Origin of the sequence: Methylobacter psychrophilus, assembly GCF_025583945.1 — a bacterium.
Lineage (GTDB): Bacteria > Pseudomonadota > Gammaproteobacteria > Methylococcales > Methylomonadaceae > Methylobacter_C > Methylobacter_C psychrophilus.
The window spans coordinates 1-115,343 of record NZ_JAOEGU010000007.1 but is presented as its reverse complement, the minus strand read 5'-3'; the positions used below and the strand labels follow the sequence as shown (position 1 = coordinate 115,343).

Sequence of the window (115,343 nt, the reverse complement as noted above, 5' to 3'; positions counted from 1 at the left end):
TAATCGGATTTACTTGCAGAGGTCTGTTATTTTGTATATCAGCAATCAGTCCGGCGATAATCTGTCCAGCAAGTTGTTGTCCTGCTTCCCAGCGATTAAAGGTATCGCTGTCATGACTTAATAAAAAGGCCAATTCTTCAAGACGGCGTTCCATGATCAGTTTAACGGGCGCGGAAAAACCTCTTAAAATAGACAGTACCGGCTGCTCTTTCAGGTCTTCAAAGATAAAGGTTTGCTCGGCTTGGGTCAGTTGCAAAATGACTTCATCACGCTCGTTGCCACGCTCAAGATCTTGTAACTTACACGGTGCAATCGAGCCGTCTTTGTTGATTAAGCCGACTGTTACCGGCATATGCATCGGTTCTTTAACGGCTTGTCCTGGTGTTGGCGGACACTGTTGAGTGATGGTTAAGGTCAGCGTTTGTGCCTCTGCATCATAAGCTTGCTGAACAGTTAATACCGGTGTGCCTGCCTGCGCATACCATAGCCGGAATTGGGTTAAATCAATGGCATTGGCCGCTTCCATCGCGTTAACAAAATCATCGCAGGTAACTGCCTGACCATCATGGCGTTCAAAATATAAATCACTACCTTTGCGAAAACCTTCGGCACCGACTAGCGTGTGTATCATACGCACGACTTCAGCGCCTTTTTCATAGACCGTTAAGGTATAAAAATTGTTGATTTCTATGTAGGCATGGGGGCGGATCGGATGTGCCAGGGGACCTGCATCTTCGGCAAATTGGCGGGTACGTAGATTGTTGACATCTTCAATGCGTTTTACCGCTTTGGAGGTACGGTCGCCGGTAAATTCCTGATCGCGAAATACGGTAAAGCCTTCTTTCAGGCTAAGCTGAAACCAGTCACGACAAGTAATGCGATTGCCAGTCCAGTTATGGAAATATTCATGGCCGATAACACCTTCAATATGCTCATAATCAGAGTCAGTTGCGGTATCAGGTCGGGCCAGCACAAATTTGGTGTTGAAAACGTTAAGGCCTTTGTTTTCCATCGCTCCCATATTGAAATGACCGACGGCAACAATCATGTATAAATCCAGATCATATTCACGGCCATAAACTTGCTCATCCCAGTGCATGGCATTTTTAAGCGATTGCATGGCATGTGCGCATTTATCGAGATCCTGTTTTTCAACAAAAATCTGTAAACTGATCGTGCGACCGGACTGTGTTATAAAGCTGTCTTCAATACAGTCCAGCTGCCCTGCAACCAGCGCAAACAAATAACAAGGCTTGTTAAACGGATCTTCCCACGTTACCCAATGGCGATTATCCGGTAATTCACCTTGGGCAATTTTGTTGCCGTTAGAAAGTAAAACCGGATAGCGGTCTTTGTCGCCGATCAGCGTCGTAGTAAATTGCGGCATCACGTCAGGTCTGTCGAGAAAATAAGTGATTTTTCTAAAGCCTTCCGCTTCGCACTGGGTGCATAACATACTATTGGAAAGGTATAAGCCTTCCAGGGCTGTATTGGCTTTTGGATTAATGATATTTTCTATAGTCAGCACAAAATTTCGGTGCTGCGGTACTTCATGAATAATTAATGAATCCGGCGTTTGCAGGTAGTGTTGGTCAGTTAATTCATTGTCGTCATTTAGAATGACACTGATTAAGGTCAGATTTTCACCCGCCAAAACCAGTGCCGTGTCACCTGATTTACTGGCAGGATTACGGCTTAAAGTAAGTCGTGAGATAACCTTGGTGTTTTCTTCTGCCAGGGTAAAATTTAAATCGACACTATGAATTAAATAGTCGGGTACCGTGTAGTCATTTAAATAAATGGTTTGGGGATTAGCGTCGCGCATGTGTATACCTGCTGTGATGTGGTTTTTTTGCTGCAAAAATAGCGATTAATAGCCAGGCAATTATAAAATTGACGCCGCCTATCGGCGTAATCATGCCTAACCATTTTAGATCAAGTAAAGCCAGTAAATATAAGCTACCGGAAAAAATGAGTATACCAATAAACATTAGCCAGCCGGCCCAAAGCAGTAATCTGGATTCAGGAATTTGCTGGCGCATGAGTGCAATAGCGATCAGGCCCAGTGCGTGCCACATTTGATAGGTAACACCAGTTTGATAGACAGTTAACAATTCGGGACTTAAGACGGCTTTTAAACCATGAGCACCAAAAGCACCCATGCCAACGCCGATCAGTGCGCTTAGCGCACCAAGAAATAAAAAACAGGATTGCATGTTATTTTTCCAGTAGTCTGGGCATGAGCTGAACCAGATTGCAAGGTCGGGTGCGATAATCCAGTTGTTCTTTAATCAACGCATCCCAAGCGGTGCGACAGGCACCCGATGAGCCGGGCAGACAAAACAGATAGGTTGCATTAGCAACTCCGGCAAGCGCTCTGGACTGGATGGTTGACGTTTTAATATCCTGGTAGGACAACATTCTGAAAGTTTCACCAAAACCATCAAGGATTTTATCCAGTAAAGGTGCCACGGCCTCTGGCGTTCCGTCCCGGCCGGTTACGCCGGTTCCACCGGTACTTATCACCACATTAATGTTATCGGCGGCAATCCAGTTTGAAACAGCAGCCCTGATCTGATAAATATTATCAGCCACTATTTTCTTTTCCATCACATGGTGTCCGGCTTCTGTAGCGCGTTCCACCAAGGTTTTACCCGAGGTATCGTCGGCATTGGTACGCGTGTCGGAAACGACTAATATGGCAATATTTAAGGGGATGAAGTTTTTATCTGTATTCATATTTTATTATAGGGAGACCAAAGGCAAAGGACAAAAAGGCAAAGTCAAAACAAGTTCTTTCGCCTTGTACCTTTAGCCTTGCGCCTGTTCTATTATCTTAACACAACAAAGAAGCCTTCCTGTCCGCGCTGGATATTAATTAACAGCGGAGCAACGGGATCAACCACTTTCTTTAATTCCTCAAGATTATGAACGCGATAGCGATTTGCGGAGACGATAACGTCACCGGGACGTAAGCCCAAACGCCAGGTATAAGAGGAAGTTTGGATCTTTTCAAATAAAATCCCTTCAATCTGATCTTTTTGCGTTACTCCCAAAACAGTACCTTTTAATAAGGGATGCAACTTTTCTCCGGCTAATCGAGGTTGCTCCTGTTTACCAATCGTTGCAACCACTGATTTTTTTTCGTTGCCGCGGAAATATTCTATATCAACCTTGTCGCCAATTTGTAACAAGCCAACGATATTACGAATATCCTGGCTATTTTTAACCGGTTTACCATTGGCGAAGACAATAATATCACCCGGCTCCAATCCTGCTTTTGCGGCTGGTGAATCACTTTCAATCCGACTGACAGCAGCGCCATGCTTATTTTCCAGATTAAAGGCATTAACCAGGTCAGGGGTTAAATCCTGGGTAGTGACGCCCAACAAACCACGTTTCACTTCGCCATGTTTAACCAGCAAGTCTTTAATAGGCATAATCATGTTGGTAGGAATGGCAAAACCTATACCGACATTACCGCCAGTGGGTGCGAGAATTGCAGTATTCATGCCAATTAATTGGCCGCGAAGATTAACCAGTGCGCCACCGGAATTACCCGGATTAATAGATGCATCGGTTTGGATAAAATCTTCATAGCCTTCTATGCCAAGACCGGAACGACCTAAAGCACTGACTATACCCGAAGTTACGGTCTGCCCCAAACCAAACGGATTACCAATAGCAACCACGAAATCCCCGACTTTTAATTGACTTGAATCCGCAATAGGCAGTTGGGTTAAATTGTTGGCGGGAATCTGAATAATAGCTATATCCGCTTCAGGATCAGTGCCAATCAATTTGGCAGTCAGTTGACGACCATCATGTAAAGTTACCCGAATTTTATCCGCTTTATCAATGACGTGATTATTCGTCAGAACCAAGCCTTGATTACTATCTATAATGACTCCTGAGCCCAGACTATTATTTTGTCGCTGCCGTGACTGATTAGGTACATTAAAAAATTGACGAAAAAAAGGATCCTGCATCAACGGATTTTCACTAACCTGAATATTGGTTGAGGTAGAAATGTTGACTACAGCCGGTGTCGCATGCTCAAGCATGGGTGCTAAAGAGGGTAATGGTTGCCCGTCAATATAAGGTGGCATACCCGCCGCTTGAGCTATCAAGGGGATAGACAGGCAAACGGATAAAATCGATATCAATAACAACTGTTTTATTAATGGTGCATTCATCAGAATTCCCCGGAGTTTTTTAACATGAATAGCAGATAATATAGGTCTGGAAATGTTTAATACAAGAGCAACTCGTTAATTAAAAGGCCGTCGTTGAGCGTTATAAAACTTAAAAGCATCTGAATAAAAAAGGGCGAAGGTTAACCCTTTGCCCTTAATTATTAAATGTCTTTTACCATAAAGCCTGCTCTGAGCAGTGTCGAAGGAACACGATATTTTCTTTCTTCATGTCCTTCGTGTCTTCGTAGTAAATAAAAAACTATTAATAGCCTGATTAGCCGGACACTTTAGGCATGGCTCTTAGTTTTTCAACAACCTTGTCACCAAATTCAACGGTGTTAATCATGATAACACCACTGCCGGGCTTGGATAAATCGGCTGTGGAGTAGCCATCACTAAAGACTCCCTGCATTGCCGCCCAAACATTTTTTGCCTCTTCGGCCATATCAAAACTGTTTTCCAGCATCATGGCAACCGAGCCTATCATGGAGTAAGGATTGGCTATATTTTTACCGGCAATATCGGGCGCAGAGCCATGAGATGGTTCATAGTAGGCTTTGCTGTCGCCCAGGCAAGCAGAAGGCATTAATCCCAGAGAACCCAGAATGCCGCCAGCCTGATCACTGAGAATATCACCAAACATGTTTTCCATGACCATAACATCAAATTGGGTCGGCTTTAGGCAAAGGTTAGTAGCGGCTGAATCAACCAATTGATGGATCACTTGAACATCGGGGTATTCTACAGCGACTTCATCCAGTATCTCATTCCAGAGTACGCTGGATTTAAGCACATTACTTTTGTGAATATTGTGCAGCAATTTTTTACGCTTATTGGCTAATTTGAAGGCTTGGTGCAAAATCTGCCTGATCTGTAATTCATCATATTCCAACGTTTCTTTAACATAGCGCAAACCTTGCTCGTTAATACCCGTTTCTTTATTGCCAAAATAGAGGCCACCGACTAATTCGCGCACTATAATAATGTCGATGCCTTCACCAATAATTTCAGGTTTTAGTGGTGAAAAATGCGCCAAGGCTTTTGGCAAACAAACCGGTCTGAAGTTTGCGTAGGTATTGTAACGGCGACGTAGAGGCAGTAACGCGCCGCGCTCCGGCTGTTTATCAATGGGGATTTTTTTGGATTCTTCATGACTCAAGCCTATCGTGCCTTTAAGAATGGCATCAGCCTGATCGCAAATATCGATGGTTGACTGTGGAAAAGCATCGCCAAATTCAAAGTAGGCACAGGCACCGAAAGCTGCCGGCATCAGTTCAAAAGTGACAGCATTACGTTCCTCAATGACTTTGAGTACTTTGATGGCTTCTTTGGTAATTTCCGGGCCGATACCGTCACCGGCTAACACTGCAATTTTATAATTTTTCATGTGTACTTAATTAAGGCCTGTTTGAGATTGATGAACTGGGATTTTGTAAAATAAGCCATTTTACTTTATTTTTTTGGTTTGAGTTGCAGGAAAACAGAAGTTGCAAGCAATAGCTGACGTATGAAGAATATCTCCAACAGTCGAAACCATAACCATTAAAAGAGGTTTATATGATGAAATGTTATGCCAAGATTTTTGTTATCAGCAGTGTTTTTCTATTCAGTACTTCTATTTTTGCGGATTCTTATGGAATGAAACCTTATCCTCCAGCGGAGAAAGGCTATAAAAGAATGGTTATTCATCTACCCGTTTTGACTAATGAAGATAACCATAAACTGGAAATAATAATTGGCAAAACGATACAAGTGGACTGTAATCATCACTGGTTTGGTGGGCAGTTGATTGAAGAAGTTGCAAAAGGCTGGGGATTCCCTTACTTTATTCTTAAAAAAGTAGAAGGGACTGCGTCAACACTGATGGCCTGTCCTCCTGACAAGAAAGCACAAAAAGCCTTTGTATCGGTGCGTGGAGATGGCAATTTACTGCGTTACAATAGCAAGTTGCCAGTTGTCGTGTATGTGCCGGTTGATTTTGAGGTTCATTATCGAACCTGGATTGCCAGCAAACAATCTGGTGTGGCAAAGGTAGAATAGGGCTTGGGCAGCTTATTTACTTTTGAGCATTACCGTTTAGCCCTTTAGAGTTTACAGGAAAAATTATGCGTTTATATCCAGGTTATTTAAAACAAGCACTGCTTTATTCGGCGCTCTTTGGGCTTGCTATGACTATCAATGGCTGCTCTTTTTCAGAAAGCTCATCAAGTGGTTCAGGCAGTTCAGAGAGTAGTTCGGATAGCTCGGGAAGTATTTCAGACTCGACTAGTTCGATTGTCAGTAGCCCTTCTTCAGTTTCAGGTAAAAGCAAAAAATATCAAAATGAAGTGGCTGATTATACGATGGCTTATGTTAAATCGTCTCAACCCAATGCCGATTATAATTCGTTCCTCAAGGGCTTGAGTGATATTGCCGCAAAACGCGGTATTACTAATTGGGATCAAGATTCATCAACTTATAAGGGTATCGGAAAAGGCTTGAAGAAAGCAGATGTGGAAGGTATCGCTTATGAAACGTATAAACAAAATTTTGCCGGTAATAATGCCCAAAAAATGCAACAAATTGATGATGGTTATGACGCTGAAAAATAGTCTCTTTTGTTATTGATTTATCTGCTATTTTTAAAAGGCTTCAAGGGTTTATCGTGTTGAATAGACACGTTAACTGGAAGCCTTTTTTCATCAGTATCTTCCTTATAGCGTTATTCCCGGTAACTGCTTTGGCAGCATCCTTTGAATATCTTTATCTGGAAGCGAGCGAGGGTAATTCAAGTGGCGGGCACAGTGCCATCCAATTTGACGATGAAATATATCATTTTCAGCATCATGACTCAGGCCTGATTCGTCTGCTAAAACAAGATAAACAGGAGTTTCATTTTCTGTATCGTTTTTTGCAGAACCGGCGTATTCATGTAAGCCAAATAGAGGTATCTGAAGAATCTTTTAATCAACTCGGAGACTATTTTAAATTGCAGCTTCTGGCGCAGAATCGGCAGTTTAAACAACTGGATGATTTACATAAAGACCGTATTCTTTTACGTCGATTGCTTTATAAACTAACTACCAATGAAGCCTTTTTGGATGCCGATTTTTCGTCTGTTTTACGACTTGATGCCGCAGGGCTTTTTTATAATGATCAGCAATTGGCTGGCCAAAAAAAAGACGAGCACATAAGGGACATCAATGGTGTGCGATCGCAATCGTCACAGCTGATTAAAATGTTGCGCAAGAAAATCGAACAACATTATGGCCAAGATTATCTTAAAAATCGTCGTGATCAAATCACTACCGGTATTAAAGTATTAGCGCCTGATCATTGGCCCACAGCACCAGCAATTTTGTCGAAAGATAACTTTCCTCCGGCAATGTCTTCATTTTCAGAGAGTTATGCCGATTATTTAACGGGATTAGCCGCTATAAAAGTCCTTATAGAAGAGCAATCGTTACAGCCTGACGCATTTTTTATAACACCTGAGTCAGTGACGCCGGAAGAAAAAAAAGTATTGGAGAATTTACGCGATCAACTGGCTTTAAGTTTGTTAACGTCGGTTGACTCGGGGCGGCCTGATTGGGGCTATGCGGTCTTAGTTAATTTGGCCCGGTTTATTGCTGTGGACCAATCATTACAGTCAGGGTTATGGGTTTTTATTGATGATTTTGCTGGGGACCCTGCATGGCTTGATGCTGATCAATTTTCACAGCATGCAGAACAAATGCACATTCAAATTAATGATGCGCAGGACAATTTGACGCAGACACGAAAAACAATGTTAACCAGTGGCGGCATTACTGAAAGCGCTTACAGCATGCTTGAAATGTCAGCTAACCGTTATTTTGAATTACTTAAAGGTAAACAGCAAAAACCGGTTCGTTACCTGGGAGAAAAAGCGTTGCCAACTAAAAACGTTGGCTTACCGGATTGGTTGGTACCCGGATTAACGCAGCAACAATTAATAACGGCATTAACCGAACTGGATAAGTATGAGAGTCAATTACTCCAGGAGTTGGCTGACCATTATCGATATGATCTGATTACCCGTAATTGTGTAACGCAATTGTTTGGAACGATTGATCTGGCTTTATTGGAACAAAAAAAAATGGACGTTGATCAAGCAAAAAAAGTCGAATGGTTAAGCCATGAATCCACCAAACAACTGGGCGGCGATGTTTCTGCATTTTATAATTTTATTCCTTTTATGTCGTTTAAGTCGGTACAAGAACACTATAGGGTAACGAACAGTAAGGTATTTAGCTCTTATCGTGATCAACAATTAGCAACGCTTTATACCCAAAATACGGGGTTAATGGTTGCCCTGCGTGAATCCAATATTTTTAGCAGTACGTTGTATATTTATAATCCTGACGATGCTTTTTTTGTTTTTTTTACCGATGATAACGTGGCATTAAGACCTGTTTTTGGACTATTCAATACAGTTGCCGGAATTGGTCAAAGTCTGTTTGGTTTCTTAAGTTGGCCATTTGATTCAGGACAGAATCTTAAATCAGGCGCGACGGGGGTTTTAATGAGCTTGCCTGAATTATTATTTTTCAATATGCGTAAAGGCAGTTATCAGTATTTATCTTACAACCAGTTTGTGCATGATGAAAAGTGGGGAGATTAATTTTAATAACTCAAATAACAAGTTAAAAAGCCAACAGAATATCACCACAAAGACACGAAGTTTTATAAAAAATTAGAAATTATTATGATTAAAAAAATGACCTTATTACCGATAAAAAAAAGCTTGTTACTGATATCACTGTCTGTTTTCTTATCCGGCTGTGCCAGTTTTGGGAAAGGTGTGGCTGAAGCTTTTCTGGAAAAGTCTGATGCCGAAGATACACGAGCTTGCCAGATACGTGGAAAATCCTTCGAAGGTATTGCGCCGGGACTGGAAAAATCACAGGGTAAAACGAAAGTCTTGATGGTTCATGGCGTGGGTGATCGTTTGCCGGGTTACTCCACAGAGTTTTTGGAGAAATTAGCCAATGAGCTGCACTTAACCGCCAAATCGAGCAGTTATAAAGACATAAAGTTAATGTCCTTTAGTGATCCTGAAGAGAAATTGGGTGATTTGCGCATTTCCCGATTACAAGATGAAAATGGTAATAAGGAGCTATGGTTTTATGAATTAACCTGGTCAGAAATTACCCGAGAGCAAAAAGCGTTGTTGGCATTTGATAACTCGGGAGAATATTCGTTTAAGCGGGCAGAAGTTAATGATATGTTAAAAAAATTCAGTAATGATACCGGCCCCGATCCTATTATTTATCTCGGTAAAAGCAGAGATCTTATATTAAGGTCATTTGCGCAAGCTTTTTGCTGGATGGGTAAAGATAGTTGGGATCAAATCCCCAAGGATGGCAGGCAGGGTTGTGATTTTACTAATGTCCCCGGCGCCAGCTTTAATCAGGATGAATTTGTTTTTATATCCCATAGCTTGGGAAGTCGTATAGCCATTGACGGTATTACCCGTATGGTCTCCTTGCTGGAGAGTCCGGAAAAAAAATCGACTATACGGACTATAAATAAAGTAAAGCGGGAGGCTTTACAAAAAAAGCATGTGCAGATTTTTATGATGTCCAATCAGCTCCCGATGTTGCAATTGGGCAGAGAACTCCCTGAGGTAAGTGCACAAAAAGCTGATTATTGTCAGGTGACCGGTTCAAAGTACACGTCGCGCATGTTCAATGAAACATCAATTATTGCTTTTAGCGATCCCAACGATTTATTAAGTTACGCCATACCGCAAGATTTTAGCGAAAAGTATCTCGATTCCAGACTGTGTATTAATGTGACCAATGTCAATATCAATGTAGCCAAGGTATTTGATGCCTTTGGCATGGGTAAAATGGCCAATCCTATTGAAGCCCATGTAGGTTACTCTAAAGACGACAGGGTTGTGGCTTTGATTGCAAGAGGCATTGGCGGTGGTCATACGGCACCACTGGTAAAAGAAAAGTGCCAATGGACAGAAATCAACGACCAGTAACTGATATCAGGGTAAGGAAATGCACAAAATAAAATAAGCATTAGTCACTCGGTGTTCAAGTTTTTAATTTTTGATTTTAGAGAAGCCCATTGAATCAAGCCTTACAGCCATGATTGAGATCATGTGGCGCTTGAGTCTATTGATGAAAATACCTTGATTTATCTGGGTTCGTCCCAGTCAAGCTAAAAAAACTTGAACATCGAGTAGACAGCTTATTTCCTGCCCTTCTTTGGCAAGGAAGGGCAGGAGGATTTTAAAATTAAAGATGCTCAACTGTATTGTGCTTGTTCCTTGGTTATCCAACTTTGCTCAGGAGAACTTTTTTGAACCATGCGTGTAATTTGTCTTTTCTGGATATATACATTTTTAGATAACCCCGTGAACCAGCGGTTGTATTAACTCCCTGTTGGTTTGACAATAGTATTTTTCACATATATTATGTACATTAATTTGTACATTTAGGACATTGCCATGAGACAAGCCAGTTTTACAGAAGTGCGTAACCACGCTAAACAGTATTTTGATATGGTCGAGTCTGGTGAATCAGTTCGGGTACTGCGTAATGGCAAACCTATTGCCGACATCGTTCCCATTTTTCCTGATTTACCTTCCTGGAAGCAACGCAAGGTGCAACCCTTGGTATTGGATGGTGTCTCGATTAGCCAGATGATTTTAGAAGAACGTAACTCCATTGTTTGAGGTTAAAAATGTTCGTTTTTTTTGATACCTCAGCGTTTGTTAAGCGCTATGTTAATGAATCAGGAACTGACAAAGTGATGGAGTGGTGTGACAGAGCAACGGAAATTGGTTTATCTGGTATTGCGTTACCCGAGATTATTTCTGCTTTTTGTCGCTTGCAAAGAGAAGGCAAAATCACCGATGGACAATATCGACAATTAAAATCATTGTTAATGGCTGATATTGAAGATGCTGTGTTATGCAACCTTACTCCCTTAGTATTATCAAAAGCGGTTTTAAGTCTTGAAAACAATGTATTACGTGGTATGGATGCTCTACATATTGGCAGTGCAGTGGCTTTAAAAGCCGATGTTTTTATTTCTTCTGATAAACGTCAATGTGAAGCCGCAGATCGTGCAGGTTTGAAGGTTGAGTGGGTATAAGTTAAAAATCGTAAACGTTAACTGCAAAAGGACGGATGAAGCCTGAAGTTGTGTTGATTTTTCAGTCAATTGAAATAATTTCAGTTTATACAAAGGGTTACCTACTTTAGTCAATAAAAAAACACCAGAGTTAAACTTGGCAGGTTTATCCCATGTTAAGTGGACAGCCTTCTATAACCTTAAACTTTAACCGCAATAAGGCAGGCAAAGTTAAACCATTGGAAGTAGGTGCCAATGCGACCAAATCCGGCTCTTTCCAGTAACGCATAGTTTTCATCCAGACGATAAGGGACCAAAACGTTTTCCAGCGCTTCACGTTTACGCTGATTTTCAATATCGGTATAACTGCTTTGGGAGACTTTAAATTGCAGGTAATGATCTATGTACAAGCGATTTAACACCGGATCATTGACCAGTATTTTCTCGGACAACAAGAGTATTCCACCGGGTTTGAGCGCCTCATAAACAGATTTCAGCAGCTGTTCCCTGCCAATGGGACGGACAAATTGCAAAGTCCAGTTCAGGATGGCAACATTGCAGGCAGGCAATTGGGGCAGATGGCTTAAATCGGCAGTAATTAATGATACTTTTCCTGCCGCTATTTGCCCTGATAATTTGTCGCGGGCTTTATCCAGCATTGATTCAGAATTGTCATAGCCTGTAAAACGGGCGCTTTCCGGGCATTTTTGATGTTTGGTAAGATGCTCTATGGTAGTTCCTGTCGAGCATCCCAAGTCACAAACGACACCGGCAACTTCCGGCAAAAAATCCATAACAAGATCGGACTGAATGCGCTGAACCTCGTTGTAAAAAGGTACGCTCCTTGAAACCATATCATCAAAGACTTTAGCAACACGTTCGTCAAAAGCAAAATCTTCCGCCCGACCGGTTTGTTGAAATACTCTATCTTGTTCTGTCATAGTGAGTGCTTTTTAGTGACGGTGTTCTGCCGGTATCAGGTTTGAGGTAAATGTAATAACGTTTACAGAGAAAATTTCAGAAATTAAACTTCCATAACATGATGATTTAGTTTGCACGGATAATAATCCTCAATCCCTTAAAGGGATAGTATCCGTTAGCAGCGAAATTATTCATCATCTCTTTTTACGTCAATAACCAATTCTCCCGCATGATCTTCAGATACGTTAAACAAGATCGGTGCACAACAAACTGCACAATCTTCATAATATTGCTGTGCACCTGCCGAGGTATCAATCAACACATCGAGAGCTTCACCACAATAGGGACAATAAATAATAATTTCGTCGAGATCTTGCATAATTAAACCTTTCTGAGTAGGGCATCCAGCCAAGACATAGGCAAAATGCGTTTAAGAACTGCAAACAGATAAGTCGGGAAAGTCACATAATAACGCATTTTAGGGCGCTTGGCTTCCAGCGCATGGATCACTTTTTCGGCAACTGCTTGGGCAGGTAAGGTAAATGTTACGGCCGCCCCTTCTTTTTGTAAGCGTGCTTCCATTGCTGCATAGGCTTCTTGGTGAAAACTGTGAGCCGGATCAATATTTTTTTGGTAGAGTGCGTAGGAGTTTTTTCTAAAATCACTTAAAACCGGCCCCGGTTCTATCAGTGAGATATGGATATTGGTACCATAAAGTTCCAGGCGTAAGGTATCTGCCAAACCTTCCAGAGCAAACTTGCTGGCGTTATAAGCGCCGCGATAGCGCATGGCAACCAGCCCAAGTATTGAGCTGTTATAGATAATCCTGCCATGGCCTTGTTTACGCATCAGCGGAATGAGTAAATTGGTCAGTTCGTGAGTGCCAAACAAGTTGGTTTCAAATTGATGTCTGAGCACATCCCGCGTTAAATCTTCAACGGCGCCCGGTTGACCAAAAGCCCCATTATTAAACAGTGCGTCACAATGTCCGTCAGTTAGGTCAATAACTTGTTTAACAGCTTGCTGTATGCTTTGACTATCAGCCAGATCAAGCTGAATGGCGGTAAAGCCTTCCTGTATTAAACACGTTACATCTTCGGATTTTCTTGCCGTAGCAATGACCTTATGCCCTCTTTTTTTTAATTCAACGGCAGTACAGTAACCGATGCCGGAGGAGCAGCCAGTTATTAAAATAGTTTTTGATAAATTGTTGTAGGTCATTACTTTGGTAATTCTTGTTCGTTAAAATAAAAAGACTTTCCGCTACTGCAATTGATTGCAAACATCAGTGCCTCTTTGGTGCTTTTACTATGTAATTCTACCGATTCAACGCGGATACATTGCCCGGATGCCAGTGCCTTTTGTGCGGCTTGTCTTCTTAGCCGTTCAATGTCCGCTAATCGGGTTTGGTAGGTTTTGACCAGATCTGGCAGTTTTTCAGGTGCATAAGGAGGAATGGCATAAACTGAAAATTTATCGGGATTGTTTTTGATAAGAAACTGATTTATTGCACTTTCGTTAAGAGCATCCTTGTTTATATTGGCTTGTTTTTTTAGTACTTGTTCCTGTTCAAGCTTTTGTTTTTCCAGTGCCATCTGTTGCTCTTTTTGTGCCAAATCCTGTTGATTATTTTTGTTGTCAGTAGTTGAATCGCCTGTTTTTATGTTAATCCTGCCATTATCGCGCCCTGATTCGCAAGGGCTGGAGCGATACTTTGTATTGCCGTTAGTATCAGTACATTTATAGATAGCAGCAGAGGCAGAGGCTGAAAAAAGGCTAACCATAATAAGCAGCGTAAGTTTCATTGGTTTCCCTCACATACTTTATAAAAACTAAATTCCAAGCTTTTATTATAGATTATTTGATCTATAGAAAGCATTTATCAGTGGTCTTCCCGGTAACGTTTACTCACGAGCAAAAACAATACTGCGGTAATCAACATCAATCCGCTAAAAAACCAGAAATAATTGGCACCGGCAAGCTTGCTGGTGCCGTCGTCATTATGAATAAAGAAATTAACGGCGCTGGTAAAAAGGTTGCCTAGTGCCACTGACAAAAAATAAAATGCCATAACGAATGATTTCATGGTTTTAGGTGCCTGGGTATAAGAAAACTCAAGACAGGTAATGGAAACCATAACCTCGGCTGAGGTTAAAAACAAATAAGCCAATAACTGCCAACTGATAGGTGGGGTTAAACCGGCATCCAGTTGCATTTGTATGATACTGGAGATGGTAAAAGCAATGACCGTAAGAAACAAACCGATGGTCATTTTTCTTAATGCAGTCAGTACCAAGAAACGGCTTAAAAAAGGATACACAACATAAGAAAATAAAGGCACCAGCAACATAATCAGCAGTGGATTTGCAGCCTGGATTTGTGAGGGCAGTAGTTCAAAACCAAACAGGTTACGATCCATTTTCCGGGCCTGTAGAATCCAGGATGAAGCAGTTTGATCAAATAATGCCCAGAAGACGGCAATAAAGGCATAAATGGAAGCCAGCTTGCCCAAGCTGGTTATGCCGACATGACTGAACATTTCCTTTATAAAGTTGATTCCGGCAGGCTGCACATGGACAAAGCGATAACGCCCGGACCAGAAAGTAATCGTTGCCATCAGCATTAACAAACCGGGAACAGCAAAAGCGACAGAAGAGCCATAATGCGCCAGTAACCAGGGAACAATCAACATGGCGCTAAACGCGCCAAAATTGATGGAAAAATAAAACCAGCTAAATACTTTGGTCATTAAATGCTGATTGGCAATCCCGAACTGATCGCCAATATGAGCCGAAACACAGGGCTTTATTCCGCCTGCACCCATGGCAATAAGACCTTGTCCAATCAACAAACCCATACGGGTATCATCAATGGCCAAAGCAAAATGGCCCAGGCAATAAATCAGCGATAAAAAAATAATGGTTTGATATTTACCGATAAGACCGTCAGCCAATAAAGCACCGAGCAGCGGCATAAAGTACACAATCGAGACAAATAAATGAAAATAACCCTGCGCTTCATTTTCTGACATAACCGCCAGTTGACCTGATGAATTCATCAAATTCTGGGTCATAAAAACCACTAATATTGCCCGCATCCCGTAATAGCTAAAGCGTTCAGCGGCTTCGTTGCCTACAATATAAGCTATACCTGGTGGCAGTTTGTTTGACGGGTCAGGCCGGGTTTTATAATTGGGCATTATGCCGATCTTGTAAGTGGTTAAGATGCCTTGTTATTATGACACGGGCAAAAAGTTACGAGTCGCTCAATTTGATTGTTGGCATCAATAGCGTATTGGATATCATAAAGCGCTGTTAAACGTATTTGCATTGCACTAATTAGCCATAATTTATAATCAAAACCCCCACCAGAACCTCGGCCGCTCTTGATCGATATATTATGGCTAACTTAAAACCGTTTTAGTATGTAATTTTATTACTCTCCTACATCAGCCTCATTATTTACCGGTAACACTTACTCCACAGTAACCGATTTTGCAAGGTTTCGGGGCTGGTCGACATCAGTCCCTTTTAAAACAGCAACATGATAGGATAATAACTGCAACGGAATAGTATAAATAATTGGCGAAATTTCATTTTCAACTTGCGGTACTTTTACAATCTGTACATTACCATCAGAGGAAGAAGCTAATGTTTCATCCATAAAAACAATCAATTGCCCGCCTCTGGCGCTCACTTCCTGCATATTTGATTTCAGCTTTTCCAGCAACCGGTTGTTCGGCGCTACCGTAATAACCGGCATGTCTGCATCAATTAATGCCAAAGGACCGTGTTTTAACTCGCCAGCCGGATAAGCCTCGGCATGAATATAAGAGATTTCTTTTAACTTTAACGCACCTTCCATGGCAATCGGATAATGTGTTCCCCTGCCCAAAAACAAGGCATGCTGTTTTTCTGCAAATTGCTCGGCCAATAGCTTAATTTCATCATCCAACTCCAATACTGCTTCAATTTTTCCCGGTAAACTAAATAATTCCGAGGTGATTTTCTGCTCCATTGTTTCGGTCATATGGAATCGCCTGCCTATGGCAATCACCAACAGCATCAACGCTACTAACTGTGTTGTAAACGCTTTTGTCGAGGCAACACCTATTTCAGGCCCTGCACGCGTAATCAAGACCAGATCGGACTCCCTGATCAACGAACTCTCGGGAACATTACAGATTGCCAAGGAATATTTGGCACCCAATTTTTTAGCTTCTTGCAGGGCTGCCAGGGTATCGGCTGTTTCACCTGATTGAGAAATGGTAACAACCAGGGTATCCGCTGCCAAAACCGGACTTCTATAGCGAAACTCACTGGCCACCTCAATATTACAAGGTACTCCGGCCAATTTTTCAAACCAGTAGCGCGCTACCATGCCGGCATGATAACTGGTGCCACAAGCTAAAATTTGTACGGCTTTGATATTATCGAATACGTCAATTGCATCATGCCCAAATGAACTTTCTTGCAAGCGATTATTAACGAATCTGCCTTCCAGTGTTTGCGATACCGCAAACGGCTGTTCATAAATTTCTTTCAGCATGTAATGGCGATAATCGCCCTTATCAACCGAGTCTGCTGTTAATCGGCTTTCTTTAACGGGACGGTTAACAACATTGTCATCGACATCATAAATAACTAATTTGTCTATGCTGATAGAAGCTATGTCGCCCTCTTCCAAAAATATAAAACGCCTCGTAACAGGGAGTAAAGCGGCGACATCAGAAGCAATAAAATATTCACCAATACCCACGCCAATAACCAGCGGACTGCCTTTTCTACACGCTACCAAGGTATCCGGTTCTGAGGCGCTGATTATCCCCAAGGCATACGCACCTTCCAGTTTTTTTACCGCCAGTTTGACTGCATTTAACAAACCATCAGTGCCCTGCCCTGAGCCAAGCCGAAGGGATTCCATGGCCTGATAAATTTCATGCACAATAACTTCGGTATCTGTTTCCGAGGTAAACTCATAACCGTTCTTTATCAACGCGCTGCGTAATACTTCATGATTTTCAATAATACCGTTATGAACTACCGCAATTTTATCCCGACAGATATGTGGATGTGCATTAGCGGTACTGGGCTTACCATGAGTTGCCCACCGGGTATGTGCAATGCCGATATTGCCCGAAACAGGATCAGCCTGTAACAACGCCTCAAGACCTTTAACTTTTCCTACTTCTCTTTTACGGTATATTACCTGGTCGTTGATAACTGCCAGTCCTGCTGAATCATAGCCACGATATTCAAGTCTTCTCAAGCCTTCCAGTAATATAGGCACAACATTTCGTTGCGCTATTCCACCTACAATTCCACACATATTATTTTTCCTCGGTAATTATTCCTGACATTACACGATCTCGTGCATCCATTCAGCCCTGTTTAACGGGTCGTTGCCAATCTGCAATAGAAACTTGTTTTGCCCTGCTTAACGTTAACTGATTTTCAGGACTGTCTTTGGTAATAGTTGAACCGGCACCTATCGTGGCATTTTTTCCTATGATGACCGGGGCGATTAACTGGGTATCCGAACCAATAAAAGCGCCATCTTCAATGATCGTTCTAAATTTGTTAACGCCATCATAGTTGCAGGTAATGGTTCCTGCTCCGATATTAACTTGCGCACCAACGGTAGCATCACCAATATAGCTTAAATGATTTATTTTACTAGATGCGGCTATGGATGATTTTTTGATTTCGACAAAATTACCGATATGCACATTTTCAGCCAACACAGATTCAGGACGCAAGCGTGCATAAGGTCCAATTTTACTGCCTTCACCGATAATGGCATTATCAATGACACAGTTAGCCAGGATTTCTACATTATCGCTAATAATGGAATTTTTTATATGCGTATTGGCACCTATTTTGACGTTATTGCCGATACTGTTTTTGCCTTCAATGATGACATTAACATCGCAAACTATATCAATCCCGAGCTTTTCAATAGAACCTCTGAGATCAAAACGTGCAGGATCCATTAAGGTAACGCCCTGCTCCATTAAATAACAGGCTTGTTCCAACTGATAAACACGCTCCAAATGACTGAGCTGAATACGATTATTGACACCCAACACTTCATCAACAGTTTCAGGCTGGTTCGTTACAATAGTAATACCATCGGCAACAGCCATCTCAATAATATCCGTTAAATAATATTCGCCTTGGGCATTGTTATTGGTTAACCGGTTTAACCATTTTTTTAACTGACCGCCCTGGACAGCCATGATGCCGGTATTACCTTCTTTAATCAGCTTTTCAGTGCTGGAAGCATCTTTTTCTTCGACAATTTTGGCTACCCGTCCAGACTCATCCCTGACTATTCTGCCGTAACCTGTCGGGTTTTCAAGATTGACTGTCAGTAACGCCAGCGACAAATCATTAACGTTGGCTATTAATTGCTTTACCGTCGTTAATTTCAATAAAGGGACATCGCCATAAAGAATTAAAACGGTATCGGTATCAGTAATTTGATCGCTAACTTGCTGTACGGCATGACCCGTACCTAACTGCTGTTGTTGTTCAATCCAGCCGGCTTCCAAATCAGGTAAAGACTCTCTGACCAGATCGGCGCCATGGCCATAAACAATTTTAATAGCGTTGTTGTCCAGTTGCTGACACATATCGTAGACATGCTGCAATAAGGGTCTATTGGCAATTTTATGCAAAATTTTAGGCAACTCGGAACGCATGCGCGTACCTTTACCGGCGGCAAGAATAATAGTCGTAATTTTCATTTAAAATCCTGTTAAAAAAAAAGCCCGATAGCGTAGCATACGTTATCGAGCTTTTTAAAAATTGTAGAATTGCGCTTTTATCTTACCGGCAGCAATCGTGCATCTGTATTTTTTTATTATCCGCCACGCTTTCTAAGCCTGTCCAGCGTTCTTAATTGCATAACAGCTTGGGCCAACTCAGCTTGTGCTGTTGCGTAATCAATTTTACCTGATTTATCTGCCAGCGCATCTTCTGCTTTCGCTTTAGAATCCAATGCGAGTGCTTCGTCAATATCTTTTGCTCTAATAGCTGTATCAGCCAAAATAGTGACCAGATGAGGTTGCACCTCTAATATTCCGCCTGATATATAGAAGGCATAACTTTCATTTTCACTTACTTTGACCCGAACTTCACCCGGATTAAGCTTTGTTATTAATGGAGCATGCCGGGGCGAAATACCCAGTTCCCCAAGTTCACCCGGAGCAAAAATCATTTCCGCAAGGCCGGAAAAGATCTCCTTTTCCGCGCTTACGATGTCTACATGTACGGTCATAGTCATTTTTTCACCTGTTTCAAACCCCTCTCTGCCGTTAAGCAGAGAGAAACATTTATTAGCCTTTTAATGTCTTCGCTTTCTCAAGTACTTCGTCTATGGTACCTACCATATAAAAAGCTTGCTCAGGAATAGCATCGTACTCACCGGCAATAATACCTTTAAAACCAGCAATGGTATCTTTCAGCGATACGTATTTACCTGGTGAACCGGTAAAAACTTCCGCAACAAAGAAAGGTTGAGACAAGAATCGTTGCATTTTACGAGCTCTTGATACAGTCAATTTATCTTCTTCAGATAACTCATCCATGCCCAAAATCGCAATAATATCACGCAATTCTTTGTAGCGTTGCAAGATACCCTGAACTTTACGTGCGACATCATAATGCTCTTGTCCAATAACCAAAGGATCAAGCTGACGACTGGTTGAATCCAGTGGGTCAATAGCAGGATAAATACCTAACTCGGCAATTTGCCGTGACAATACGACGGTCGCGTCCAAATGGGCAAAAGTTGTTGCAGGTGATGGATCGGTTAAATCATCTGCGGGTACATAAACCGCCTGAATAGACGTAATGGAACCCGTTTTGGTTGAGGTAATCCGTTCCTGTAAAACACCCATTTCTTCGGCCAGTGTTGGCTGGTAACCTACCGCTGAAGGCATACGACCCAACAGTGCAGATACTTCAGTTCCCGCCAGCGTATAACGGTAAATATTATCCACGAAGAATAAAACGTCACGACCTTCATCACGGAAATATTCCGCCATGGTTAATCCGGTTAAGGCAACGCGCAACCTGTTTCCGGGCGGCTCGTTCATTTGTCCATAAACCAGTGATACTTTGTCGATTACGTTTGAATCGGTCATTTCGTGATAGAAGTCATTTCCTTCACGAGTACGTTCACCAACACCTGCAAACACAGAATAACCACTGTGCTCGATAGCGATGTTACGAATCAACTCCATCATATTAACGGTTTTACCAACACCCGCGCCACCGAATAAGCCGACCTTACCACCTTTGGTAAAAGGACAAACCAAATCGATAACCTTAATACCGGTTTCCAGCAATTCGTTAGCGGCTGCTTGTTCTGCATAGCTTGGCGCTTCACGATGGATGCCCCATTTGACTTTTTCGCCGATAGGGCCTTTTTCGTCGATGGGCTCGCCCAGGACGTTCATGATACGGCCCAGGGTTTCTTTACCTACCGGTACAGAAATAGGCGCTTTGGTATTACTAACAACCAAGCCTCTGCTTAAGCCGTCGGTACTACCCATCGCAATAGTTCTGACGACGCCATCACCTAATTGCTGTTGTACTTCCAATACGAGACCTTTGCCTTCTACGTTTAAGGCATCATATACTTTTGGCAGATCTGCACGTGAAAATTCCACGTCAACGACCGCGCCGATAATTTGAACGATTTTACCCGAACTCATTGAGTTGTCCTCTAAATGTTGTGTCATTTTGCTTGGGGCCTTCGACTAGCTCAGGAGAGCCCTAAACCGCTGCGGCACCTGCAACAATTTCTGAAATTTCCTGAGTGATGGCGGCTTGTCTGGCTTTGTTGTAAATCAGTTGCAACTCACTGATAAGGTTTCCGGCATTATCCGAAGCACTTTTCATGGCAACCATTCTGGCAGACTGCTCACAGGCATTATTTTCAACCAGACCTTGGTAAACTTTGGATTCGATAAAACGATTTAATAAATGATCCAAAACGTCTTTCGCATCAGGCTCATAAATATAATCCCAATGACCATTCAGAGTTTCGTCAAGTTCACAGGCCACTACAGGAAGTAACTGTTCAATAATTGGCCGTTGAGTCATGGTGTTGACGAATTCGTTGCTAACTACATACAACTCATCGATGCTACCTGCCTCATAGGCATCCAGCATTATTTTTATAACACCAGCTATATCCTGAAGGCGCGGAGCGTCACCTAACTTGGAAACCTGACCGACCAGATTGACTTTCAGATTGCTAAAGAAGCCGGAAGCTTTTGAACCAATGGTACAAACATCAACTGCTACGTTTGCTTTATCCCATTCTATTAATTGGCTTAGCGTCTTTCTGAATAAATTTGAATTCAGTCCGCCACACAAGCCTCTATCAGAACTCACCAAAATAATCCCTACCCGCTTGACATCTCGTACTATCAAATAAGGGTGCTTATATTCCGGATTGGCCTGAGCCAAGTGTTTAATAATTTTACCAATTTTTATAGAATAGGGCCTTGTTGCCTGCATTCTGTCTTTTGTTTTACGCATTTTACTCGCAGCAACCATCTCCATTGCGCGAGTAATTTTTTGAGTATTTTTGATACTCGCAATTTTTGTGCGTATTTCTTTACCAACAGCCATGTGAAAACCCTTTTACCAACTATGAGTTTTAATGAAAGTTTCGATAGCAGTTCTTATGCCACTACTAATTTCATTACTAAAATCGCCAGTTGCATTAATGTTATTCATTAAATCAGACTGCTCTGATTTCATATACAACTGTAAAGCAGCTTCAAAATCCAGTACCTTGTTCACTTCAATGTTATCAAGGAAACCTTCATTAGCAGCAAACAACGAAACCGCCATTTGCGCCACTGACATCGGCGAATATTGATTTTGCTTCATTAATTCCGTGACCCGTTGACCACGTTCAATTTGCTTGCGAGTGTTTTCGTCCAGATCCGAAGCGAACTGGGCAAAAGCTGCCAACTCACGGTACTGCGCCAAATCAAGACGGGTACCACCACCTAACTTCTTGATGATCTTTGTCTGTGCTGCGCCACCTACGCGTGATACCGACAAGCCGGCATTTACGGCCGGGCGGATACCTGCGTTAAACAAGTTGCTTTCAAGGAAAATCTGACCATCAGTAATGGAAATAACGTTAGTCGGTACAAAAGCCGATACGTCACCACCTTGAGTTTCAATAATTGGCAATGCTGTTAATGAGCCGGTTTTACCTTTTACTTTACCGCCGGTAAGCTTTTCAACTTCAGCTGCATTGATACGTGATGCTCTTTCCAGCAAACGCGAATGCAAATAAAATACGTCACCTGGATACGCTTCACGACCTGGAGGACGACGCAGCAATAAGGACACCTGACGATAAGCCCAAGCTTGTTTGGTTAAATCATCATAGATAATCAGGGCATCTTCACCACGATCTCTAAAGAACTCACCCATTGAACAGCCGGTGTACGGTGCAATAAATTGCAAGGCAGCGGATTCAGAAGCTGATGCCGCAACAATAATCGTATGCGCCATTGCGCCATGCTCTTCGAGCTTGCGAACTACGTTGGCAATTGATGAACGTTTTTGACCGATAGCCACATAGATACATTTAATGCCTGTACCTTTTTGATTAATGATGGCATCAATCGCAATGGCTGTTTTACCGGTTTGTCTGTCACCAATAATCAATTCGCGCTGTCCACGACCTACCGGAACCATCGCATCAATTGATTTCAAACCCAACTGTACGGGTTGATCAACAGACTGACGGGCAATTACACCCGGTGCGATTTTTTCAATAGGTGACGTTTCAGTCGTATCAATAGCACCTTTACCGTCGATAGGGTTACCCAGCGCGTCAACGACACGACCCAGTAAGGCCTCACCAACAGGTACTTCCAAAATTTTACCGGTACATTTTACAATGTCGCCCTCGGTAATATGCTGATATGCACCTAATATCACCACACCGACTGAATCTCTTTCAAGATTAAGTGCCATTCCAAAGGTATTACCCGGGAATTCAAGCATCTCACCTTGCATAGCTTCAGAAAGACCATGTACTCTTACAATACCGTCAGTCACACTGACTACGGTACCTTCTGTATGCGCTTCGGCACTTAAGTCGAAGTTTTCGATCTTCTTTTTAATCAGATCGCTTATTTCAGATGGGTTTAATTGCATGTGCTTTTTCTCACTCTCACTGTAGTGCTTTTTGCATGTGTTGAAGCCGGCCTCTAATAGATCCGTCAATTACTCTGTCGCCTGCTCTTACGAGAAAACCACCAATTAATGACTTATCCAGAGTTACATTCATATGGATTTTTTTGCCCAGAGTCTTTTCCAAAGTTACCGCAAAGTTTTGCTTGGCTTCTTTGGATAATGCATAAGCAGTCAATACGTCAACCTCGACATAACCCTCATCCTCAGCTTTATAGGCTTCGAAGATCTTGACAATAGAGGGTAACAAGCCGAGTCGATTGTTATGAACCAGCAATTTCAGAAAATTTTCATTTTCTTCATTAAGGTGCTCCTGGCAAATGTCCAGTATCAGTGCCAACAACCTGTCTTTGCCTACTTTTGGGTTATCGACTACAGCAGAAATATCTTCATTTTCTAGGACAGCCGACATAAAGGCCAAGCTTTGCGACCACTTTGCGGTCGCATCAGTTTCCTTGGCCCTTTTAAACACTGCCGCTGCGTAAGGCCTTGCTAATGTTGCCAGTTCGCTCATTATGCTTAACCTAATTGATTAGAGACTTTGCTAATAATGTCCTGGTGCTTGGCTTTATCAATTTCTGCACCCAGAATTTGTTCTGCGGCACTTAACGCCAAATCAGCAACTTCTTGACGCAAACCTTCTTTAGCTTGCTGTATTTCCTGATCAATTTGTGCTTTTGCTGCAATAATCAAACGCTCGCCTTCTTTCTTGGCGATATCTTTTGATTCTTCAACAATTTCATTTGCACGTTTCTGAGCCAAGGTAACAATCTCTGAAGATTGCACTTTAGCTTCTTTTAAAACGCCTTTAGCTTTTTTCTCGGCCAGAATAATTTCTTCCTGACCTCTTTCAGCAGCAGCCAAACCATCGGCAATTTTCTTTTTACGTTCTTCTAAAGAGTCAAATAAAGGAGGCCAGATGTACTTCATGGTAAACCATACCAGAAGTGCAAATGTAATCATTTGCCCAATCAGAGTAGCATTGATACTCACGATGCGTTCCTCTTGTTGCTATTGAAATTAGACAGCTTGTATTAACCCGCAGCCGCAGCTTGTACAGCAGACAGGAATGGGTTTGCGAAAGTAAAGAACAACGCCAAACCAACACCAATCATGGTTACCGCATCCAACAGACCGGCAACAACAAACATTTTTACTTGTAGCATAGGAACCATTTCCGGTTGACGGGCTGCGCCTTCCAGGAATTTTCCACCCAACAAACCGAAACCTATAGCAGTTCCTAAAGCGCCCATACCAAGAACCAGACCTACTGCAATAGCAGTCATGCCTTGTACGTCAGCAATTAATCTTGCAATTTCCATGAAACCTCCAAACGGTTAAAAAAGTAATAAAAAAAACGGTTAAACAATAATTAATGATCTTCGTGCGCCATACTCAGGTAAACAATAGTCAATACCATAAATATAAAAGCTTGAAGAGTAATAATTAAAATGTGAAATATTGCCCAAGGGAAACTTAATACCGGTTGAATGTACCAGGGTAACAAGGCAATCAAAATAAAAATCAACTCACCGGCATACAGGTTTCCGAATAAACGAAGCGCCAGTGAGATTGGTTTTGCAATTTCTTCTACTAATTTCAGCAGCAGGTTAAAAGGTAATAACCAGGGGCCAAAAGGCTGAAACATTAATTCTTTGGCAAAGCCCCAAGGGCCTTTTATTTTAATGCTATAAAAAATAATCAAGCAGAAAACCGAAATCGACATGGCAAATGTCGCATTTAAATCGGTACTAGGCACGGATCGCAAATATTCGATACCCATCATTGAGCCAATTAACGGCAGAATATCAACCGGGAACAAATCCATAAAGTTCCACAGAAATACCCAGCAAAATATGGTTAAGGCCAACGGGGCAATTAATTTACTGTTGCCATGAAAGCTGTCTTTAACCTGATTATCAACAAATTCTATCAGCATTTCAGCAAAATTTTGCACTAATCCGGGGACACCAGTGGTTGCTTTTTCTGCGGCCCTCTTAAAAAACCAAAGGAACAAGCCGCCTAACGCCGCCGAGAAAAACAAGGTATCAAGATGCAGTGTCCAAAAACCCTCACCAGCTTGTAGTGGCGTTAAATGGTGAATAATATAACCGGTTGCACCTTCGGCGGCATGAACTTCAGTAGCCATCGTTCCTCTCTTAATTGTAATGTTAGCGCATCAATAACGCGAACCAAAAAACTGATAATGCTGTTATGTAGCCAACTAACAGCGGTAATATTTCTATGTTTGGCACTCTAAAAATCATTATAAACAGCGCGGCGGTTAACAACAATTTGCCTGATTCTCCGGCATAAAAGGAGTTGACCATCTTTCGCGCTGGCTGCCCGGAAGATTTAACTATCCGTAAAGCAAAATACAAGTTGGGAACAAAAGCTGCCATCCCCCCTAAAGCGCTGGATAAGGCTTGCTGCCATCCCCCGGCAAAGCCAAAGCCGGCAGTAATTACCAGTATTATCAATAATTGATAACTTAGAATTTTACTGAAAGCAGAGTAGTTTCTACTTGCCACACAGTTCTCCAAACATAATAGCTTGAGGATTATAGCCAGCGGTCTGCATTAAATCAAGGCGGAATAAAATCAACCAAGAAGTTTATAGCTATCCATGACCGCTTTCTTGCCTGAAAAACCATTCAACACCACAGATTAGGCCTCATTATTCACCTTCACTATGCCGAAATTATATAATTTTTATGATGACCAAAATCTATCTAATTTTAAAGACAGTAATTTAACATCCAACGTCAAACAATTTTACAAGGTATTTTTAATGCAGTGTAATTTTGGCTAGCATTGGCAAAACCAAACAATTCTGCTTGCCAATTTATAAAACCAAACTTCCGGCACAAACTTGAGTATTGATTCAATATATCGCTCGATATGGCTACCATCTATTATTCCTTGCACACTCTAATACGCACTCGACAATACACTCCTGCTAATGTAAGTCGCCATACACTTATCAAAAATGTGATTTAAGCATATCCCAGGCTATTTTATTATGGGAATATACTTTTCGTTGACTTTAGGAGTGATAGCCAACAGAATCGCCAATTATATTGTCAGTTTTTAATTACGACTGACGTTAAATCACAAAAAAGTAATTCCGCTCAGCGGAATTTTTTAAAGACAACTAAACAATTTTGGAAAGTCATTGAAAAAACGTAATTGGCACGGACAGCAAAAACACCATCAATATCCAGCATATATCTCATTGACCGCAGACACTCGGATAGGCGCCTCAGTCAAGGATAAATCGTTCTGCATCACCGCATCGCTGCTACTGCAATGTATATGGATCGCACCAGCCTTGGCAGAAAACCCATCATGGAATCTTTACGACGGACTTCTTACTATTGACATTCCGTTTTCTAATGGTGCGATTAGCGACAGCAACGAAAACACGCCTCAAGTCTACCTGCAGATGAATGGCGGCAAGCCTACGCCATTTGGCATGGACACTGGATCAACCGGCATCGCAGTTTCCGGTAACGACCCCGGCTCGACTCTCAACCAATCTTACGATTATTTTAATCCGGACCCGACAAAAGGTGATGTTAGGGGGGACGCAGGAACGATTACCTACGATAGCAGCGGAAATGTACTGCATGGTACCTACTGGACCACAACGTTGAGCATCATGACTAGCAAAGCTCCCACAAAAGAAGATCCTACCCCCCTTACCCTTACCCCGCTGGAGGTTGCTCAATCGCGCGTACAGGTGCTGTTGGTGGATCACATTACCTGCTTGAACAATAGCCAATGCTCCGAAAAACATGGAGAAACTGGACCAACCGGCCCCCCCAACGTAGCTTATATGGGCATCGGGTTCGGTCGCGACCCGCAGGCGACAATTCCCCCGGTTGCCACAAACCCGTTCGTCAATCTTAGTGCACTGACGTCGGGTCAGCCTATAGATAAGGTTCGGGCAGGCTACATCATCTCTAATACCGGTGTTACTCTCGGCATGTCATCAGCGACTACACAGAACTTTGCCTTCGTCAAGCTGACATCCAATCCAAGCGCTTCCACGCAATCAACAACTCAATGGAACGGTGCGCCATTAACTGTGACGGCCGGCGGCGAAACCGGTAGCGGGACAATCCTGATGGACACCGGCATCAACTACATGTTTCTGACTCCCGCTCCGAATAGTTCGCTGGCCATTGGCACGCAACCAGACGATACTACTGTGGACATCTACCTGCCAGGGCAGACCACGCCGCAGCTAGCCTTCTACACGATCACTGTAGGAGATTCCACCAATCCTCTGCAGCCGGCATCGGTTAAAGTATTGAAAAACCCCAGCCCTTTCGTCAATACGGGAAGACAGTTCCTTCAGGGATTCAACTACCTCTACGACGCCGTCGACGGCTATGTAGGCTATCAATGGAACGGCAATACCGCTTCCAGCGCTTATGCCAATGTAACACCAATGGTGGCCTTTCAAAATGAAGTTGATCTACCCAACGGCTTCGTCACTGACCTCCCGGTCGTACTGATGGACAACACTACTCTTACCCAGTCAGGCTCGGGGATCATAGCCGGAAATATCTCTGGTACGGGCGGACTGACTTTTAAGAGCGGGATACTGGAACTGTCAGGAACCAACACCTACACTGGCAGTACGACTATCAACCAAGAGGCGTCACTGGATCTGACCGGCTCCGGCAGTATCGCCACATCCACCAGCTTGGTGAACAATGGTACATTCGATATTTCGGGCACATCGACTGGAACTGCAATCAGCACACTCTCCGGCGATGGCACGATTAACCTCGGTGAACAAACCCTAACCCTAACACAGGCAGTGGATACCTTCACAGGCGCAATACAAGGAACAGGCGGCCTGACGATCGCAAGCGGATCGGAGACATTGAGCGGCAACAATAATTACACCGGAACAACTTTGGTTCAGGGCGGAGTCCTGCACGTCAACGGTAGCTTGGCAAGTCCGGTAGATGTCAGCGTTGGTGGAGCCTTACGCGGCACCGGAGAAGTCAATGGACCAATCAATGTCAGCGGCACTCTGGCACCGGGTAACTCGCCGGGTACGCTAACCGTAACAGGACCGGTTACCTTGAACTCCGGCAGTATCTTCGAAATTGACATCGACGGTACCGGCATTAATAACGGCGAGGGCAATTACTCGCGCCTGTTAATGAACGGAAGCACCAGCAGCTTCACCGCCAATGGTACCCTGAATCCGCTCTTGCGTGGCATAACCGGCAACGCCACCAATACTTTTACTCCCGCCATCGGCAACCAGTTTAGAATCGTTACTGCCCAAGGTGGCATTCAAGGTCGTTTCTTGCCGCTCATTCAGCCAACGGGGCTTGCCAACGGAACATCACTGGACGTGTTTTATAATGGCGGCGGTAGCAACAGCATTGATCTGTTTACCACGCCAGCGTCGTATGCCAACCAGATCGGCCTGTCAGATGGCAATCTCAATGCCCGTTCCGTTGGTCAAACGCTGGACTTTATGCGTGGGCAGGATAACGTTAATTTGGCGACCTCAAGCCAAAATGAACTACGCTATGACTTGGCCGGTTTGAATACTGCGCAAATTCTGTCGGCCGCGACCGCACTGGCTGGAGAGGTTCATGGCGCAATGGCGGCAGCAGCTCCGGAAGCCGGTCGCTGGCTGCAGGGCGCAGTGGCAAGGCAATTAAGCGCCTCGCCCGGCCAAGAACAACCAGAGCTTAAGGCTGGCGACAACATCTGGATCGATTTCAATGCCAACCAAAGCAGCACCAACGGCGGATCAACGGCTAGCGGCTACAGCGCCAGCCGCTACCAATTCGCTATAGGCGCAGACATCCTGCACAGTCAGACCAATCGCTTGGGTCTGGGCGTAACCTATGCATCAACCAACGTTGGATCCACCAACGGCTCCGGAACTCTTGAGGAAGCTTCGCCGTTCCTGTACGGACAATACGCTATCGGCAAAACGCGGCAAGTCATTTTCGACGGATTGTTTGGCTATGGCTTCAATACTTGGCAAACCCATCGGGCTGACCCCTTGCATATTTCTCCCACAGAGTTAAAAACCGACGCCAACGGTAACAGCACCTCGGTGAGCGTAGGTGCCCGCTCGGCTTGGTCGGTAGGCTACGGTGTAAGCATCGAACCGTTTACGCGCGTCCTTTGGCAAAACTCCAGTCGTGGCGCAGTCAACGAAGGAATGACATCGCCTGCCGCTTTAAATCTGGCGAGTTACGGACTAAACGGCACGCGCCTGTTGGTGGGTACGGCCATTGGCTCAGACCATAGCGATCCACTGTCCACAATGCTCACCTACCGCGCCAGCATAGCTTTTGGCGAAGATTTTGACGATTTGGTTTATCCGACTGTACAAGCGTCCTTGGTTGGTACCAACTTCCAAATCAATGCACCCAAAGTTGGGCGTGAGTTTGCGCAACTCGCTTTGAGCACCACCTACAAAGTGATTGATAGCGCCTATATTTATGCAGGACTTAACGGTGAGGCGAGGGAAAATCGCCTGGATGGTGGCGTCAATGCCGGATTCAATTTAAAGTTTTAAAGTGAGGCGCTTACGACTTTCGCATAAAAGCTTTATTTGCTTGAATATTGATTCCAGAGTGGCGATCGAATCGGAAAAATTCTCTATGGCAGCCTGAGAATCTTTCACTGATCTTTTTCTGATTGATACAATTGTTACAATGCGATTATCCGAGACTGGTTTGCCCGCTTTTGTTTTGATGTAACCTTATTTAGTAAGTAACGCTGATAAAAATCAGCGTTACAACCGCTCAGGAAACGGGCATTACTTCTCATATCGATACGAGAGTAACCATCAGTATCATAATTAAAACAATCCAACTCGCCTGGTCTTTTAAACTAAATACCAATGGGTCGTCGTGCATTTGACCACGCGCCGTTTTTAACCACAAACGGGATACCCAATAAGCCATCAAGGGACATAACAGCCATAATAAATCCGGGTAGGTATATTCTGCAGCGCTCTCAGGACTACCAATAAATAACGCCAGTACCAATATTGATATATACCCTGCGGCAATACCCATCACGCCAAGTACAGGATAGTCGGAAACCCGATAATCCCGCCCCTTGACGGTTTCCAATGAACCGCTTTGAATGGCTATTAATTCAGAACAACGTTTGACCAGTGCCAAACTAAGAAAAATAAACAGGGAGAATTCGAGCAAACCGGATGATACCGGCACTTCTATGGCATAAGCCCCTGCGATAATGCGAAAAGTGTAAAGTATCGCAAGTAATAAAACATCTATCAACGCAAACCGCTTGAAGTAAAATGAATAACCAACCGTCAATCCAAAATAGGCCAACAGTATCAACAGGAAGTCATTGGATATCTGCGCGGCCAAGCCAAGCCCTGCTCCGAACAGAATAACCATGCCCAAGACTCCTGCATCCAGACCAATATCTCCTGCTGCAAACGGGCGCTTATATTTACGCGGATGATGCCTGTCAGCTGCGACATCAAACAACTCATTTAATAAATAAGTAGCGGATGCAATCAGGCCAAAAGCCATAAACGCCATCAAGACCTGAGTGATTGCAGAGAAATCAAAAACATGCGCGGTAAAAACAGGCACACCAAGCAACACATTTTTGCCCCACTGATGTAATCGAAAGGCACGCAGCCACGTTTTTATACGCGGCGGACGATCATCAAATACTTTTTCGACGCGATAACGACGCCTCCTGACTGCAGCAGTTACGCCAACATCCGGATTAACAATGATGGCTCGGCGGGCTTTAGCCCAAATGGCAAGATCAGCACGCGCATTTCCCGCATAGTCAAATGCGGCATCATTACAGCAAGTCAGGATAGCTTCCAGCTTGTTTGAGCCTTTTAGGTTACGATGCCCGTCACTGGCTAATACCTGCTTAAAAAAACCCAGTTGTTTTGCCACGGGCTCAGCCAAACCACGATCGGACGCTGTCGCCAGATACAATGCACGTCCTTGCCTGGCCTCATTTTTTAAAAAAGCAATAAACTCTTTTTGTAACGGTAAAACCCTAAAATCCATTACCGCACGTACCGCTATTTCTTCTTTAAGACGGGCTATACCGAATACCAGCCAGTACAGCATAACCAACAACATCCACGGCTGTTTTTTTAATACGATAAAAGTACTTTCAATTAACAAATCCGTTTTGATAAGCGTTCCGTCAAGATCGACAAAAAGCGGTACAGAATCAGCAAGCACCTTACTTTTATTGGATAGTGGCTGTTGTTGCGTTATTTTTTTGCTCATTTTAATGAATTTTGAGTTAGCCTGATTTCTGCTTCGCGATATTTTTCAGCACAAAATTCCGCCACTTCAGGAGGAAGTGAAGGGCCCGGAGCGGTTTTATCCCAGTCCAGCGTTTCCAGATAATCACGAATATACTGTTTATCGAAGCTGGGTGGACTAATACCTACCTGATACTGATCCGCAGGCCAAAACCTTGATGAATCGGGAGTTAAAGCCTCATCAATCAAATATAAAACGCCGGCATCATCAACCCCAAATTCAAATTTTGTATCTGCAATAATAATACCCCGCTCTTTGGCATAGGCTGCGGCTATTTTGTACAACTTCAAACTGGCATCACGCACCTGCTCTGCCAACTCTTGTCCCATCAAGGTAACGGTTTTTTCAAAAGCAACATTTTCATCATGCTGGTCAACAGCGGCTTTTGTCGATGGCGTATAAATGGCTTCCGGTAATTGCTGGGCTTGCTGAAGGCCGGCAGGCAATTTGATACCGCATACCTCGCCTGATTTTTGGTAATCTTTCCAACCGGAACCGATAAGATAACCGCGCACAATGGCTTCAACCGGCAGTGGTTTTAAAAGTTTAACCACAATGGCCCGCCCTTCAATCTCGGCACGTTCAGCGGCATCAGGAACGACCTGCTCCAGTGGAATATCGGCTATATGATTAGGCAGAATAGACTGTAATTTATCAAACCAGAAATTGGAAATTCGGGTTAACACACGACCTTTACCCGGAATCGGATCAGGCAAAATCACATCAAAGGCTGAAAGTCTGTCGGTAGTCACGATTAACATATGTTTATCATCAATATCGTAAATATCACGCACTTTTCCGCGAGCACGGAGTTTTAGAGACGACAGTGTTGATTGATATAGGGCTTCTGGAGCGGTCATAAATCCTCGCTAAATTTTAAAAGAAGGGTTGAAGCAATTTTCTATGAAGAATATACCTTAATTGGCGGTCCTTTTATCTATTTCCTGCGTGGTAAAAAGAATCACCCGGATCGCTGCACAGACTTTTTACGCTTGATAATAAACAAAAATACTGCACCATTCTGGTATATTCATGATTTGATATCGCCTGATGCTATAATTTTAACATTATTCTTTACGAAACAGGACTGATAACAATGAGTTGGTTTGGCACAGTTGTAGGCGGAGCATTCGGATTTTTGCTGGGCGGACCTTTAGGTGCCATTTTAGGTGCCTCTGTCGGCCATCAGTTTAGTAAAGGCTTAACCGGTATAGAAACGGGTGAAACGCTCAATCCCGGCGATCAACATCGAGTGCAAACGGCTTTTTTTACGGCCACTTTTTCAGTGATGGGCCACATCGCCAAGGCAGATGGCCATGTCTCTCCAGAAGAAATTTCGCTTGCCAACCGCGTCATGAACGAAATGGCCCTGACCAGCGATATGCGGGTAACAGCCATCAACCTTTTTCAACAGGGTAAACAAGCAGATTTTCCACTAGATGATGTGTTGGCTCAATTTTATAAAGAATGTCATCGCCGCACCGATTTACTACGCATGTTTCTGGAAATCCAATTACAAGAAGCTTTTGCTGATGGCACCCTCGCGGTTAGCGAAGAAAAACTGCTTTTACATATTTGCAGTCACTTAAGAATTTCCCGGTTTGACTATGAACGGTTAAAAATACAACTGCAAGCTCAACAGCGCTTCCAGAGTAGTAGCTCTTATGGCCAAAAAATGCCAACAAAAAGCAGCCTGCAAGATGCTTATGGCGTTTTGGGCTTAACACCTCACGCCAGTAAGGTCGAAGTCAAAAAAGCCTATCGCCGCTTAATGAATCAAAATCATCCGGATAAATTAGTCGCCAAAGGATTACCTGAAGAAATGATGCGTCTGGCTAAAGAAAAAACCCAAAAAATCAGCAAAGCCTACCAAATCATTCAAAAGATTGGTTAATAACCCTACATTACATGACACGAGCCTAATCGTCTAAATCACAACTATCCCGTTATTGGGTGTTAGAATATGTGACGATATTTCTACTGAACTTAGATACCTATTGACTCATAAAAATGAAGACAACCCCATCATCGTTAATAATACTATCTATTTGAGGACACTATGCGGAACCTGAAGCTTTTACCCGCGATAATTGGTGCGATACTGGCCATCACTATTGTTTTATTTGTCGCCTTCCACTTCATATTTCTTGATCTGTTTGTGGACTTATGGTGGTACCAATCAATAAGACTTGAAGCTTACTTCTGGCTAAGACTACTCTACAAATTCTTTCTTTCCGGCGGAGTAACGCTGGCATTTTTTACCATTTTCTTTTTCCATTTCTGGATTGCCTCGCGTTATCTGGGGTTAAATCCGCCGGATGAAATCTTTAATAATTTAGATAAACGCCAACGTTTCCAGCGCTTTGCCAACACCTTTATGAGCGGTTCGGCAAAGATATATACCCCTATATCGCTGATACTGGCTATATTTGTAGCTATCCCGTTTTATAATCAATGGGAAACGACACTGCTATACTTTTTTGGCAGTAATTCGGGCGTAACTGAAACCGTTTACGGCAATGATGTCAGCTTTTATATGCTGTCCTACCCGACTTACATGCTGATTCAGCAAGAACTGCTGGAAACTGCCGCACTAATTTTCTGCATGGTTGGTATTTTATATTGGCTGGAACATGTTTTTATACCCAATCAAAGCCTGGAATTTCCGGTGGGTGCCAAGATTCACCTAAGTATTTTAATCAGCTTTGTTGTTGGCTTTGTAGTCTGGGGATTCATGCTGGATCGTTTTACCCTGCTTTATACAGATAGCCACGAACCCATATTTTATGGCCCCGGTTTTGTAGAAATACGCTATCAATTACCCCTTATCTGGCTGGAAATTATTACCTTCGTGGTAATGGCAATAGCCGCAGGCCTGTTTATTTTTTCAGAAAAACACCGGGTTAAAGCGCCATTTCTAATATCTCTGACTATTTTTCTTTGTGTCGCAGGCTTGCCCAAGATTCAATTTATCCCCAATTTAATACAAAAATATATCGTCGATCCAAATCCCGTTAAAAGTAATAAATCACTTATCCAACACAATATTGATTCGACGCTGGCAGCTTACGACTTAAATAATATCAAAATCGTTAATACAACCATTAAACTTAATGCTACAGAGGATATAGACACTTGGGGCACTCAAAAACGCTTTGAAAATATTCCGGTATGGGATAGAGAATTTATTATTGACAGCTACAAGCAACTACAGGAAATAAGACCTTATTACAATATACTATCTGTTGATGAAGACCGCTATTTTGCTCTTGGTCATACCCGACAGGTTAATCTGGCTGCCAGAGAAGTTAATACCTCAAAGTTACCACCTGAAGCACAAAACTGGGAAAACATCCATTTGCGCTATACCCATGGCTACGGTGCCGTAGTTACCCCGGCAGCACAGGATGCCGATAAACCCCTGGATTGGTATTTACGTGATTTAAACATGAGTTCCAATGTCGGCATTAAAGTCGAACACCCGGACATTTATTATGGCGAGGAACAGTATGACTATGCCATCGTTCCCAATAAACTTGATATTATTGGAATTGCCGGCACTGATCCGGGTATAGCCCTAACTTATCACGGTGACGGCGGGATTCCGATCGCCTCCCTGTTCAGAAAAGCCTTGTTTTCTTTTTATTTTAAAGACGAAAAAATATTTTTTTCCTCCAATATATCTACGGAAAGTAAAGTCAAAATACGCAGAAATATAACCGAGCGCATTAGTCTATTAACTCCCTTCCTGCATCTGGATAAAGACCCTTATCTGGTTATCAATAAAGATCGGTTTTACTGGATACAGGATGCCTATACCTTATCTGATAAATATCCGGTTTCACAACCGGCAGCCGATGACTTTCTGAGAGGTAAACAGAATTTTAACTACATCCGTAATTCCGTCAAGATTGTTGTTGATGCCTATGATGGCGATGTGGATTTTTATATTTCAGACCCCTCTGACGCCATCATTCAGGCATATAGCAGTGCATATCCAGGATTATTTAAACATCTGGACGAAATGCCTGCCGAATTAAAGCAACACTTACGCTATCCCCGTGATCTTTATTATATGCAGATGAAAGTGTATGCCAAATATCATCAGCAAAGTCCTGAATTATTCTACGAACAGGCCGAAACCTGGGCGCAAGCCAATGTCCGTGGAGAACCGGTACAACCTTATTATCAGACCATGGACTTTGGAAACTGCAAGGATATTGAAGAATTTGTCTTAATTGAACCAATGACACCGGTCAATAGAAGCAACCTCAGTATGATTGGCGTTGCCGGGATACTGGATAAAACCGGATGCAGCCAGAATTACAAGCCAGGTATCACCATTTATAAATTTGAGAAAGATGTTCAGGTTAATGGCCCGGCTCAAATTGAAGCATTAACTCAGCAGCAACCTGAAATTTCGGCACAATTTACCCTATGGGATCAGGGTGGTTCACGGATTGAAATGGGCCGCATGATTATTCTGCCAATGGGAAATACCGTGCTTTATGTTCAACCCATCTATATAGCTTCACTCAAAGATAAAATGCCCCAATTAACCCGGCTGATTGTTTCTATGGGTAACGAGACGATTATGGATACAACCTTATCGTCAGCCTTCAATCGCTTAAAACAAATTTTCATTAAAAATGCCTCGGAAAGTGACCAAACAATGAATCTTAACGGTATTATGGGGCGGGCAGAAAAGTAAGTAATCAAAGCTGGCGGACTCATTTCGCTATAAGCTCATACAGATACCATCCCTTTAAGGGATGGTATCTGTTGGCAGCGAAATTATTTATCCATGACACTTTTACAACAGGTATTTTTACGAATTACTCGCCATCAAACTCCCTGTTAGCACATCAACTCAACAAGCCGCTTCCCATCCAATAATAAGGTGCTTTTATAAATATTTCAGTTGTTATTCCCACCTACAATCGCTGTGAGTTATTAAGGCGAGCATTACTGTCAGTCCTTTCGCAAACCTTACTTCCAACTGAAATAACAGTAATTGATGATGGCTCTACTGACGATACCAGCGTCATGATTGGTAAAGAATTTCCAGCGGTAAATTATTACTACCAAGAAAATTGCGGCGTTAGCAGCGCACGAAATTTGGGTGTACACCATGCAACCACTGACTGGATTGCATTTCTGGACTCCGATGATGAATGGCTGCCTGAAAAACTAAGCCGGCAAACAATCGCTTTATCGGCTAACCCGGCAAGTAAAATTTGTCACACGGAAGAGCAATGGATACGCAATGGCACCCGTGTCAATCCACCCAAAAAATACGCCAAGAAGGGCGGCTGGATATTTGCAGAGTGTTTGCCGCATTGTGCGATATCACCGTCTACTACTCTGATACATCGCTCCATATTTGAAGATGTCGGATTATTCGATATCACGCTACCTGCCTGTGAAGACTATGACTTGTGGCTTAGAATTACCGCAAACTATCCCGTTTTATTGATAGAAGAACCACAAATAAAAAAATACGGCGGACATGAGGATCAGCTCTCACAAAAGTTTTGGGGTATGGATAGATTTCGAATCAACGCACTGGAAAAAATTCTTGCTACGAGTCAATTATCTAGCGATAACCGATATGCAACAATCGACATGCTATTAAAAAAAGCAGAAATTCACCTTAACGGTGTCAAAAAACGCGAAAAAAAAGAGGACATTAATTACTACCAGCAACTTATTAAACGTTACCAGGAAGCTGTCCGAGAACAGGAATAATAGCCTGTTTTCTATTCTCGGACAGCCCCCTGTCTGCCAAACATCCATGTAAAAACAACGAAGCCGCTTGCCGTACCCAGGTATCAATTTCAGCCTCCTCGGGAGCTTGCTCCAAGCCGAGTTGCAACTTCTGAAAGCGTTCACTGCGTATAACACTCAAGAATTGATCAGCAAGTACACGCGGGTCTATTGCAATAAAATAACCGGCTTGCTGCTGTCTGGCGAAAAACTGTGCCAGATAGAACGAATTGCGCTGTGGACCTTGCTCATAAAATTGCAGCGCAAGATCAGGAAAGCGTATCGATTCGCCAATTAATATGGCACGTATACGTACCGCATCCGGATGGATAATTCCTCTTAGAAACTGCTTTGCAAAAGCGATCAACGCCTCCTCCGGCCGACCTTCCAACGTACTATCCTCGGATAAACCAGTAACAAATGAATCCGTATAACGCTTTATAACCGCACCAAACAGCCCGGCTTTACCGCCAAACTCATTGTAGATAGTTCGCATTGACACATGTGCATCCTTGGCAATAATTTCCAGACTCAGGTTTCCGTAACCATTTTCAAGAAATAGCTTAAGGGCAGTATCCAGTAATCGGTCACGACTTAAAGACTCCTGACCCTTACGTGGCCGTCCGCATTTAATCATAGATATACTTATAAGATTTAGTTGACTTGGCCCCCTATCATAGACTAAATTAAACGGTAAGATCTATTACCATTTAACAATACTTCGAACAGCTTTACTTTAATTAAAGTCAATTATCGTAATGCGCATCGCGAACTAATTCCAATCTGTTCGCTATCGCACAGACCCAGTTCGGTGTCGTTTGTAGAATCTGCAATCAGCAACCAGTAATCGAAAATAGTATTCCGCACCTCACTCATGACTAACTTATCAGGATATTCCCATGAACAATACTTCGGACAGTTTTGATAATTGGTACTTCACGAACAACAAGGCTTGTGGCGATTTGCGAAGAGTTAAATCAAACTTGTGCAAAATGTAGAGCCGTATTTAATACTAACTAGTTGAAAAATAAAAAGTTATTTATTAATACATTAACCGGTTCTTGAGATTATTTGTCAAAAAATATACCGTTTTAATAACTTAAAACTGTCCAAAATATTGATCTAACTTATTTATAAAAAATAAAGGTATAAAAGGGATGATAAAAAACACACGCGTGCCAGTGCAACCGCTCCATCGCTCAAGTCAACGCCGGGAATTATTGCAACACATGCAGCCAGTTCTGTTGGCGCTTATCACCCTGCTGGCGATGAGCGGCTGTGCAAACAAAACCGACTCCGATGCTAAAACGGCTCAAGCTAAACTGCCTGGTGTCAAAGTTACCCAAGCCTTAATACAGGAAGTCACCGAATGGGATGAATACATCGGTCGTATTGAAGCGGTAAGCTCGGTAGATGTAAGAGCCAGAGTCGGCGGCTATTTGGAAAAAGTAAATTTTAAAGCGGGAGAAATGGTAAAAAAAGACGACCTTTTATTCCTGATCGATCCCAAGCCTTTCAAAGCCCAACTGAATTACGCAGAAGCAGAACTTGAACAAGCCAAAGCCAAACGTGAATTAGCCAAAAATGATATGGCGCGGGCCGAGGGTCTGTTTCGTGGCAAAGCTATTTCGGCAGAAGAGTACGACGCCCGCAGTAAAGGCTTGCGCGAAGCCGCTGCTGCAGTTCAATCGGGAGAAGCCAATGTTGCCACTGCCAAACTGAACCTGGATTTCACCAACATACGCGCACCGATAAGCGGACGAATTGGCCGCGAGTTGATCACTGAAGGTAATTTGGTCGGTGGCGGTGGAGCGGATGCAACCCGACTAACTTTCATTGTCTCTACCGATCCAGTCTATGTCTATGTCGATGCCGATGAACGATCAGTATTGAAATACCGACGTCAATCGCAGCAAGATGGCAGTGATAATATTGGCGCGAGGAAAACTCCCGCGCAACTGGCCCTAACTGACGAAACTGACTTTCCTCACCCGGGAATTCTAGATTACATATCGCCACGTGAAGATGCAGGCACTGGTACTGTATCATTAAGAGGTGTATTTACCAATCCTGATGGCTTGTTAAGCCCCGGATTTTTCGCTCGTATGCGCGTCGGAGGTATTGCGCCTTATCCGGGTATTCTTTTACCTGATCAGGCCATAGCAACGGATCAGTCACAACGGTTTGTGTGGGTAGTTAATCAGGATAACCAAGTGGAATATCGGAAGGTTGTTTTGGGTGCTCATATTGGTCAGTCTCGTGTCATCACAGAAGGCTTAAAGCCTGAAGAATGGATCGTTATTGAAGGTCTGCAAAAACTCAAACCAGGCATTAAGGTTGAGCCGGAACGGATTTCGCTCACCGAACTTCATAAAGAGAAATAAGCCATGAATAAATTCGCCCATTTTTTCATTGACCGGCCAATTTTCGCATCGGTATTATCTATTTTGATTGTTTTGGTTGGTGGTATTGCACTTATTACTCTGCCTATCGCCCAATATCCGGAAATTGCACCGCCCACAGTTACTATCAGCGCAACCTATTCGGGTGCCAATGCCCAAATTGTTGCCGATACGGTAGCAACACCCATCGAGCAGGAGGTTAACGGTGTCGAAGATATGCTGTACATGTCCTCCCAATCAACCAATAGTGGCACCATGTCGCTCACCATTACCTTTAAGCCGGGGACTGATCTGGACAAGGCGCAGGTGCTGGTACAAAATCGGGTCGCACTGGCCGAACCCAAGCTACCTGAAGAAGTCAGGAAACAGGGTATCAGCGTCAGAAAACGCAGTCCGGATCTGAGTCTGATCGTTAGTTTAAACTCACCCGATAAACGTTACGACAGCATATATATGAGTAACTATGCGCTACTACAAATAAAAGATACCTTGGCACGGCTGCCCGGTGTCGGTGAAATTGTGGTTTTTGGTGCCCGTGACTACAGTATGCGTCTCTGGCTTAATCCTGAACAAATTGCCGCGCGTAATATGACCGCCAGCGACATCGTCAAGGCCATCCAGGAGCAGAATATCCAGGTAGCAGCCGGTGTAGTCGGCCAACAACCCACAAAAGAAAACACTGATTTTCAATACACTATCAGCACACTGGGGCGGCTTATGAATGCCGATCAATTTGCCGAGATTGTTATCAAACAAGGTCCCAATGGTCAGGTAACCCGACTCAAGGATGTAGCCCGCATCGAACTAGGTGCCAAAGATTATAATTCTGATCTGGTTCTGGACGGAGAACCCTCTGTCGGCCTCGCTATCTTTCAGTTACCCGGCTCCAATGCGATAGACACCAAGAAGGCTGTCGTCGAGACTATGCTAAAGCTAAAGCCCAGTTTCCCGGACGGCCTTGATTACAACATGATTTATGATACCGTTGTATTCGTACAGCAATCTATCAATGCGGTAGTCAAGACGTTGTTCGAAGCCATATTATTGGTCGTGATAGTCGTGATGTTATTCCTGCAAAACTGGCGGGCCACCATCATTCCAGTACTCGCAGTGCCCGTCTCGTTGGTTGGCACTTTCGCGGTAATGTCAGCCATGGGCTTGTCACTTAATACCTTATCTTTATTTGGTCTGGTACTGGCTATCGGTATTGTTGTGGATGATGCCATCGTTGTCGTGGAAAATGTAGAGCGCCATATGGCCTTGGGGTTATCAGCCAGGGATGCAACCCGAAAAGCCATGGACGAAGTTATAGGCCCTATCATAGCCACAACGTTGGTTTTGATCGCGGTATTTATACCTACCGCTTTTATCCCGGGCGTCTCCGGTGCCTTTTACAAACAGTTTGCACTGACTATCGCTGTTTCCACCCTGATTTCTACCTTCAATTCGTTAACTCTGAGCCCTGCATTATGTGCATTATTGCTGGATCGGGCGCATCATGACAAAGATAAATTTACGCGCATTATCGACCGCCTGTTTGGCTGGTTCTTTAATGCCTTTAACCGGTTTTTTGACCGGTTTAGTGAAGGCTATGCGCGTTTGATTGGCAGACTTATCCACATGACCGTAGTGGTGGTCATATTCTATGTCGGACTTAACGGCCTTAACTTCCTGGCTTTTGAAAAAGTTCCCACCGGCTTCATTCCCCAGCAAGATCAGGGCTATCTGATCATGTATGCGCAACTACCTGATGCTGCCTCACTGGGACGTTCTCAGGCTGTAGTCCAGGAAGCAACACGGCTGATTTTGGAAACAAAAGGTGTAGCACATGTGAACGCCTACGCCGGATATTCGGTTTTGAGCGGGGCCAACCAGTCTAACGTTTCGACTCTTTTTGCCACACTTGAAAGTTTCGATAAACGTGCCGGCCACCCGGAATTACACGCCAACGCCATTATTACCGACCTTCAGAAGAAACTGGGCCAGGTCGGTGATGCCAAAATTGCCGTGTTTGCACCGCCCCCTATCCGTGGTATGAGCTCGGTCGGCGGCTTTAAACTACTCATACAAGATCGGACCAACACCGGTATTAAAGCACTGGAAAAAACCAATGCTGAAATGATTGATTTGGGCAACAAGCAACCCGGCCTGACAGGCTTATTCACGACTTTGCGTACTGGCGTACCTCAACTGTTTCTCGATGTCGATCGTACCCGTGTCAAATCTATGGACGTCCCGTTAAAAGAAGTATTCGATACCTTGCAGATCTATTTGGGGTCGCTCTATGTCAACGACTTTAATATCTTCGGACGGACTTATCAGGTCGTTGCACAGGCAGATTCTCAATTTCGCATGAAGCCTGCGGATATTGCCAAGTTAAAAACGCGTAATCTTCAAGGGGGTATGGTGCCTCTCGGTTCGCTTGTCGATGTACAAGAAATCACCGGACCAGACAAAATTACCCGCTACAACATGTATCCGGCGGCTGAAATCAATGGCAGCACGCTTCCCGGAATCAGTTCCGGTCAGGCCATTAATACCATGACTGATCTACTGCATAAGGAGTTACCACGAGGCTTTGGCTTTGAATGGACCGAACTTAGCCTGCAACAAGTTCTGGCCGGAAATGTAGCCATGCTGGTTTTCCCGTTAAGTGTTATTTTCGTGTTTTTGGCGCTGGCAGCTCAATATGAGAGCTGGTCATTACCGTTTGCGATAATACTGATCGTACCGATGTGTATTCTGTCCTCAATGACGGGGGTTTGGTTAAGTAATATGGATAATAACATCTTCACACAGATCGGCTTTATCGTACTGGTGGGCTTGGCCAGCAAAAATGCCATTCTGATAGTGGAATTTGCCAAGCAGCGGCAAGAAAGTGGCCTTAACCGCTTCGATGCTGCCATAGAGGCATGTCGGATCAGATTACGTCCCATTTTAATGACCTCACTTGCTTTTATTTTTGGTGTTTTTCCACTGGTTATTGCAGAAGGTGCCGGTGCAGAATCACGGCAAATATTAGGCACAGCCGTGTTCAGCGGCATGCTGGGCGTAACCTTTTTTGGTCTGCTGTTAACGCCGGTCTTTTATGTAATCGTACAGGGATTTTCGCAACGCCTACGACCGCAAGGACCCAAGACCGGTAAATTATCGCCTCAAGAATCTGCTACCGGCAAAGACCTATGATCCAGTACAAAATAAAAACCAATAAAGTCATAACGTTTCTGAGTGCCACACTACTAAGTGCCTGTGCCGTCGGTCCGGACTACAAATTGCCTGCAACCGAGACGCCTAAAGCGTTCACCCATGAAGTTAACCCTGAGTTCTCTACAAAAGGCGTGGAAGTCGCCTGGTGGAAGCTTTTTAAAGATAAAGAATTGACTGTTTTGGTTGATCAGACTGTACAGCATAATTATGATCTTCAGACCGCACGGGCTAATCTCAAAGAAGCCAGGGCTCTGTATATGGAGGCCGGACTGAATATGGCTCCGATTGTCAGCTCGCATGCCAATTACACCGATCAGCAACGCAGTCTTGGTGCAATGAATAATCTGACCTTTGCACCACGTCCTCTGAAACTTTACAATGCCGGTTTTGATGCCGCGTGGGAAATTGATTTGTTTGGTCGCGTGCGTCGTAATGTGGAAGCAAGTAGCGATGAAGTTGAGGCACAAGAAGCCAGTCTTCGCGATCTCAGCGTCAGTCTAATCGCCGAAGTCGCGAGAAATTACTTTGAATTGCGTGGCTTGCAAAATCAGTTGTCGGTAGCCAAAAAGAATGCCAAGAATCAAACCCAAACATTAAACATAACCAATGTCAGGCTTGAAAATGGACGTGGTACAGAACTTGACACCTCAAGAGCCATAGCGCAACTTGACTCTACAAAAGCCACCATTCCGCTAATACAAGGTGGTATTTACCGGGCCATTCATCGACTCGGTATTCTGACCGGACAGCTACCGGGTGCCCTGATTAAAAAGCTGGAGCAGTCTGCCCCGCTACCCATCATTGTCGAGACCATCAATATCGGTAACCCGGCAGATCTACTGCGCCGCCGCTCCGATATACGTATGGCCGAGCGCACGCTGGCTGCTGCTACGGCCCGTATCGGCGTTGCTACTGCCGACCTTTTTCCGCGTGTTAATTTTGTCGGTACGCTCTCCATGGAAGCCAGCACCCTTACAGGACTGGGCGCTGCCGGCTCACAAGCCTATGCTTTCGGCCCAAAAATCAGTTGGGCATTCCTCGATTTAGGCCGTGTATACGCTCGTATTAAGGCTGCTGATGCGAGTACCGAAGCCAGTTTGGCTCAGTACCAGCAAACGGTACTGAATGCGTTGGAAGAAACTGAAAATGCTCTGGTCAACTACAATCAGGAGCGAGCACGGCAAGTATTGCTGGCGTCTGCTGCTCAAGCCAGTATAAAAGCCGATGAATTGGCTCACCTACGCTTCAATGAGGGTGTCAGCGATTTTCTGACCGTTCTGGATACTGAGTTACGCCTGTTGCAAGACGAGGAACGTCTTGCACAAAGCGAAACTGCGACAGCGACATCACTGGCAGCACTTTACAAGGCACTAGGTGGTGGCTGGGAAGTCACAGTACCCATCAAGCACTACTCATTATTGGAAAATATGGTCAATCAATAGGCTATAGAAATAGCTACTCTTTAATAGATTCTCGGATAATTAATTTCGATGCTATCGGATACCACCCCTTTAAGGGATGTTATCCGTGTTAACTAAATCATCATGTTATGGGAATTTAATTTCTAAAAGTCTATATCTTCTCTTTATAGATTCTCAGATAAATAATTTCGATGCTAACGGATATCATCCCTACCGTTAATTGTATTTAAACTCGCTCCCAAACTCCCGATCCCCCTTGAATTAACCATACCTGCTTTCCAGATCCTGATAATATCAGAAAGTTGTTTTTATCCCTATCTTGGCCAAGGTGTTAAAAATAATATAGTTGTATTGTGTGAATATGCTCTTCCCCCCGTTGAAGAATCGCCACCAAAAAGAGAGAGGGAAACACGATAAACCGTATTTAAAAATCTCCCTAATCCAAGCGCATCGAAGAGTATGTTGCTTTTTAATTGGAACTGATCGCCAGTTCACGACCCATTATAGTCGGTAAGATATGGATTTAAGCTTCCCGATACCGGTCACTGGCAAACTAGCTAACATAACCCAATTTTGACCCTGACTTATGACATGAACAAACGGTTGAAATAACAAGGAATCCCCGATGTGCCATAAATCTTTATTTTTGGTACAAAGCAATTAACAAGTAAAGGTGAAATTGTCGTTAATTAGACTGGGTATTATCTCTTATCCAATTGGCAAACTCTTTTTCAGAAAGACTGCCTTCTGCAAGCTTTAAAATAGTTATGACGCATGATTGATCATCTGCGATTAATTCCTGTCTGTTTAAAGCAAGGAAAAGTTCAGTTACAGTGAATGCCGTCCGCTTGTTGCCATCCATAAAAGGATGATTACGGGCAATACCAAAACCATAGGCTGCGGCTAGTCCAGCAAGGTCTGCCTCTTCGTATAAGGCTAGATTTCGAAGACGATGCAGCGCGGATTCCAACAATCCACGATCACGGATACCTATTGCCCCGCCATGCTCTGCGAGATGTTCCTCATGCAATGCAAAAACGACAGACTCATCAATCCAGACAACCGACATTATTTCGCCAATTCATGTAAAACATTACGACGTTTTTTCATGATTTTCTGTGCCTCAGTCATTTGTTTTTCAAATGAGGGGTCATAAGGTGTAAGCCGAAAACCATCTGGTGATTCTGTCAGATACATCTTATCGCCTTTTACCAGATGTAGCTTATCCAATGCCTCTTTAGGGAGAACAACACCTATGGAATTGCCAACAGCTGTAAGTTTTAGGGTAAGCATGATTTCACCTATTGTTATTACTAATGTAATAACAATAGGTGAAAAATGGGTATATGTCGACAAATATTGAGTTATGGCACAACAATCCGGCACTTAAATTTAAACTCACGAATTACGATACGTTTTTTAGACAACTGGCAGTCATAAAGAGCCTTGCACACCTTACGTTTTCCTGTCTGTTGGCACATTGCCCAACCTCCCTCTGAAATATCATCTCCATAAAGATGCCAGTCGCGACCGGCAGTTACGGGTCGTGAGCTGGCGGTTAACCAACTAAAAATCAACACACTTTTGGAGGGGCTTGCCCCTATTCCCTCTTTTTCAAAAAGAAGAACCCGTTACTTGGGTATTTTATTTATTAGCAACTACCGAAGGTATCAGCCTGTTAACTGAAACCGCTTGTTTGGTATAAAAAACAAAACCTGTGTTCATGACTTTAATCCGGTCGATATTATTCTTGTAAGTGATCGTGTAATGATGATAACTTTATGCAAAACAGATAATAATTTAACTGGAATCTTTGTTCTTGCCATGAAAAAAGTGAGCTAATTAATGTCTATTATTAAAAATTTGATACTTCACACACGCCTGCTGGAAATAGTCGGTGATATCATTCGTGTACGGGCACAAGACGTTGCTTTTGGCGATCTGGCCGTGATTGAAAACATTGATGGTGAAAGGTCTCTGGCCAAAGTTGTGGATCTTGACCGCGACATAGTCAGCCTGCAAGTATTTGCCGGTGGTAAAGGACTTTCTACCGATGCCAAAGTAAATTTCCTCGGTCGTCCACTTGATGTTATCTATTCGGATAATATTCTCGGCAGAATATTCAGGGGCTCCGGCGACCCTATTGACGGTGGCCCGGAGCTACCGACCGATCCACGCATTCCAGTGGGTGGCCCTACGGTTAACCCGGTTATGCGTGTCATGCCATCGCGGATGATCGAAACCAAAGTGCCCATGATCGATTTATTCAACTGCCTCGTGGAAAGCCAAAAAATACCTATCTTTTCAGTTGCCGGCGAACCCTTTAACGAACTACTCGCGCGTATCGGTTTTCAGGCCAATGCTGATGTCGTGGTATTTGGCGGCATGGGTTTGATTTTTGATGACTATCATTTTTTTCGTACTGCTTTTGAAAATCATGGTGTTTTTCATCGTACCGTGATGTTCGTCAATCAGGCATCTGATCCCTTGGTTGAACGCTTACTGGTTCCTGATATGGCTTTAGCCGTAGCAGAAAAAATGGCTGTTGAGGGTAAAAAGAAGGTGCTGGTATTACTGACCGATATGACCGCCTACGCTGATGCCATGAAAGAACTGGGAGTTGCCCAGGAACGCATCCCGGCGGTGCGTGGGTACATGGGAGATCTCTATACGCAACTTGCCTCGCGCTATGAGAAAGCCTGTGATTTTAAGGGTGCAGGTTCGGTGACAATACTCAGCGTAACCACCATGCCCGGTGATGATGTAACGCATCCGGTGCCTGATAATACCGGTTACATTACCGAGGGGCAGTTCTATCTGCATAATGGCGTTATAGATCCGTTCGGCTCGCTATCAAGACTAAAACAGCATGTCGTTGGTAAAGCGACGCGAGAGGATCACGGCCAGATTATGAACACCATGATCCGGCTTTATTCAGGTGCCGTGGAGGCACAAAAAAAGCAGACCATGGCCTTTGATCTGTCAGCTTTCGACGACAAGTTGCTTAAGTTTGGCGTCTTGTTCCGCGACCGGTTTATGGATATACGCGTTTCACTCCCCGTTATCGAAGCACTGGATCTTTGCTGGTTAACACTGTCTGAATGTTTTGAGCCAAAGGAACTCCTAATGAAACAAAACCTGATTGATAAATATTACCCAAAACCTGCTTCGGAAGTGTCTGAAGAAAAAGACACCGCGTATAAAGTTGCGTAAATCATCATGGCCAAGCTTAAACTTAGCAAGCACGAACTTCATGAGCAGCAAGAACAGCTAAAGCTGTACCAAAAGCTATTGCCCTCGCTGGATTTAAAACGTCGGCAGTTAATGTTGGAAGTACAAAAAGCGCAGGACGATTATAGCGCGGCACAAGCTGCGGTAGATGATTTGGAAACCCGAATCGGTGAAGAACTGCCGATGCTGGCCGATGAAGAATTTCGTCTGAATGGACTGGTACAATTAAAAGGTTATAAAGTGATTGAACAGAATGTCGTCGGTGTAAAACTGCCTTTTCTGGATAGTATCGACTGTATCGCTGCCGACTATTCACGACTTGCTACGCCACCGTGGGTTGATAATCTCGTACAGCGCTTGAAAGATGCAGCAGAACAGCGGATACGTGCCGAAATTGCCGGAAAACGACTAAGTATTTTGTCTCTTGCCGTTCGACGAATCAAGCAACGAGTCAATCTGTTCGATAAAATATTGATTCCGACCGCCAGAAAGAATATTCAAAAAATACGTATTTTTCTTGGCGATGCCGAGCGAGCCAGCGTGATTACTTCCAAACTTGCCAAGAAAAAACAGCAACAACGACGCGATGCTGAAGCGGCGTTAGAGGAAGCCTTATGAGTATTGTTAATATGCATAAAGTCACTTTTATCGGTATGAGTACCGACCAAAGCCGTTTATTAACTGATCTTCAGAGCATGGGCTGTGTGCAGATTATTCCCTTGGTATCCGGACGCGAAGCAGTGGCTAATACGACACCTATCGCAGGGGCACGCGAAGCACTGAAGTTTCTACAAACGCATCCACGACGCAGACGGCAGGTTCTGGATATACAGCGCTTCAATGCCGTTGAAGTTCAGCAACGAACACTGGAAGTAAGAAATCGCTTGCATGACTTAAAGGATGAGCGTGACTTTTTAATCAAGCGTATCCAGGATATGCGTCCCTGGGGAGACTTTGTGCTGCCGTCGCTGGAAGATATGGGCAATCTTAGACTGTGGTTTTACGTATTGCCTAATAAAGAGTTACCGAAAATCAAAGCATCCGAGCTTATTTGGGAAATTATCCGCCGCGACAACCGGTTTTGTTACGTCATCGTCATCAACGAAGAAGAGCCTTTGGAAATATCGGCTCCCCGCGTTCATCTTGGTTACAAATCACGCCATCAACTGGAAGCCCGACTTGATGACGTAGAACTTGCTATTGAAGACGCTCAGGCAGAACGGGCTTATTTAACCCGTTGGCATGATTTGTTCAGTCAAAATATTAATCATCTTGAAGATCTTACTGTTTGTCAGAATGCGTTGGCGCAAATCTATAGTAACGATTCAACTTTTGCTTTACAGGCCTGGACGCCAACTGAAGGCTTGGCAGCACTGGAAGATTATTCAAAACAACAGAATTTTTACTTTGTCTCGGAAGTATCCGAACCGGAAGATAACCCGCCAACACTGATGCGCAATCCATCATGGCTGAGTGCTGGAGAGGACCTGGTAACCTTTTATATGACTCCGGGTTATCGAACCTGGGATCCCTCAGCGATCACTTTCGTTTCCTTTGTCATTTTTTTTGCGATGATCCTCGCTGATGCCGGTTACGCGGCTATCATGGGGCTATTTTTAATGTTCAGGTGGAAAAAAATGGGGCATTCTTCCTCAGGTCGCCGTTTTCGTCCTTTACTGGTGTCAGTAGTCACGGCTTCCCTGGTTTTTGGCGCACTGGTTGGCAGTTATTTCGGCGTCACCCCTAACGATACGTCCTTGCCTGGAAAGCTCCATATTCTTCAAATGACCGACACTAACCGAATGATGATGATTTCTGTGGTAATTGGCGTTTTTCATATTGTGCTTGCCAATATAATGAATGCTTACCGTTACGAGCATTGGCAAGAGCGGCTGTCTTCAGTCGGATGGATCAGCATGATATGCGGAGGGTTTGCACTCGCTATTAGTAACTTAACGTCACAGACCAGCCTGCAAAATATCGGTATTACTTTGATGGTAATCGGTGGCCTGTTAATCGTGTGGTTTACCGCCCCCAGAGAAAAACCGCTTAACCGCTTTGTTCAGGGTGTGTTGGGACTGACCAAGCTCTCGGGAGCGTTAGGCGATGTCTTGAGTTATCTCCGGCTGTTCGCCCTGGGTCTTGGATCAGCATCACTGGCTATTGAGTTTAACCGTATGGCAGTGGGAGTCTATGAAGGATATCCGGGAGTTGGCTTGTTCTTCGCCTTGTTGATACTGATTCTGGGACACGGGGTTAACCTGTTTCTTGGTATTGCCAGTGGTGTCATTCACGGACTGAGGTTAAACGTTATTGAATTTTTCAATTGGGGACTCAAAGAAGAGGGAAACCTGTACAAACCATTTAAACAATCGGAGGATAATTTATGGAACCGTTAATTTTGGCACTGGGTTGGGTAGGGTTATATGCGCCTTTGGCACTAGGTGCAGTAGGAAGTATGATGGGTTGCGCTCGTGCCGGCAGTGCGGCATGTGGGGCTTTACTGGAAGTCGAAGGCGGCTATGGACGCTATATTGGTATAGCAGCAATGCCCTCCTCGCAAACTATTTACGGGATCGTCGTTACCATGGCCCTGCGCCGTGAATTGACGATCGAAAATTCTCCAGGCATTTTTGGTTTGGGTATCCTGGCGGGATTTGCGATGTTATTTGGCGCTATTGCTCAGGGTGATACCTGCGCGGCGTCAATCAATGTATCAAAAAGCAAGCTGGAAATTTTCGGTATCTCTCTGGCACCGGCAGCTCTGGTTGAAGGTTTCTCGGTCTTCGCTTTTGTCTTCGCTCTCGTGCTGGCTGCGGGAATCCCCAAATAACCTGAACGGGACTAATGACATGACAGAACAAGAAAAAAATAAATCCGGCTCCGGCGTTCAGAACCTCGTTGACCGTATCCGTGACCAAGGCGTATTGGCTGCCACTGAAAAAGCGAATAAAATTTTACGGGATGCTGAAGCAAAGTCGGCAAAAATGCTGGCAGATGCCAAACTGGAAGTGGATCGAATGCGTGAAAGTTCGCGTATTGAAATCGAGTCCAACAATGTAGCGGCTTTGGAAGCACTTAAGCTTTCTGCACGCGACTCGATGCTGCAACTTAAGGCCAAAGTTTCATCCGAATTTGAAGTATTCGTACAACGATTAGTAACATCGGCCACCCGCGACGAGCAATTTATTAAAGCGATTGTGCTGGTGCTGGCAAGCCATGTCGAAAAAGAGTTAATCGGTGACAAGGAAATCCAGATTCTCATCTCCGAGTCGATACTTACAGGGCTTCCTAACGAGACACTCGGTGAACGCGCCAAGCAAACCATTCTTACGCTATCCAGCGAGATGCTGCGTGAGGGAGTTGAGCTGATCCCGTCCAGCGACATCGAAGGTGGGGCATACGTACGTCTGGTTAAGGAAAAACTGGAAATTGATCTGTCCGACAAGGCCATTTCCAGACTACTCTACCAGCGTATGATCCCGCGTTTTCAGGCGATACTTGAAGGTAGCGAATAAATATTATGGCGACATCCTACATTACCCTGGTCGCCAGCTTGCCTTATTTACCGCCGTTTAAAAAAGCCGAGCGGTCACCTATCACGCGTCTGCGACTGGAGCAGCGTTTACATGTCCTGGATTCTCATGATGCCCGGCAACTGGCTCTAGCCGAAGCACTGGTAAGCTGGCGAATGTCTCTGGCCAAACCGAAAACCGACAAAGAAATGATATTACGCTGCCGCGCTGCGTTACAAGAAATTACTCAGCCTGCCCTGCGCGAATTTATTGAATTTAGAATGGATCAACAAACAATCCTGGCGGGCTTACGGCAAAATAATACGATCTTTGAGTCGGCCTTTTTAGAGCAGGTTTCCGGCGCCAGCCGTTGGGCCGGTTTTATTGCAGCACATTGGGATACCCAGGACTTTGGACTGGCAGCGGTGTATCCCTGGATACCTGAAGCCCGACGCTATCTTGAAGCTAACGATGCAGCCGGTCTTGACAGCCTGCTAATGGATAGCATCTGGCAAAAACTCAGCCGAATCGCAGAAAGTAACAGTTTTGGATTTGAGGCGATATTCGCTTTCGTTTTTAAATGGGACATTCTTCAGGCTTGGCTGGCACGAGATGCGAGACAAGCGAAGAGCCGATTTCAAGAATTGATTAACGAGGTAAAAAATGACAGCTGAACAACCGATATCCAGAACGGCAAAAATCATTGGTGTTTTAGAAAGCCTGGTACTTATCGAGGTCGATGAGAATACCTCACTCATGAAAAACGAACTGGGCTATATCTGCGTGGGTAATGAACGCCTTAAAGCCGAGGTTCTCCGCGTGCGAAGACGAACTGCAGATATGCAGGTATTTGAGGACACGCGAGGTGTTAAGGTTGGTGATACGGTAGAACTAACGGGAGAAATGCTGTCTGCGGTATTGGGTCCCGGTTTGCTGGGACAAGTTTTTGACGGCTTGCTTAATCCGTTGCATACACTGGCCGACAAATATGGTTTTTTTCTTCCCCGTGGCGTTACCATGCCGCCGCTTGATCCGGAAAAAAAATGGCATTTTGAACCCGGAGTCGCAGTAGGTGCCAGAGTGTCTCCGGGTGGTGTCATCGGAACCGTTCCTGAAGGTCAATTCAAGCACAAAATCATGGTACCTTTTAATGAGCCGGAACCCGTCGAGATCACCTGGATTCGAGGCGGTAATTTACAGATTGAAGACGTCATCGCCCGTTATAAAACCAGCAAAGGGACCGAGCTGGAAATGACTATGTCCCAGCGCTGGGCTGTGCGTAAACCAATGCCGGAAAGCCTTATCCGCCGTCACTATGCTGAACGCCTTTATCCCACTGAACCAATTACCACAGCAACCCGTATTATTGATACTTTTTTCCCCATTGCCCAAGGCGGCACGGGCTGTATTCCTGGCCCTTTTGGTGCAGGAAAAACTGTTTTACAAAGCCTTATCGCCCGTTTTTCAACGGTTGATATCGTCGTTATCGTTGCCTGTGGCGAGCGGGCAGGTGAAGTGGTGGAAACACTTACCGAATATCCCGAAACTACTGACCCTCGCACTGGCGGGACATTGATGGATAGAACCATCATTATTTGCAATACTTCATCCATGCCGGTTGCTGCACGGGAAGCGTCTATTTATACCGGTATTACTTTGGGCGAATATTTTCGGCAAATGGGCTATCACGTACTGCTTATTGCCGACTCTACCTCACGCTGGGCACAAGCCATGCGCGAAACCTCGGGTCGCATGGAAGAAATTCCCGGTGAAGAAGCGTTCCCCGCCTATCTTGATTCGTCGGTTAAAAATGTCTACGAACGTGCCGGCGTGCTCCGCTGTCCTGACGGCTCTACGGGCAGTCTGACCATGATAGGCACTGTCTCACCTGCCGGCGGTAACTTTGAAGAGCCGGTCACCCAAGCCACGTTGGGTACTGTTAAAACTTTTCTGGGCTTGTCAGCAGACCGCGCTTATCGGCGTTTTTATCCCGCCATAGATCCGCTTATTTCCTGGTCACGCTATCTTGATCAACTCGCTGCCTGGTTCACTAAAAATATTGATGTAAACTGGGTCCGCGATGTCAAGTCCATGCAAGAATTACTGGTTCAGGGCGACGTGATCTATCAAATGATGCAGGTTACCGGCGAAGAAGGTATCACCGAAGAGGATTTTATCATTTGGCAAAAATCCTTGTTGCTGGACATGGTCTACCTTCAGCAAGATGCTTTTGATGCCATTGATGCTTGTATGTCCCGGGAACGGCAGCTTGAGAGTTTTGGACTATTAAAGAGCCTCATTGATACCGGCTATCACTTTAAAGATAAAGATGAAGCCAGAAGCTTTTTTACCGAACTAACCAGTCATTACCGAAATTGGAACTATAGTGCACCTGGCTCGACTGAATTTGATCGATACCGCAAGGAAATTGTCGATTTGGCCTCTCAATATGGCTATATCGCAAGTTCGGCAACTTAAGTAATTTCCTGCGAAAAATATTTTATTCTTGGGTATCGCCTTTAAGACGCTGTAAATAGTAACGAATAAACAGACGGCCCTTCATCCTTTTACCGGAAGCCATTATGATAAAGAAAAAATACATTGATCTTTTACGGGTCGAGCCCGGAAAAAAAATCCATCTCAAAGACTATGATACTGGCTGGACTCAAACCGAGGAATTTAAAGAATTTGGCAAGGATAAATTAAAGGCACGCGCCAATGAGGTTCTGCAACAAAATCTGACGGATTTAACCCAGGTTCAACAACTACTGTACGCAGATAATCGTTACTCATTGTTAATCGTTTTTCAGGCAATGGATGCCGCCGGTAAAGATGGCACCATCAAACACGTCATGTCTGGCGTCAATCCGCAGGGCTGCCAGGTTTTCAGCTTCAAGAAGCCTTCAAGCGAAGATTTGGATCACAACTTTCTCTGGCGCTACATGAAAAGCCTGCCGGAAAGAGGTCGAATCGGTATCTTCAACCGCTCCTATTACGAGGACGTTCTCGTTGTTAAAGTCCATCCTGAACTGCTCCAGAACTTGCCGGATGGAAAAAAAGGTAAATCGTTTTGGGAAGATCGCTACGATGACATCAACGCATTCGAGCATCACTTGCAACGCACCGGCACCGTCATTCTCAAATTTTTCCTGAACGTTTCCAAAAAAGAACAAAAAGAACGCTTTATGGAACGACTGGATCGCCCTGAGAAAAATTGGAAGTTTTCGGGTGCAGACCTTGCTGAACGCGAACACTGGGATGATTACATGGGAGCTTATGACGATGCGCTTAACGCCACCAGTACAAAATGGGCACCTTGGTATATTATTCCGGCCGACAACAAGTGGGCGACACGCGCCTTAGTCGCCGACATTATTACCTCAACCCTGCAAGATCTTGATTTAAAATTTCCCGAACTGAATGATGAACAGCTTAAATACTTGGAAGTAGCACGGAAAACTCTGGACGATGAATAGAATAAAGAGCCGATTTTAAATTAATGTCGTTCTGCTCAACGTGATCAAAATGAAAACCAATCCAGCCAGTACACAAGCAAAGCAGTCCGGCAACATAGCGCTACGCTTCGACGTAATCGCCGGCCTCACGGCCGCAGCAGTCGTACTGCCGAAAGCAATGGCATACGCAACGGTAGCCGGTTTGCCTGTTGCAGTTGGCCTCTATACCGCCTTTATCCCGATGCTTGTTTACGCCCTGCTGGGTTCATCAAAAATACTCAGTGTCAGCTCAACCACGACCTTGGGCATTCTCGCCGGAACACAGCTCGGATTGGTGGTCCCGGATGGGGACCCCACGAAACTGATCACCGCCGTTGCCACACTAACTGCGTTGGTGGGTGTGTTGCTAATTCTGGCCGGGTTGCTCCGTCTAGGATTTGTTGCCAACTTTATTTCCATACCCGTTCTGACCGGCTTCAAAGCAGGAATAGGGCTTGTCATTGTACTGGACCAAGCGCCAAAACTCTTGGGTATTCACATTACCAAACAAGGCTTCTTTCGCGACCTGTTCAGCGTAGCCAATCAATTGCCGGAAACCTCGTTGATCACACTGGCGGTAGCCGCTGCGACCCTGCTAGTACTGATCAGCATGGAACGTCTATGGCCACATTCACCGGCACCTCTGGTTGCCGTTGGCGGTGGCATTGCTGCATCGTGGTTGTTCAGTCTGCATGCCCAAGGGGTCTCGACAGTCGGTCTGATTCCACAAGGATTGCCGTCACTGACCATGCCCGATCTTGCCCTGATCGAACAGTTGGTACCGGGCGCACTAGGAATCGCATTGATGAGTTTCACCGAATCAATCGCCGCCGGGCGCGCCTTTGCCAGATCTACAGAACCGTCGATCAATGCAAACCGTGAACTGATTGCCCTGGGAGCTGCCAATTTGGGTGGCGCGCTATCCGGTGCGATGCCGGCAGGAGGCGGCACCACGCAAACTGCGGTCGTGCGTGCTGCCGGAGGCCGATCACAAAAAGCATCGCTGGTAACGGCGAGCACTGCGGCTGCGATCATGCTGCTACTTTCGCCGTTACTGGGCTTGCTGCCATATGCCACGCTTGCAGCAGTGGTCATCGTCTACTCTGCGGGGCTAATCAAACCCGCCGATTTTATCACCATCCTCAAAGTAAGGAAGATGGAGTTTCGCTGGGCTATTGTGGCCTGTCTGGGAGTACTCATATTCGGCACACTGCAAGGTATCGTAATAGCAATTATTATGTCATTAATCAGCCTGTCCAGCCAGGCGGCCCACCCGCATGTATATATTATTGGCCGTAAACGCGGCAAAGACGTGCTGCGTCCCCTGTCACCCGAACACCCCGATGATGAAACACTTGATGGCCTGCTGATCGTGCGTCCGGAGGGACGCCTGTTCTTTGTCAATGTCCAGTACGTGGCCGAACAAATCGGCATATTGATCGAACAGCACAAGCCTCGCGTACTTGCATTAGACATGAGTCGGGTAACGGATATAGAATACTCGGCACTACAGATGCTGATGGAACGTGAAAAGAACGCGACTGAAGCCGGCGCTACAATGTGGCTGGTGGGGCTTAATCCCGGCGTGCTTGAGATCGTGCGTCATGCCGGTCTGGCCGACCGCCTTGGCCGCGAGCGCATGCTCTTCAACGCACGAACTGCAATCGAGCGTTACCAAGCGCTGGAAGCCGTTGGTGGTAATGGTCAGTCGCCAACGTCTTAATCAGAGGCCTTACATAGCGTGAACGGAAACAGATAAACTATAGCGTTATTATCGTTGGTCAAAAACCAGTCAACATCTATTATGCTCTCCGCGTGTACTAATAAACGGAACCTCTCTGGATTAATACGAATGTCATAATACCCAAGGAAAATCGACTTCTATTTTCTTTATATTTTTATCTATTAAATTTTAATTTTATCTAACCCTCAAGAGATATAACTATATGACCACCTCTGATAAATCCGTAATCCCGTTCCCTGTTGCAGAAACACTAAGTCCGGATGAGCTAGTCAGGATTAACGCATACTGGCGTGCCTGTACTTATCTGGCTGCCGGTATGATTTATTTGCGGGATAATCCCCTATTGAAAGAACCACTGAAGCCCGAACATATTAAAAACCGACTGTTAGGGCATTGGGGCTCAAGTCCTGGGCTTAGCTTTACCTACATACATTTAAACCGGCTCATTAACAAGTATGGTCTTAATGCCATATTCCTGGCCGGGCCAGGCCATGGTGCACCGGGCGTGTTGGCACCCGTTTATCTGGAAAGCACTTATTCAGAAATTTACCCTAATAAAAGTGAAGATGAAGAAGGTTTATTGCAATTTTTCAAGGAATTTTCTTTTCCCGGCGGCATAGGCAGTCACTGTACACCGGAAACACCGGGTTCGATTCATGAAGGCGGCGAACTGGGCTATAGTGTTTCTCATGCTTACGGCGCTGCCTATGATAATCCCGATTTACTGGTGGCGGTTGTCGTCGGCGATGGTGAATCGGAAACCGGGCCATTGGCGACTTCCTGGCATTCCAATAAATTCCTTAATCCCATTCGCGATGGCGCAGTATTACCGATATTGCATCTTAACGGTTACAAGATAAACAATCCGACACTCTTGTCACGCATTTCCCACGAAGAACTGGAGCGCCTGTTTCAAGGCTACGGCTATACGCCTTACTTCGTCGAAGGCAGTGATCCCGAAACGATGCACCAACTGATGGCGAGCGTTCTTGAAGAGTGTGTGTTGGAAATCAAACGTATCCAGGATGAATCACGCCGCACAGGCATCCCGAACCGACCACGCTGGCCGATGATCATCTTGCGTAGCCCAAAAGGATGGACGGGTCCAAAAGAAGTCGATGGGCACAAGGTAGAAGGTTTTTGGCGTTCACATCAGGTGCCTCTTGCCGGGATGAAAGAAAATCCTGCACATCTAAAGCAACTTGAAGACTGGCTGCGTAGTTATAAACCTGAAGAATTATTTGATTCAACGGGCAAATTAATCCCCGAACTTAAAATACTGGCGCCTAAAGGTGCGCTCCGCATGAGCGCAAATCCGCATGCTAACGGTGGTTTGTTAAGAAAAGCCTTACGGATGCCGGATTTTCGGAATTACGCCCTTGCACTGGCCAGTCCGGGTAAAGTCACCGCAGAAAATACCCGCCCATTGGGTAAATTTCTGCGTGATATTATGAGCGGCAACATGAATAATTTCCGCGTGTTCGGCCCGGATGAAAATAGCTCCAACAAGCTCGATGATATTTATGAGGCCAGCAAAAAAACCTGGATGGCTGATATTCTGCCGGAAGATGCTGACGATGGCCAACTATCGCCAGACGGTCGGGTTATGGAAATGCTTTCCGAACACACGCTGGAAGGTTGGCTGGAAGGCTATTTACTGACAGGTCGACACGGCTTTTTTTCTACCTATGAAGCCTTTGTGCATGTGATTGACTCCATGTTTAACCAGCATGCCAAGTGGTTAGCCATGTCCAAGGCGGTGCCGTGGCGCGCAGCCGTATCATCACTCAACCTGCTGATTACTTCTACCGTCTGGCGTCAGGATCACAATGGTTTTACTCATCAGGATCCCGGCTTTCTCGACCTGGTCGTTAACAAAAGTCCTTCAGTAACCCGTATCTACCTGCCGCCAGATGTAAACTGTCTGCTTTCTGTAGCCAACCATTGCCTACAAACCACTGACTACATTAACGTCATTGTCTGCGACAAGCAGAAGCATCTGCAATATCTGGATATGGATGCAGCGATTAAACACTGCACCAAGGGCATTAGTATTTGGGAATGGGCAAGTAACGACGATGGTTGTGAACCGGATCTGGTTATGGCGAGCGCGGGTGATATTCCCACCAAGGAAGCTCTGGCCGCAACCGTATTACTACGCGAAAACTTTCCAAGCATTAAAATTCGCTTTATCAATGTAGTGGATCTTTACAAATTGGTACCCGGTAGTGAGCATCCACATGGCCTTTCAGATCGGGATTTTGACAGCTTGTTTACCTTGGATAAACCGATTATTTTTAATTTTCATGGCTATCCCTGGTTAATTCATCGACTCGCTTATCGCCGTAACAACCACAAGAACCTGCATGTGCGTGGCTATAAAGAAAAGGGTAGTATCAACACGCCGTTGGAACTGGCTATTCAAAATGAAACCGACCGCTTCAGCCTGGCTATTGATGCTATTGATCGTATCCCTACTTTACGGGTATCCGGCGCACACGTTAAACAAAAGCTGCGTGATCAGCAAATTGAATGCCGTAGCTACGCTTATGAACATGGTATAGACAGACCGGAAGACGACCAATGGCAATGGCCTTACTGAGTTAAAACAGTTTCTGTTTGCACCCAACCTTTTGGCTACCAACTTAAGCCGAGATAAATACCATCCCTTGAAGGGATAATATCTGTAAAATTGTCCCGCTTTAATTGGTAGTCAACATTTTTGTAGGAGCGGTTAAAATCTGCTTCTACAAAAATCCGACTTTATTCCAATCAATTTAGATACCGTTCCCAAGCCGTTCCTGATTTGAAAAAGCTTTTTTAAGTTTATCGAACGGCTTAACTTAATGACATTGTTGCTAAGGATACGAACATGACGACAAACAACAAGAAAACCGGTCATATTTCGAATGATAAAGCCATACCGGTAGAGGAAGACATTCGTACCAGCTTGAGCACTCCTGCTCTCAAAAAGGCTATTCTCGATCATTTGATCTACAGCTTGGGCAAGCTGCCAAAAATAGCCACTGAACACTCCTACTACAAGGCCTTGGCACTGACCGTGCGTGACAGACTACAACACCTTTGGGGTCACTCCGTACAAACCTATTTCACAGGCGCCAGTACTGAAAAAGTTGCTTGCTATTTTTCAGCCGAATTTCTCATGGGTCCTCAGCTCGGTAGCAGCCTGGTTAATCTCGGCATTGAGTTTGAAATTCGGCAAGCAGTTGCTGAACTTGGCAAGGATCTTGACGACCTGATGGCTCTGGAAGAAGAGCCGGGCTTGGGTAATGGCGGCCTTGGCCGCCTTGCCGCCTGCTATCTTGACTCACTGGCAACTCTGGAGCGCCCGGCAATTGGTTACGGCATCCGTTACGAATTCGGTATCTTCGATCAGGAGATTCATGATGGCTGGCAGGTGGAGATCACCGACAAATGGTTACGCTGGGGTAATCCGTGGGAAATAGCCAAACCCGATGTAGCGTATTACGTCAACTTGGGCGGGCAATCGGAAAGCTACCATGATCATCAGGGTTCTCTTCGAAAACGATGGATACCACACCATGTCGTTAAAGGCGTGGCTTTCGATACCCCGGTTCCGGGTTATCGCGTTAATACCTGTAATACCCTGCGTCTTTGGAGTGCCGAAGCCTGTGAATCTTTTGACTTTCAGGCATTTAATACCGGCGATTATTACGAGGCGGTGGACGATAAAGTTATTTCCGAGACACTGACAAAGGTACTGTATCCTAATGACGAACCTGAGGCCGGGAAAAAACTTCGTCTGGCACAACAATATTTTTTCGTTTCCTGCTCAATACAGGACATGCTTAATATGCTTGAACTTGCCGGTCTGCCTCTTGAATATTTCCCCGACCGGTTTGCCGCCCAGCTGAACGACACCCATCCCTCGGTCGCTATTGCCGAGCTAATGAGGATACTGGTCGACGAACGTCAACTTGCCTGGGATTTGGCATGGAGCATTACTTTTCGCACGTTTGGCTATACTAATCACACCTTGCTACCGGAAGCACTTGAAACCTGGTCGCTACCCTTGTTTGGTGAACTCCTGCCACGGCATCTGGAAATAATTTACGAAATAAACAGTCGTTTTCTTGATGAGGTAAGGCGTCGTTATCCGGGCGACGATCAGCGCGTAGCCCGACTATCGCTAATCGATGAGAGCGGCAACAAACGTGTACGCATGGCACATCTTGCCTGTGTCGGCAGTCATGCCATTAATGGCGTGGCTGCCTTGCATAGCGAACTGCTAACCACCAGTTTGCTAAAGGATTTTTACGAACTGTGGCCGGAGCGTTTCAGCAACAAGACTAATGGAATAACCCCGCGCCGCTTCATGGTACTGGCCAATCCCAAACTGAGCGATTTAATCACACGCTCGATTGGCGATGAGTGGATTACGCAGACTAATGAACTCAAAAAGCTTGAAGCCTTTGCCGAGGATGCATTATTTCGTCAAGAGTGGCGCACCGTGAAGCAAGCGAACAAGGAAAAACTCGCTACTTATCTGCGTAAACAAACCGGCATTGAACTCAATCCGACTTGGTTATTTGACATTCAGGTCAAGCGCATTCATGAATATAAGCGTCAGCATCTCAATGTGTTACACATTATCACTTTGTACTGTCGTCTTAAACGCAATCCGGCACTCAGTATTTCTCCACAAGCGTTTATCTTCGGTGGCAAGGCAGCACCTGGTTATTTTCTGGCCAAGCGCATCATTAAATTAATCAACGCAGTAGGCGAGGTAATCAATAACGACCCGGATGTTAATAAATATCTGCGTGTCGCTTTTATCCCTAACTTCAACGTCCAGAACGGCCAGCTAATTTATCCGGCAGCCGATTTATCCGAGCAGATTTCTACAGCAGGCAAAGAAGCATCAGGCACCGGCAATATGAAATTCACACTGAACGGTGCCTTGACCATCGGCACCCTTGATGGTGCCAACATCGAGATTCGTGAAGAAGTCGGTGCCGATAATTTCTTTCTGTTTGGGTTAACCGAAAAGGAGGTCGTTAAACTTCAACGCGCAGGTTATCATCCCGCAACCGCTATCGAAAAAAATCCGCAATTGGCTGAAGTCATCCATCTAATCGCTTCGGGTCATTTTTCGCATGGTGACACTGAAATATTCCGGCCTTTGATAGATAATCTATGCCAAAATGACCCCTTTCTGGTGTTGGCTGATTACGCCGACTATATTGCCTGTCAGGATAAAGTTACCGAAGCATGGCAAAATCAGGAACGATGGACGCGCATGTCTATCCTGAATACGGCCAGAGCCGGCAAATTTTCCTCTGATCGGGCAATTCGTGAATATTGCGATGAAATTTGGAATGTCCGAAAAGTCTCTATCAAGTTACCCATTAATGAACCCGGATTTTTAATATGAGCCTGAAAATTTATTTGCTACGCCATGGAGAAACAGAATATAGCCGGCGAGGAGCCTATTGTGGAGCACTCGATCCGGAATTGACACCGGAAGGAAGCCAAATGGCGCAAGCTTTCGCGGATGCTTACCGTTCTGTATCCTGGTCGGCCATTTACGCCAGCCCCATGAAAAGAACGGTTGCAACGGCACAACCTTTATGTGATGTGGTAGGTCTGCCCATGCAAACCAGGGACGGGCTTAAGGAAATTGGTTACGGTGCCTGGGAAGATAAAGAACAGGACGATGTTAGGGTACGCTACGAACAGGATTATATCCGCTGGCTGACCGAACCCGCCTGGAATCCGCCAACCGACGGTGAAACAGCAGTTCAGGTTGAAAGTCGGGCACTCCCGATAATCACTGAAATTGAATCCAACTACAAAAATGGCAACGTATTGGTCGTCTCACATAAAGCCACGATACGCATTATTCTTTGTAGCCTGATGGGAATTGATACAGGTCGCTACCGGGATCGCATTGATGCTCCGGCAGCCTCATTAAGTATTGTTAAGTTCGATGTTCATGGCCCGATGCTGGAAGTTTTGGGTGACCGCAATTATATGCCTGAACATTTGCGTAACCGTGTGGGAACCTGATGACCAGCTTGGTAACACCCATGTCGCTGAAATATGCATTACCGTTACGGCTTTTTATTAAATCAATCAAGCATTATGCATAAATACTTACTGGTCATTAACGCAGGCTCATCAAGTATCAAGTTTGCTATTTACCAAAAAGATGCCTCATCAGTACAACTGATTGCCGATGCTGCCGGGCAAATTGAAGGTATCGGTAGCCAGCCTCACTTTATGGTAAAGACCCCGGATGATTTAATTCTGATTGATCGGGCGCTCACTATCGATGAAGCAGGTGATCACTCAGGTGTCATCACGATCATACTCTCCTGGCTACGTATTTATTTGGCAAATGGAACCTTACTGGCTGTTGGGCATCGCGTCGTCCACGGCGGGCAATACTATTCAGCACCCGTTCTGATTAATCCGGACGTTCTTGCAGAACTGGAAACCCTCATTCCTTTGGCACCGCTGCATCAACCGCATAACCTCGCAGCTATCCGCGCACTACTCAAGACCATGCCATCAATGCCGCAAGTTGCGTGCTTTGATACGGCGTTTCACCGCACCCAACCCGCCGTCGCGCAGCATTTTGCAATACCGCGACACTTTACTGATGAAGGTATACGTCATTACGGCTTCCATGGTCTCTCCTACGAATATATTGCCTCCGTATTGCCCACAGTTGAGCCCGCACTCACTAATGCACGCGTCATCGTTGCTCATTTAGGGAGTGGTGCCAGCCTGTGCGGGCTTTACAAAGGCAATAGCATTGCCACTACCATGGGTTTTTCTCCTCTTGACGGGTTGGTCATGGGCACCCGTTGCGGCAGCATCGATCCTGGCATTTTGCTTTATCTCATGGATCACCACAAGATGGATGCGCGTGCCCTGGAGCAACTGCTGTACCATCAATCCGGCTTGTTGGGGGTTTCCGGGATTTCCAACGACATGCGCCTATTACTTGCCAGTAACCACCCGCACGCAGAGGAGGCCATTGAGTTATTCGTGTATCGTATAGGACGTGAAATAGGCTCTCTGACTGCGGCTCTGGGCGGGCTTGACGCGCTGGTGTTTACTGGCGGTATCGGTGAACATTGCGCCGTAATTCGTGCAAGAATTTGTCATCAGGCGGCATGGTCAGGGCTTCAACTTGACGATGCCGCCAATGAAGCCGGTACTTTGCGCATATCAACTTTATCGTCAAAAATAACAGCATGGGTAATAGCTACCGAGGAAAACTTAATGATCGCACAGCACACACTTGAGCAAGTAAACTCTAATGGCGATAAACAGTGATCATTACCGTGCATTCGTTACCTTCATTTTTGAAAATTGACTTAACTGGGCTGATAGTACCCTATACTCTTAAAAATAATCACCCATAAAAACCTGAGAATTAACCCTCTTCATGGTAATGAAGCCACTTTTTGAGTAACATCACACTATAAAAAACCGGCGATCGACGTGGGTTAATGCACTAATTTTTCCATTAAACATTATAAGCTCACAAAACAGACATTATGAATACTCAAGAACTCTGGCAACGCTATCAGGATTGGCTTTATTTTAACGAAGACCTGGGACTGTATCTGGATGTTAGTCGGATACGCTTTGATGATCACCTTATAAAATTACTGGAGCCCAAATTTGCCCAGGCGTTTATGGACATGGCCGCCCTGGAACAAGGCGCAATTGCCAATCCTGATGAAAATCGAATGGTTGGGCATTACTGGTTGCGCAATCCTGAATTGGCGCCGGCAGATCTGAAAAACGAGATCATAGATAATCTTAACAAGATTGAAGCCTTTGTCGAAAAAGTACACAAAGGTGCCATTCATCCACCGTTAGCGCCCAAATTTACAGACGTTCTTTCTATCGGTATTGGCGGTTCGGCTCTGGGCCCACAGTTTGTGGATGAGGCACTGGCAACCGATTTTCCACCTATGTCCATTCATTTTATCGATAATACCGATCCGGCAGGCATCGATCACATCCTCAATCGTTTAAAAGAGCGTCTTAAAAGCACCCTGGTTATTATTACCAGTAAATCAGGCGGCACGCCTGAAACACGTAACGGGATGTTGGAAGTAAAACATGCCTACGAGCAACAAGGCTTAAACTTCGCGGCCCATGCCGTTGCCGTGACTATGTTGGGCAGTAAAATGGACGAACTTGAACGTATTGAAGGTTGGCTGGCCGAATTCCCCATGTTTGATTGGGTAGGTGGTCGAACTTCGGAAATGTCATCAGTAGGGCTATTATCGGCCTCATTACTGGGAATTAATGTTAGAGCTTTATTGACTGGTGCCAAGGCCATGGATATCGCTACCCGTGTGCCGGAAATCAGACAAAATCCCGCCGCTTTGTTGGCGCTTTCCTGGTATTGTGCAGGTAACGGCAAGGGCGAGAAAGACATGGTCGTTCTACCTTACAAAGATAGCCTGCTGCTGTTCTCGCGTTATTTGCAACAATTGGTCATGGAATCCTTGGGTAAAGAAAAGGATTTGGACGGTAACACAGTTCACCAGGGCATTGCTGTTTATGGTAACAAGGGCTCTACGGATCAGCATGCCTTTGTGCAACAATTACGGGAAGGGGTGGCAAACTTCTTCGCTATTTTTATAGAAGTACTGAAAGACCGAAATGACGCATCAATTGAAGTAGAACCCGAAGCGACATCAGGTGATTTTCTGTCCGGATTTTTACAAGGTACCCGGCAAGCCTTATATGACAATGATCGGGATTCTATTACACTAACAATTACCCAAGTGAACCCCGAAACAGTTGGCGCACTAATCGCCCTGTTTGAGCGAGCAGTTGGTTTTTATGCTTCGCTGGTAAACATCAATGCTTATAATCAACCGGGCGTGGAAGCAGGAAAAAAAGCCGCTGAAACATTATTGAGCCTGCAGCGAAAAATACTGGCCGTTTTAAGAAGTGCTGATCAACCACTAAAACTGATAACATTGGCAGAAATAGCAGAAGCTGGCGATCAGATTGAACATGTTTACAAAATTGTTCGTCATCTTGCTGCCAATAACCGTGGCGTGGTTTTGCACGGCGATCTCGCCAAACCTGATCAGCTAACGGTTAGCTATAGACTTTGAGAAATTAAATTTCAAATTTACATCGCAGTAAGCCCAGACAGATACCATCCCTTCAAGGGATGGTATCTGTTAGCCTCGAAATTATTTATCTGAAAATCTAAACAATAGTTATTAATTTACAGATGTTTAAATAAAAATCTGAGGTATAAATGAAGCGTCCTGTAAAAGACGTTTCATTTTGTCCGACGCCAGCAGCTATCTAATCAGTATTTTTTGATGCAATCTCATTCATCAGCACTTTTTTTAACCAGCACATACCCAAGTCCCCGAACCGTTTGTAAATAGCACGGATGAGTTGGATCAACTTCAAGTAATCGTCGTAATCTCGATATCTGAATATCAATGGAACGACTTGACGGCTTATGATCGCGACCGTCGACAAGGTGACCCAGACGCTCACGTGTCAATGGTACACCGCCTTGTTGCGCCAGCACTTTAAGTAAACCGAATTCACTATTGGTTAAATCGATTTTGCAATCATCCCGGTATAAGCACCGTTGAGAAAAATCCAATCGATATGGGCCGAAATAAAACGGGGCATGATTTGCTTCGGGAATAGCTGCAACCAAACGTGGATTACGTCGCAATACTGCATGAATACGAGCCAGCAGTTCACGCGGATTAAAAGGCTTGGACAGATAATCATCGGCACCGCAATCCAGACCCAAAATACGATCGGCTTCACCACCACTGCCGGTTACCATAATGACGGGAGGGCTATTTTCATCTTCGCTCAGCCGACGACAAATAGACAGGCCATCCTCGCCCGGCAACATCCAATCCAGGATAATCAAGTCGAATGGATTTCTCTCCATTTTTTTGAGCATCTGCTGACCATCACCTGCAATATCGACACTAAAACCTTGATCGCAGAGATAGTATTTCAGCAAATAACTCAGGTGCTCGTCATCATCCACAATGAGTATTTTAAGTTGTAACATTGAGTGTATTCACACATTAGATTAGATTTGAGTAATTAAATTAATTATAACTTTTTTTCCTATATTCCCCCTATTTATTAATATCATTTATAACGAATTGCTACATGCCGATACAATTCGTTATTTTCCATATCTTGTATATTGTTATATTTAGTTACATCACCTAACTATCATCTTGTTACATTTCGTTACATCACCTAACTATCATCTTGTTACATTTCGTTACAATTCAAATAGAGCCATACGTTAATTTTTACTATATCCTAGCCACCAGTCAAGTAAACAAATAAAACTTTTTAAAACAAATTACTAAATAGGCTTAAAAAATCAACTATTTAACTCGCTATAAATCTTTACCCAGCTATTTTAGGGATTAGTATTTATAAAGCACATGGGTATGGCCCATTTATTAAATAACTCTCAATGAGACTCATATGAAAAATAACACTTCACCACTAAACAAAATAGCCGGGCAAAAAGAAACGACTTTACGACGATTCATGCTCCTTGCGGTACCTGCATTATTATTGACCGGATTATCAGCACAGGCAGCGGATTACAATTTCCCTGGCAACTTACCGGCCGTTTGCGCGGTAGTTCCGCTCCCCAGTCAAAATCAATATACCTGCGGCGTATTAACGCTGGGAGACGACGATACCATTAGCGTCACACAGGCAAGCACGATCACCTTCAGTGGGGCATTCACGACCGGTAAAAGAAACTTAATCAATGCAGCACCCGGGGATATTGCTTCTGATCTAACTCTGGTGCTTAATGGCGCACTCGCTGTTGGTGCCAACTCAAAGCTGAACGCCAACGTGAGCGCCACCGCAGCAGTCAATATCGGCCCGACAAGCGTTCTCGGAGGCACCCTCACTACCACCCTTCCCACCGGTGTAGTGACCTTAGGTAGCGATGTCGAGATTGGTGGTAATATCAAGGCCGATAAAGGCGCCGTCACCATTGGTGCCGGCGGCAAAGTGCATGGCAAGATCATCGCCAATGTCGGCGTCGTTACCTTGGGTGCCAACACCGCAATCGATGGTAATATCGATGGTGGTGTTGGTGCTGTGACCACAGGCCCAGGGGTTATGCTGGGCGGAAATTCCTACGGTAAAATCACCACAGGTGCCGGCGTGGTCACCATCGGTGCCAATAACAAGATAGGTAACATTGCCACTGGTGCCGGCGCTGTTACCGTAGGAGCAGGTAGCGTGGTCGGCACGGTAACAAGCCCTACTGGCGTTATCACATTCGGGGGAAATATAGAAGCCACCAGTATCAGCAGCGGTGCTGGCGCGGTTAATGTCGGAGCCTCTAGCCGTATTTGCGGCAATATCGATGTCACCGGTGCTGGCGTCACCACATTGACAACCGGTGTAAAAGTCGGTGGCAACATTAGCAGCGGCGATGGCGCGGTCACGGTTGGTGCCGGCAGCATGATTCGCGGCAATGTCAAGGTCTCCGGTGCCGGCGTTGTCACCATGACCTCAGTCACTCTAGGTGGCACTATTTCTTCTGTCACCGGCGCAATCACGGCAACAACTTCCAATGTCGGAGGCACTATGGCAGCCTCCGGTGCAGGAGTTGTTACCCTTACGGCCAACACCGCTAATCCGGTATTAACTTTATCGGCAGCCTGCGCTTATGTTCCTCCAACAACATTAACAACCTACATTCCCGCTTCTGGTCCTAATGCTGGTAAACCAATAGCACCATCAGATGCTCCAGATACAATAATTGGAACAACCGGTAACGATATCATCACAGGATTTCGTAGTAGTGATACTTTAACTGGTGGCTTGGGTGCCGACCAATTTGTCTACCTCAATGCCGGGGATGGTAAAGATACCATCACAGATTTTTCGCAGGGGATAATAGTCGATCCATTATTTCCATTGGATCCATCTAAAAATACTTTTGATCTGATGGTTAAAGACCAGATAGTCCTGACTACGTTGCTGAAAACTCTCAACTATCTTGGAGTTGATCCGATCGCTGATGGTTGGGTCACTTTAAGCTCTCGAGACACCAACAACGCTATAACGGTTTATATCAAACCGAGCGGACCGGCCTCTGGTCGCACAAATGCGCTGGTCATAGTAAATCCATCTGGCACAGCTGAGGAAAAAGCCAACTTTAAATTAACCGCAGCTGATTTTATTTTCTAAGCGGGTTACATCCTATCTAAAACACCGCCTTCCTGCTCATGGATGGCGGTAACAGAATTTTTAACTTAACAGGAAAATATGATGAAAAAGTTTTTAAAAGTTGCCTCCGCTGTCAGTTTTTGCAGCGTATTAATGATGCTTTCTCCAATATCTGAAGCATCAATGACTAGTTATAGTTACGATTTTGATGGTGTGGCTGACTCTTACGGTTCTCTGCCCGGGTCCCTATTGTCTACTGGTAGTTTTTCTTTTTCATACGACGACTCAGCAGGATCATTGTCTAGCCGTACCGGCGAGGTAAAGATTAATCTATCGGCAATAAGTTTTAACTTTAATAGTAAAACTTATAATTTAACAACGAAGTTTGCGACTGCCACACCAGAAGCCATTTTTATGAACGGAGAATTCCAAGGCGTAAATTACGTATCCGAGACCCTAGCAAATCAGACTACAGTTTCCTTGATTAGCGATACGAGTCCTTATTTTGCCTATGATCAATATAATATGGCATATGAAGTTACTGGCGGTGGCTATGGTGATATTACCTATGTAGATATCACTCCCGCTGCTCCCAGTTCCGTACCGGTGCCCGCAGCTATCTGGTTGTTTGGCAGTGGCTTGGCAGGTTTTGGTATGATCAGCCGTCGTAAACGTCAACTTGCAATGTAATCTGAATTTTTGGCAGCTTTAATTTCTCTGCCGGTCGGGACTTGTAACCCTGACCGGTAAATTTTAAGACCTCAACACCATCAAAAAGTAAGCAAATATTTACAAAATCTATCACACTTTAGTAAAGTGAATTATTGATAATTAAATAATTACTTTTATCGTCATAACGGCTTACGACAATTGATTTGCAATAACTGCGGAGGGCGAAACTTATCCCCTTTAACAGGACAAGAAATATGAACAGGTTTTCAAAAGCCGCTGCCACCGTCAGTTTTTACTGCCTATTGATGCTGCTTTCACCAATATCCGAAGCGTCAACTATTAATTATACATTTTTTGGTGTAACCAATAGTAGTGAACTGGCAGGTGAAGTATTCTCACCTCTTTTTTCATATGATAATTTGACACTATCTAATCCAGGTGAAGCAAGTAATAGAACGTCTGGACTGAACTCAAATTTTAACAACCCTACTTTTGATTTATATACTGCTCTTAAAGAGAGTAATGGTATTTCTACATCAACAGCCAATTTTTTTGATGGCCTGTTTACCGGTCTTATCTACGGATCGGATATTGTCACCGGTCGTCCTACTCTTAGCCGGATAACCGATAACCAGTCTTCTCTTAGCTATTCAAACAAAAAACAAACATATAATCAAACAGTTACAAAAAACCCTGGGGGTGGCAGCAGTAAAAATAATGGTGGCAGCAGTGGCGGTGGCGGTGCTTATACCTACACGACTTCGAATCCTGTTAATTTTTCTGTTGTTGTTCCTTCTTCCATACCGATACCTGCAGCTATCTGGTTGTTTGGCACTGGCTTGGCAGGTTTTGGCATGATCAGCTGCCGTAAACGTCAACTTGCACTGTAATCTGAATTTTTAGGAGCTTTAATTTCGCGGTCGGTCGCGCCTTGTAACCCTGATCGGCGTACATAAAATTTCAATAACCTTTAAAAAGTAAGCAAATAACTGCAAATCCTGTTATAGTCTCGAAAAATTATATATCTGTAATTAAATAATTACTTTTATAGTCGTAACTGCTTACAATTATAGAGTTACGATACCAATGGGGTTTTGCAACCCATTTACAGGACAAGCATATGAACAGGTTTTCAAAAGCGGCTATCGCCTCCAGTTTTTGCTGGGTATTGATAATGCTTTCACCAATATCCGAAGCATCAAGCATTAATTACACATTTTTTGGTGTAACTAGAAGTAGTCAGCTGGCTGGCGAAGTATTTTCGCCGCTTTTTTCATATGATAATTTGACACTATCTAATTCAAGTATTGGGTCGTCTGGATCAAGTTTTAATCCTAAAAACCCTGCTTTTGATTTATACACCGCTATTAAACAGAGTAACGGTATTTCTGAATCAACAGCCAATTTTTATGAAGGCCTATTCACCGGGCTTAATTACTCATCAAATATTATCACCGGCCGTCCTACTCTTAGCCAGATAAACAAAATCCAGTCACCTCCTGCATCTGCGCCAAACAAACCCACATCAAATCAAACAGTTACCAGAAAGTCTGGGGGCGGCAATAATAGTGGTGGTGCTAGTGGCGGCGGTGGAAGTAGTGGTGGCCGTGCCAACACGACTTCCAACCCTGTTAATTTTTCCATTGTTGCTCCTTCTTTAGTACCAGTACCCGCAGCTATCTGGTTGTTTGGTAGTGGACTGGTGATTTTTGGTGTAATCAACCGTCGGAAACGTCAAACTCCACTGTAATTTGAATATTTCAGCAGCTTAAATCTGGATAGCAATCCAAGTTTGCAACTCCACCCAAAAAATTTGAAGACCTCAATAGCTTTTAAAGCTTACCTACTAAAGCAGCATTTGCCTTTATTCAATTCCAATAAAAATACTTTATCTCTACGGCATTAACGGTTAAATTAATTGCATTATTCCAGGCAACTTTCTGACATGCCTGTTTAATAAAAAATCATCTTTCCTTAAAATGCATACAATCAGCCAATGAAAATTAATCTGTTTAATTTTATTAAAGAAGATATATGGCTGATACATGAGCAAAAGCTGTCACTATTTAAAGCGACCGTTATCAAGTCGTTAAAAATTATTATCTTATCTGTTCAGGGCTTCTCCTGTGATCTGTGTCCACTCAGAGCATCGGCATTAACGCTTTATAGCATACTGTCGATAGTGCCTGTTATTGCCATGCTATTTGGCATCGCCAAAGGTTTTGGTTTTGAAGCCATGCTGGAACAACAATTACTTGAGCATTCGCCGGATCAAAACACCATGGTACTGGAGCTAATCAGTTTTGCACAAAATCTGTTGGAGAGTACTAAAGGCGAAGTTGTTGCAGGAATTGGTATTGTTGTGCTGTTTTGGACCATTATCAACGTAATCGGCAACATCGAAGAGTCCTTTAACTTTATCTGGAAAATAGGTAAAGGACGCTCAATCAGTCGTAAATTTAGCGATTATTTATCGCTCATGCTGTTGGCTCCCGTTTTATTAATCGCATCCAGTAGTATTACGGTATTCCTGAAAACAAAAATAACCTGGTTAATTACTGTTATTGAATTGCCGGAATTTGGTACCTGGCTGGTTTTAAGAGGCCTGGCCTTGTCGCCTTTAGTGCTTATGATAGCGTTATTTGCCTTTATCTTTATTTTTATGCCCAATCATAAAATACATTACCGGGCCGGAATAATTGCCGGTATTGTTACCGGCATTTTATATCACCTGTCGCAATGGGCTTATCTAAGCCTGCAAATTGGCGCATCCAGTTATAATGCCATTTACGGTAGTTTTGCTGCCTTGCCTTTATTTGTCGTCTGGTTACAAACAGGCTGGATGATTGATTTATTTGGTTGCGAAATCGCTTTTTTTCTACAGAATTATGAAATTTATCGAAATAATAACCGATTTTCTGATTTAAGTTTCTCCCTAAAAAAAGTTATTGCCCTACAAATTACGCATTTAATTATCAAAAATTTTACGCAATTAAACAAGCCCTTAACCGCTACTGAAATAGCAACAAAACTGGTTATCCCAATAGCGATTATTCAACCGGTATTATTAAATTTAATCAGCAGTCATATTATTGTCGAGTATAAAAATTTAAACGAAGATGATGAAGTTTACCAGCCCGCAGTCGATATCAATATTCTCACTATTAGTTATATTATCGATGCGTTGGAGCAGTGTGGACAAAATCACCTACCGGATATGAATCAGGAGAGATTATTTATGAATGCCGTCAATACCTTCAATAAACTGATGCAAGACTCTGAGCAAAACTGTTTATTAAAAGATATTTAGGTTCCGGTGAGAAACTGCTTTTAGTCTTTCAGAAATTAAATTTCCATTACATTAAATTTTGAGCCCGTACGGATAACATCCCTTGAAGGGATGGTATCCGTTGGCATCGAAATTATTTATCTGAAAGTCTATAGGTAAGACGTAACAGTTTTTATAATGCCGTCACGTCTTGCCTATAGTAGATAGTCTACCTGTAGTATGAAACTTCCTTTACAATAAACTATACGAGAAGAATTTATTTAGTCGCCGGTTTTTCCAGGGCAGGAACGGGAACCGGAACAGCCACTCGTGGTGGAGTGATTATTTTTGCGACAGGTTGTTTAGCTATTTTTTCACGCCGCTCGCCTTCACCATAAAGCGTAAAAGTGGCCATAACAAATAGCGTTGTTATCACAAGAATCATAAATCTGTCAGGTTTTTTCAAAAAGAACAGGGGCCACTGAGGCTTATACATTCCGGTGATGAAAAAAAGGATTGTCCATAATGCCAAGTCGAAGGCGTAATTTACCATTTATATTTACCTGTTAATATTCATTTAGTTGGATTTACATTATTATTATTTAAACGAACAGCTTTTTGCAACATACCAATTTATTTTAACGGTTTTATTTTGTTAAGGTTTAAATCTTTACCGTTATTTAACAAGCCACATCAGGGGCGAGAGTAATAACTGAGCTACCGCCTGCTACCATATGCGACAATTTCGTGGGCAATCTGGCTTAGCGGTAACTCTCGATTTACAGCACCCAATTTTAACGCTTCTTTAGGCATACCATAGACTACACAACTGTCTTCATCTTGTCCCAAGGTACTGGCTCCCATATCAAACATTTCTTTTAGACCTTTGGCTCCATCATCCCCCATACCCGTCATGATGATACCCAGTGCATTTTTTCCTGCACACTTTGCTACCGAGCGAAACAACACATCGACAGATGGACAATGACGACTCACAGGTGGTCCTTCGACAATTTCAACATAGTACTGCGCACCGCTACGCTTAAGCAGCATATGTCGCCCCCCTTGTGCAATCAACGCCCGTCCTGGCATCACTCGGTCACCATTGGCCGCTTCACGTACTTCAATCTGGCAGAGACTATTTAGACGGGTAGCAAAAGCACCGGTAAATTTCTCCGGCATATGTTGCACGATCACAATGCCAGGACAGACACGAGGCAATGCCGTCAGTATAAATTCCAGTGCTTGAGTACCGCCGGTGGAAGTTCCGATGGCAACAACCCGGTCGGTAGTTTCAGCCATGGCGTTGAGAGCGGCTGGAAGAATGGCATCTGCCGTTAATTTAGCAGATACCGTTACCGCAGATGATTTGACCAGTCGGCGTAAATTGGCACGCGCGGCAGCTTTGACTGCAGCCAGCAGATTTTCCGAGTCATCCTGTAAAAACTGTTTAAGCCCTATTTTAGGCTTGGTAACGATACTCACCGCCCCGGCGGCCAGTGCCTGCATGGTAGTTTCTGCACCTTTTCCGGTCAGCGTGGAACAGATGACAACCGGCGTTGGGCGTTCGGCCATCAGCTTTTTCAAAAATGTGATGCCGTCCATACGCGGCATTTCAACATCCAGCACTATTACGTCCGGCCATTGCATCTGCATTCGCACCATGGCGAACAACGGATCGGCAACGGCACCTATCACATTAATACCGGGATCTTGTGATAGGGTTGCTGTCAAAACCTGCCGTACCACGGCAGAATCATCTACTATTAATACCTTTATCTGAGTCATCCCAGGTTCCTGTTTTTGGGTTCATATTCGAAAAGTGGCGACACGTTGCTGTACTTAATCCAAACTTCTCCGCTCCATACTTTAAAAATTACATTGCGATAGCCAATGCCGCCCAGATGTTCGGCCACGCAAGTAAAGCCATATTGATTTACCAGTTGCTGCGCAGCCTGCACATTCTGGAGGCCGATATGGGGCATCCTGTTTTCGGAACTTCGAGGAAACATATTCCCCCCCCCAAATAATTTGACCTGATATTCCTTATGGGGAGCGCCAATGGCATCGATTTTCTTTAACAGCAAGGCAATTGCCTCATCAGCATAACGACCATTCGGAGCAGGTAAATCATCTATCCTGTGATCAATGCCACGTTTAGGGAGCATGTAATGACACATTCCTCCTACCAGCAGTTTAGGGTGCCACAAGGTTATTGAGACACAGGAACCCAGGACGGTACTGATACGAGTATTCCGATTACCAAAATAATAATCCCCGGGCCCAAGAAATACCTTTAAAGGAGCAAAAGAATACATATATCAAGGCTTTAGATAAATGGCTGGTTTTACCAGTCGTAAGTCTTTGGTTATGCCATTCAGCGTTTCGGAATGACCCACAAAAAAATGTCCGCCGGGGCGTAACAACGACAGTAAGCTTGATACCACCTGCCGTTTAGTATCCTGATTAAAATAAATCATGACGTTGCGTAAAAATATCACATCAAACTCACCGATTTTCGGCGCTGTTTCAGTAAGGTTATATTGCTTAAATTGCACACGTTCACGCAGTTTTCGCTCAATCAACAAAGCTCCCTCCTGACTACCTGTGCCTTTAAGGCAATAATTTGACAAATACAGTGGAGGAATTTTCAGCATGGCATCTATCGGGTAAAGACCGTTACGCGCCTTTTCCAGTACTCGGGAACTAAGGTCAGATGCTACCACTTCCCACGGCGCCTGTTCCAGTACTGCATCCAGCAGCATCGCAATACTATATGCTTCCTCACCACTGGAACAGGCGGCACTCCAGATGCGAAAGGTTTTTCCGGGCTTTCGCATCGGCAAAATATGCTGCTGCAGAAAATCAAAATGTTTGGGTTCACGAAAAAAATGCGTTTCGTTAGTAGTGAGCAAATCTACGGCCATTTGTAGTTCTGCTTCTTTATTGGCGGCAGTAATCAGTTGAAAATACTCACCGTAACTCGTCAGTCCATAATGCGTAAGTCGCTTCGCCAGGCGACTAACTACCAAAGAGTTTTTAGCAGGGGACATACTGATGCCGGCAATACGGTAGATAAGGTCGCGAAACTGTGCCAGTTCCTTTTCTTGCACCGTCACAGAAGCCTGGTTAGTCTGGGATATCTTGTATTCAGTCATTTTTAATTCTATCTATTGGTATTGGATATCATTGTTCAGGAAAATTTTTCACGCGTAATTGTTTTTGACTCAAGGTGATATCCAAGAATTAATAGTCCCAAGTGGCGCAGGATTTTGGTTTATTTACACGATAGAAAAATAGGTGCGTAGGCTCTGACTACGTAACTATTTTGACAAAACAGTAAATGAATAAAAAGACCAGCAAGCCGGGTATGTTATTCGCAGGAAATGATCTATATATTTTTAGATAAATAATTCCCGTGTCAACAGATACCATCCATTGAAGGGATGGTATCTGTATAAGCTTTATTGATTAATAAATCGATGTAGCTATTCCACTGACTTCAATTCAATTGCCGAAGTATAACCTTCCCCGGCCAGCCTCGTCATTTCGTCCATTGACAGCACATATTGAATATTTAAAATAATGACAAACTTGCCATTGATCTTGCCCATCCCGGCAATAAAGTCAGCGCGAATATTATTACCAAAGGAAGGTGCCGGCTCAATTTCGTGGGTCGGAATTTCCAGTACAGCATTTACCGCATCCACCATCACACCAACATTCTGGGTCTCCTCACCGGTATTTACTTCGACGATAATAATGCAGTTGCGCCGACCTACCTGAACGGACTGCTTGCCGAAACGGGCACTCAGATCAATCACCGGCACCACCGCTCCCCTCAGGTTAATGACGCCCAGAATAAAATCGGGCATTCGCGGCACCTCCGTCAGTTGACTATGTTGAATAATCTCCTTGATACTCAATATGCTGATGGCATAAGTTTCGCCACCCAGCATAAAAGTCAGATATTGCTGCTGTTCTTCTTGATTTTGACTGCCGGCCACCGTTGCTGGCAACTTTGCTGCGGATGTCATTGCTTTCATGAGCTACTCCTAAAACCTGACGAATTCGGCTTCATTAGGTACCTGTTTTGCCCCTCCCGGTTTTTTTACTGTGGGTTTGAATGGCATTGTCTTGGGAGTCACTGATACCCTACCTCCGTTATCAGCCACGGTAAAAAATGCCATAAGCTCTTGCAATTGCATGGCCTGTCCGCTCATTTCTTCCGAAGTAGCAGCCAACTCTTCCGAAGAACTGGCATTCTGCTGGGTGATCTGGTTAAGCTGATCCATTGCGGTATTAATTTGGGCAGCGCCTGACGATTGCTCTTCAGAAGCGGCAGCGATTTCCTGTACCAAATCGGAAGTTTTCTTAATCGAAGGCACAATCGTATCCAGAAGCTTGCCGGCGCTTTCCGCCATCTCAACACTGCTGGAAGCAAGTTCGCCAATTTCCTGTGCGGCAACCTGGCTACGCTCGGCCAGCTTACGTACTTCGGCGGCTACTACGGCAAATCCCCGGCCATGTTCGCCAGCCCGGGCGGCTTCAATGGCCGCGTTCAAAGCCAGCAAATTAGTCTGATAAGCGATATCGTCGATAATGCCAATTTTGCCGGCAATACTCTTCATCGCACTCACGGTTTCTTTAACGGCAGCACCGCCTTGTACTGCTTGGCTACTAGCCTGAGTTGCCATACCATCAGTAACTTTGGCATTTTCAGTGTTCTGATTGATCGAAGCCGACATTTGTTCGACGGAAGCGCTGGTTTCTTCCACCGAGGCGGCTTGTTCACTGGTCGCTTGCGACATGTTTTGTGCCGTAGCAGACACCTCTTCACTAGCCGAGGCTATATTGGATGCCGCTCCATTAACCTGGCTAATAACTTCTGAAAGTTTGGCAATGGTATTGTTGATAGTATCTTTAAAATCTTTAAGCTGACCCTTGTAATCACCATTGATGGTTCGGGTAAGATCGCCCATCTCCATTGCAGAAAGTACTTCTACGGCTTCATTAACAGGAAGAATAATCCCGTCCAAAGTATTGTTTACGCCTTCGACAATCTTTCGGTAATCGCCCTGATGTTTGCCGGCATCGGCACGTGTTTGTAATCGGCCTTCGGCGGCAGCAACCGATAACATATTGGCATCATTCACCAAAGCCTGAATATTAAACTTGAGTAGCATTAGCCATTCATGAATCTGATCATCATTGGAGGCTTTGCCCATTTCTGCGGACATATCTCCATTAGCAATTCTGGTCACATAAGCAATTAAATCAGACAACCAGCTATGTACGCCATTAACGGCCTGTTTCATCTTGTCATGATCGCCTTTACACAAGATTTCTACCCGCTGGCGTAAGTCGCCACCGCTAATCATGCCCAAAATACGATTACCTTCGCCAATCGGGAGCAAAATGGCATCCAGCATTTCGTTAACGCCGCCAATAACTTCGGCATACGCACCTTTAAATAATGCCGGCTTACCTCGTTCAGATAACAGCCCTTCCCTGGAAGCTTCGGTAAGACGCTGAAGCTCATTCTGCAAGTCTTGCAAGGTGATGGCCACATTGTTGACCGCCTGCTTCATCAGCTCATGATCGCCCTTGTAAGTATGAGCAATCAACTCGTCAATCTTGCCGTCGGAAATCTGTGCAAGAATACGATTACCTTCGCCAATCGGGAGCAAAATGGCATCCAGCATGTCGTTAACGCCGCCAATAACTTCGGCATACGTACCTTTAAATAATGCCGGCTTACCTCGTTCAGATAACAGCCCTTCCCTGGAAGCTTCGGTAAGACGCTGAAGCTCATTCTGCAAGTCTTGCAAGGTAATGGCCACATTGTTGACTGCCTGCTTCATCAGCTCATGATCACCCTTGTAAGTATGAGCAATCAACTCGTCAATCTTGCCGTCGGAAATCTGCGTAAGAATACGATTGCCTTCGCCAATTGGGAGCAAAATGGCATCCAGCATGTCGTTAACGTCGCCAATAACTTCGGCATACGCACCTTTAAACAATGCCGGCTTACCCCGTTCGGACAGCAAGCCATCACTGGAGGCTTCGGTAAGACGTTGAAGCTCTTTCTGTAAACCTTGCAACACATCAACGACCTGAATCAGACTCGTAGCCACTACATCATTTTCAGATCGGACGTTGATCTTCACTGATAAATCACCCTCAGCGATGGCCTTGGCTACCGCCGCCTGCTCATTGATGCCATCAATAGCCAAATTGAGATTATTTTTAATAATATTAAAATCACCATGATAAGTGTCTGTTATTTTTGGCGGTGTATCACCCTTAGCTATTCGATCGACATAATCTGCAGCAATATTCAGCGGCTGAATAATGGCATCCAGCATCTGGTTAACCGAATCGCCAAACTCTTTAATTACACCACCAAGTTGAGTGGTGTTGATACGCTCACTAAGTTCTCCGGCGATAGCAGCGCTGGTGACCCGTTTAATTTCAGCATTGGCTTTTACTTCTGCGCTGCAATCAACCCATTCCACTGCATAGCCATTAATCTGGTTCTGTTTATCCAGCACGGGAAAAACAGTTAAATTAAACGACATATCCAAAACCTGAATAGTTGTTTTGTGCGGCATTTTGCCGGGATCGGCAAAAATGCGTTTTTGCATCTCCGGATCACGATGAAAACTATCGATGCAGACTCCTATTAGCTTTTCAGGCTCAAGACCAGGAAAGACTTTTTGCAGCTCTGTTTTATATTGATTTAATAGTTTAATTAGTGAAGGATTGGTCGAAGTAATTCGTCGCTCAGAATCACAGGTCATCACCGGCGTTACCATATTGTGGAGTACTGATTTTGATCGATCCGCTTCCGCTTCCTGTTTCAATTGATCCGTAACACAACTAAATTCAAATACTCCACCATTAAAAATACCTTTCTGGTCAATGAGCGGCAATAGTGAAACCTGAAAGTTTTCCTCGCCAATCGAAATTATATCGGACCAACCTTTATGCTGTTTACGCAGCAATGAAAAGACCTGATCAGGAATAGCGGTAAACTTCTCAAGGTGCGTACCAACAAGCCGCTGGATATCAAATTCCGGCATTATTTTTTCAAAAACCGGCTGCTTCTCCCTAAGTAGTTTGGCGGTAGACCGACTGATTTTGGAAATAACCAAATTGGCATCAAAAAAAATAACACCAATGCCTGGTTTTTCTAATAACAGTTGGAGTTTGGCAAGCTCATCTTGTTGGTTGCGGTTGAAAAAATAATCAATGACTGTCATGGCGTTTTTCCTGATACAAGTTATTTTATTAAGGTATTAAAAACTAATAGTTACTATTTTGGGATGGTTCAACATCTTGCCTTACTCACTTCACTATGTTGATGCCACCTTTGCCAATTCGGTAATTAACGCTACTTCAGCCAGCGTCGCCATATCGTCCATTGAAAGCACATACTGAATATTAAGGATAATGACAAACTTGCCATTGATCTTACCCATACCGGTAATAAAGTCAGTGCGAATATTGCTGCCAAAGGAAGGTGCCCGCTCAATTTCATGGGCCGGAATTTCCAGCACAGCATTTACCGCATCGACCATCACGCCAACATTCTGGGTTTCTTCACCGGCATCCACTTCGACGATAATAATGCAGTTGCGCGGCCCTACCGGCGTCGGTTGCTTGCCGAAACGGGTACTCAAATCAATCACCGGAACCACTGCCCCCCTGAGATTAATGACACCACGAATAAAATCCGGCATTCGTGGCACCTCAGTCAGTTCGCTATATTGAAGAATCTCCTTAATACTCAATATGCTGATGGCATAAGTTTCACCGCTCAACATAAAAGTCAGATATTGCTGCTGTTCCTCCTGCTCCCGACTGCTGGCTACAGTCAAAAGCGACTTTGCCGCTGGTATGATGGTATTCATGCTCAACTCCTAAAACCTGACGAATTCGGCTTCATTAGGTGCCTGCTTTGCCACCCCCGTTTTTTTTAGCGCCGATTTGGATGCTTTGACCTTGGTCATTGCCCTGCCGGTATTATCGGCTACAGTAAAGAATGCTATAATCTCTTGCAGTTGCGCAGCCTGTCCGCTCATCTCTTCCGAAGTAGCAGCCAATTCTTCCGAGGAACTGGCATTCTGCTGGGTGATTTGGTTAAGCTGACTCATGGCATTATTAATTTGACCTACTCCTGCCGACTGTTCTTCAGAAGCGGCCGATATTTCCTGTACCAGATCGGAGGTCTTCTTGATTGAGGGTACAATGGTATCCAGGAGCTTGCCAGCGCTTTCCGCCATCCCGACACTGCTGGAGGCAAGTTGACCAATTTCCTGTGCGGCAACCTGGCTACGTTCGGCCAGCTTACGTACTTCGGCCGCCACTACGGCAAATCCCCGACCATGTTCACCGGCACGGGCGGCTTCAATTGCCGCGTTCAAGGCCAGCAAATTGGTTTGATAAGCAATATCATCGATAATGCCAATTTTTCCGGCAATACTCTTCATCGCACTCACTGTTTCTGTAACCGCAACGCCACCTTGCACCGCATCACTGCTGGCTTGAGTCGCCATGCCTTCAGTGACTTTAGCATTTTCAGTGTTCTGGTTGATTGAAGCCGACATTTGTTCAATAGAAGCGCTGGTTTCTTCCACCGATGCCGCTTGTTCACTGGTCGCTTGCGACATGTTTTGTGCCGTAGCAGACACCTCTTCACTGGCTGAGGCTATATTGGCAGCTGCGCTATTAACTTCGCTAATAACTTCTGAAAGTTTGGCAATAGTATTGTTGATGGTATCCTTAAAATCTTTAAGTTCACCCTTGTAATCGCCAGTAAGGGATTTGGTCAGATCGCCCATCTCCATCGCTGTGAGAACATCCATGGCTTCATTAACGGGAAGAATGACACCATCCAGGGTATTATTCACGCCTTCGACAATCATGCGGTAATCACCCTGATGTTTGCTGGCATCGGCACGTGTTTGTAAACGGCCTTCGGCAGCAGCAACAGCAAGCATGTTGGCATCGGCTACCATCGCTTTGATGCTGTCACTCATATGCTTCATGGCAACAAGCAACTGTCCGGTTTCATCGGTACTGGTGACTTGAATATCAGTGGTCAGGTCACCTTTGGCAATGTTATTGGCGACATCCAAAGCGATGTTTAACGGACGGCTAATACCACGGGTAATAAACCAACCCATCAACACAATCGCCAGCAAAATCAAAGCCGCAATAATCGAAGACATTCGTGTCGCATCAATTTTGGTTGTGGCGGCGATCTCGGATGCCTTCATTGCCAGATCAACGTTGTATGTCATGTGAGCCTTGAGCGTAGCATTGGTCTTTTCGGCCTGGTCAGCATTTTGTGTCAGCGCATCACGAGCCAGATCGTTTTTATTATCACGGGACAAGTTGAGTGTATTGTCTACGCCACTGAGGTATTTTTTTAAATCCGCTAGATCATCAGCCAGTAACTGTTTGTCTTTATCGTCTGAGACTACGCCTTCATAGTCTTTAAGAGCGCTTAAGACACCATCCTGTGCTTCTGTGATCTGAGTTTCTATATCCGCCATCTTGTTCGGATCGGTATTCAAAACATGACGGTATACGCGGACACGCAAACGGCCAAATGACTCGGCACCCTTTGCCAGCATGACGATACTGGGAATACTGTTGACGTTGGCATAATTGGTTTTCTCATAAACTACATCCATCCTGTTCTGCCCAAACAAAGACAGGCCCACCAGACCCAAAACGGCAGTAAATACCAACAAAATCATCTTTCTAGCGACGGTAACCTTCATTTTACTTACTCTCGGATAAATTAAAAAACAACAGTTGCCTGGCCGTGCATTAACTCTATTAAAAGAATTTATAATCATAATAAACAAGCAATGAGATCATTTCTAATGGCATGATCTCATTGCTTAAATTTTGCTGGCGAGGAATATGCTTTTCACTTCACCAATAAATATCTTACTCAAAGCGAACAAACTCGCCGGTCTATCTAGCCAAGAAGCACACAGTCGCCTGCGTTTTCGAAAACTGACTCTACCCTATTGAAAATAGTTTATTTTATGATGTCGAATCAGCATCGAATAATGAGGAGCGAACTCCGTTAAGCGAGACAAGAGACAGGGAACTCCACTACCCCCAAAACTTGAATGGTTTTATTCCTGTCTACGTCTAATATTTGTTATAGCTGATATCCCGAACTCAAAAATTAAAAACTTGAAGGTAAAGTAACAACTGCGCTATTTTATTTTTGTCGCTTGATCAAGCAGAAGCCCTGAACAATCTTTAATTAACATCGCGCATTCTTACCTGAGGTTATCTGGTTATTTTAGTACCGCCGCAAGGGTTATCTCATTAACCTCGTTTTCATGTTCTATCTGCCCCATCAATCCAGGCACGTCAACGATCAAGGCAACCTCACCGCTACCCAAAATGGTAAAACCACCGATACTTTTTTCGCCTTTAAACAACTTCCCCAGCGGTTTGATTACGGTCTGGAACTCACCCATCAGCTTGTCCACGACTAAACCGGCTTTGTGCTCACCGTAACGCACGACAACAACATTCTCGCGTTGCACCGTGGCACCTTTCATGGCAAAGTGGTCACGCAATCGGCGATACGGCAGCACTTCACCGCGCAGGTTGAGATATTTGCCGTCACCTTCGTCGCTTGCCCAAGCCTTTAATTCGATGCATTCAACGACCATGTCCAGTGGGATGACGTAAGCGGCATTGCCGACGCCAACCATGAAACCATCGATAATAGCGAGGGTGAGCGGCAGTCGGATACGTACGATACTGCCTTGGCCTTCCATGCTGTCCAGATCAACAGTACCGCGTAAAGCCTGGATGTTACGTCGTACCACGTCCATACCCACACCACGACCAGAGAGATTGCTGACCACATCGGCAGTAGAGAAGCCGGCTTCAAAGATGAGGCTGTAGATTTCCTTATCAGTCAGATTTGCACCCTCGGTAACCAGGCCGCGTTCAATGGCTTTTTTAAGAATTTTTTCTTTATTTAAGCCACCGCCGTCATCGATAACTTCGATTACAATGCTGCCGGCATCATGATAAGCATTGAGCTTTAGTGTACCTCTGGCCGGTTTTCCCCGGGCAATGCGCAGTTCGGCAGACTCTATACCGTGATCCATCGAGTTACGCACCAGATGGGTAAGCGGATCACCGATTTTATCGACTACAGTTTTATCGAGTTCAGTCTCTGCGCCACTGATAACCAGATCAATATCTTTGCCCAGTTCTTTACTGACATCACGTACCACACGCTGGAAGCGGTTGAAAGTACCGCCGATTTGTACCATGCGTAATGCCAACGCTGAATCACGAACTTCTTCGACCAACCGCGACAAAGTCTCGGTAGATTCGATAAGCTCCGTCATTCTGGCACTCCTGGCGATCAGATTGGTACCTGCACCGGCAATAATAAGTTCGCCGACCAGATTGATCAGTTCATCGAGTTTTTCGGCATCGACACGAATCAGGTTAGCTTCGTTCTTTTTGTTGTCTTTAACCTGTTTTTGCTTTTCCAATGCAGCAGCGACTACCCTGGGACTTACCAATTGTTGTTCAACCAGCACTTCGCCTATGGGCTGTTGTGGCTCATTACCCTGATCTAATTGAAAGAGAAGAATATTATTGAGCTCTTTGGGAGTTAAGGTGCCGCACTTAACCAGAATTTCGCCCAGACGCATTTCCTGTTCCGGTAATTCCATAATCAGATGTTTATATTCTGAGGTTTTACTGCGCGGCGGCAGTATATGAATTGAACAGTCGCTACGAACAAAATTGAAAATATTCTCAATGGCAAGCTTATCGGCATCACTATCAAAACTAATTTCAAAGCCCAAATAGCACGATTCAGGATCCATATCTTCAGCCGCAGGAATGGCATCAATGATGGTGACCAGTTGCACAATATTGCCCACAGAAGACAGGCAGCGCACAAAAGAAAAAGGATCCATACCATTTCTGAACACTTCAGGTCCAAAACGCAGGGATAAATGCCAATAATCGGTGCCTACCGCATCACTTTCTTCTCTCTCCACCCTGGACTCGTTAGCCATCGGCACTTCTGCTGAAGCGCTAACTTGATCCAACATCTTATCGCCAAGATAAGTCTCCAATTGTGTTATTAAACGTTTACCACGACTGTCGGTATCATCCGATGGGTAGCTGCCTTCAGCAACATGATTGATTAATACACTCAAATGATCGTGAGCTTCAAGAAATAATGATGCCAATATCGAGCTCATGGCGATATCACCGCTACGTACTCGATCCAGAACACTTTCCGAGGCATGGGTAAATACCACAATAGGATCCAGGCCAAACATGCCAGCCGAGCCTTTGATGGTATGCGCTGCCCGAAAAATCGCGTTGATGATTTCAGGATCATCTGCTGATTGCTCGACAATCAGCAGGGCTTCTTCCATTTGTTCGAGCAATTCTCTGCATTCGATAACAAAGGTTTGTAGATATTCATCTGGAATCATATCGATTTACCTTCAACTGTGGACGGATAAACTATCAGCAAAGGATCGCCGAAAAAACCGGCTAAACCGGACAAATCCAAAAGCTTCACCACGACCGGACTGTGGCCGGTAAAACGTACAACTTTGCCTAACGTGGTCGCTTCCTGCTTTATCATCACCAGCAACTGTAGTCCGGCAGCGTCAATTTCGCCGACTTCGGATAAATCCAGCTCCAACTCTTCAGTCACCGATAAATCCACCAGTAATTTATTTTTCAATTCCATAGCGGTATAAATGGTTAACTCACCTTGTATAACAATGCGCTGACTCTGCCGGTTTTTATTTTTCACGTTCGCCATTAACTACTCCAATCATTTATGCCTGAATAAGCTGCGCAACTGCTGCCAATAATTGTGCCGGTTGAAAAGGTTTAACTATCCAGGCTTTTACGCCGGCGGCCTTGCCTTCATTCATTTTTGTGGCCTGAGTTTCAGTGGTCAACATAATAATCGGCGTAAATTTGTAGGCAGGCAGTTGCTTGGCTGCTTTAACAAAGGTGAGCCCATCCATATTGGGCATATTTACATCACTGATGATAAGGTGGATTTTACTACCGTCCAGCTTGGTCAGCGCATCCTGGCCATCACAGGCCAAAATCACATCATACCCTTCGCGGGTAAGTGTGCTATTCATCACCTGCCTGACCGAGGCTGAATCTTCTACAAACAGTATTGTTTTTGCCATGTTGGTATCTCAAAAAAAAGTAATATTGTTTTCATTGGGCTTGATCTCAATCTTCGCCCCATCATGTACCGCAATCTGCTCTTCCATTGTGTAGGTCTTGACCAGATCTTCCAGCCATTGCTCGACATTGACTGAACGAGGTAATCCGGTACCGGTTTCTGTACTATTCAGCGTATTCAAATGTTGTTCGAGTTTGTTCAAATCATCACCAACATGCGTTAGAATCTGGCTAACCCGATCCTGAAACTGCAAAGCCACACAAACATCAGATATTTCATGATTAATCGCATTATTTTCAATACGTAACAGTTCCTCAGATTCAGTTAACCCTACAGCGGCCAGTCTGAATCGCTTTAAAACCACAGCAATAATTTGCTCGGCATTATCCAGAGTCTCTTCATCTTGTCTGGCAAATTTCCGGGAAATTGTCAGCGTACCTTTAATCGCTTCATTGACAGAGGCAATAGTATCGGTAATTTGCTTGCCATAATCGCCTGATGACTGTGAAAGCTTTCGTACTTCAGAGGCAACTACTGAAAAGCCGCGGCCGGCATTACCAGCCTGTGCTGCCTGAATGGCAGCATTAATTGCCAGTATGTTGGTATGTCTGGCAATACTACTGATTTCTGATGCCATATTGCTTAATTGTTCAGTAAAGCCCGACAAGTCCTCGATTGAGCCCAGCAGCTTCCCCTTATCTTCCAGCGAAGCACCCAAGGCCGTGGTGATGGTACCTAATTCCAATTGACTATTCTGTAAGAGTTCAACGATGCCACCTTGTAAATCGTGATCACCACTGACGGCATTTTGAGATGCCAGGGAAGCGGCATCCAAACGATTTGTCAGGGTACCAAAGCGTTGTGCCAAATCGGCTATGGATTCTTCGCTATGCACTCTGGCCATATCAACCTGACTTGCCCAGATAGGTAATACTTTTTGACATAACGAATCCAGTCCATCGATACCCGAGTCTTGATTTTCAGTGCCTGTCGACAACTCATCAAGATGCATGGTTAGGGCTTTGCAGCGTTGTGTCAAACCAGCAATCTGTGTTTCAACAGGAATCGGCAAGATCTCTATTTTTTCTTGATGTTGACCGCCATGAAGCTTTGATAATGTGTCAAAATCTTGGGCTAAACCAGTCAGCAGGGTTTCTATATGCTGTCGTTCTGTCGCAACCCGATTGGTCCCGGCTTGCAAAATTGCTTGCTTATGTGAATTCTGCAAACCTTGGATTATTTCATCATTTTCCTGCTGCAATTTTGCAGACAGATTCTGCTCGATAGCTTGCAGCGACATCCGGTAGTATTTTTTGCTCCAGAAATACAAACCGACAGTCAGGACAATTAATACACCAGCCGTTGCCAATCCATTGATCTCAAAATGCTTGGATACAATAAGTCCTAATAAACCAAAGCCGCTTGCTAACAACAAGGGGAGCGTTTGCCAATAATCATTTCGATACATTTTTATCGGTTCTTTCATATTGCAGCTTCCTGAGTAATCCTTAATTAACAATGTTTATGACTCTATTTAAAATACAGTGAGTGGGTTGCCCCAGATTTTATAACTTTCAGTTCCCGGGATCAGAGCCAAGGCCAAGATAAAAAAATTATTTCTTTTTTCATTAATCATTCTGAATGCTTAATGAATTTGTGGGTATTTTAGTGGTCGCTGGCTAATCCATTAGCTTGAGTAGCGCGGATATTTTCACTTATATCACTTATATTATCTATTTTACTTATTTTACTTATTTTACTTATTTTACTTATTTCGAATGGCTTTTTAGTCACTAATCTGACTACCTCAGCCTTGCTTAACTATATTCAGCTGTTTGTTCAAGCCCGCCCGTTAAAAATATAAATCAGGACTCCTCATAGAGGAAACACAGTAACGCTAACCTGAATAGTTATAAATCAAATATTAACCAAGTTAATGCGATGCTAAACATTTGAGAAGAATAAATTAGCGGAATTTAACAAAAAATCAGAATGGCGCAGAAAAATTTTCAAATTATTATTAAAATAGCAATTGCCATTACTCGCATCAGTTTATTGCAATATTGGTACAAAAAATTATTTTTATATCACATTAACAGAATCTCTTTTTATCAGGATAAATTCTATACTGCCTGTATAGCCAGATCTTCTGCAAAAAAAATAGTAAATACTGAACCTTATAACTTCAGGTAATAAAAAAGCATCCATAATGCCAAGTCAAAAATTAAATTTACGCGTTATATTTATTTACCTGCTAATGTTCATTTAGGTAAATTTACATTACTATCTGATGTTACGCAGTCCGTAATTTTTGCAGCTCTGCATAAGCCATTTGGTTCGCCTTGATGAATAGCTTAGTTCGTAATGCAAAATGATTGGCCTTGTGTTTTATCTTCAGACATTCCAGCTTGAATACCGCGTAAATGGACATAAAAATATGATTGTTCTGTGTGGTGATGGTACGGGTTGGTGACTTCGCCAAGCCCGCATTGGATTTTAATGATTTATGAAACTCCTCAACTTTCCACCGTTTTTGGTAGATCGCTGCGACTTGTTCGCCATTGCACGTTAAATCACTGCACACCAGATTCAATAAGCCAATGCTGCCGTCTTTGTTTGTAAAGATTCTGCGGACAAAAAGCACCTCATGAGGGAAACCTTTCATCCAGCCGCGCACTGCTTGTTTATCTGTCAATTCCAGTTGACTGATTCGTACAAAGCGTCCTTCTTTTTTGTCTTCTTCTGTTAACGCCACCAAGCGGTTATCTTTTAGAGCGCTGATAAAGTGCTTGTCTTTTTTCAAAATAAATTCAAAATTCTCCTTCGCGGCAAACCAACTGTCCGTTAACACATAGCGAAACTTGATGGCGTTCGCCACGCAAGTAGCTATCATCTCTCGCATCAGCTCATTTTTTGTGACATTACTGGCTCGTTTGATCTTTCGAGTCAGTACATCACTAAACTGGCGGGGTTTGCGGACCACTTCAAAGGCTACGGGAATTGACACATCTGCACTATGATATAGGGCATTCAGTAGGTTAATTCCTTTCACCGAACGCCCTTTACAGTGATCAAAGTGCCAGCACATGATTTCATTCTCATCTGTCCAGGTCTTCTCTTGGATGGTGTCGTCAAATATTAGGCAACCATCATCCTGCTCTATCTGGCGTACTGTCGATTTAACTTGCCCCCAGAGATCTTTGGAAGTAAATGCTTTTGATGCCAGAAAACGCGTCATCTGATCATGGCTTATATCGCCCTCTATCATTGCAGATAGTCCTGTTGCCGTTGCAAACCCGTTATTGCAAATCAGGTAGTCTGTGTATAATTCTAATTTTATTTTTTCCATTCTGAAATCATACGCTTTTTGAGAGGTGGCTGCGTAACATCAGTAAGAACTTCAAAAATGGGCAGTAAAACCCTGTTATGAAACATAACTAATTGAAATATAAAATATAATATTATTAATTAGAGTTATGAATTTTAGTGCAGAGTAAATATACTTAGCGTTCAATGAGTTATATAAAATATCATTAGCAATTTCGAAATCGATATTTCCTTTATAGACCGCTAACGACAAGGGCTACAGGGGTGTCGTGGAACAAACCGTTCCTTTGGTTCAATAACCCCATTACGTACCTCCTCTGAACGCCGTTCAGTCACGAATTTTGGCACTACTTGGTTTCCCAGTCGGAATTTATCACGTTCTGGGGCGGCAATCTGGGGAAGTGGGGGCTAAAATGGGCGAACTGTGAGTTACCATGTCGGAAAATACTTGTTTTCCGTCACTTAAAAAGTTTGGCTTTGACTGCCTCCACCGGTTTTGCTTGCTCTCCATGTAACCGACTTGGATGCTGAAAAACTGATTTATTCAACAACGCTGTCCAACTACCTGTCGTCCTTGACAGCTATCTAACGAAAAAATTTTGCTCTTTAATAACCCCATTATTACCACGATGGGGAATCACATGAATATTATTGCAGGACCTTTAACCAAACTTACCAAAGAAGTTATCGACGGTTTTACAAATGACGTAGTTGAAAAACTGATTTATTCAGTAACGCCAATAAAAAGCAATGGGGTAAATATAAGCGTAGAAGTGAGCGTAGAGCAAAAAAATCATTGGAAAAAAGAATTGTGCAATTTAACCCAACAAATCAAAAGTGCTAGTGATATTGAATTACTTGTTGATGAGGTTTCGATGATAGCAGGAAAATATCTTGGCGATCTAAAATTAATAACAAAAGAGTTAAGAAATGGCAAAGGATATGTGGTAATTCGGGGCTGTCCTGTTGATGATGGCTTGAATGAACTACCTACATCAATCAGTAGACCAAAAAATAAGTCATTTATTTCTGAATCAGTATTACTGGGAGTAACTCACGCCATAGGCTTTAATCCTTATGGTTTTAAACAAGAAAAAAATGGTGCTTTAGTTCACGAAATAACGCCCGTCACAGGAAAAGAAGAAACTGCCTCAAGTAACGGTATGGTTGAGTTTATGATGCATGCTGATGGGGCATATTTGTCACGAGACATTCGACCAGAAACTTTATCCTTGTTATGTTTAATAGATGAAGAAAATACAGATACAAGGTTGGTAACAATAAATAGCATATTGTCAGAATTGGAACCTAAATCACTAGAAATGCTGTCAGACCCAAATTTTTTTCATGTTCCACCAAACACATTCGATGTGGGTGATGAAGCAAATTCATTGGGATCAATTTTGGATAAAGTTGATGGATTATGGGAAATGAAGGTTGCTACTCATAGTTGTGAACCGAAAACGTTGGCTGCAAAAATATCCCTAAAAGAGTTTATTAATGCCGCAGAATCAAATGTAATCGCGCACTCGTGGAGACCTGGTGATTTACTCATATTCAACAACTTTCGCTGCTTACACGGACGCGGTGAAATAAAAGGTAAACGTTGGCTTCAACGTTGCTATGGTTCTAGAAAAGTTAATGTTGGTGAAATTATTAATTTAAACCTAAATCCAGCATGCCCTGAAACCCAGGTAGTAACCCCTGCTTTTTGACGCTCAAATTTTATTTTTTAAACCCGCCAACGCGGTTATATCTATGTCTTTATGATATTTGATCATCGATACATCCGAAATTACAAAAAAACACGAAGATTTTCTGGCGACAGAACCTTTGTATTTATTCAACAATGCCATTTTTAACTATTGGAAAACACTCAGAACTCTGCGCACCTCTGCCCCCAATTATTCCTAAGCCTTTAAAAAGGCCAGAACTAAAGGAACAACTGCAATCGCTAAAAGCGTACTCGCCATCACAGCTGTCGCTGCTTTTTCAGGGTGAATATTTAAGTCATTTGCAATGACAACGGTATTACCAGCCATCGGTACACAAGCCATCAATAATATAATAGATTGTTCCACATTATCCATTTTGGCTGAAAACAAATGAAGCACCAAAAAAGCAAGAGATGGCCAAGCCACATATTTCCAACCCAAAGCAGCACTTAAAAACCGCCAATCGACTTCTAATTTTTTAAACCTTGCCATGGTCAAACCAATAACCATCATGCCCAGTACGCTGTATGCTCCCTTAAAATTGGATAGCCCGCTCAAAATAACAGGATGCAAATGTACTTCCAACATACGCAATCCCATAGCAAGGACAAACGCATATAAAACCGGCATACCAACGATTTTTTTAACACTTTGCGAAACGGTGTAACTACCACGTGACGTCAGATAATAACCGTACGAAAACTCGTATAAATTAACTCCTAAAATGATAAATACTGCAATCGCAGCTCCTTTAGCATCAAATAAATCTAAAGCCAAAGGTAACCCAAAATAGCCTGTATTTCCAGTACCTCCTGCAAAAGCAAAAAGATTTGTTGTGCTGTCACGCCACAATAATCGTCCCAGTTGCAGCGCAATAGTTGCCATCATGCAACAAATTATAAAAGCACCGAAAGTATAAAATAGATAATTTCTTCCATCTGGCGCTTGTAGTACCGATACGAATATTACAGCAGGCGATATGACGTAAACCAGTAACGTTGATATTTCCTTATGGCTAATACTAAATTTTTTCCCAACGCCTAAACCAAGAACCGCAATTGCAACTAAAAACAGTACCCTCATTAAAAGCTCTAAATTAGTCATGAAATCCTCACGAAAAATGGTACTAAACGTGCCGTTTAAATAAAATTTACTTAATTTGTCCAACATCAACTATCCTGTCCGGCCTTTAATCGGGAATTTCAACCCAGCAAGCTATAATCCATTTTCCATCATCTAGCTTCGGCGCACCTGCGCGATGGATGTGATACCCAGCACGGCGAACTATCCGCTCAGCACCTGTGTAAGACACTAACAGTAAGCGTTTTGCGCCCTGTTCCTTGGCCGTTTGCATGACGGTTGATAAAATATTCAGTGTAACGGTAGATGATATTTTCCCGTTGCTAGTTGAGCTATTGATAAGTCTCAGTGGGTGTGTTTTGACGGGGCTAAAGTCCACGGCAGCGAAACGGGAAAGCTCCCAGATCTCGTTTGACTTTGGGGGTGGTAGACCATTGAGTAATTCGGGAAAAACTTCTTCTAGTAGGTAGGGTCGGGTAGTAGGCAGCAAGCGAGCGCAGCCAATGATGTCTTTCTGTTGATTTCTGGCGACGACATAGAGCGTATCTGGTCGGTCAAATTGATCCAGTTCTATGCCTTCTGGCGTCCCTAAATTCCAACCCAACTGTTCAACGAAAACTTTGTATCGGTAATTTGCAAGGCTGACGATAACTTCTTTAGTAAGTTTGGTTGCAGATCCTACAATAATATTCATGTAATACCCCATCATGACAACAATGGGGTATTAAAGGGCAATCTTTTTTTGTTAGATAGCTGTCAAAAATAACAGGTAGTTATGAATATTTTGATTGGATATAGTTAAATATTTCTTCTTGCCAATTTAGGGTGTTTAACCAGAGGCCAATTATAGTCAGGCTTTCTTCTTCGCTTAAGTCATGCTGCTGGTTATTTCGCAACAAGATATTGCTAAATGGTTGCCCGTCCATGCTATAGTCTGTCGCACCTATCCGGTAATCCACTAGCCAATCCCAGCCTACGGAGATGCTAGGTTGGGATTGGCTAACCCATTCGGTATATCCTTTAATCTCAGTGAGACTGGTTGCACTGCACACATTTAGGATGTGTTCGGTGTAAAGGTTTGAGTGTAGATGATGTAATTGCAGACATGTCAATTGCGCCAAGGTTAATCGAATATATCCATCTGTTGAAAGTATCGGTGTGAATGGTTGGTGTCCTTTATTTAAAATAAGGTTATTGTTTCTCATTTATAGAGTTACCGAGTAATTAGTGGTGAGAACAAGAATGTGTGTAATGTTGTATATTACACTATTCAAACTTGAGCTTGGTTTTTGGATATAAAGTGCTGTTTTTAGGGGCAAGAATAATAATTTCCAATATAGCTTAGACCGTTATCAACAATAAACGTATTGTGAACTTTGGCAGCTAATAGTTTTAGAATATGAAAATACAACCTTGGCTGGATGAGCAATGGCAGTCCTTATTAACCACTCAAAATCAGCACGAGTTATTACAACATTTAGTTAAAGCGGCTAAGCTGTTGGGTTTTGACCATTGCTCTTTTGTTTTGCGCGCGCCGTATCCGTTGACCGCGCCTAAGGCACTGTTAATGAGTAATTATCCTGTCGTTTGGCAACAGAATTATCAAGCAAACAATTATATTTACCAAGACCCAATTATGCTGCATGCTTTGTGTTCAACCTCACCACTTAGGTGGTCTGTTGAACAATTCAAATCACCTTTTGGGGAGGAGGCACTGGCACATGGTATAGGCTATGGCTGGTCTCAGGCTCATTACAATACGCAAAGATTTATAGGGGTCTTCAGTTTGGCAAGGACACTTGAATCTATTAGCGCCAACGAGTTGACAGAAAAAACTCCGGCCTTATCTTGGCTAACACAGTTAGCTTATGCGGGTTTTTATGCTTTTATGGCACCTAAGTTAACGATGGATTTGAACATTAAACTTACTGAACGGGAAAAAGAAGTGCTACGCTGGACGGCAGATGGCAAAACTGCCGGAGAAATAGCAGATATTCTGATTCTTAGTGAGCGTACTGTGCATTTTCATATTAATAATGTGTTGACTAAGCTCAATGCCGCGAATAAAACGGCCGCTACCGTACAAGCGGTGGTGTTGGGGCTGATTTAGGGATTTAAAGTCCAACGATACGAAAAGTCCCGCTATCCTGACATAGTCAGTTGGGATTGACACGGCATTCGGGGTAAATACCCCGTTAAGAGATTTGTTGTCATATAATCATCTGAAAAAATGTTTATGGGATATTAATTAAATTAGGGTGCTAATAACTACCTTCGCCAAAATTTAAGCTGCTCTGGCATGAATCCTGCCAATTTATGCGGCTTGGAAGATATCGTCGTCAATTAAAAATATGTTATCATTTTTACTCAGCGAATTGATAATCCGCTGCGTGTATTTTCGGGTTCTGAAGATGATTTTCAAATCCAGCATACTGCCTGTCACTTTTCAAAGTGGGGTTAATTAACCCCAAAAACGCCGACTGGCATCATCCCAGGTAATATTAGTCATCACCAAGGCTTGCAGGTATTGGCCGCCGGTTTCATCATATTTTAACTCTTGGATAAAACCGAATTGGCTATCAGTCAAATTAAGAACATCCGTTAATAAACTGTTGAATACAACCTCGGCCGGTTTTGATTTGATATAAAGTGCTTGTAAGCGATTGATGCAGTCTAATATTTTCATAAATACCTCGTTGGGTTTGTTAGATAATAAATGACTTAATCGCCAAAAATCAGGGTTGTCTAAGGTTGCTTTTAGGGGGCCTGTGGAAGAACCCCCAAAAGTGTTCGTTCTAAGTTATGTTGTTTAAACTCACCTAAAAATAGCCAAGTTAGCATCACCTTGCGTGAAGAGTGGTTCGAGTTCTCTCAGGTGTCCTATCGCAATGGCTTGACTAAATTCTTCAGTTAGACGACTCGCGTTTCCAAATGCGAACGTTTTCATTCCGGCCCCAATACCCGCTTTAATGCCAGGCAAGCTATCTTCAACAACGGAACACAGGCGTGGTTCTACCTTAATTTCTCGGGCAACCTCTAAATAGATACGTGGATCAGGCTTCCAATGTCCTATTTCGTATGAACTAAAAATTTGCGATTCTGAAAAATATGGTAATAGTCCTGTAATTCGAAGGCTATTCTCAATTTTTACTCTTGGGCTACTTGAAGCAACATATAAACTTTCAGATAAATAATTTCAATGCTAACGGATACCATCCCTTCAAGGGATGAAATGGATTGATGTTGGCAGAAAAGTCTATAACCTGCTCTGGAAGACAGCCAATATGCTGCGCAAACCGATAAATATTACCGCCGTGGTCCATAATTAGTTTTAGTTCGTGATATTTTAATTGATGAATAACTGTGCGACAGCAATTGCATTAGACGCAAAGTAACAATGGAGATAGCTGGCCGTTAATCTTTTTAGCTGAAAAATGCTTTCACCTGAAGAGGTATTGTATAAGCGTTCCCCCTGAGCAATAGGATGAATCGGAGTTTCAATTAACGAATGGTGAAAAGTGTGACCGCGTATTACTCCCCCCGGCATCGGTGCGGACTGATAACCCAAGCCTTGCAAACGGTTTTGCATGACCGCGCTTCCAGACATTAAACCAACCATATGTCCATATTCACCGGCTTTATTAGTGATCGATTCTAGTAAATACAGTAGTCCTCCGCATTCAGCGTAAATCGGTTTGCCTTGCCGAAAGTGTTCTTGTAACGCCAACTTCATTGCTAGATTATTTTGCAAGGCTAACAAGTGTAGCTCTGGATAACCACCTGGCAAATAAAGGCTATCAACGTCTGGAAGTTTACTGTCTGTAAGCGGAGAAAAAAATTTTAGAGTCGCCCCCATTCCTATTAGCAAATCCAAATTGGCTGGGTAAATAAATGAGAAAGCATTATCACGAGCAATACCGATACGCACATCTGAGAGCAACTTTGGTAGTAAGTTTGATTCAGGCTGAGAAAATGCAACTGCTTTTGGTAAGGCTGCCAACTTTGTCAAACCAATAGCCGTAGCTGCTGCAGATATGCGCATTTCAATATCGCTAATTTCATCAGCTTGCACCAGTCCCAAATGCCGTTCGGGCAAAACAAATTGCTTATCGCGCGGCATACCACCCAAATAACGAATAGTGGACGGCATGCCTTGCATGATCATTTCAGTATGTCGATCACTGGCAACGTTATTGGCTAAAACCCCGGCGAAATTTAAATTTTTCCGAAAGTTAGCCAGCCCGAAGGCAATAGCACCGAAGGTTTGTGCTGTTCCTGTGGCATCAATTACGGCTAATATTGGCAGCGAGAAGTGTTCAGCAATATCGGCACTACAGGGATCTCCATCAAACAAGCCCATAACACCTTCAATCAAGATTAAATCTGCCTCTAGTGCTGCTTCGTATAATAGGCGTTGGCATTCAGCTTTACCTAACATCCAGAGATCTAATTGATAAACCGGCAAACCACTTGCGTGTTCCAATATCATAGGATCAAGAAAATCAGGGCCGATTTTAAATACTCTTACTTTACGGCCTTGATTGACATGGTAGCGAGCTAGAGCGGCAGTAATCGTGGTTTTTCCATGGTTTGAGCCAGGTGCTGTAATCAATAACGCAGGGCAATGACATGATTGCGAGTTAGAAGGCTTCACTATAAGTCGTTTTATTGCCATTGCGTTGCTGTCAATTGTGATAAGAGTTCTGCTACCTTGTTACGATTGAGATGATAACCGATAAAAACAATTTCGGAGACTTGCGCTGATTTTTTTGCGGCATAACGGCTGATGACCATGCGAGTACGCACGCCTTGCACGAGCAGCGCATCCTTCGGATTTTCTGCCAGTATAAAACCTTTGACGCGTAAAACCGGTTCCGCCTTGGCCGTTTCCGTTAGTGCCATTTTAAGTGCTTCCGGTTGTTGCGGGTCCGGACTGCGCAGCACGAACGACAACCAGCCGGAATCCTGTTCATGAAAATGTTTATGCGTCGCCAGACCATGACTGTGGCTAACCAGACCGGAATGTGCATGACCGTCAACCAAGCCATGATTGCTTAAAAGTTTGGTATTGTCGCCAGACATGGAGACTATCGGCGTAAAACGGTGGTTATGCGTTAACAACGTCGGCTGATGCAGGCGCAATCCCAAGGCCAGACGAGTATCCAGTTTTGCCTGATAAGCCAATTCCAGAAAGCGTACATTGGGAGCCCTTTCACGGATGCGCGTTTCAGCAGTCAGCAAATCATCTTCATCCAGCCTATCGATTTTATTTAATACCACAACATCGGCGTATTCGAGTTGCTGTTTAAAAAGGGTTGCTACGGCAACTTGCGGATTAGACATCATTTGGCAGTCATCGAATTCATCGGCCAGCAATAACGGGGTATCAACCACGGCTAACGTTGCATCAAGAATGAAGCTTACCGCCAGTTCGGGCGTTTGCAATAATTCCATAACCGCTGAGGGCAAGGCCAGGCCAGATGTTTCAATCAAGACATGATCGACCTGCGCACGGCGTTCTGCAATGGCTAGCAAGGTAGGAACAAAAAGGTCATCATCACTGTATGCAATCAGGCCGTGTGCAAAATCGTGAATCCGAATGTGCTCATTGCCATCAGCGCTGTCACGCATTAGCGCGCCGTCGATGGCAACTTCACCAAATTCATTGATCAGCAATGCGAGGCGTCTGTTCTGTCTGACTTTAATCAGGTTACTCAGCAAGGTCGTTTTACCTGAACCCAGAAAACCGGTGACGATGGTAACGGGAATCAAGGCATTCATGCTGGGTGTTGCCATATCTGTGCGTGCTTGACAACCTCATCAAAATTCGAAGTGATCAGCGGATAGGTGAGTTGTGGACGTTGAATGACCAGTAACGGAATAGCCAGCGCCTTTGTTGCGGCGACTTTAGCCTGATAGCCGCCCGCATCGCCGGAATCCTTGGTGATGACGCAATCAATCGCCCAATCACGCCACAATGCCTCATTGAACGCCTGCGAGAACGGCCCTTGCATTGCGCAAATATGGCTACGCGGCACGCCCAAATCGATTGCACGCTGAATAAAATCAGGTTCAGGGGTAACGCGTACAAACCATTCGCATATGTCCGCATCCGGGGCTTTAAGAAACGTCGCCAAATCCTTGGAACCCGTAGACAGAAAAATGCGCCGACCCAGAGCCATGACTTGCTCAGCAGCCTGTTCCGTGGAGCTGCACAATAGTCCGGAATCTGTTGAAAAGGAACTGGCTCGTTCATAGCGCAAATAGGGAATGCCAAGAGTTTTCGACAGCCCCATCAATTGTTCCGACATTAAGCTGGCATAAGGATGGGTCGCATCGATTAATCCCCGCGCCTGATGTTGCTGCAATGCCTGCTTGCGCGCTTCAACGCCTTGCTGTCCGGCCCAGACGGATACGCCAGGACAATTCTGTGCCGCTATCTCACCACCATAGCCGGTGGCCGTGGACACCACAACGGGATAACCTTGATCGGCCAACTGACTGGCAAGCGCATTTCCATCACTGGTTCCGGAAAAAACCCACAGTGCCTGCTTTGGTAAATCCTCGGCAACCGGTTTTGCGGTAGTGGATTCCCAAGCGTTATAGCCGCGTGGTGTGAATATAAATCCCCGTTTACGTTGGGTAAAGCGATTGCCGATTACGATGGTGGTGAGCATATCAAACTGCAAGGACGGCAGATCCTCTAAATGATGAATGCTGACTTCCTGACCGGGGCGATAAGCGTTACGCACTAGGCCGCACAGCGTTTTCGGTGATTTCGATTCCAGCATGATAGCCAGGATGCGATAAACGCCTTCCTGCCTAACCGCACTCTGCACGTTATAAAGTACGCAGGCCAAATCGGCCTGGGCAATATGCCTGCCGCGCTGCTCAATCCAGTCCCATGGACATAACAAATCGGATAAGCTCAGTGTGGCAAAGTCGTGTGACAACGGCGAGCCCAACAATGAGGCACAGGCATTGGCGGAGGTAATGCCTGGGATCACATTGACGTCGTATTCGTCATCCTCCCGCATTTCATCAAACGCCAGCGCCGCCATGGCATAAATGCCAATATCGCCACTGGAAATTAAGGCTACTTTTGCACCGCTACGGGCTTTTTCAATGGCCAGCAAGGCTCGCTCGCGTTCCTGAGTCAGTGGTGGCGTGTGAATTTCCTTGTCTTTTATCCAAGGTTCAATCCAGCGTAAATACAGATCATAAGCTACGATCACATCACTGTCCCGCAATGCCGCTTCAGCACGGGGTACGATCAAATCGCTAAATCCCGGTCCTACCGAAACCAAATTTAAAACACCTTTCATTCTTTTATCCACTAATTGTTAATCTGTAATATTTAAAAGCTATCACCACGAAAGACACGAAGAAAAAATATAAAACTTCGTGCTCTTCGTGTCTTTGTGGTGAATTATTCCAGCCGGGTAGGGTGTGCCATGCGCGCCTTTTTCGATTCATGAATCCCTTGGCGCGCGAGGGACGCCCTACTCAACCATTTACTGATTATCTTCAATCACTGCCACGGCGACGCCGTTTAGAGCCATTTTAGGTACGATCAACTTGCCGCGCGGACTGGCAATCAACGCGCAAGGTTCGCATACTCCGGGCAAGCCGACATTCTGCTGCACCCAGTCTGAAGCTTTGGTTATCCACGGCCGTGCCGCCACGGTTGCACTTGCCAAGACGCGTAACGGCAAATCGTGCTGTTCGCAAAACTCCAGCAGACCGGGTTCATTTGCCTTTAAGTCTATGGTGACCAACTCACGCACTTCGATTAACTGCCGCTCACCCAACGCCTGTTTTACGGCTGCGGCAATTTGTTCGACTGATACGTTTTTACGGCAACCTATACCGACAACCAAGGGTTTCAAGGCTTCGGTTGCCGTAGTGATCACCGGCACCGCTCCGATAGCATTGGCGACACGATAAGCCAGGCGATTGGCGCCGCCTTCATGACCTGCCAGCAGCGAAACGGCAAAACGTCCGGCTTCATCCAGCACTACCACCGCCGGATCGGTGTGTTTGTCCTGCGCCAAACCATCAAGGAAACGTACCGCAATGCCGCTAGCCGCTATCATAATCCACTGTTTGTGTAATCGGTAGACAGCGGCGAACTGGTCTTTCTGCGTGACAGCCGGATTCAGCCAAGGCCGATAAAGCATACCCCCCAATTGGTTTTGTAGTACAGTTACAAGCGTTTCACTTTCCGGGCGGACTAGCCAAATTCCAAGTCGTGGATTCATTCCTCTGTCGTCGTTTTCTGCTTCTTTACTACCCGAAAAATATGTGTGTAATCCTTCGCATATAAGCGGGATTCTGAAGGTACATGATCACTCAGCGCTTCGCCTACCAGCAACATAGTCGTGAGATTCCAGTCACTGTTTTTGATCTCGGCAAGCAGTTGGCCTAGCGTGCTTTGGTGGGATTTTTCCTCCGGCCAGGTAGCCCGATAAACCAGGGCGACCGGCGTATCATCGGGGTAATGCAGACGCAGATCGGCAACTATCTTATTTAAATGCGGACCCGACAAAAAGATACACATGGTTGCACGGTGTTCGGCCAGCAGCGCAATCGATTCACTGTCCGGCACGGCTGAGGCACGTCCTGAAACACGCGTTAGAATAATGGTTTGTGATACTTCCGGTTTGGTCAGTTCGGCTTTGATGGCCGCCGCTGCCGCAGTAAACGACGACACTCCTGGGATGATTTCATAATCAATAGCCAACGCATCCAACCGACGCATTTGTTCGGCGGTAGCGCCATAAATAGCGGGATCTCCGGAATGCAGGCGTGCGACATCGATGTCTTGTTCCAGTGCGCGTCGATAACAGGCTTCCTGTTGCTCAAGATCGAGCTGGGCGGTATCGATGATTTCGGCATCGGCGTGGCAATGCACCAACATGTCTTTCGATACCAATGAACCCGCATACAGAACCATGTTGACCCGGCCCAGAATGGCAGCGCCACGCAAGGTGATCAAATCTGCGGCACCGGGTCCGGCGCCGATAAAATAAACTTTCATGAATGTCTTTTCTCTCTGGGTGTTTTACGAATCAGTAACGTGGCAAGATAACCCATCGCGTCGGTTGCGTTTAAACCGCCTACATCGGTGGACAGCAGTTCATCCTCCAGGCCTATGCGACGGGCAAAAGCGCAGTGTTCAGCAATGCCCATGTTGCGCAATAAATCCAGCACCCAGGGCAGACGTTTGCCTATTTTCATCAGTACGATAATGTCATGGGTTTCGATATCGCCGCACAGACTGGCTGCATCCTCCGGACATGGTAAAATCAGCGTGCGCTCCTTGCCTTCGCCTAGCGGCCAACTCATTGCTGCCGCTGCTGCCGCATAACTGGTGATACCCGGAAAGGTACGCTGCGGCAAGGTCGGCAACAGTTCTTGTAAAGCCGCCAGGATATAGCTATAGGTGGAGTAGGTCAGCGTATCGCCGATGGTCAGATAGGCAACATTAAGTCCGGCGCGTAACTCGACCGCTATCGTTTCAGCTAATTGAGCGTAATGCTCACTGAGCACCGAGCGATCGGTATCCATGTGAAACTCAATTTCCCGTATCCGCTCCGGCGCAATGGCGATGCCTGTAAGACACCGCAACGCGACCGAGCTTTCGGAGGTTGTAGCGCGCGGTACAAAGACCAGGTCGGCCTGATGCAAGGCTTCAACCGCTGCCAAAGGAATGTAACCCACTGGCCCCGGTCCTACGCCGATGCCCCAAAATGTACCCAGTTTACTCATTGTGCTCCCAAGGTCTTGCCATTCAAATTAAATAAGCGCACTTCAACACGGCTTACTGCCGGAGTGCGTTGGTGTACAAGCACGGCGATACGCCGTTCAATTTCCAGCCATAACGCCTGCGCGCTTGATTCGTGTTGTAATCTTTCTATTGCCGCTTCCACGGTATTGGCTTGCGCTATAGCTTGTTCGAGATTGCTGTTAAATCCCAGCTCTGCTGCAACATCCGCTACCACACTCATGGCCATGTTGCTTTTGCTGGAATGCGTGTCCCAATCGCCTGCCAATACTTTGGCCAGTTTGCCCGGATGTCCCAGCAACCAAAGCACGTCCAAACCACGCTGTTCTTCTGACAAGGCTTGCTGCAGAAAATCCAACGCGTCACCCAGAAAATTGGCGATTTGCACGGCTCGCTGCGTAGGCAGTCCGAGCATTTCTTTGGCGTATGTACGGCCAATTTTTCCCGGAAGGAAGGCAATGCTTGGTGCATCACTACCCAGCGCAACACGCACATAGACTTCGATGGAGGCAATCCACGAGGCCAACGACAACGGCTCGACTATGCCCGACGTGCCAAGAATCGAAATGCCACCGACGATGCCGAGCCGGGGATTAAACGTTTTTTTCGCGATAATTTCACCGTTTTCGCAACCGATGGTGAGATCAAAACCGGTGTTCAGGTCGGCTGGCGCTTCATGTTCCAGCATTTCAGCGACGGCTGTTTGCATCATCAGACGCGGAACCGGATTGATGGCAGGCTCACCGACAGCTACTCTTAAACCCGGTTGTGTCGCAGTACCGACACCTTTTCCCGCAAAAAAACGAATCTGGCCAAGCTTGTTTTTTCGCACAATGGCAAAAATAATTGAGCCATGCGTGTTGTCGGGATCATCGCCGCCGTCTTTGATCACTTCGGCGCGTACTGAATGATCATCCAGCCAACGCACGGCCTGAACCGGGATTACTAAATAGTGATGATTATCGGGTAAAGTGACCGGCACCAGATTGGGGTATTCGCTACGCAGCATTAGATAGAGTGCGGCTTTAACTGCCGCTGTGGCGCAACTGCCGGTCGTGCGGCCGCGACGTAAACCGTTAGGCGCTGGCACATCAAGATCGAATTTTTCCGGTTCAATTTTATCCATAGATTACTTGCAGGCCGGGTTAGAGCAGCGTAATCAGGCTATCCCTGTCACTTTGTTTGGATAGCCTCTGGGGCACAAGCAAATCCGCACTTACAGAGGCCAGCTGATTCACCGCATCGATCATCAAACCGTTAATCACGCTGGCCGCCCAGGGCGAACCGCCGCGCGTGCCGCTATTGGTGATGCGCGGCACTTGCAAACAGCGTTTTAGTTCGGCTTTCGCTTCGCAGGTGCCGACAAAGCCAACAGGCAAACCGATCACCAGTTGGGGTCGCCAGCCATGTTCGCGGATCAGACGTGTCGTCTCCATAATAGCGGTTGGAGCATCACCGATAGAGAGTACTATGTCGTTGCCAAACTTTTCCCAGGCACGGCGTATTCCGGCTGCGGAACGGGTGATACCTTGTGCCTCAGCCATCAGTGCGGTTTCGTTGTCATGCACACCGCACCAAGTTTCGATACCCAGTTGTTCCAACAGCGCCCGTTTCAGTCCAGTCTGCACCATCGTCACATCGGTCACAATCATTTTGCAACGTAACAGGGCGCGAATTCCGGTTTCAACAGCACCGGCTGAAAAATAGATGTCATCGACGGCATTAAAATCGCCGCTGGTATGCACCAGCCGTTGCAGAATGGTCAAATGGGCGGCAGGGAAAGTCGACCAATCACGTCCGGCCGCGATAATGCGGAAGCTTTCAGCTTCAATCGAATGCGGCACGTAAGGAGCAAATTCAGGATTAACATTGCCCGGCGTCACGTCTTTCTCCAGCAGACCTCGCACCTTAAGATGATGCGCGCGTTGCGGTTCGCCGACCTGTTCTTCAAATCCGACAATTTGCACCCGATATTTGCACAGGGCACAGTTCATCGCCGCACGACCTTCTACCGCTTCTTGTGCCCGTGCGATGAGTACATCAGCAACGAAAGGATGGACGCCCAGATAACCGGCTTTAAGGACTTCCAATGCTGGTTCCCGCTCCCGTAGAGCATCGGCGGCGGCATAAATCCGTTTAACCAAAACGCCATCAAACAAAAAGAAGGGGACAACAATCAATCGTGCATAGCCCAATTGAGCGGCGGCGCGCAAGCCATCCGCGACCAGCGGTTTAGCAGTGCCGGAGTAACACACAAAGGCAGTGCCAAAGCCCATGCCTTCTTCGATCATACGGGCGAATTTTGAGACTTCACCATTGGCATCGGGATCCGTTGTGCCGCGCCCAACCAGCACCAAACAGGTATCGTCACGACGAATCGTATGCGGCGATAGGGCTTCAACAGCGACAATGCGCTCCTGAACGACTTGCAACAACAGCGGATGCAGTCCCAGCGGTGCGCCAAAATGAAAGTCAATGTCGGGATGGGTTTGTGCAAAAGCCAGCAACTCGCTCGGCATGTCGTTCTTGGCATGGCTTGCTGCCAGCAACACCGCAGGCACCATCACTACTTGTTGTGTACCTGCGTCAAGTTGAGCGATAATCGCTTGATCGATGGTCGGGCTGGCGAACTCCAGATAGCCATGACTGACGATATGTTGTGGCGCGCGTTTTTTGATCAACTCAACCAGTTGCTCAAACTCTTGAATGCCATCGGGATCCCGGCTGCCATGTCCTGCGATCACGATACCGAAGGTGTTTTTATTATCTGCTGGCATTATTTAAGGTTCAATTTGGCTGGACATGGGACTCAAGGTGCGAATTAACATAATGCTCATATCGCTGAATTCTTTGTCTGCACAATCGGCCAGCGAGCCGTGCCATTCCGCCTCGGCAATTGCTCCCTGCATTGCTCTACCTCCTGCATCCATGCAGTCGTCGGCTCGGGTCAGGTTTTCCCAGACTTCGGTCGGATGCTCAGGCGGTACGCCCTGTTCCAACAGATAAGTGGCAATATGACGCGGCATGAAGGAACGCGCGGCATCCCACGGACAGGGAATCACGATAGCATTGCGCTGGTCTTGCAACACATGCACCAGATGACGCTTGAAAGGGCCAAGGTCACCACGACGATGAAAGGTAATAAAAGTAGTTTCATCAAAACAGACTTTGGCGCGCGAGGCGAGTATTTGCGCAGAAGATATGCCCGGTAATGTTTCCACCGGATGACCACAAGCCCGCTCGACCCGCTCCAGGTATTGAAAGCCGCTAAAATGGATATCGCCCATAAAAACCACCACACAGCGCTTGCCGGCATGATGTGCTTCGGCCACTGTTGCCAACTGCGATGTCTGGTCGCGGTAATTCATCAGGACGGTTTGTGCCGTAGCCGGAATCAGGCTTTGAATGACGTTAACCACCGCATCAAATCCGGCAACTACATCGGCATTGCGAATCAATTCTGCACCGCGCTGCGTTAAATACCCAACATTACCAGGACCTGCGCCTATGCAGATAATCATGGTTGGCCTTTAATTTTTTTCTTTAAACTGTTGATCATAATTTCTTAAATAATGTTGTACACAGAGCTCGATGATTTTTAACGACAGGATTAGTTGTTAAGGTGTTGGGTAGGCAGGCGGCGTAACAAGCTGTACAACAGGGATTGGTGTGTAGCTGGTTTTAGCTGTATTTTTTCAGCAATCTTGATACTTAACAAACCTGTGAAAATACCGAGGCTATGTAAGATGGCGGTGCTTAACAAAAAGCCGGAGGTATAACCCAATTGATCTGCGCCGGTTGCTATTTCAGAAGCATGTGCATAACCATGACACACTGCAAATACTGACACTAAGCTTATCGCCATAACAGCTGATGTGCGAAGGTTAAACAAGGTGATAATTGCAAATATAATCACTGATAAAGCAACCCCTTGCTCTGTAAAACTCAACGTAAAACCTGAAAAATGTAGACCTGCACCTGCGGACATTAGCATTAAAAAACTCAATGGCAGTTGCCACACTAGCTTGCCAGCCAACATACAGCCCCATAAACCAATGGCGAACATCACTAGAAGATGATCAAAACCTTGCCATGGATGAGCCAAACCAGCAACAAAATCATGGGTTGCATCCATGCCGGTATGCGCCAACGCAGGTGTCGCCAAACCCAATAGCGTGACGGCTAGCGCTGTGTTTTTTAAACGTGATGTCTTCATGGGTACCCCGGTTCTTATAATGTTGAATAAATTTATTTGATTAAAACTACCGACTTTGGTCGGTTAGCGTTAGTCGTCCCGTTTAGTTTGATTTAAAGCAGCCACGTATCGTTATCGCCAAATTTTCTGCTGACAACTCTTCCAATGTTAAGTATTCTGCCCTAAGTGCTTCTGCCAATTGGCGGGCTTTTCCAAAGCGTAAATAACCTGTTTCGGTATCCAGCACTAATGCAGGAATGCCTTGGTCGGCGAATAATTCAGCAAACTGTAGTGATTGTTGCCAGGGATCACCACCCTCGTTTAAGGAAACATTGGCTTTGCCATCAGTCAGCAATACCAGCAACGGTGGCAGTTCGTGAGCTTTACTTAGTGTTTCCAAAGCCAGTTCCAGTGCGTGAGGCAACGGCGTTCGACCACCTGTCGGTAATTCACGTAACTGCTGTTCGGCAAGATCAACGCTACGGGTGGGTGGTAGTGACAACTGTGCAGAGTCACCCCGAAATGAGATAACGGCAACTTGATCACGTTGCTGGTAGGCATCGGTCAGTAATGTTAGTACTGCACCTTTGACGGCTTCCATGCGCCGTTGTGCAGCCATAGAACCTGAGGCGTCAACTACGAACAATATCAAATTAGCACTTTTACCACTGCGAATTTGTTGATGTAAATCGTGTTTCGTTACCTTAAAATTGGCATCGCGTAATGCTGCACTGCGTAGTGTTGCACTAATTGCAAGACTGTTTGGATTTTGATCCGGTACAACCTGTGTAACCTGTCCTCGCGGAGCTGCCGTTGCCACGTTGCGTTTACCAACAACGGCGTATTGACTATGAGTGTCCACTAAAATTCGCGGTGCATTACCTGCGGCAGTTGCAACAAATACCTGCGGTTCTGTTGGGTTGGCATCCGGTTGAGGTGCTTCATTGTCCTGATCGACATTCGACTCCAAACCCGGTTCATTCGGTGCCTGAAGTGCTTGTTGCATCAACTCATCAAGACGCTCCTGATCCAGTCCAGGCTGTTCAAAAGGTTTTCGTCGGCGTCGGTGCGGTAACGCCAGCTCCGCTGCGCCACGCACGTCATCAGGTGTTACCTTTAATCGCCCGGCTAATGCAGCGAGGGCACGTGATGCTTTATGTATAACAATGTCGGCACGCAGGCTGGCGACTTCAAACTCACAACACAAATGACTGATAAGATCGAGTAAGGCATCATCCAATATGACTTTGGGTAATAAAATTTGTGCAGTGGCAAGCTGCTCACATAGCGCATCTTGTTCTTGATGCCAGGTGGCGGCATAACCTGCAGAATCGGCTTCGAAAGCGATTCGGCGACGCACAACTTCAGCGCGTAAAGTTTTATCGCGCGGCGCGGTTACTTCAACCATCAAGCCAAAACGATCCAACAGTTGCGGACGTAAATCGCCTTCTTCAAGGTTCATCGTGCCGATTAAGGTAAAACGAGCCGGATGCACAACAGACAAGCCTTCGCGTTGTACCGAGTTGACGGCCATGGCCGCTGCATCAAGCAGCACATCCACCAGATGATCGGGGAGCAGGTTGACTTCGTCTATATACAGTATGCCGCGATGCGCGGCTGCCAGTAAGCCGGGTTGGAAAACGCGTTTGGCACCTTTCAGTGCTTGTTCCAAATCCAGTGTTCCCACTACACGGTCTTCTGTTGCCCCTAAGGGCAAGGTGATAAAGGGAACGGGGCTGGCGAGTAACAGTGCATTTTCAGCACTACATATTTCGCAATGTTCAGAGGGCGCACCGGGAGCGCAATTGAACGCACACCCCATCACTTTTTCTATGAAGGGAAGAATTCCTGTTAGCGCCCTGGCGGCCGTACTTTTTGCCGAACCTTTGTCACCGCGTATTAATACGCCGCCTAATGATGGATCAACCGCACACAGTAATAGCGCCGTTTTTAATTGCGGTTGTTCAACGATTGCAGAAAAGGGAAAAGTCATAATGATCTCAAGCAAGTCGCGGTGTTTCGCCGCGCGCTTCCAACAATGTTTCACTCTGTAAATAAATGGCTTGCAGTGCGTCCAGCGTTTGTTGTTGAGGTTCTGCCCACATGCCTCGACTGGCGGCTTCCAGAAGGCGTTCGGCAATGGCATTCTGCGCCCATGGATTCGCCTCTTGCAGAAAGCTCTGCATTTCGGGATCCATCGCATAAGTTTCGGCAACTTGTTCGTACATCCAGTCATCCATGACTTGCGCTGTGGCATCATAGCCAAACAGATAATCGACCGTTGCAGTTAGCTCCAAGCCACCTTTATAACCATGACGCTGAATACTCGCCAACCACTTTGGATTGACTACCCGCGAACGGAAAACGCGCAAGGTTTCTTCTTTTAAATCCCTGACCTGAGGATGGGACGGATCATGGCTGTCACCGAAATAGTGACGTGGCTGTTGACCCGTTAAGGCACGGATAGTCGCGATCATGCCGCCATGAAATTGCAGATAATCATCACTATCAAAAATATCGTGCTCGCGATTGTCCTGATTGTGTAACGCAACTTGAACGCCGGATAAACGAGTGCGAAACGCCTCGCACTCATCTTTTCCTTGTTCACGGCGGCTATAGGCATAGCCACCCCAATTAATATAACTTTCTGCAAAGTCGGCATCAGTTTGCCAGTTCTTTTCCTGAATTAGCGGCAAGATGCCTGCGCCGTAACTGCCTGGTTTCGCACCGAAAATACGGTAACCAGCCCGCTGTGAAGCAGCCTCCTCCGTTAGCCCGTTACCGATCAACTTATCCAATTCTGCCAGATAATGTTTACGGACAAAATTTTGTGATAGCGGTTCGTCCAGCGCAATAACCGCATTAACCGCATCATCGATTAAATCAATTAATTGCGGAAAAGCATCACGAAAAAATCCGCTGATGCGTGTTGTAACATCAATACGCGGTCGTTTGAGCTCCTCCAGTGAAATGATTTCAACACCGATCAACTGACGATTTTCGCGACGCCAAAGAGGGCGAACACCCAATAATGCCAAAATTTGTGCGACATCATCACCATGGGTACGCATTGCACTGGTTCCCCAGGTACTGATGGCGACACTCTCCGGATAATCACCAGCTTCAATTTGATAGCGATTAAGCACTTCATGGGCCAGTTGCTGACCGACTCGCCATGCTGATTGGGACGGTACGCTACGTGGATCAACCGAATAAAAATTGCGGCCTGTTGGCAAAATGTGCGCCATGCCGCGTGTCGGTGAGCCACTGGGGCCTGCTGGTATATAGCCACCGGACAAGCCGCGCAAGAGATTATCAATTTCATCTGAGGCCCTTGCAAGATTAGGCACTAACTGATGGCAGGCAAAGCCAAGCACCTGCTGAATTGCGCTGAAGTCATTTGTGCAATGGAGAAATGTTTTCTTTAAAACGGCGTCAATGGCGATTGCGTTATAAGCGTATTGTTGCAATTCACCAAACAAGTTCCGGCTAAAGGTTTCAATCATTTCCAGTGCATCCGCATTGGTTACGATGGCTCGCTTTGCAAGTTGTTCAAAAAGGCTGCATGGTTTATCCAGACGACGTCCCGGATGTTCTAGCAGACTATAAATAGCCAAATTGAACAGCGTGGCGATTTCCATTTGTAACCCCGGAATAGCCTGATTGGGCAAACGCGTGAGGGAAACCAGCATGTCAACCAGCTGTTCGTTCTCGGGCGATTGCCCCAAGATATGCAAGCCATCGCGAATTTGTGCCGCACCCAGTTCGCACAGATAACCATCCAAATCTTCGATCAAATGGGCAATGTCTGATCCTGCCATTTTGGTTAAGACAGTAGGCAGCTTGTTTTGATCATGATCATGATCATGCGTGTGCGTATGAACCTGCTTTAAAGGTTGCTTAAAAATGCCTTTTCCCGTCTGAACCGGCTTAAAAATAGCAGGTTTTAGAGCGCCGGTTACTGGCGTATTCTTGGCAGAAAGAGGGGCGTGTGAATGTGAGTGATCATGGTCATGATGGCTGTGCTCATGCTCGTCATGTGAGTGGTCGTGATCATGATGTAATAACCGGGCTTGCAAATCCGCATTCAGATTAGTCTCTTTCACCAGCTCCCATATTTGCTGCTGCAATAGCGGCAGTTTTGCGGGATCGAGTATTTCTACCTGATAGTATTCATCCACCAGTTGCGTCAATTGCGCCAATGCGCCATAAGTATCAGCAGTAGTCATCGGTGGCGTAAGATGATCAACCACAACGGCATGGGCCCGGCGTTTGGCCTGCGCGCCTTCGCCAGGATCATTGATAATAAAAGGATAAAATAACGGCAGGTCAGCTAATAGCGCATCAGGAAAGCACTGCTCCGACAGTCCCACGCCTTTACCCGGCAACCATTCCAGCGTACCGTGTTTACCAACATGCACAATGGCATCTGCTTGCCATTCATCTTTTAACCAGCGATATAAAGCGTAGTAGTGATGCGTCGGTGGCAAGTCTGGCTGATGATAAATAGCATCTGGATCCATGCCATAACCGCGTGGCGGTTGTAGCATAACAATGGCATTTCCCAACTCAAGCCCGGCTAAAGCCAGTTGACCGTTATGCACATAAGCTTCACCCGGAGGCGCACCCCATTGTGCAATTATTTTCTCCTGCATTTCACCAGGTAAATCAGCAAACCACTCGGCATATTGCACTGTGGAAACACGGCCGACCGCATTTGCCAACTGTTCGCCGGTGAGGTAGGTATTATCGTAAGCACAACGGTCTATCAATGCGTGGATAAGCGCAGTGCCGTTATCCGGAAGATTAGCTATGCAATAACCATCGGCTTGCATGGCGTTTAAGATGTGCATTAGCGAGGCTGGCGCATCCAACCCGACGGCATTGCCGATTTGCGAGGCTTTGCTGTTCGAATTGGTAAACACAAAAGCAATGCGTTTATCGGCATTATCGAGTCGTTTAAGCCGTGCAAACCGCGCGGCAATACCTGCAATTCTGGTGACGCGATCCGGCATGGGCGCGTATTCAATCAGCTCATTCGGCAATCCGCTGGCACTGGCTTTAAACGATAACGGAACGGTAATAATGCGTCCGTCGAATTCCGGCAAGACCACGTTCATGGCGGCATCCAGTGGATTTAATCCGCGCGGGGATAGCTGCCACTGTAATTCTGTCATGCCGCTGGTAATTGCTTGCAACACGGGGACATTAAGCTGTTCCAATACCGACACTGACCAACCTGCGGGAGTTATTCCACCGGCTGTAATCTCACCCATGGCAAACGCGGTGGTATTAATCAAAACGTCGATATGCGTGCCTTGTTCATTACTGAAATAGCGCAAGGCGGTCGGCAAGGTATCGCTACCGCCACCCGCACGCAAGGATGAAGTAAATACAGGCAAGACAGCCAGACCGAGCTTTTCCACTGCGGTAATTAAGGCATCGACAAAGCGGGTATTACCACTCATCCAATGTGCACGATAGAAAACTATGCCGACACTGGGACATTCGATATTGCGGATAGTTAACCAGTCGTTAATGTCGGCATTTTGCGGTAAATCAGGGTGATAAATACCGTGTTCCGGTAACGCTATCGCAGGTTCAAATCCCAGGCCGGTCAATAAAAAATGATCGGATAGATAGCGTAGAAGCTGCGCCATATTAATACTGCCACCGGCTTGGAAATAAGTGAGTACCTGATGCAGCACATCCATTGATACGGTTGAAGCTGCCGCTAATTCAGGATCAGGCTCGCCCGTGCCGCTGATGATAATTAAGTGCTGTCCACTGCTTTGCACTTGTTTTAGCAACTCCGGAAAGTCCGGTACGCTACCCAACCCGCCTAATACTCGCAACACAATGATTCGCGCTGAAGCCAGTTGAGGGATAAGTACCGCTGGTTGTTGCGCTTCACTTTCCAATGTCTGTAGATTAAAACCGGTCACTTGCGCAAAATCTTCAGGCAGTTGCCCTAGCGCATTGTGTAACACGGTTAAATCATTGGCGGTATGGGTCAATAATGCAATTGATGCGCTCATCGCTTTAAGCTCAGACATCACCCACACCCAAGCGGTGGATAATATGCTCACTCACTTCGTTACCACCTTGCAGATGTTCTTCGACTATGCGCTCCAGCACCGACTCATCCGTGCAGCTATACCAAACCCCCTCAGGATAAATAACTAATATTGGACCGTTTTTGCAGACAGCAAAACAGTTGGAACGGGTTCGTTTTACTTTTAATTCAGGGCGACTATCGATTTTTTCACCCAGCTTTTTAAACATTGCTTCGCCTTGCTTGCCGTCTTGCGTGCAGCGTGAACCGGTACACATTAGTACATGTTTGGAATGGGTACGCATTATTTTTTAGAGACCTGATGTTTGCTTGAAAAAAATGCCATTAAGCTACCCAGAACCAACCAAAATGCCGCGTTGGCAAAAGCAGTTGCCGCTATAAAGAGATGAGCCAACTCAGCGGGTGCGGCACTACTGTGAACGTCGGGTTGCGGTGCGCCTATCCAATGAGGCGATACCAGCAATAGGAACCCCAGTAGTTTATTTAACCTGGTTTTAGAAAAAAACAGTAGCCACAGTCCAACGGTAGTCATTAAAACAGTCATCAACCACCAAAGCTGTCGACCATGTAAATTAGCTGCTTCAGTACCGGGAACTTCCGGAGGCAAGCCCAATGAGGGTGCGACAAAAAAAACAGTGTAACCCGCCAAGCCCCACAGCAAACCGTTACGCCAATGACTAACCGGGCCGCGCAGATTAATGGTAGCGCCCAGCAATAGCGCAAAACCGACAGCCAAACTAATATTGGTCACCGCCGTATAAACTGTTCTCTCCCAACCATTTCCGGGTTGCCATTCTACGGCTTCATGATGATCATGTATTTTGGTCTCTTTACTATCGTCATGAGTATGAGCAGTAATAACTGTGACCGTTGCTTGCTTTTCATAAGCTTCGGCTTGGATTAATACTGGAATAACTTGAATACTCTGTAGAGCCGTCAACAATAAACCTGTCCAGAGCCCTGACCATAGCGCAGAGACTACAAGTATCTTGAAGGTAGACAGGTTAAGCACATTAATGGCACGGAAAACTGGCGGAATGACGACCGTCATGCGCTGCATTGTGAAATTGTATCGTTTCAGAAAAACCTGCACCATACAGAAGCGCCAAACCTAATATGCCGGCAAGCAGGCTAGGTAAGATGCTATCTTTTAAAGCATTTGAAAGGGATGGTGTATCGACGTTAGCAGTTAATAAAGGTACTAAAGACATATTTTTCTCCTGTGAAAGGCAATAATAAGTAAATAACACAATATTGATCGTGTTAAAAAAATAATTTGCAGAAGGAGAAAACAAAAAGATGGACACGGGAACAGCAATCCATCTGAACGCCCTCCGCGTACAAATCTGACGATCACCTTAGGCCGGTCTCCGGGCTTACAAGCGGAAATTATTCCAAAAATTTACGCCTTCCCATGAATGACACAGTGGCTTATGCAAATTTTCTACTTGTTTACCGTTGCGGGGGCAGCGTAGGTTTTGTTAGCCTTTAAAGCAAACTCACCTACTTCCCGTTTAAATTCTAAAGACAGACTGTCCCAGAATACCTAATGCGATTTTTACAACCGGTAGTATAGGCACTGAATAAAAAACTAGCAAGATTAGTTCATTATTTCAACAGGCATTAGCTCAATGAATGAGAATTATCAGAATCATTGAACCACTTTAATTGTGCCCGTAAATTTACCACATTCCCAACAATAATAAGAGTTGGCGCCTGAATCGTAAGTGGTTTTATTATTTCAGGAAGCGTAGTTAATGTTCCCGTAAATACCCTTTGTTGCGCCATCGTCCCTCGCTCTATCAATGCGATAGGTAAATCCTTATCGGCCCCATGTAATATTAAGTTAACACAGATTTTAAGTAAGCCATGTAACCCCATATAAATTACCAGTGTTTGATTCGCCGCAGCTAATTGTTTCCAATTAAGATCAATTGTGTCATCCTTCATGTGTCCAGCTACAAATGTAACTGACTGTGCATAATCGCGATGCGTTAAAGGTATTCCCGCATACGAAGCGCACCCTGATGCCGCAGTAATACCGGGCACCACTTGAAAATTTATCCCGTTCTCCATAAGCGTGACAATTTCTTCACCACCCCTACCAAAAATAAATGGGTCCCCTCCTTTCAATCGCGCTACTCGCTTTCCTTGCTTAGCTAAATCTACCAACAAATTGTTAATCGAGTCTTGTGGGAAACTGTGGTTACCCTTTTGTTTACCTACATATATTTTAGTGGATTCACGTCTGGCTAAATCTAAAATTGCTGGTGAAACTAAACGATCATAGACGATTACATCGGCCTTCTGCATAAGCCTGAGGGCTCGAAATGTCAGTAAATCTGGATCACCTGGCCCTGAACCTACTAAATATACTTCTCCTACAATTGCTGACTTCCTTGAAATATCAGCGATTGCTTGTCTCAACTCACTCTTTGCCTGCTGTTGTTTACCGGCAAAAACTAATTCTGCAATTTTCCCTTCTAAAACATCTTCCCAAAAGATCCTTCGCTGTGTCGTTTGTTGAATAACATTTTTAACCTCTTGTCTAAAATTTTCTGCGAGCTGCGCTAATTTTCCATACTGATGAGGAATAATGCTCTCTAACCGCTGCCTTAACAAACGAGCTAAAACTGGTGACCCACCACCTGATGAAATAGCTGCAATAATAGGTGATCGGTCGACAATCGCTGGAAAAATAAAGTTACAAAGTGCAGGATTATCAACTACATTTACTAAAATTCCTTTAGCTATCGCAACTTGAGCTACAGAAATATTTATTTGAGTATCATTGGTAGCTGATACAACTAATTTAAAGCCATTTACATCACTGGGTTCAAATGTTTTTTTCAAAAATGTAAGTTTATATTTAGTCTGCATCTCCCGTATAGGTTTACAGAAATCAAGAGCCACCACAGTAATAATAGCTCCGGCACTTGCAAGCACATCAATTTTACGCGCAGCAATTCCACCTGCACCAATAATCAAACAAGGTTGATCATGTAATTTTAAAAAAAGCGGTAAATAATCCATTATTTTAAATTTTATATAGTACTAAAGTTAGTTATATTAGACATCTTTCCTAAATACAGCCATAGCGTAAGTTAACAAGAGCAGCCACTAAATTCCATGTCAAGGAGTAATGCTTGTGTTTGCCCCGATAAACATCTTTGGCAATCCTGAAAATTTTGCATCGG

The 115,343-nt window shown here is 44.8% G+C and carries 93 protein-coding genes, 2 pseudogenes and 1 riboswitch (1 of these 96 running past the window's edge); of the genes and pseudogenes, 34 read left to right on the top strand and 61 right to left on the bottom strand.

Features of this window, described 5'->3' with window-relative positions; genetic code table 11:
- The 5 genes from pepN to leuB form a co-directional block, all read right to left on the bottom strand.
- Window positions 1-1,825, bottom strand: the 5' portion of a protein-coding gene (pepN, locus tag N7974_RS05735; RefSeq protein WP_262964688.1) for an aminopeptidase N. Its footprint begins 833 nt before the window's first position; 1,825 of the gene's 2,658 nt are visible here — the first part of the coding sequence; the start codon lies at window positions 1,823-1,825; its stop codon lies beyond the left edge, outside the window.
- Window positions 1,812-2,216, bottom strand: coding sequence for a DUF423 domain-containing protein (locus N7974_RS05730; RefSeq protein WP_262964687.1), 405 nt, complete (start codon window positions 2,214-2,216; stop codon window positions 1,812-1,814). The genes pepN and N7974_RS05730 overlap by 14 nt, the downstream gene beginning before the upstream one ends.
- A 1-nt stretch (window position 2,217) precedes the next feature.
- Complete coding sequence (gene moaB, locus N7974_RS05725; RefSeq protein ID WP_262964686.1) at window positions 2,218-2,739, bottom strand: molybdenum cofactor biosynthesis protein B; 522 nt, start codon at window positions 2,737-2,739, stop codon at window positions 2,218-2,220.
- Window positions 2,740-2,831: 92 nt separating this feature from the next.
- Complete coding sequence (locus N7974_RS05720; RefSeq protein WP_262964685.1) at window positions 2,832-4,196, bottom strand: DegQ family serine endoprotease; 1,365 nt, start codon at window positions 4,194-4,196, stop codon at window positions 2,832-2,834.
- A 274-nt stretch (window positions 4,197-4,470) separates the two neighbouring features.
- A complete protein-coding gene (gene leuB / locus N7974_RS05715; RefSeq protein WP_262964684.1) occupies window positions 4,471-5,583 on the bottom strand; it encodes a 3-isopropylmalate dehydrogenase in 1,113 nt (370 codons plus the stop codon).
- Between the two features lie 170 nt (window positions 5,584-5,753).
- On the opposite strand from leuB, the gene eco reads away from it, so the two are divergent.
- The 6 genes from eco (at window position 5,754) to N7974_RS05685 (ending at window position 11,309) form a co-directional block, all read left to right on the top strand.
- The gene (gene eco, locus N7974_RS05710) at window positions 5,754-6,236 is read left to right on the top strand and encodes a serine protease inhibitor ecotin (RefSeq protein ID WP_262964683.1); all 483 of its coding nucleotides are present in this window, start codon (window positions 5,754-5,756) and stop codon (window positions 6,234-6,236) included.
- Window positions 6,237-6,301: 65 nt separating this feature from the next.
- A complete protein-coding gene (locus N7974_RS05705; protein WP_262964682.1) occupies window positions 6,302-6,787 on the top strand; it encodes a putative lipoprotein in 486 nt (161 codons plus the stop codon).
- Between the two features lie 53 nt (window positions 6,788-6,840).
- Complete coding sequence (locus tag N7974_RS05700; RefSeq protein ID WP_262964681.1) at window positions 6,841-8,817, top strand: hypothetical protein; 1,977 nt, start codon at window positions 6,841-6,843, stop codon at window positions 8,815-8,817.
- An 84-nt stretch (window positions 8,818-8,901) separates the two neighbouring features.
- Window positions 8,902-10,188 carry a hypothetical protein gene (locus tag N7974_RS05695; protein WP_262964680.1) on the top strand — a complete coding sequence of 429 codons (1,287 nt, stop codon included), beginning with the start codon at window positions 8,902-8,904 and terminating at the stop codon, window positions 10,186-10,188.
- A gap of 471 nt (window positions 10,189-10,659) precedes the next feature.
- Entirely contained in the window at window positions 10,660-10,887 is a 228-nt protein-coding gene (locus N7974_RS05690) for a type II toxin-antitoxin system Phd/YefM family antitoxin (RefSeq protein WP_262964679.1), read from the top strand.
- Between the two features lie 8 nt (window positions 10,888-10,895).
- Window positions 10,896-11,309, top strand: coding sequence for a type II toxin-antitoxin system VapC family toxin (locus N7974_RS05685; protein WP_262964678.1), 414 nt, complete (start codon window positions 10,896-10,898; stop codon window positions 11,307-11,309).
- 179 nt (window positions 11,310-11,488) lie between these two features.
- On the opposite strand, the gene cmoA is transcribed toward N7974_RS05685, so the two are convergent.
- From cmoA to N7974_RS05605, 16 genes are all read right to left on the bottom strand, one after another.
- Window positions 11,489-12,229, bottom strand: a complete 741-nt coding sequence (gene cmoA / locus N7974_RS05680; RefSeq protein WP_262964677.1) for a carboxy-S-adenosyl-L-methionine synthase CmoA — start codon at window positions 12,227-12,229, stop codon at window positions 11,489-11,491.
- A 167-nt stretch (window positions 12,230-12,396) separates the two neighbouring features.
- Window positions 12,397-12,588, bottom strand: coding sequence for a CPXCG motif-containing cysteine-rich protein (locus N7974_RS05675; RefSeq protein WP_262964676.1), 192 nt, complete (start codon window positions 12,586-12,588; stop codon window positions 12,397-12,399).
- A gap of 2 nt (window positions 12,589-12,590) precedes the next feature.
- Window positions 12,591-13,430 (bottom strand): SDR family oxidoreductase, encoded by an 840-nt coding sequence (locus N7974_RS05670; RefSeq protein WP_262964675.1) that lies wholly within the window; start codon window positions 13,428-13,430, stop codon window positions 12,591-12,593.
- A complete protein-coding gene (locus N7974_RS05665; protein WP_262964674.1) occupies window positions 13,430-14,014 on the bottom strand; it encodes a DUF4124 domain-containing protein in 585 nt (194 codons plus the stop codon). Before N7974_RS05665 ends, N7974_RS05670 begins: the two co-directional genes overlap by 1 nt.
- A 77-nt stretch (window positions 14,015-14,091) precedes the next feature.
- On the bottom strand, window positions 14,092-15,408 hold the full coding sequence (locus tag N7974_RS05660) for a POT family MFS transporter (protein ID WP_262964673.1): 1,317 nt from the start codon (window positions 15,406-15,408) through the stop codon (window positions 14,092-14,094).
- A 275-nt stretch (window positions 15,409-15,683) separates the two neighbouring features.
- Entirely contained in the window at window positions 15,684-17,537 is a 1,854-nt protein-coding gene (gene glmS / locus N7974_RS05655) for a glutamine--fructose-6-phosphate transaminase (isomerizing) (RefSeq protein ID WP_262964672.1), read from the bottom strand.
- A 52-nt stretch (window positions 17,538-17,589) separates the two neighbouring features.
- Window positions 17,590-18,957 carry a bifunctional UDP-N-acetylglucosamine diphosphorylase/glucosamine-1-phosphate N-acetyltransferase GlmU gene (glmU, locus tag N7974_RS05650; RefSeq protein WP_262964671.1) on the bottom strand — a complete coding sequence of 456 codons (1,368 nt, stop codon included), beginning with the start codon at window positions 18,955-18,957 and terminating at the stop codon, window positions 17,590-17,592.
- Between the two features lie 116 nt (window positions 18,958-19,073).
- Window positions 19,074-19,496 carry a F0F1 ATP synthase subunit epsilon gene (locus N7974_RS05645; RefSeq protein ID WP_262964670.1) on the bottom strand — a complete coding sequence of 141 codons (423 nt, stop codon included), beginning with the start codon at window positions 19,494-19,496 and terminating at the stop codon, window positions 19,074-19,076.
- Between the two features lie 52 nt (window positions 19,497-19,548).
- The gene (gene atpD, locus N7974_RS05640; protein ID WP_262964669.1) at window positions 19,549-20,931 is read right to left on the bottom strand and encodes a F0F1 ATP synthase subunit beta; all 1,383 of its coding nucleotides are present in this window, start codon (window positions 20,929-20,931) and stop codon (window positions 19,549-19,551) included.
- 61 nt (window positions 20,932-20,992) lie between these two features.
- Window positions 20,993-21,856, bottom strand: coding sequence for a F0F1 ATP synthase subunit gamma (atpG, locus tag N7974_RS05635; RefSeq protein WP_262964668.1), 864 nt, complete (start codon window positions 21,854-21,856; stop codon window positions 20,993-20,995).
- A gap of 12 nt (window positions 21,857-21,868) precedes the next feature.
- Window positions 21,869-23,410 (bottom strand): F0F1 ATP synthase subunit alpha, encoded by a 1,542-nt coding sequence (gene atpA, locus N7974_RS05630; RefSeq protein ID WP_262964667.1) that lies wholly within the window; start codon window positions 23,408-23,410, stop codon window positions 21,869-21,871.
- A gap of 16 nt (window positions 23,411-23,426) precedes the next feature.
- Window positions 23,427-23,960, bottom strand: a complete 534-nt coding sequence (locus N7974_RS05625; protein ID WP_262964666.1) for a F0F1 ATP synthase subunit delta — start codon at window positions 23,958-23,960, stop codon at window positions 23,427-23,429.
- 5 nt (window positions 23,961-23,965) lie between these two features.
- Window positions 23,966-24,439 (bottom strand): F0F1 ATP synthase subunit B, encoded by a 474-nt coding sequence (locus N7974_RS05620; RefSeq protein ID WP_243220516.1) that lies wholly within the window; start codon window positions 24,437-24,439, stop codon window positions 23,966-23,968.
- Between the two features lie 41 nt (window positions 24,440-24,480).
- On the bottom strand, window positions 24,481-24,768 hold the full coding sequence (gene atpE, locus N7974_RS05615; RefSeq protein ID WP_019864635.1) for a F0F1 ATP synthase subunit C: 288 nt from the start codon (window positions 24,766-24,768) through the stop codon (window positions 24,481-24,483).
- A 50-nt stretch (window positions 24,769-24,818) separates the two neighbouring features.
- Complete coding sequence (gene atpB / locus N7974_RS05610) at window positions 24,819-25,595, bottom strand: F0F1 ATP synthase subunit A (RefSeq protein WP_243220515.1); 777 nt, start codon at window positions 25,593-25,595, stop codon at window positions 24,819-24,821.
- A gap of 22 nt (window positions 25,596-25,617) precedes the next feature.
- Window positions 25,618-25,977 (bottom strand): ATP synthase subunit I, encoded by a 360-nt coding sequence (locus N7974_RS05605; RefSeq protein ID WP_243220514.1) that lies wholly within the window; start codon window positions 25,975-25,977, stop codon window positions 25,618-25,620.
- 1,456 nt (window positions 25,978-27,433) lie between these two features.
- Between N7974_RS05605 and N7974_RS05600 the strand changes: the two genes are divergently transcribed.
- A complete protein-coding gene (locus N7974_RS05600; RefSeq protein WP_262964665.1) occupies window positions 27,434-30,013 on the top strand; it encodes an autotransporter outer membrane beta-barrel domain-containing protein in 2,580 nt (859 codons plus the stop codon).
- Between the two features lie 250 nt (window positions 30,014-30,263).
- Here the strand turns inward: N7974_RS05600 and N7974_RS05595 are convergent, their stop codons facing one another.
- On the bottom strand, window positions 30,264-31,736 hold the full coding sequence (locus N7974_RS05595; RefSeq protein WP_262964664.1) for a UbiA family prenyltransferase: 1,473 nt from the start codon (window positions 31,734-31,736) through the stop codon (window positions 30,264-30,266).
- Complete coding sequence (locus tag N7974_RS05590) at window positions 31,733-32,635, bottom strand: phosphoribosylaminoimidazolesuccinocarboxamide synthase (RefSeq protein WP_262964663.1); 903 nt, start codon at window positions 32,633-32,635, stop codon at window positions 31,733-31,735. Before N7974_RS05590 ends, N7974_RS05595 begins: the two co-directional genes overlap by 4 nt.
- A 236-nt stretch (window positions 32,636-32,871) precedes the next feature.
- On the opposite strand from N7974_RS05590, the gene djlA reads away from it, so the two are divergent.
- The 3 genes from djlA to N7974_RS05575 all read left to right on the top strand — a co-directional run bounded on the left by djlA (window position 32,872) and on the right by N7974_RS05575 (window position 37,523).
- Window positions 32,872-33,669, top strand: coding sequence for a co-chaperone DjlA (gene djlA, locus N7974_RS05585; protein ID WP_262964662.1), 798 nt, complete (start codon window positions 32,872-32,874; stop codon window positions 33,667-33,669).
- Window positions 33,670-33,834: 165 nt separating this feature from the next.
- Complete coding sequence (locus N7974_RS05580) at window positions 33,835-36,486, top strand: UPF0182 family protein (RefSeq protein WP_262964661.1); 2,652 nt, start codon at window positions 33,835-33,837, stop codon at window positions 36,484-36,486.
- A gap of 197 nt (window positions 36,487-36,683) precedes the next feature.
- Window positions 36,684-37,523, top strand: a complete 840-nt coding sequence (locus N7974_RS05575; RefSeq protein WP_317451583.1) for a glycosyltransferase family 2 protein — start codon at window positions 36,684-36,686, stop codon at window positions 37,521-37,523.
- On the opposite strand, the gene N7974_RS05570 is transcribed toward N7974_RS05575, so the two are convergent.
- Window positions 37,486-38,178, bottom strand: coding sequence for a TetR/AcrR family transcriptional regulator (locus N7974_RS05570; protein WP_262964660.1), 693 nt, complete (start codon window positions 38,176-38,178; stop codon window positions 37,486-37,488). The genes N7974_RS05575 and N7974_RS05570 overlap by 38 nt on opposite strands.
- Before the next feature lie 520 nt (window positions 38,179-38,698).
- On the opposite strand from N7974_RS05570, the gene N7974_RS05565 reads away from it, so the two are divergent.
- From N7974_RS05565 to N7974_RS05555, 3 genes are read left to right on the top strand one after another with little or no spacing between them, the layout of a single operon-like run.
- Complete coding sequence (locus N7974_RS05565; RefSeq protein WP_262964659.1) at window positions 38,699-39,925, top strand: efflux RND transporter periplasmic adaptor subunit; 1,227 nt, start codon at window positions 38,699-38,701, stop codon at window positions 39,923-39,925.
- Between the two features lie 3 nt (window positions 39,926-39,928).
- The gene (locus N7974_RS05560) at window positions 39,929-43,129 is read left to right on the top strand and encodes an efflux RND transporter permease subunit (RefSeq protein WP_262964658.1); all 3,201 of its coding nucleotides are present in this window, start codon (window positions 39,929-39,931) and stop codon (window positions 43,127-43,129) included.
- On the top strand, window positions 43,126-44,592 hold the full coding sequence (locus tag N7974_RS05555) for an efflux transporter outer membrane subunit (RefSeq protein WP_262964657.1): 1,467 nt from the start codon (window positions 43,126-43,128) through the stop codon (window positions 44,590-44,592). Before N7974_RS05560 ends, N7974_RS05555 begins: the two co-directional genes overlap by 4 nt.
- A gap of 664 nt (window positions 44,593-45,256) precedes the next feature.
- On the opposite strand, the gene N7974_RS05550 is transcribed toward N7974_RS05555, so the two are convergent.
- Together N7974_RS05550 and N7974_RS05545 are read right to left on the bottom strand one after the other, a co-directional pair.
- Window positions 45,257-45,640 carry a type II toxin-antitoxin system death-on-curing family toxin gene (locus N7974_RS05550; protein WP_262964656.1) on the bottom strand — a complete coding sequence of 128 codons (384 nt, stop codon included), beginning with the start codon at window positions 45,638-45,640 and terminating at the stop codon, window positions 45,257-45,259.
- The gene (locus N7974_RS05545) at window positions 45,640-45,864 is read right to left on the bottom strand and encodes an AbrB/MazE/SpoVT family DNA-binding domain-containing protein (RefSeq protein ID WP_262964655.1); all 225 of its coding nucleotides are present in this window, start codon (window positions 45,862-45,864) and stop codon (window positions 45,640-45,642) included. The genes N7974_RS05550 and N7974_RS05545 overlap by 1 nt, the downstream gene beginning before the upstream one ends.
- A 552-nt stretch (window positions 45,865-46,416) precedes the next feature.
- Here N7974_RS05545 and N7974_RS05540 point away from each other — a divergent pair.
- The 14 genes from N7974_RS05540 to N7974_RS05475 all read left to right on the top strand — a co-directional run bounded on the left by N7974_RS05540 (window position 46,417) and on the right by N7974_RS05475 (window position 65,695).
- Window positions 46,417-47,784 carry a V-type ATP synthase subunit B gene (locus tag N7974_RS05540; RefSeq protein ID WP_262964654.1) on the top strand — a complete coding sequence of 456 codons (1,368 nt, stop codon included), beginning with the start codon at window positions 46,417-46,419 and terminating at the stop codon, window positions 47,782-47,784.
- A gap of 6 nt (window positions 47,785-47,790) precedes the next feature.
- The gene (locus N7974_RS05535) at window positions 47,791-48,420 is read left to right on the top strand and encodes a V-type ATP synthase subunit D (RefSeq protein ID WP_262964653.1); all 630 of its coding nucleotides are present in this window, start codon (window positions 47,791-47,793) and stop codon (window positions 48,418-48,420) included.
- Complete coding sequence (locus N7974_RS05530) at window positions 48,417-50,201, top strand: V-type ATP synthase subunit I (RefSeq protein ID WP_262964652.1); 1,785 nt, start codon at window positions 48,417-48,419, stop codon at window positions 50,199-50,201. Before N7974_RS05535 ends, N7974_RS05530 begins: the two co-directional genes overlap by 4 nt.
- A complete protein-coding gene (locus N7974_RS05525) occupies window positions 50,189-50,635 on the top strand; it encodes an ATP synthase subunit C (RefSeq protein ID WP_243220622.1) in 447 nt (148 codons plus the stop codon). Before N7974_RS05530 ends, N7974_RS05525 begins: the two co-directional genes overlap by 13 nt.
- Before the next feature lie 19 nt (window positions 50,636-50,654).
- A complete protein-coding gene (locus tag N7974_RS05520) occupies window positions 50,655-51,320 on the top strand; it encodes a hypothetical protein (protein WP_262964651.1) in 666 nt (221 codons plus the stop codon).
- Between the two features lie 5 nt (window positions 51,321-51,325).
- On the top strand, window positions 51,326-51,991 hold the full coding sequence (locus N7974_RS05515) for a DUF2764 domain-containing protein (protein WP_262964650.1): 666 nt from the start codon (window positions 51,326-51,328) through the stop codon (window positions 51,989-51,991).
- A complete protein-coding gene (locus N7974_RS05510; RefSeq protein WP_262964649.1) occupies window positions 51,981-53,795 on the top strand; it encodes a V-type ATP synthase subunit A in 1,815 nt (604 codons plus the stop codon). Before N7974_RS05515 ends, N7974_RS05510 begins: the two co-directional genes overlap by 11 nt.
- 104 nt (window positions 53,796-53,899) lie before the next feature.
- Complete coding sequence (locus N7974_RS05505) at window positions 53,900-54,793, top strand: polyphosphate kinase 2 family protein (RefSeq protein ID WP_262964648.1); 894 nt, start codon at window positions 53,900-53,902, stop codon at window positions 54,791-54,793.
- A gap of 49 nt (window positions 54,794-54,842) precedes the next feature.
- Window positions 54,843-56,534: a SulP family inorganic anion transporter gene (locus N7974_RS05500; protein WP_262964647.1), complete on the top strand. Its 1,692-nt coding sequence runs from the start codon at window positions 54,843-54,845 to the stop codon at window positions 56,532-56,534.
- A gap of 223 nt (window positions 56,535-56,757) precedes the next feature.
- Complete coding sequence (locus N7974_RS05495) at window positions 56,758-59,157, top strand: phosphoketolase family protein (RefSeq protein WP_262964646.1); 2,400 nt, start codon at window positions 56,758-56,760, stop codon at window positions 59,155-59,157.
- A 270-nt stretch (window positions 59,158-59,427) separates the two neighbouring features.
- A complete protein-coding gene (locus tag N7974_RS05490) occupies window positions 59,428-61,971 on the top strand; it encodes a glycogen/starch/alpha-glucan phosphorylase (RefSeq protein WP_262964645.1) in 2,544 nt (847 codons plus the stop codon).
- Window positions 61,968-62,606 carry a histidine phosphatase family protein gene (locus tag N7974_RS05485; protein ID WP_262964644.1) on the top strand — a complete coding sequence of 213 codons (639 nt, stop codon included), beginning with the start codon at window positions 61,968-61,970 and terminating at the stop codon, window positions 62,604-62,606. Before N7974_RS05490 ends, N7974_RS05485 begins: the two co-directional genes overlap by 4 nt.
- Before the next feature lie 75 nt (window positions 62,607-62,681).
- Complete coding sequence (locus tag N7974_RS05480; protein WP_262964643.1) at window positions 62,682-63,884, top strand: acetate/propionate family kinase; 1,203 nt, start codon at window positions 62,682-62,684, stop codon at window positions 63,882-63,884.
- Window positions 63,885-64,108: 224 nt separating this feature from the next.
- The gene (locus tag N7974_RS05475) at window positions 64,109-65,695 is read left to right on the top strand and encodes a glucose-6-phosphate isomerase (protein WP_262964642.1); all 1,587 of its coding nucleotides are present in this window, start codon (window positions 64,109-64,111) and stop codon (window positions 65,693-65,695) included.
- Between the two features lie 224 nt (window positions 65,696-65,919).
- Here the strand turns inward: N7974_RS05475 and N7974_RS05470 are convergent, their stop codons facing one another.
- Window positions 65,920-66,636 (bottom strand): response regulator, encoded by a 717-nt coding sequence (locus N7974_RS05470; protein ID WP_262964641.1) that lies wholly within the window; start codon window positions 66,634-66,636, stop codon window positions 65,920-65,922.
- Between the two features lie 434 nt (window positions 66,637-67,070).
- On the opposite strand from N7974_RS05470, the gene N7974_RS05465 reads away from it, so the two are divergent.
- From N7974_RS05465 to N7974_RS05445, 5 genes are all read left to right on the top strand, one after another.
- A complete protein-coding gene (locus tag N7974_RS05465) occupies window positions 67,071-68,807 on the top strand; it encodes a beta strand repeat-containing protein (RefSeq protein WP_262964640.1) in 1,737 nt (578 codons plus the stop codon).
- Window positions 68,808-68,885: 78 nt separating this feature from the next.
- Entirely contained in the window at window positions 68,886-69,476 is a 591-nt protein-coding gene (locus N7974_RS05460) for a VPLPA-CTERM sorting domain-containing protein (protein ID WP_262964639.1), read from the top strand.
- 236 nt (window positions 69,477-69,712) lie between these two features.
- On the top strand, window positions 69,713-70,348 hold the full coding sequence (locus N7974_RS05455) for a hypothetical protein (protein ID WP_262964638.1): 636 nt from the start codon (window positions 69,713-69,715) through the stop codon (window positions 70,346-70,348).
- Between the two features lie 284 nt (window positions 70,349-70,632).
- On the top strand, window positions 70,633-71,208 hold the full coding sequence (locus N7974_RS05450; protein WP_262964637.1) for a VPLPA-CTERM sorting domain-containing protein: 576 nt from the start codon (window positions 70,633-70,635) through the stop codon (window positions 71,206-71,208).
- Between the two features lie 246 nt (window positions 71,209-71,454).
- The gene (locus N7974_RS05445) at window positions 71,455-72,768 is read left to right on the top strand and encodes a YihY/virulence factor BrkB family protein (protein WP_262964636.1); all 1,314 of its coding nucleotides are present in this window, start codon (window positions 71,455-71,457) and stop codon (window positions 72,766-72,768) included.
- Between the two features lie 235 nt (window positions 72,769-73,003).
- On the opposite strand, the gene N7974_RS05440 is transcribed toward N7974_RS05445, so the two are convergent.
- The 13 genes and pseudogenes from N7974_RS05440 to N7974_RS05380 form a co-directional block, all read right to left on the bottom strand.
- Window positions 73,004-73,141: a hypothetical protein gene (locus N7974_RS05440; RefSeq protein WP_262964635.1), complete on the bottom strand. Its 138-nt coding sequence runs from the start codon at window positions 73,139-73,141 to the stop codon at window positions 73,004-73,006.
- 302 nt (window positions 73,142-73,443) lie between these two features.
- The gene (locus tag N7974_RS05435) at window positions 73,444-74,514 is read right to left on the bottom strand and encodes a protein-glutamate methylesterase/protein-glutamine glutaminase (protein WP_262964634.1); all 1,071 of its coding nucleotides are present in this window, start codon (window positions 74,512-74,514) and stop codon (window positions 73,444-73,446) included.
- A complete protein-coding gene (locus N7974_RS05430; protein WP_262964633.1) occupies window positions 74,511-74,894 on the bottom strand; it encodes a chemotaxis protein CheD in 384 nt (127 codons plus the stop codon). Before N7974_RS05430 ends, N7974_RS05435 begins: the two co-directional genes overlap by 4 nt.
- A 153-nt stretch (window positions 74,895-75,047) precedes the next feature.
- The gene (locus N7974_RS05425; protein WP_262964632.1) at window positions 75,048-75,884 is read right to left on the bottom strand and encodes a CheR family methyltransferase; all 837 of its coding nucleotides are present in this window, start codon (window positions 75,882-75,884) and stop codon (window positions 75,048-75,050) included.
- A gap of 330 nt (window positions 75,885-76,214) precedes the next feature.
- Complete coding sequence (locus tag N7974_RS05420; RefSeq protein WP_262964631.1) at window positions 76,215-76,772, bottom strand: chemotaxis protein CheW; 558 nt, start codon at window positions 76,770-76,772, stop codon at window positions 76,215-76,217.
- 9 nt (window positions 76,773-76,781) lie between these two features.
- Window positions 76,782-79,991 (bottom strand): methyl-accepting chemotaxis protein, encoded by a 3,210-nt coding sequence (locus tag N7974_RS05415; RefSeq protein ID WP_262964630.1) that lies wholly within the window; start codon window positions 79,989-79,991, stop codon window positions 76,782-76,784.
- Window positions 79,992-80,084: 93 nt separating this feature from the next.
- Window positions 80,085-80,642, bottom strand: coding sequence for a chemotaxis protein CheW (locus tag N7974_RS05410; protein WP_262964629.1), 558 nt, complete (start codon window positions 80,640-80,642; stop codon window positions 80,085-80,087).
- Window positions 80,643-80,651: 9 nt separating this feature from the next.
- Window positions 80,652-82,520, bottom strand: coding sequence for a HAMP domain-containing methyl-accepting chemotaxis protein (locus N7974_RS05405; protein ID WP_262964628.1), 1,869 nt, complete (start codon window positions 82,518-82,520; stop codon window positions 80,652-80,654).
- A 534-nt stretch (window positions 82,521-83,054) separates the two neighbouring features.
- On the bottom strand, window positions 83,055-85,244 hold the full coding sequence (locus N7974_RS05400) for a chemotaxis protein CheA (RefSeq protein ID WP_262964627.1): 2,190 nt from the start codon (window positions 85,242-85,244) through the stop codon (window positions 83,055-83,057).
- The gene (locus N7974_RS05395; protein WP_262964626.1) at window positions 85,241-85,582 is read right to left on the bottom strand and encodes an STAS domain-containing protein; all 342 of its coding nucleotides are present in this window, start codon (window positions 85,580-85,582) and stop codon (window positions 85,241-85,243) included. The genes N7974_RS05400 and N7974_RS05395 overlap by 4 nt, the downstream gene beginning before the upstream one ends.
- A 16-nt stretch (window positions 85,583-85,598) precedes the next feature.
- Window positions 85,599-85,967, bottom strand: coding sequence for a response regulator (locus N7974_RS05390; RefSeq protein WP_262964625.1), 369 nt, complete (start codon window positions 85,965-85,967; stop codon window positions 85,599-85,601).
- A 432-nt stretch (window positions 85,968-86,399) separates the two neighbouring features.
- A pseudogene (locus N7974_RS20875) lies at window positions 86,400-86,603 on the bottom strand (methyl-accepting chemotaxis protein); the annotation flags it as partial.
- A gap of 1,656 nt (window positions 86,604-88,259) precedes the next feature.
- On the bottom strand, window positions 88,260-89,315 hold the full coding sequence (locus N7974_RS05380; RefSeq protein WP_262964623.1) for an IS701 family transposase: 1,056 nt from the start codon (window positions 89,313-89,315) through the stop codon (window positions 88,260-88,262).
- Between the two features lie 619 nt (window positions 89,316-89,934).
- On the opposite strand from N7974_RS05380, the gene N7974_RS05375 reads away from it, so the two are divergent.
- Window positions 89,935-91,008: a TauD/TfdA family dioxygenase gene (locus tag N7974_RS05375; RefSeq protein ID WP_262964622.1), complete on the top strand. Its 1,074-nt coding sequence runs from the start codon at window positions 89,935-89,937 to the stop codon at window positions 91,006-91,008.
- A 195-nt stretch (window positions 91,009-91,203) separates the two neighbouring features.
- Here the strand turns inward: N7974_RS05375 and N7974_RS05370 are convergent, their stop codons facing one another.
- The 3 genes from N7974_RS05370 to N7974_RS05360 form a co-directional block, all read right to left on the bottom strand.
- Complete coding sequence (locus N7974_RS05370) at window positions 91,204-92,178, bottom strand: AEC family transporter (RefSeq protein WP_262964621.1); 975 nt, start codon at window positions 92,176-92,178, stop codon at window positions 91,204-91,206.
- 19 nt (window positions 92,179-92,197) lie between these two features.
- On the bottom strand, window positions 92,198-92,782 hold the full coding sequence (locus N7974_RS05365) for an acyl-homoserine-lactone synthase (RefSeq protein ID WP_262964620.1): 585 nt from the start codon (window positions 92,780-92,782) through the stop codon (window positions 92,198-92,200).
- A 79-nt stretch (window positions 92,783-92,861) separates the two neighbouring features.
- A complete protein-coding gene (locus N7974_RS05360) occupies window positions 92,862-93,293 on the bottom strand; it encodes a DUF4902 domain-containing protein (RefSeq protein ID WP_262964619.1) in 432 nt (143 codons plus the stop codon).
- A gap of 194 nt (window positions 93,294-93,487) precedes the next feature.
- Between N7974_RS05360 and N7974_RS05355 the strand changes: the two genes are divergently transcribed.
- Window positions 93,488-94,198, top strand: a complete 711-nt coding sequence (locus tag N7974_RS05355; RefSeq protein WP_262964618.1) for an autoinducer binding domain-containing protein — start codon at window positions 93,488-93,490, stop codon at window positions 94,196-94,198.
- Between the two features lie 351 nt (window positions 94,199-94,549).
- On the opposite strand, the gene N7974_RS05350 is transcribed toward N7974_RS05355, so the two are convergent.
- From N7974_RS05350 to cysG, 18 genes and pseudogenes are all read right to left on the bottom strand, one after another.
- Entirely contained in the window at window positions 94,550-94,774 is a 225-nt protein-coding gene (locus N7974_RS05350) for a hypothetical protein (RefSeq protein ID WP_262964617.1), read from the bottom strand.
- Between the two features lie 129 nt (window positions 94,775-94,903).
- Window positions 94,904-95,254 (bottom strand): annotated as a pseudogene (locus tag N7974_RS20745) (HAD family hydrolase); the annotation flags it as partial.
- Between the two features lie 180 nt (window positions 95,255-95,434).
- Entirely contained in the window at window positions 95,435-96,742 is a 1,308-nt protein-coding gene (locus tag N7974_RS05345; protein ID WP_262964616.1) for a cobyrinate a,c-diamide synthase, read from the bottom strand.
- An 11-nt stretch (window positions 96,743-96,753) separates the two neighbouring features.
- Entirely contained in the window at window positions 96,754-97,884 is a 1,131-nt protein-coding gene (locus N7974_RS05340; protein ID WP_262964615.1) for a CobW family GTP-binding protein, read from the bottom strand.
- Entirely contained in the window at window positions 97,866-99,413 is a 1,548-nt protein-coding gene (gene cobJ, locus N7974_RS05335) for a precorrin-3B C(17)-methyltransferase (RefSeq protein ID WP_262964614.1), read from the bottom strand. Before cobJ ends, N7974_RS05340 begins: the two co-directional genes overlap by 19 nt.
- A 189-nt stretch (window positions 99,414-99,602) precedes the next feature.
- Window positions 99,603-100,349 carry a cobalamin biosynthesis protein gene (locus N7974_RS05330; protein ID WP_262964613.1) on the bottom strand — a complete coding sequence of 249 codons (747 nt, stop codon included), beginning with the start codon at window positions 100,347-100,349 and terminating at the stop codon, window positions 99,603-99,605.
- Window positions 100,346-101,128, bottom strand: a complete 783-nt coding sequence (gene cobM, locus N7974_RS05325) for a precorrin-4 C(11)-methyltransferase (protein WP_243217148.1) — start codon at window positions 101,126-101,128, stop codon at window positions 100,346-100,348. Before cobM ends, N7974_RS05330 begins: the two co-directional genes overlap by 4 nt.
- Window positions 101,125-101,859 (bottom strand): precorrin-2 C(20)-methyltransferase, encoded by a 735-nt coding sequence (cobI, locus tag N7974_RS05320; RefSeq protein ID WP_262964612.1) that lies wholly within the window; start codon window positions 101,857-101,859, stop codon window positions 101,125-101,127. The genes cobM and cobI overlap by 4 nt, the downstream gene beginning before the upstream one ends.
- Complete coding sequence (gene cbiD / locus N7974_RS05315) at window positions 101,856-103,001, bottom strand: cobalt-precorrin-5B (C(1))-methyltransferase CbiD (RefSeq protein ID WP_262964611.1); 1,146 nt, start codon at window positions 102,999-103,001, stop codon at window positions 101,856-101,858. The genes cobI and cbiD overlap by 4 nt, the downstream gene beginning before the upstream one ends.
- Before the next feature lie 19 nt (window positions 103,002-103,020).
- Complete coding sequence (locus N7974_RS05310) at window positions 103,021-104,652, bottom strand: precorrin-8X methylmutase (protein ID WP_243217151.1); 1,632 nt, start codon at window positions 104,650-104,652, stop codon at window positions 103,021-103,023.
- Between the two features lie 3 nt (window positions 104,653-104,655).
- A complete protein-coding gene (locus N7974_RS05305; protein WP_262964610.1) occupies window positions 104,656-105,396 on the bottom strand; it encodes a cobalt-precorrin-7 (C(5))-methyltransferase in 741 nt (246 codons plus the stop codon).
- Window positions 105,397-105,485: 89 nt separating this feature from the next.
- The gene (locus tag N7974_RS05300; RefSeq protein ID WP_262964609.1) at window positions 105,486-106,091 is read right to left on the bottom strand and encodes a HupE/UreJ family protein; all 606 of its coding nucleotides are present in this window, start codon (window positions 106,089-106,091) and stop codon (window positions 105,486-105,488) included.
- Window positions 106,092-106,173: 82 nt separating this feature from the next.
- A complete protein-coding gene (locus tag N7974_RS05295) occupies window positions 106,174-108,063 on the bottom strand; it encodes a magnesium chelatase subunit D family protein (protein WP_262964608.1) in 1,890 nt (629 codons plus the stop codon).
- 7 nt (window positions 108,064-108,070) lie between these two features.
- A complete protein-coding gene (locus tag N7974_RS05290) occupies window positions 108,071-112,126 on the bottom strand; it encodes a cobaltochelatase subunit CobN (RefSeq protein WP_262964607.1) in 4,056 nt (1,351 codons plus the stop codon).
- Window positions 112,119-112,430 (bottom strand): (2Fe-2S) ferredoxin domain-containing protein, encoded by a 312-nt coding sequence (locus N7974_RS05285; protein ID WP_262964606.1) that lies wholly within the window; start codon window positions 112,428-112,430, stop codon window positions 112,119-112,121. The genes N7974_RS05290 and N7974_RS05285 overlap by 8 nt, the downstream gene beginning before the upstream one ends.
- The gene (locus tag N7974_RS05280; protein ID WP_262964605.1) at window positions 112,430-113,197 is read right to left on the bottom strand and encodes a CbtA family protein; all 768 of its coding nucleotides are present in this window, start codon (window positions 113,195-113,197) and stop codon (window positions 112,430-112,432) included. Before N7974_RS05280 ends, N7974_RS05285 begins: the two co-directional genes overlap by 1 nt.
- Window positions 113,160-113,357 (bottom strand): CbtB domain-containing protein, encoded by a 198-nt coding sequence (locus N7974_RS05275; protein WP_243217158.1) that lies wholly within the window; start codon window positions 113,355-113,357, stop codon window positions 113,160-113,162. The genes N7974_RS05280 and N7974_RS05275 overlap by 38 nt, the downstream gene beginning before the upstream one ends.
- A 133-nt stretch (window positions 113,358-113,490) precedes the next feature.
- Window positions 113,491-113,711: riboswitch (cobalamin riboswitch) on the bottom strand.
- A 58-nt stretch (window positions 113,712-113,769) separates the two neighbouring features.
- Window positions 113,770-115,179 carry a siroheme synthase CysG gene (gene cysG / locus N7974_RS05270; RefSeq protein ID WP_262964604.1) on the bottom strand — a complete coding sequence of 470 codons (1,410 nt, stop codon included), beginning with the start codon at window positions 115,177-115,179 and terminating at the stop codon, window positions 113,770-113,772.
- Window positions 115,180-115,343 lie beyond the last annotated feature (164 nt).

Excerpts from the sequence above, each read along its gene's own strand:
- N7974_RS05730 (WP_262964687.1), bottom strand. The coding sequence starts at position 2,216 with ATGCAATCCTGTTTTTTATTTCTTGGTGCGCTAAGCGCACTGATCGGC.
- moaB (WP_262964686.1), bottom strand. The coding sequence starts at position 2,739 with ATGAATACAGATAAAAACTTCATCCCCTTAAATATTGCCATATTAGTC.
- N7974_RS05720 (WP_262964685.1), bottom strand. The coding sequence starts at position 4,196 with ATGAATGCACCATTAATAAAACAGTTGTTATTGATATCGATTTTATCC.
- leuB (WP_262964684.1), bottom strand. The coding sequence starts at position 5,583 with ATGAAAAATTATAAAATTGCAGTGTTAGCCGGTGACGGTATCGGCCCG.
- eco (WP_262964683.1), top strand. The coding sequence starts at position 5,754 with ATGATGAAATGTTATGCCAAGATTTTTGTTATCAGCAGTGTTTTTCTA.
- N7974_RS05705 (WP_262964682.1), top strand. The coding sequence starts at position 6,302 with ATGCGTTTATATCCAGGTTATTTAAAACAAGCACTGCTTTATTCGGCG.
- N7974_RS05695 (WP_262964680.1), top strand. The coding sequence starts at position 8,902 with ATGATTAAAAAAATGACCTTATTACCGATAAAAAAAAGCTTGTTACTG.
- N7974_RS05690 (WP_262964679.1), top strand. The coding sequence starts at position 10,660 with ATGAGACAAGCCAGTTTTACAGAAGTGCGTAACCACGCTAAACAGTAT.
- N7974_RS05685 (WP_262964678.1), top strand. The coding sequence starts at position 10,896 with ATGTTCGTTTTTTTTGATACCTCAGCGTTTGTTAAGCGCTATGTTAAT.
- cmoA (WP_262964677.1), bottom strand. The coding sequence starts at position 12,229 with ATGACAGAACAAGATAGAGTATTTCAACAAACCGGTCGGGCGGAAGAT.
- N7974_RS05675 (WP_262964676.1), bottom strand. The coding sequence starts at position 12,588 with ATGCAAGATCTCGACGAAATTATTATTTATTGTCCCTATTGTGGTGAA.
- N7974_RS05670 (WP_262964675.1), bottom strand. The coding sequence starts at position 13,430 with ATGACCTACAACAATTTATCAAAAACTATTTTAATAACTGGCTGCTCC.
- N7974_RS05665 (WP_262964674.1), bottom strand. The coding sequence starts at position 14,014 with ATGAAACTTACGCTGCTTATTATGGTTAGCCTTTTTTCAGCCTCTGCC.
- N7974_RS05660 (WP_262964673.1), bottom strand. The coding sequence starts at position 15,408 with ATGCCCAATTATAAAACCCGGCCTGACCCGTCAAACAAACTGCCACCA.
- glmS (WP_262964672.1), bottom strand. The coding sequence starts at position 17,537 with ATGTGTGGAATTGTAGGTGGAATAGCGCAACGAAATGTTGTGCCTATA.
- glmU (WP_262964671.1), bottom strand. The coding sequence starts at position 18,957 with ATGAAAATTACGACTATTATTCTTGCCGCCGGTAAAGGTACGCGCATG.
- N7974_RS05645 (WP_262964670.1), bottom strand. The coding sequence starts at position 19,496 with ATGACTATGACCGTACATGTAGACATCGTAAGCGCGGAAAAGGAGATC.
- atpD (WP_262964669.1), bottom strand. The coding sequence starts at position 20,931 with ATGAGTTCGGGTAAAATCGTTCAAATTATCGGCGCGGTCGTTGACGTG.
- atpG (WP_262964668.1), bottom strand. The coding sequence starts at position 21,856 with ATGGCTGTTGGTAAAGAAATACGCACAAAAATTGCGAGTATCAAAAAT.
- atpA (WP_262964667.1), bottom strand. The coding sequence starts at position 23,410 with ATGCAATTAAACCCATCTGAAATAAGCGATCTGATTAAAAAGAAGATC.
- N7974_RS05625 (WP_262964666.1), bottom strand. The coding sequence starts at position 23,960 with ATGAGCGAACTGGCAACATTAGCAAGGCCTTACGCAGCGGCAGTGTTT.
- atpE (WP_019864635.1), bottom strand. The coding sequence starts at position 24,768 with ATGGAAATTGCAAGATTAATTGCTGACGTACAAGGCATGACTGCTATT.
- atpB (WP_243220515.1), bottom strand. The coding sequence starts at position 25,595 with ATGGCTACTGAAGTTCATGCCGCCGAAGGTGCAACCGGTTATATTATT.
- N7974_RS05600 (WP_262964665.1), top strand. The coding sequence starts at position 27,434 with ATGTCATCAGCGACTACACAGAACTTTGCCTTCGTCAAGCTGACATCC.
- N7974_RS05595 (WP_262964664.1), bottom strand. The coding sequence starts at position 31,736 with ATGAGCAAAAAAATAACGCAACAACAGCCACTATCCAATAAAAGTAAG.
- N7974_RS05590 (WP_262964663.1), bottom strand. The coding sequence starts at position 32,635 with ATGACCGCTCCAGAAGCCCTATATCAATCAACACTGTCGTCTCTAAAA.
- djlA (WP_262964662.1), top strand. The coding sequence starts at position 32,872 with ATGAGTTGGTTTGGCACAGTTGTAGGCGGAGCATTCGGATTTTTGCTG.
- N7974_RS05580 (WP_262964661.1), top strand. The coding sequence starts at position 33,835 with ATGCGGAACCTGAAGCTTTTACCCGCGATAATTGGTGCGATACTGGCC.
- N7974_RS05570 (WP_262964660.1), bottom strand. The coding sequence starts at position 38,178 with ATGATTAAATGCGGACGGCCACGTAAGGGTCAGGAGTCTTTAAGTCGT.
- N7974_RS05565 (WP_262964659.1), top strand. The coding sequence starts at position 38,699 with ATGATAAAAAACACACGCGTGCCAGTGCAACCGCTCCATCGCTCAAGT.
- N7974_RS05560 (WP_262964658.1), top strand. The coding sequence starts at position 39,929 with ATGAATAAATTCGCCCATTTTTTCATTGACCGGCCAATTTTCGCATCG.
- N7974_RS05555 (WP_262964657.1), top strand. The coding sequence starts at position 43,126 with ATGATCCAGTACAAAATAAAAACCAATAAAGTCATAACGTTTCTGAGT.
- N7974_RS05550 (WP_262964656.1), bottom strand. The coding sequence starts at position 45,640 with ATGTCGGTTGTCTGGATTGATGAGTCTGTCGTTTTTGCATTGCATGAG.
- N7974_RS05545 (WP_262964655.1), bottom strand. The coding sequence starts at position 45,864 with ATGCTTACCCTAAAACTTACAGCTGTTGGCAATTCCATAGGTGTTGTT.
- N7974_RS05540 (WP_262964654.1), top strand. The coding sequence starts at position 46,417 with ATGTCTATTATTAAAAATTTGATACTTCACACACGCCTGCTGGAAATA.
- N7974_RS05535 (WP_262964653.1), top strand. The coding sequence starts at position 47,791 with ATGGCCAAGCTTAAACTTAGCAAGCACGAACTTCATGAGCAGCAAGAA.
- N7974_RS05530 (WP_262964652.1), top strand. The coding sequence starts at position 48,417 with ATGAGTATTGTTAATATGCATAAAGTCACTTTTATCGGTATGAGTACC.
- N7974_RS05525 (WP_243220622.1), top strand. The coding sequence starts at position 50,189 with ATGGAACCGTTAATTTTGGCACTGGGTTGGGTAGGGTTATATGCGCCT.
- N7974_RS05520 (WP_262964651.1), top strand. The coding sequence starts at position 50,655 with ATGACAGAACAAGAAAAAAATAAATCCGGCTCCGGCGTTCAGAACCTC.
- N7974_RS05515 (WP_262964650.1), top strand. The coding sequence starts at position 51,326 with ATGGCGACATCCTACATTACCCTGGTCGCCAGCTTGCCTTATTTACCG.
- N7974_RS05510 (WP_262964649.1), top strand. The coding sequence starts at position 51,981 with ATGACAGCTGAACAACCGATATCCAGAACGGCAAAAATCATTGGTGTT.
- N7974_RS05505 (WP_262964648.1), top strand. The coding sequence starts at position 53,900 with ATGATAAAGAAAAAATACATTGATCTTTTACGGGTCGAGCCCGGAAAA.
- N7974_RS05500 (WP_262964647.1), top strand. The coding sequence starts at position 54,843 with ATGAAAACCAATCCAGCCAGTACACAAGCAAAGCAGTCCGGCAACATA.
- N7974_RS05495 (WP_262964646.1), top strand. The coding sequence starts at position 56,758 with ATGACCACCTCTGATAAATCCGTAATCCCGTTCCCTGTTGCAGAAACA.
- N7974_RS05490 (WP_262964645.1), top strand. The coding sequence starts at position 59,428 with ATGACGACAAACAACAAGAAAACCGGTCATATTTCGAATGATAAAGCC.
- N7974_RS05485 (WP_262964644.1), top strand. The coding sequence starts at position 61,968 with ATGAGCCTGAAAATTTATTTGCTACGCCATGGAGAAACAGAATATAGC.
- N7974_RS05480 (WP_262964643.1), top strand. The coding sequence starts at position 62,682 with ATGCATAAATACTTACTGGTCATTAACGCAGGCTCATCAAGTATCAAG.
- N7974_RS05475 (WP_262964642.1), top strand. The coding sequence starts at position 64,109 with ATGAATACTCAAGAACTCTGGCAACGCTATCAGGATTGGCTTTATTTT.
- N7974_RS05470 (WP_262964641.1), bottom strand. The coding sequence starts at position 66,636 with ATGTTACAACTTAAAATACTCATTGTGGATGATGACGAGCACCTGAGT.
- N7974_RS05465 (WP_262964640.1), top strand. The coding sequence starts at position 67,071 with ATGAAAAATAACACTTCACCACTAAACAAAATAGCCGGGCAAAAAGAA.
- N7974_RS05460 (WP_262964639.1), top strand. The coding sequence starts at position 68,886 with ATGATGAAAAAGTTTTTAAAAGTTGCCTCCGCTGTCAGTTTTTGCAGC.
- N7974_RS05455 (WP_262964638.1), top strand. The coding sequence starts at position 69,713 with ATGAACAGGTTTTCAAAAGCCGCTGCCACCGTCAGTTTTTACTGCCTA.
- N7974_RS05450 (WP_262964637.1), top strand. The coding sequence starts at position 70,633 with ATGCTTTCACCAATATCCGAAGCATCAAGCATTAATTACACATTTTTT.
- N7974_RS05445 (WP_262964636.1), top strand. The coding sequence starts at position 71,455 with ATGAAAATTAATCTGTTTAATTTTATTAAAGAAGATATATGGCTGATA.
- N7974_RS05440 (WP_262964635.1), bottom strand. The coding sequence starts at position 73,141 with ATGGCCACTTTTACGCTTTATGGTGAAGGCGAGCGGCGTGAAAAAATA.
- N7974_RS05435 (WP_262964634.1), bottom strand. The coding sequence starts at position 74,514 with ATGACTCAGATAAAGGTATTAATAGTAGATGATTCTGCCGTGGTACGG.
- N7974_RS05430 (WP_262964633.1), bottom strand. The coding sequence starts at position 74,894 with ATGCTCCCTAAACGTGGCATTGATCACAGGATAGATGATTTACCTGCT.
- N7974_RS05425 (WP_262964632.1), bottom strand. The coding sequence starts at position 75,884 with ATGACTGAATACAAGATATCCCAGACTAACCAGGCTTCTGTGACGGTG.
- N7974_RS05420 (WP_262964631.1), bottom strand. The coding sequence starts at position 76,772 with ATGAAAGCAATGACATCCGCAGCAAAGTTGCCAGCAACGGTGGCCGGC.
- N7974_RS05415 (WP_262964630.1), bottom strand. The coding sequence starts at position 79,991 with ATGACAGTCATTGATTATTTTTTCAACCGCAACCAACAAGATGAGCTT.
- N7974_RS05410 (WP_262964629.1), bottom strand. The coding sequence starts at position 80,642 with ATGAATACCATCATACCAGCGGCAAAGTCGCTTTTGACTGTAGCCAGC.
- N7974_RS05405 (WP_262964628.1), bottom strand. The coding sequence starts at position 82,520 with ATGAAGGTTACCGTCGCTAGAAAGATGATTTTGTTGGTATTTACTGCC.
- N7974_RS05400 (WP_262964627.1), bottom strand. The coding sequence starts at position 85,244 with ATGATTCCAGATGAATATCTACAAACCTTTGTTATCGAATGCAGAGAA.
- N7974_RS05395 (WP_262964626.1), bottom strand. The coding sequence starts at position 85,582 with ATGGCGAACGTGAAAAATAAAAACCGGCAGAGTCAGCGCATTGTTATA.
- N7974_RS05390 (WP_262964625.1), bottom strand. The coding sequence starts at position 85,967 with ATGGCAAAAACAATACTGTTTGTAGAAGATTCAGCCTCGGTCAGGCAG.
- N7974_RS05380 (WP_262964623.1), bottom strand. The coding sequence starts at position 89,315 with ATGGAAAAAATAAAATTAGAATTATACACAGACTACCTGATTTGCAAT.
- N7974_RS05375 (WP_262964622.1), top strand. The coding sequence starts at position 89,935 with ATGAATATTATTGCAGGACCTTTAACCAAACTTACCAAAGAAGTTATC.
- N7974_RS05370 (WP_262964621.1), bottom strand. The coding sequence starts at position 92,178 with ATGTTGGACAAATTAAGTAAATTTTATTTAAACGGCACGTTTAGTACC.
- N7974_RS05365 (WP_262964620.1), bottom strand. The coding sequence starts at position 92,782 with ATGAATATTATTGTAGGATCTGCAACCAAACTTACTAAAGAAGTTATC.
- N7974_RS05360 (WP_262964619.1), bottom strand. The coding sequence starts at position 93,293 with ATGAGAAACAATAACCTTATTTTAAATAAAGGACACCAACCATTCACA.
- N7974_RS05355 (WP_262964618.1), top strand. The coding sequence starts at position 93,488 with ATGAAAATACAACCTTGGCTGGATGAGCAATGGCAGTCCTTATTAACC.
- N7974_RS05350 (WP_262964617.1), bottom strand. The coding sequence starts at position 94,774 with ATGAAAATATTAGACTGCATCAATCGCTTACAAGCACTTTATATCAAA.
- N7974_RS05340 (WP_262964615.1), bottom strand. The coding sequence starts at position 97,884 with ATGGCAACACCCAGCATGAATGCCTTGATTCCCGTTACCATCGTCACC.
- cobJ (WP_262964614.1), bottom strand. The coding sequence starts at position 99,413 with ATGAAAGGTGTTTTAAATTTGGTTTCGGTAGGACCGGGATTTAGCGAT.
- N7974_RS05330 (WP_262964613.1), bottom strand. The coding sequence starts at position 100,349 with ATGAATCCACGACTTGGAATTTGGCTAGTCCGCCCGGAAAGTGAAACG.
- cobM (WP_243217148.1), bottom strand. The coding sequence starts at position 101,128 with ATGAAAGTTTATTTTATCGGCGCCGGACCCGGTGCCGCAGATTTGATC.
- cobI (WP_262964612.1), bottom strand. The coding sequence starts at position 101,859 with ATGAGTAAACTGGGTACATTTTGGGGCATCGGCGTAGGACCGGGGCCA.
- cbiD (WP_262964611.1), bottom strand. The coding sequence starts at position 103,001 with ATGGATAAAATTGAACCGGAAAAATTCGATCTTGATGTGCCAGCGCCT.
- N7974_RS05310 (WP_243217151.1), bottom strand. The coding sequence starts at position 104,652 with ATGCCAGCAGATAATAAAAACACCTTCGGTATCGTGATCGCAGGACAT.
- N7974_RS05305 (WP_262964610.1), bottom strand. The coding sequence starts at position 105,396 with ATGATTATCTGCATAGGCGCAGGTCCTGGTAATGTTGGGTATTTAACG.
- N7974_RS05300 (WP_262964609.1), bottom strand. The coding sequence starts at position 106,091 with ATGAAGACATCACGTTTAAAAAACACAGCGCTAGCCGTCACGCTATTG.
- N7974_RS05295 (WP_262964608.1), bottom strand. The coding sequence starts at position 108,063 with ATGACTTTTCCCTTTTCTGCAATCGTTGAACAACCGCAATTAAAAACG.
- N7974_RS05290 (WP_262964607.1), bottom strand. The coding sequence starts at position 112,126 with ATGTCTGAGCTTAAAGCGATGAGCGCATCAATTGCATTATTGACCCAT.
- N7974_RS05285 (WP_262964606.1), bottom strand. The coding sequence starts at position 112,430 with ATGCGTACCCATTCCAAACATGTACTAATGTGTACCGGTTCACGCTGC.
- N7974_RS05280 (WP_262964605.1), bottom strand. The coding sequence starts at position 113,197 with ATGACGGTCGTCATTCCGCCAGTTTTCCGTGCCATTAATGTGCTTAAC.
- N7974_RS05275 (WP_243217158.1), bottom strand. The coding sequence starts at position 113,357 with ATGTCTTTAGTACCTTTATTAACTGCTAACGTCGATACACCATCCCTT.
- cysG (WP_262964604.1), bottom strand. The coding sequence starts at position 115,179 with ATGGATTATTTACCGCTTTTTTTAAAATTACATGATCAACCTTGTTTG.